Source organism: Streptomyces sp. NPDC016459 (assembly GCF_040632845.1).
Classification (GTDB): Bacteria; Actinomycetota; Actinomycetes; order Streptomycetales; family Streptomycetaceae; genus Streptomyces.
In genome coordinates, this window is record NZ_JBEYCR010000011.1 from 1 (window position 1) to 115343 (window position 115343).

Here is a 115343-nt window from a genome sequence, read left to right on the forward strand (position 1 = left end):
TCACGGTCCACCCCGTATGGGAACCTGACCCCTGGGCGTGATCTCTCCCTCGCAGTAAGAAGGCATGTTTTGTACACAGTGACCTCCGTCAATGTCAACGGTCTGCGCGCCGCCGCCAAGAAGGGCTTCGCGGAGTGGCTGGCCGGGACCTCCGCCGATGCCGTCTGCCTCCAGGAGGTGCGCGCCGAGGAGGCGCAGCTGCCCGTGGAGGTGCGGGCGCCCGAGGGCTGGTTCACCGTCCACGCGCCCGCCGCCGCCAAGGGCCGCGCCGGGGTCTCCCTCTACACGCGGCGCGAGCCTGACCGGGTGCGCGTCGGCTTCGGGTCCAGCGAGTTCGACGGCAGCGGCCGGTACGTCGAGGCCGACCTGCCCGGCGTGACCGTCGCCAGCCTCTATCTGCCCTCCGGTGAGGTCGGCACCGAGCGGCAGGACGAGAAGCTGCGCTTCATGGGCGAGTTCCTTCCCTACCTCAAGGAGCTCAGGGGCCGCGCCGCCGCCGACGGGCGGGACGTCGTCGTCTGCGGCGACTGGAACATCGCCCACCGCGAGGCCGACCTCAAGAACTGGCGGGCGAACAGGAAGAACGCCGGCTTCCTCCCCGAGGAGCGGGAGTGGCTCGGGCGGGTGCTCGACGAGGGTGACGGCGGCTACGTCGACGTCGTGCGCGCCCTTCACCCCGACCAGGAGGGGCCCTACTCCTGGTGGTCCTACCGGGGACGGGCCTTCGACAACGACTCCGGCTGGCGCATCGACTACCAGATCGCCACTCCCCGTCTCGCCGCCAAGGCCGTGAAGGCGTACGTCGAGCGCGCGGCGACCCACGAGGAGCGGTGGAGCGACCACGCCCCCGTGACCGCCGTCTACGAGCTGTAGCCCCGGCGGTCAGGGAGTCGGCGTCCCGGGAGGCTCGGGGCGCAGCCGGCGGTCGAGGGCCATCGACAGTTCGGCCTCCACCACGCTCTTCGCGAGCGGGCGCAGCCGCCACAGGTCTTTCTCGGCCGCGTGGGTGCGCAGCAGGTCGGTGAAGAGCTCCGCGAGGGCGTCGGCGTGTTCGCGGACGCGGGCGCCCGCCTTGAGGACCTCGGCGAGCGGGACGCCCTCGCGGACGAGGGCGGCGGAGACGTCGAGCAGACGGCGGCTGATGTGGATGATCTCCTCGCCGTCGGTGACGAGGTAGCCGAGGTCGAGGGCGGCCGCGAGGTTCTCCGGGGTGACCTCGCCGGCGAAGTGGTCGGCGAGCTCCCCGGGGGTGAGGCGGACCGGCTCCTCCTCCGAGGGGGCGGGGAGGGCGAGGACCTCGCGGACGTTCCGGCCGCTCTCGAAGGCGGTGGTGAGGTCGGCGATGCCGTTGAGGGTGTGGCCGCGCTCCAGGAGGGCGGCGATGGTGCGGAGCCGGGCCAGGTGCTGCTCGTCGTACCAGGCGATCCGGCCCTCGCGGCGCGGCGGGGGGATCAGGCCGCGCTCCCGGTAGAAGCGCAGGGTGCGCACGGTGATGCCGGCGGCCGCCGCCAGCTCGTCCATGCGGTACTCGCGTACGCCCTCGTGGGCGCCCCTGCCGGGTGTCGATCCTTCGTCTGATCCTTCAGCCACGCCCGCCAGCCTATGTTGTACCGCCGGTAACTTTCCCTTGCCGTACCCCTACCGCTTGGTAGGGAGCTGCTCTACAGTCCCGACTGTGCCAGTGATTGCTGGCGTGATCGGCCGGGCGCTCGGGAGGCGGCATGGCGAAGCACGAGAACGTACGGGTGGCGGTGATCGGATCGGGATTCGGTGGCCTCGGCGCCGCCGTCCGGCTGCGCCGCGAGGGGATCACCGACTTCGTGGTCCTGGAACGGGCCGACTCCGTGGGCGGCACATGGCGGGACAACAGCTACCCCGGCTGCGCCTGCGACGTCCCCTCCCACCTCTACTCCTTCTCCTTCGCGCCCAACCCCGACTGGCCGCGGACCTTCTCAGGACAGCGCCACATCCGCGCGTATCTGGAGCATGTCACGGACACCTTCGGGCTCCGTCCCCACCTCCGCCTGAACCACGAGGTGCTGCGGATGGAGTGGGACGCCGAAGCGCTCCGCTGGCAGATCGAGACCGGCGAGGGCACCTTCAGCGCCGAGGTCGTCGTCTCCGCGACCGGACCGCTCTCCGACCCCAAGATCCCCGACATCCCGGGGCTCGCCGACTTCCCCGGCAAGGTCTTCCACTCCGCCCGCTGGGACCACGACTACGACCTCACCGGCAAGCGCGTCGCCATGATCGGCACCGGCGCCTCCGCCATCCAGATCGTGCCCGCGATCCAGCCCCAGGTGGGGAGGCTGACGCTGTTCCAGCGCACGCCCCCGTGGGTGATGAGCCGCATGGACCGGGCCATCAGCCGCCCCGAGCGCTGGCTCCACCGCACCCTGCCCGTCACCGGAACCCTCCGGCGCGGCCTGCTCTGGGGCATCCGCGAGCTCCAGGTCGGGGCCTTCACCAAGCACCCGAACGAACTCGGGCTCGTCGAGCGGCTCGCCAAGGCCAACATGGCCAAGTCCATCAAGGACCCGGCGCTGCGGGCCAAGCTGACCCCCTCGTACCGCATCGGCTGCAAGCGGATCCTGCTCTCCAGCACGTACTACCCGGCCGTCGCGCAGCCCAACGTCGACGTCGTCGCCTCCGGCCTGCGCGAGGTCCGCGACTCGACCGTCATCGCCGCCGACGGCACCGAGACCGAGGTCGACGCGATCGTCTTCGGCACCGGCTTCCACGTCACCGACATGCCGATCGCCGAGCGGGTCGTCGGCGCGGAGGGAAGGACCCTCGCCGAGACCTGGAAGGGCGGCATGGAGGCCCTGCGCGGGGCCACCGCCGCCGGCTTCCCCAACTTCATGACCGTCATCGGCCCCAACACGGGCCTCGGCAACTCCTCGATGATCCTGATGATCGAGTCCCAGCTGAACTACATGGCCGACTACCTGCGCCAGTTGACTCTGCTGACTCCTTCCGGGCCCGGCGGGCGCGCCGCCCTCGCCGTCCGCCCCTCCGCCGTCGGCGCCTGGAACCGCAAGGTGCAGCTCCGGATGGAGCGGACCGTGTGGAAGGCGGGCGGCTGCGAGAGCTGGTACCTCGACGCCAACGGCCGCAACACCACGCTGTGGCCGGGCACCACGGGCGAGTTCCGGCGCGAGACCCGGCGGGTGGACCTCTCCGAGTACGAGGTGATCCGCGCCCCCGAGCAGCCGAAGCCGGTCGTCACGGAGCCCGCCGTCACGGAGCCGGCTGCCACGGAGCCCGCCGTCACGGAGCCCGCCACCGTGAAGGCCCTCAAGAGGGAGGCCGCCCAGTGAGGCCGCGTCTGATCTCGCTCCCCGTGTCCCGCGAGCTGACCGCCGTCTCCGCCGACGGCTCCCCGCTCCACGTCGAGGTGTACGGCCCCGAAGGCGCCCCCGCCGTCGTTCTGGCCCACGGCTGGACCTGCTCGACCACCTTCTGGGCCGAGCAGATACGGGCCCTCGCCGCCGACCACCGGGTCATCGCCTACGACCAGCGCGGTCACGGACGTTCCCCGGTGCCCGGCCCCGGGGGGTACTCGACGACGGCGCTCGCCGACGACCTGGAGGCCGTGCTCGCGGCCACCCTCGGTCTCGGCGAACGGGCCGTCCTGGCCGGTCACTCCATGGGCGGCATGACGATCATGGCGGCCGCCGGGCGGCCCGGTTTTCGGCAGCACGCCGCCGCCGTCCTGCTCTGCTCCACCGGGTCCACCCGGCTGCTGGCCGAGGCCACCGTCGTACCGCTCCGGCCGGGCGGCCTGCGCAGTCGCCTCACCAGGGCCGTCCTCGGTGCGAAGGCACCGCTCGGGCCGGTCACCGCCGTCTCGAAGAAGATCCTCAAGTACGCGACGATGGGCCCCGGTTCGGCGCCCGACCGCGTCGACGCCTGCGCGCGGATCGTGCACGCCTGCCCGCGCACCTCCCGGTACGGCTGGTCGCAGGTCCTGGCCGGGCTCGATCTCGGGGCGGGGTTGCGGGAGTTGCGGTTGCCCGTGGCCGTGCTCGTCGGGACCGCTGACCGGCTCACCCCGGCCGTCCACTCCCGGGCGATGGCGGGGGAACTGCCGCACTGCACCGGTGTCGTCGAGCTGGCCGGCATGGGCCACATGACGCCGGTGGAGGCCCCCGAGGCCGTCACCGCGCAGATCCGCGAACTGACCCTCACGTACCTGGGCGTGAAGTCCGGGGACCAGGAGAAGGAGAAGGAGCAGGCATGAGCAGGGTGAGCCTGGAAGGACAGGTCGCGGTCGTCACCGGCGGGGCGCGCGGAGTCGGCGAACTCCTCGCCCGCAAGCTCTCCGCGCGCGGAGCGAGGATCGCGCTCGTCGGCCTGGAGCCTGAGCAGCTGAAGGAGGTCGCCGGGCGGCTGCACACCGAGGCCGACTGGTGGCACGCCGATGTCACCGACCACGAGGCGATGGCCAGGGTCGCGGCCGAGGTGAAGGAGCGGTTCGGGAAGGTCGACATCGTCGTCGCCAACGCCGGTGTGGCGGCGGGCGGTCCGTTCGTCGACTCCGACCCCGACGCCTGGCGGCGGGTCATCGAGGTCAACCTCATCGGCGGCGCGGTGACGGGCCGGGCGTTCCTGCCCGTCCTCATGGAGTCCCGGGGGTACTTCCTCCAGATCGCCTCCCTCGCCGCGCTCACCCCGGCGCCGATGATGACGGCGTACTGCGCCTCCAAGTCGGGCGTCGAGGCCTTCGCGCACAGCCTGCGCGCCGAGGTCGCGTACAAGGGGGTGCGGGTCGGTGTCGGGTACCTCTCCTGGACCGACACCGACATGGTGCGGGGCGCCGACCAGGACGACGTGATGAAGGAGCTGCGGCAGCGGCTGCCGTGGCCGACGAACCGCACGTACCCCCTCGGCCCCGCCGTCGACCGGATCGTGGCGGGCATCGAGCGGCGCTCCGCCCATGTGTACGCGCAGTGGTGGCTGCGCGGGATGCAGTCGGTCCGCGGCTACCTCCCCGGTCTGATCGCCACCGTCGGGCAGCGCGAGATGCGGCGCTTCGAGCCGCGGCTCGGCTCGGTGTCCAAGGGGCTGGTGGGCGCGGGCGGCGCGGCCGACGAGCAGGCGCGGACGGGGAGGACCTGACGGCCGGCTTCGGCGTCTGCCCGGGGCGACCTCACTGTCCGTGACTGATCGACATGCGGGGAGTGTGTGCGCGTGCGAGGCTGATCGAGCACACAGGGGGCGCGACGCCCTCTCCCGACACACCCTTCTAGGAGTGAACTTCCATGGGCATGCAGGACCAGTTCAAGGACAAGTCGGAGCAGCTCAAGCAGCAGGCCAAGGAGGCCATGGGCAAGGCGAAGGACGAAGCGTCCGAACGCGCCTCCCAGGGCCGTGGCCGCTCCGACGACGAGGCCCGCACGGCCCGCCAGGAAGTTCAGGACCGCAGGGACCAGAACCGGATCGACCCGGACCGCGCGGACCGGGACCGCATGGACCGGGCCCGTATGGACCGGGAGTCCGGCGTCTGACGCCGGCCTTCCGTGAGCGAGGCGCACCCGCGACACCGGGTGCGCCTTCGCACGTGTGGACCGAAAAGTCGTACACGCCGAGGGGCCGTTCTTCGTACGGTGGCGTCCATGGCCGTACTTGAGCGACTCCGATCCGATCACGCCCCCGCCCTGCTCGCGTTCGAGCGGGAGAACCGGGGGTACTTCGCCGCGTCCGTGCCCGACCGGGGGGACGCCTACTTCACCGACTTCGCGGAGCGGCACCGGGCGCTGCTCGACGAGCAGGGGACCGGGGCGATCCACTTCCATGTGCTGGTGGGGGAGGGCGGGGAGATCCTGGGCCGGTTCAACCTGGTCGACGTCGCCGACGGGGGTGCCGAGCTGGGCTACCGGGTGGCCGAGAAGGCGACCGGGCGCGGGGTGGCGACGGCCGGGGTCAGGGAGGTGTGCCGGCTGGCGCGCGAGGAGTACGGGCTGAGCCGGCTGACCGCCGTCACGACCCTCGACAATGAGGGGTCGAGGGCCGTGCTCGGGCGGGTCGGCTTCGGGGCGGTCGGGGCCGTCACGATCGACGGACGGCCGGGGATCTCCTACGAGGCGGACCTCGGGGAGCTCGTGGCCCTGGCGTCCTAGGGGCTGCGGGCCCCGACGGGGGACTCGTCGTCCTGGTCCTCCGGGGGCGGTCCGACCCGGTGGGGGTTCGTCGTCCTGGCCCTTGGAGGCTGTCGGGCCCCGGCGGCGGGAGCTCGTCGTCCTGACCCCTGGCCCTCTAGGGGCCGTCCGGCCTCGGGGGGAGTTTCGGGCGGGAGCGGTCCGGGAGGTTCTCGTAGGGCGGGGGGCTCGCCGCCGGGGTCTCCGTGAGGAGGGCGAGGGCGACGTGGACCGCGTCGTCGAGCTGGGCGTGGCGGCCCTCGGCCCAGTCGAGGGGGGTGCGCAGGATCGCGAGATCGGGTTCGACGCCGTGGTTCTCCAGGGACCAGCCGTACTCGGGGAACCAGGCCGCGTTCATCGGGACCGTGATCTGGGTGCCGTCGCCGAGCCGGTGGCGGCCGGTCATGCCGACGACCCCGCCCCAGGTGCGCTGGCCGACGACGGGGCCGAGGCCCAGGAGCTTGAACGCGGCGGTGATCATGTCCCCGTCGGACGAGGTGGCCTCGTCGGCGAGGGCGACGACGGGGCCGCGCGGGGCGTTGGAGGCGTAGGCGACGGGCTGGGCGTTCCGGGTGAGGTCCCAGCCGAGGATCCTGCGGGTGAGCTTCTCCATGACGAGCTCGCTGATGTTGCCGCCGGCGTTGCCGCGCACGTCGACGATGAGGGCAGGTCGGGACACCTCCATGCGCAGGTCGCGGTTGAACTGGGCCCAGCCGGAGCCGCCCATGTCGGGGATGTGGAGATAGCCGCAGCGGCCGCCGCTGACCTCCCGTACCACCGCCCGGCGTTTGGCGACCCAGTCCTGGTAGCGCAGCGGACGCTCGTCGACGAGGGGGACGACGGCGACGCGGCGGGCCCGGCCCTCGCCCTCGGCGGGGGTGAAGGTGAGCTCGACGGTCGTGCCGCCGGTGCCGGAGAGCAGCGGGTACGGGCCGGTGACCGGGTCCACGGGCCGGCCGTCGACGTGGGTGAGGACCGCGCCCTCGCGGATGCCGGTGCCGGCGAGCGGGGAGCGGGCCTTGGAGTCGGAGGACTCGCCGGGCAGGATGCGCTTCACCGTCCAGCCGGCCTCGCGGGGCACGAGGTTCGCCCCGAGGAGCCCCATGGGTCGCTGGTAGTGCGGCGGTCCCTCGTTGCGGCGGGCGGGGGTGACGTACGCGTGGGAGGTGCCCAGTTCGCCCATGACCTCGCGGAGCAGGTCGGCGAACTCGTCGGGTGACGCGACCCGTTCGACGAGCGGCCGGTACTGGTCGAGGACGGCCGTCCAGTCGACCCCGCCCATGCCGGGCTCCCAGAAGTAGGCACGGACGATCCGGCCGGCCTCGTCGAAGGCCTGCCGCCACTCGGCGCCCGGGTCGGCCTCGTGCAGGATGCGCCGCAGGTCCAGGTAGACGGTGGAGTCGCCGTCCCCGGACTCGGTGGCGGGGACGGCCCGCAGTTCGCCCTCGTCGGCGACGACGAGCCGGGTGCCGTCGCCGCTGACCGCGAACCAGTCGAGGTCCTTGGCGAGTTCGCTCTTGCGCGCCTTGACGATGGAGAAGTGTTCGAGGGTGGGGCGGCCTGAGGTGTCGGCCGGGTTGGCGAAGGTCTCGCCGAGCGCGCCGGAGATGGGCCAGCGCAGCCAGACGAGCCCGCCGCCGCTGACCGGGTGCAGGGCGGAGTACTTGGAGGCGGCGACGGGGAAGGGGGTGACCCGCTCGGGGAGCCCCTCGATCTCGACGGTGACGGTGCCGTCGCCGGAGTCAGTGCCGTCGGCGGGGTCGAGGCCGCCGGCCGCCGGGCGCCCGTCGGGCAGCAGCGCGAAGGGCGAGGGCGTGGCGGAGGAGAGCGGGACGAGGTAGGGGCGGCAGCCGAGGGGGAACGACAGGTCGCCGGTGTGGACGTCGTACACCGGGTCGAAGCCCCGCCAGGAGAGGAAGGCGAGGTAGCGGCCGTCCCGGGTGAAGACGGGGTTCTCGTCCTCGAAGCGTCCGTTGGTGACGTCGAGGACGGTCCGGGCTCCGGGGCCGGCGATCCGCGCCATCTTGATGGAGCGCAGGGAGCGGCCGATGCCGGGGTGGGACCAGGTGAGCCAGGCGCCGTCGGGGGAGAAGGCGAGGTCGCGGACGGGCCCGTTGACGGAGCGGATCAGTTCGGTGACCCCTCTGGAGCCTTCGGAGCCTTCGGCCGGGGAGGTGTCCTCGTCCCGTTCGGGCTCCTCCGTGGTGTCCAGGAGCAGCAGCCGTCCGTCGTGGGAGGCGATGGCGAGCCGCTCGCCGGCGGGGTCGGCGACGAGTTCCTCGACGCGGCCGAGGTCGCCCGAGGCGAGGCGGCGCGGCGGCCGGTCGCCGCTGGCGCGCGGGAGATGGCCGATCTCGACGGCGTCCTCGCCCTCGGCGTCGGTGACGTACGCGACCTGGCCGCCGCTGCCGAGCATCTCGGGGAGCCGCACGCGGACGCCCGGCTCGTCGATGATCGTGCGGGCCGGGCCGTCGCGGTGGGTCAGCCAGTACAGGCTGCCGCGCACGGAGACGGCGCTGGCGCGGCCGGTCTCGTCGACGGAGAGCGCGTCGATGTGGAGGGCGGCGGGCACCTGGTAGGGGCGCCTGCCGACGCGCTGGCCGCCGAGCCGTACCTCCAGTCTCCGGGGGCGGGCGTCGGCGGCGAGCGTGTCGACGATCCACAGGTCGCCGGCGCACTGGTAGACGACCCGGTGTCCGTCGCTCGACGCGTGCCGGGCGTAGAACTCGTCGTGGTCGGTGTGGCGGCGCAGATCGGAGCCGTCGGGCAGGCAGGAGTACAGGTTGCCGATGCCCTCGTGGTCGGAGAGGAACGCGATGCGGCCGTCGACGGCCATGGGGCAGTCGAGGTGGCCGCCGATGTCGGGCAGCAGCCGTTCGCCGTGCAGCCAGAGGCGGCCGGTGGCGCCGCCCTGGTAGCGCTTCCAGGCGGCCGGTTCGTGTGGCGGCTTCCCGGTGAGGAGGAGGGTGCGGCGCTCCCCCTCGTGGCCGTCGGGGCCGTCGATGACGCCGATGTCGGAGACCGGGCCCCAGGGCAGGCGCTTGCCGGGGGAGCCGTCGGTGGGGACGGTGTAGGCCCAGGAGTAGTACGAGAAGGGCTGGCCGTGCGAGGAGACGGCGAGGATGTCGGAGCGGCCGTCCTTGTCGGGGGGCGTCCAGCCGCAGACCCGGGTGTCGGTGGACCCCCAGTAGCTGAGCCGCCGGGCCGGTCCGCCGTCGACGGGGACGAGGTGGATCTCGGGGTCGAGGCTGCGCCAGTTCGTGTACGCGATCCGGCGTCCGTCCGGCGAGAAGCGCGGGTGGCCGACCCGCGTCCGGTCGACGGTCAGTCGCCAGGCCCGGCCGGGGCGCCGGCCCTCGGGGACGAGGGGGGCGATCCAGAGGTCGTCCTCGGCGGCGAAGCACAGCAGGTCGTCGTGGAGGTGCGGAAAACGGAGGTACGCGACGTCGTGACTCACCTCCCCATGCTTTCCGCGCGGAGGGGGTGCGGCAACTCGTACGTGCTGGCGAGCGTCTTCGGAGGGGGTCCCGACTGTGGGCCAGGACACGTACGAAACGGTTTCGTTTCGTTGAGGGCGGGGGTATCTTCGTACTGTACGAAACCGTTTCGTTCGCTTCTCGTCGGATCGGAGCCCCTGGCCATGGCACGCAGCAGACTCACTCCCGAGCGGGAGTCCGAGCTGTACGCAGCCGTGCTCGACCTCCTCCGCGACGTCGGCTACGACGCCCTCACCATGGACGCCGTCGCCGCCCGCACCCACTCCAGCAAGGCCACCCTCTACCGCCAGTGGGGGAGCAAGCCCGAGCTGGTCGCCAGGGCGCTGCGCGCCAACAAGCCCGCCGACCTCTCCGAGATCGACACCGGCTCACTGCGCGGCGACTTCCACGAGCTGATGACACGGACCGACGACTGCCAGATGGAAAAGGACTCCGCCCTGATGCGGGGTCTGGCCCATGCCGTCCACACCAACCCCGAACTCCACCGGGCGCTGCGCGAGCTGCTCATCGAACCCGAGATGAACGGCCTCGACGAGGTACTGCGCCGAGCGGTCCGCAGGGGAGAGGTCGACGCCTCCAACCCGGCGCTCAAGCTCGTTCCCCACATGCTGATCGGTGCGTTCGTCGCCCGGCCACTGATCGACGACCAGCCGGTCGACCGGGCGTTCCTCAGCGCCTACGTCGACGCCGTCGTGCTCCCCTCACTCGGCGTCTGATCCCCGGAAGTACCGCACGACCTTCTCCACCTGACGTCGAACCGCTCACGCCGTCGGGCCGGCTCCCCATGCCCTGTCCCACCCCACCCTGGGAGTACGCCCCCGTGGCCACGTTCCTGTACAAGCTCGGCCGTTCCGCCTTCCGGCGCCGACGGCTCGTCGCCCTCCTCTGGGTGGCCCTCCTGGCGACAGCCGGGATCGGCGCCGCCACCGCGCCCGTCGCGACCTCCAGCTCCTTCTCCATACCGGGCACCGAGGCCCAGCGCGCCTTCGACCTGCTCGAAGAGCGCTTCCCCGGCGCCGGCGCCGACGGCGCCACCGCCAGGGTCGTCTTCAAGGCCCCCGAGGGCCAGAAGATGACCGAGGCCGGGCACAAGGCCGTCGTCGAGGAGACCGTCTCCGCGCTGAAGTCCGGCTCGGACCAGATCGTCTCGGTCACCGACCCGTACACCGGGAAGGCCGTCTCCGGCGACGGCTCCACCGCCTACGTCTCCGTCGCCTACAAGGTCAACGCGATGGAGCTCACCGACGAGACCCGCGAGGCCCTGACCCGGGCCGGCGAGAACGCGCAGGGCAAGGGACTCACCGTCGAGGTCGGCGGTGACGCCCTCCAGACCATGCCGGAGCAGGGCGCGAGCGAGGCGATCGGTGTCGTCATCGCCGCCATCGTGCTGGTCATGACCTTCGGCTCGCTCGTCGCCGCCGGACTCCCGCTGCTCACGGCGCTCATCGGCGTCGGCATCGGCGTCTCGTCGATCGCCGCGCTCGCGAACGTCCTCGACCTCGGCTCCACCACCTCCACCCTCGCGATGATGATCGGCCTCGCGGTCGGCATCGACTACGCCCTCTTCATCGTCTCCCGCTACCGCGCGGAGCTCGCCGAGGGCCGCGAGAAGGAGGACGCGGCGGGGCGCGCGGTCGGCACGGCCGGCTCCGCCGTCGTCTTCGCCGGGCTCACCGTCGTCATCGCCCTGGTCGGCCTGGCCGTCGTCAACATCCCGATGCTGACGAAGATGGGCTTCGCCGCCGCCGGTACGGTCGTGATCGCCGTACTGATCGCGCTCACCCTGATCCCGGCCATGCTCGGCTTCGCGGGCGACAAGGTGCTCGGCCGCAGGCAGCGCAAGGGCGCGGAGGGCGGCGACGCCGCGACCGGTGACACGGCGCAGGCCGGCACGGCGAACGACGGCAAGGCGCAGGCCGAGAAGCCGAACGGTGGCACCCGCTGGGCCCGTTTCGTCATCCGCCGCCCCGTGATGGTGCTGGTCGTCGGCGTCCTCGGCCTCGGTGCGATCGCGCTGCCCGCCGCCTCCCTGGAGATGGGCCTCCCGGACGACGGCGCCAAGCCGACCTCCACCAGCGAGCGCCGGGCGTATGACACGCTCTCGGACGGTTTCGGCCCCGGCTTCAACGGCCCGCTGCTCGTCGTCGTGGACGGCGACAAGGCCACCGCTGACCGGGCGGTCTCCACGATCAAGGGCCTCGAAGGCTGGGCGGCCGTCACCCCGGCGACCCCGAACAAGGCCGGCGACGCCGCGATGATCACGGTGGTTCCCAAGGACCGGCCGTCCTCGGTCGCCACCGAGGGCCTCGTCCACGACATCCGGGACGCCACCGGCGACGACGTCCTCGTCACCGGCGCCACCGCGATGAACATCGACTTCTCGCAGAAGATGAACGACGCCCTCGTGCCCTACCTGGCGCTCGTCGTCGGTCTGGCCTTCCTGCTCCTGACCCTGGTCTTCCGCTCGGTCCTCGTCCCGCTGAAGGCGGCCCTCGGCTTCCTGCTCTCGGTGGTCGCGGCCCTCGGCGCGGTCGTCGCGGTCTTCCAGTGGGGCTGGCTGGGAAGCCTCTTCGGGGTCGAGCAGACCGGCCCGATCATGTCGATGATGCCGATCTTCATGGTGGGTGTCGTCTTCGGTCTCGCGATGGACTACGAGGTCTTCCTCGTCACCCGCATGCGTGAGGCGTACGTGCACGGGGAGCGGCCCGGCGAGGCGATCGTGACCGGCTTCCGGCACAGCGCCCGGGTGGTCACCGCCGCCGCGGTGATCATGATCGCGGTCTTCGCCGGCTTCATCGGCATGACGGATCAGATGATCAAGATGATCGGCTTCGGTCTGGCCGTCGCGGTCCTCTTCGACGCCTTCGTGGTCCGGATGGCGATCGTCCCGGCCGTGCTCGCGCTCCTCGGCCACAAGGCCTGGTGGCTGCCGAAGTGGCTGGACCGGATCCTGCCGAACGTGGACGTGGAGGGTGAGGGGCTCGCCAAGCGGGAGTCCCCGGAGGCGGCTGCGAAGCCGGACCTCGTGAAGGCCTGACCTCAGGACGTCCCCCGTACGCCGTCAGCGTGTCGACATCGACGCGCCGGCGGCGTACGTGTGCTTGAGGAAGCGCAGCAGGGCGGCGGTGTCGAACTGGACGACGGCGACCCCGTCGGCCGCGTGGAACTCGACGACCGTCTGCACCCGGCCGCAGGGCCAGACCTCGATGTCGCCGCGGCGGGCCGGGGCGCGCAGCCCGTTCTCCAGGAGGGTGCGGGGGAAGGACCACTCGACGTCGTGGGGGAAGACGAACCGGACGGTCGCGGGGGAGGAGGCGGGGTCGTAGCGGAGGGCCACCGGCACGGGCCGGGAGAGTGGCGCGTCGCTGATGATCCGCCCCTTGGCGTGGTCGTCGACTTCACGGTCGTGTGCGGCGGCCATCGGGGGCTCCTCACGTTTTGTCCTCTTATCGACTAATGTTCCACTTCTTCCCGGTGACCGCGCGACCCAAGCGTGGGCGGCGGGAGGTGTGTCCGGGGTCACGTACCGGCGCGTAGGCGGAGCGCGCGCGCCCGCGCGCCCCTGTTCTGTGACCTGTGCGCTCTTGCAAGCGCTTTGCAGGAACGCTCATCATTCGATACGTGCATGTACCTGACGGATTCATCAACGCCCCCGTATCGGTCGCCGCCGGTGTCGTCGCCGCCGGCGCCGTCGCCGTGAGCCTGCGGGGCGCTCGCCGCGAGCTGGACGACGGCCACGGCGGAGAGCGGACGGCCCCGCTCGCCGGGCTCGTCGCCGCCTTCATCTTCGCCGTCCAGATGCTGAACTTCCCGGTCGCCGCCGGGACCAGCGGACACCTGCTCGGCGGGGCGCTCGCCGCGATCCTCGTCGGCCCCTGGACCGGGGTCCTGTGCATCGCCGTCGTCCTGCTGATGCAGGGCATCCTCTTCGCCGACGGAGGCCTCACCGCCCTCGGCGTGAACATCACCGTCATGGGCGTCGTCACGGTCGTCGTCGCCTACGCCCTCTTCCGGGGCCTCGTCCTCGTCCTGCCGCGCACCCGCGCCTCGGTGACCGCGGCCTCCTTCGTCGCCGCGCTCGTCTCCGTACCGGCGTCGGCCGCCGCCTTCACCCTGCTCTACGCGATCGGCGGCACCACCGACGTACCGCTGCCCAAGGTCCTCACGGCCATGGTCGGCGTGCACGTCCTCATCGGCGTCGGCGAGGCCGTCATCACCATGCTGACCGTCGGCGCGGTCATCGCCGTCCGCCCGGACCTGGTCTACGGCGCCCGCGGTCTCACCGCCCCGCTCAAGCTCCGCGTCGCCGGCGAGCTGGTCGACGCGGCCCCGACCGCCGCTCCCGTCACCGGCGGCTCCCCGAAGAAGCTGTGGATCGGCGGCGTCGTCACCGCCCTCGTCCTCGCCGGCTTCGTCTCCTACTACGCCTCCGCCAGCCCCGACGGCCTGGAGAAGGTCGCCGCCGACAAGGGCTTCGACGCCGCGGCCGAGGAGCACGCGGCCGCCGGATCCCCGCTCGCCGACTACGGCGTCAAGGGCATCGAGACCGAGCGACTCGCCGGAGGCCTCGCCGGAGTCATCGGCGTGGGCGCGACCCTGGCCGCCGGCACCGGCGCGTTCTGGATCGTCCGCCGCCGCCGCGTCCACGCGGATGCGGAAGCGGTCTGACGTGGCAACGGGGCACGCCCACAAGCTCTACCGGCACGCGCGGTCGCCGGTCCACGAGCTGCCCCCGCACACCAAGCTCGCCGCCGTCCTCGGTTTCGTCGTGGTCGTCGTCTCGACGCCCCGCGAGGCCGTCTGGGCCTTCGCCCTCTACGCCCTGCTGCTCGCGGGCGTGGCGGCGAAGGCCCGCGTCCCGGCCGGCTTCGTCCTCAAGCGGCTGCTCATCGAGATCCCGTTCGTCGCGTTCGCGGTGCTCATGCCGTTCGTGGTGCCCGGTGAGCGGACGACCGTCCTCGGGGTGTCGCTGAGCGTCCCCGGACTGTGGGGCGCCTGGAACGTCCTCGCCAAGGGCACCCTCGGCGTCGCCGCCTCCGTGCTCCTCGCCTCCACCACCGAACTGCGCGAGCTGCTCCTCGGCCTCCAGCGGCTGCGGCTGCCGCCGATGCTCGTCCAGATCGCCTCCTTCATGATCCGGTACGGCGACGTCATCACCGACGAGATGCGCCGGATGTCCGTGGCCCGCCGCTCACGCGGCTTCGAGGCGCGGGGCGTACGGCACTGGGGCGTCCTCGCCAAGACGGCGGGCGCGCTCTTCATCCGCTCGTACGAACGCGGGGAACGGGTCCACCTCGCCATGGTCAGCCGTGGCTACACCGGCACCATGCCGGTCATCGACGAGGTGACCGCGACCCGCGCGCAATGGGCGTACGCCGCCGCGGTGCCGCTCACCGCACTCCTGATCTGCCTCCTGGGATGGACGCTCCGATGACCCCTGCCCCGTCTCTCGAAGTCCGCGGACTCGCCTACGCGTACCCCGACGGCCACCAGGCCCTGTTCGGCGTGGACCTGACCGTCGGGCGCGGCGAGCGGGTCGCGATCCTCGGCCCCAACGGCGCCGGCAAGACCACCCTGGTCCTCCACCTCAACGGCATCCTCACCGGAGGCGCGGGCGGCGTCACCGTCGCCGGGCTCCCGGTCGGCAGGAAACACCTCGCCGAGATCAGGCGCAAGGTCGGCATCGTCTTCCAGGACCCCGACGACCAGCTGTTCATGCCGACCGTCCGCGAGGACGTCGCCTTCGGCCCGGCGGCGGCGGGCCTCCGGGGCGCCGACCTGGAGGCCGTCGTGGCCCGTGCGCTTGAGCGGGTCGGCATGGCGGAGTACGCGGACCGGCCGCCGCACCACCTGTCCTTCGGGCAGCGCCGCCGGGTCGCCGTCGCGACCGTCCTCGCCATGGAACCGGAGATCCTCGTCCTCGACGAACCGTCCTCCAACCTGGACCCGGCCTCGCGCCGCGAGCTCGCCGACATCCTCCGCTCCCTCGACGTCACCGTCCTCATGGTCACCCACGACCTGCCGTACGCCCTGGAGCTCTGCCCGCGCGCGGTGATCCTCAGCGAGGGCGTCATCGCCGCCGACGGACGGACCGGCGAGATCCTCGCCGACGAGGAGCTGATGGCCCGGCACCGCCTGGAGCTGCCGTTCGGCTTCGTACCGGCCTCGGTGGTCTGACCCCGGAACAGGTCGGTCACCGGCCTAGGTGGTCTGACGTCCCGCCTCCGTGGTCCGACCCCCGGAATCGGTCTCCCACCGGCCGCGTTGCACCATGGGAGCCGGTCGAACGACAGGGAGCGTGGCACAGGTGGACGTCCAGGGCACGGTGGCGGCGGGCTGGGAGCCGGTCAGGGACGCGTTCCTGCGCAACTTCGAGCAGCGCGGCGAGCGCGGGGCGGCCGTCGCCGTCCACCGCGACGGGGTGAAGGTCGTCGACCTGTGGGCGGGCAGCCGTGACGTCGACGGCACGGACCCGTGGACCGAGGACACCGCCCAGGTCGTCCGCTCGGCCACCAAGGGCGTCGCCGCCGCCGTACCCCTGCTCCTGCACCAGCGCGGCCTGCTCGACCCCGACGCCCAGGTCGCCGCGTACTGGCCCGACTTCAAGGCGGCCGGGAAGGACCGGGTGACGGTACGGCAGCTCCTCGCGCACCAGGCCGGCGTCCCCGTCCTCGACCGCCCCCTCACCCTCGCCGAAGCGGCCGACCTGCAGACGGCGACCGCCGCGATCGCCGCCCAGGCCCCCGTCTGGGAGCCCGGCACCGCCCACGGCTACCACGCCCACACCTTCAGCTGGCTGCTCTCCGGCCTGGTCCACCAGGTCACGGGCCGCACCATCGGCCGCTGGGTCGCCGACGAGATCACCGGCCCGCGCGGCCTCGACCTGTGGATCGGATTGCCCCGGGCGGAGGCCCGCCGGGTCGGCCGGATCGGCCCCGTCGAGGAGATCGAACCCGCCGGGAGCGGCGCCCTCAGGCTCCGCCCCAAGCGCTCCGTCACACAGGCGTACGAGGACCCGGAGTCCCTCACCCGGCGCGCCTTCGGGGCCATCGACCCCAAGCCCGACGAGAACGACCCCGTCTACCGGGCCGCCGAACTGCCCGGCTCGGCCGGCGTGGCGACCGCCCGCGCCCTCGCCGCCTTCTACGCGGCCACGCTCGGACCCGTCGACGGCCACGACCGTCTCTTCACCCCCGACACCCTCACGCTCGCGCGGACCGAGGAGTCCGCCGGCCCGGACAAGGTGCTGCTCGTCGGCACCCGCTTCGGCCTCGGCCACATGCTGCACGGCCCGGCGTCGCCGCTCCTCGGCCCGTCCTCCTTCGGCCACCCGGGCCGCGGGGGCTCGCTCGGCTTCGCCGACCCGGACTCCGGGATCGCCTTCGGGTACGTGACGAACGGCATGCGCAGGACGGTCACGGCGGACCCGCGCGCCCAGTCGCTCGTACGGGCGGTGCGGTCGGTGGCGCCGCTCTCCGCCGCGTAGGGTCGAGGCGCCGGAGACGTACCACGTCGCAAGGGGAGCAGGGCACCTGACCGCAGGTCCGACGCCCGACAGGTACGGCGACGGGCGGGGTCAGGCGACGGCGGGCGTCAGGGCGAGCACCACGCCGAGCCCGACGAGGACGCTCCCGATGACCTTGTTGAGCACGGCCTGCCGCCGCAACAGCCGCGCGCGCAGGCTCTCCTGGGAGAACAGGACCGCGGCGAGACCGAACCAGACCAGGTGCGCGAACGACATGAACAGGCCGTAGCCGACCTGCTGCAAGACGGGGGTGTCGGCGCTGACGACCTGCGTGTACGTGCTCAGGACGAACAGCATCGTCTTGGGATTGAGCGCGTTCGTCAGGAACCCGGTGCGCAGCGCCCCCGCCTTCGACAGGCCGGCGTCGTCCGAGAGGTCGACGTCCACCCGGGACGTGGCGACGAAGGTCCTGTACCCGATGTACACCAGGTACGCGGCGCCGATCAGCTTCATCGCGGTGAACAGCATCGGTGACCGGGACACCAGCAGGCCCACGCCCAGCATGGTGTACGTGACGTGGACGAGCACGCCGAGGGCGATCCCGACGGCCGCGAGGACGCCCGCCGTCCGCCCGTACAGGTAGCTGTTGCGGACGGTCATAGCGAAGTCCGCGCCGGGGCTGATGACAGCCAGAACGGTGATGATCGCTACGGCGATCAGCTGAGCCATGTCCCCGAACCCCCCACACCCGCCCGGCCCCGCGCCTTCAGGACGGCCCCGTGACGCTAGCCGATGAGGGTCCGCCGCGCGAGGGAGAGGTGACAGAGTCGTGGGCTCTGGTGCGGGCAGTGCGTTCGGTGCTGAGATCGGCCCATGGAACTCACCAGGCGGTTCGACGGATACGGAGTACTGGTCACGGGCGCGGCGCGCGGCATCGGCGCGGCCACCGCCCGGCGCCTCGCGGCGGAGGGTGCCAGGGTCCTGGTCACGGACCTCGACGAGGAGGAGGCCGGGAAGACGGCGGCGGACATCCCCGGTGCGGTCGCCCTGCGCTGCGACGTCGCCGACCTGTCCTCGGTGGAGGCGGCGGTCGCGTACGCCGTGGAGGCCTTCGGCGGCCTGGACGTCCTCGTCAACAACGCCCTCGGGCCCGTCGCGCCCGACCGCGACCGCTTCGAGGACGAGCCGGACGACGCCTGGGCCGCCCAGCACGACGTCACCTTCATGGGCGCCGTCCGCTGTGCCCGCGCGGCGCTCCCGCACCTGGCGGCGGCCGGCGGGCGCGGGGCGATCGTCACCATCGGCTCGGTCAACGCCGAGGTGGACTTCGGCGGCCACGCCTACAGCGCGGCGAAGGCGGGCCTGGCCTCCCTGACCCGCACCCTGGCGGGCGACGCGGCGCCGCGCGGGGTCCGGGTGAACCAGATCAACCCGGGCACGATCGCGACCCGGGCGTGGGCGGGCAGGGAAGCCGAACTCGCCGCCCTCGCCGACCGCGTCTACCCCCTGGGCCGCGTCGGCACCCCCGAGGACGTGGCCGCCGCCGTCGCGTTCCTCGCCTCGGCGGACGCGTCCTGGATCACGGGCACGGTCCTGCGCGTGGACGGCGGCCTGCTCGCGGTGAACACCCACTTCGCGGAGGTCCTGGACGACGGGGCCCCGTAGGGCCTGTCCGACGCGCCGCGAGGAGCTGTGGGGTTCGGGCGATTCGGGCGGCTCGCGGTCAGAGCTGGATCAGGGAGTCCTTGTAGTAGACCGAAGCCTTGCGCTGCCCCGGCGTCTCTCCCGAGGCGAAGCCCATGCACAGGCGGAAGACGTCGGGCTGGGACGGCTGGGGGATCTGGATGGCCAGGCCCTCGGGCTCGCGGAACGGCAGGGTGTAGCCGGCCTTGGAGTGGAAGGTGGTGACGACGGCCCCGGTGTTCAGGTCGACCGAGGTCAGGTGGGTGTTGCCCTCGCCCGGCGGGGAGATGACGATGTTGGGCGTCGACGCGTTGCCGTCGTGGTCCTGGGTGTAGCCGTACGAGTTGCCGTGCAGCATGTACAGGTACTGCCCGGCCGCCGCGTAGCCCTGGAACGACGGCTTGCCGTAGCGGTTGCGGTCGATCGAGATGGCGGGCTCGGCGATCTCCGCCAGGGGGGTGCTGAAGTCCCCCGCGCGGGCCTGGGTCAGGTCGTAGACGCGGTAACGCATCCCGTTCAGGCTGTACCGGACCACAAGGCGGTTGTTGACCGGGTCGATGCTCGCGGTGTTGTTCACGCTGCCCGGGACGGGGGTGAACTTCTGGAGCGACGTGCTGGTGGCGTCCAGCGGGGTGCTGGAGGAGACGAACTTGAAGCGGCACAGGCGCCGGCCCCGGCTCGTCCCGTCCTCGACGTCCTGGACGGCGTCGGTCTCGGTCCACAGGTAGGTGCTGGTGCCGGACGGCTCGACGCCGATGCCGACGCCGTGCCCGAAGCCGCGCAGGTACATGTAGCCCGTGATCCGGCCGGTGCCGTCGCCGTCCGCCGCGTCGGCGCCGAGCGTCCACTCGGTGATCGCGAGGTCGCCGTGCAGATCGCGCGTGGCACCGGAGAGAGGCGCCGACTCCCCCTTCAGCTGACGGCCGCCTCCGATGAGCTGGGCGTAGTAGAGCCGACGGTTGACGTTGTCGAACCCTATGGACTGGATGACGGTCCCCTCCTGCAGAGTCACCTCGCGGAAGTAGGCCGGCCCGGTGTTGCCCTCGACCCTGATCAGCGGGGACGCCGGCAGGCTGCCCGCCGCGTGCGCGGACCCAGCGGTCGCCCCGATACCCGCGAAGGAGAGCGCGGCCACGCCGCCCAAGGAGAGGAAGTTGCGTCGGTTCAGCTGAATGTCGTTCATATTCCTACCTCTGTTTACCGTTTGACGAAACAGAAGCATCCTCGCAGGCGGGTCGAAGGGCTACGCACCGGCCCGGGGTGGTCGCCGGGGGGTCGGCGTAACCGGGCCCGCCCAGTGGGTGCGTCGAGCGCGGGGACTTCTGGAGAGGGTGGTGCTGCGAGGGGCCATGGGGGGGGGTGGGGCAGAGGCCCATACGCACCACGACGAGGCACCCGAGTTCCCTCAGTCCGAGACGAGCCGCCCGGTGTACCCCCGGTCCCGGAGCCGCTCGTACGCGGAGGCGACGGGCACGGGGACCTCTTGTTCGACCATGAAGCCGAGCGCCGGGTAGACGATGAGCCGCTGTACGGCGCCGACAAGCATGTCGAGCACGAGACGGCCGTCACCGATCGAGTCCACGTACGCGGCGAGTGTCATGCGGGAGGAAGCGCACACGACATCGACCTCCGGCCACAGCTTGCGGAGGGTCGCGTACGCCCGCCGCTCCTCGTACGGCTTGCTGACGAGCAGCACGGAGGAGACGCTGACCCGCTGCTCGGCGAGCAGCTCCCGCGAGAACCGGATGTTCTCCCCGGTGTTACGGGCCCGAGGCTCGACGAGCACCGCACCCCCGGGCACCCCCAACTCCAGTGCCCGCTCACGGTAGTGCTCGGCCTCGCCCCGTGGCATCCGCTCCCGAGTGGTCCGACTGGTGGCCCCGGTGAAGACGAGCAGCGGCACGAGCCCGCGCCGGTAAAGCCCGACGGCCACGTCGGCGACCCCGAGATCGTGACTCCCGAGCCCGATCGCCACGGAGCAGGGGCGGGGTTCGTGCCCCATCTGCTGGAAGTCCCAGAGCAGCCGGGCATCGGCCCAGTCCTGAGGGGTGATCACGGGGGTGTCTCCTGGTCGGTGCCGGAAGTCTGCCACGGCCATCGGCCCCGCGGCCGCTTCGAGCGTCAACCCGTCACGGGGACGCGGTGTTCAGGGGTGTCCAGCCATCGAGTCTCACCCGTGGCGGTCACGGTCAGCCCGAACCGCTCGGGCCCGGGGCGACTGTGCCACGTCCACCACGCGTAGGCCGCTTGCACCTCGTCCCACAGGCGTCGGGGGCCGTGCTGCCAGACCGTGAACCGGTCGTCCGACGTTCCGTCCCAGTCCACGGCCGCCCAGGACGTCGCATCGGTCGTCGCGACCCACAGGCGAGTTTTCACGCCGTCCACATCGGGGTCCTCGTGCCACGTGCGCCACACGTCGCGGAGCTGGAGCCCCAAAGCGAACTGCGCGTCGACGTCGTCCCCTGCCACGTCCCATGGCGACAGAGCCGTAGTCGATTCGTCGGGCAGGTGGTCCTCGCGGACCACGTCCCGGAAGATCCGTAGGGCGGTGCGCTGGTTCCTCATGAGCATGAAGGCGGAGTGCGGCGAGAACCGCCCCTCCGCCCTTCCGGTGTCGTCCACGGTCATGCGCAGCAGGCCGTAGCAGAACCAGGGGGAGTCCCACGGGGTGAGGATGACGCCGCCGGGACGGACCTGTTCGAGCCACGAACGGGAGATGGACCGTACGGAGCACGTCCCCACCAAACGGTCATACGGGGCGCTGTCCGCATGGCCCATGGAGCCGTCGCCGACGACCACTTCCGCTCTCAGCCCCTCCTTCCACAGACGGTCCTTGGCTCTGGCCGCCAGCGTCGGGTCCACTTCGATGGTCGTCACGTTCTCCGGGCCGGCGACATAGGACAGGAGCCCCGCGTTCCAGCCCGTTCCGGTGCCGATCTCCAGGACCCTGTGACCCTCGCCCACGTCCGCCATGTGCAGCATCCGGAACACGATGCTCGGTGCGCTCGCGGACGACGAAGCCCAGCGTTCGCCGTCTCCGGGGTCCTGCCCGTCGTTGACCTGCGACACGACGCTGTCGTTGGCGTAGACCGCCCGTAGCCAGGCCTTCGGGTCGTCAGCGCGGTCACACGCCTCCAGCTCGTCACCCAGATAGATGCGGTCGGGTACGTACACGGAGCGGGGAACGCCCCATGCCGCCCGCTCCCACTCCGGTCTCATGGACGCTCCCAGGTCGCCGGCGACCGCGCTGAGCAACTCACGGATGGCGATTCGCTCGACCGCTTCGAGATCCGTCGTCACTCGCGCTAGTCCTTCTTGTGCTTCGGCGGGTCCTTCGGCTTGGCCGTGTCACTCGACGGCTTGGCCGTCCCCGGGTCCTTCGGCCCGGAGTGCTGCCCTCCGCCTCCGCCTCCGCCCTTGCCCGTTCCCCAACCCATCGTGCTCTCCTCTCGGGTGATGTTCCTGTGAATCCGGCCTGGTGGTCGATCCACCTTCGCCTCGCGGACACCGGGGTACTCACGGCTGCCCATGTCGCACACACGCGCTGTGCCGGTAGACCACGAGCGTGCGCCCCGACGCGCGCACCAGCGAGCCCCGCCGTACGGGCTCAAGCGACTTGATCGCTTTCCTGCACACGGGGCATGTCTCGCCCGCTGGTGCGTACGTGCCGTACTCGTCGCTGTTCGCGTCAGTGTCGCTCGCGCCGGCCATGGGGGCTGTTCCCTTCGTGTTGGTGGTGCACGTCGACGCTAGGAGGTCGCCCTTCGGGGGGACTACGAACTTGCATGAGTTTGCATGCCAATTACTCTGTACGGACGCGCCATTGACGTCATTACCGCTGCTCAGTGATGCTCGTGCAAGCCCGAGCAAGCGCCTAGCCCAGGGAGCCATCCATGGCTGTAAAGTTCGTCGGCATCGACCCCAACACCGATCGTGACCACTGCCCGACGGTGTGGGCGGACGCCGAAGCTCAGGAGATCTTGTTTCAGGGATGGAAGCCGAGCGCGGAGACTCAGGCCCACTGCGAGGCCGCCAGCCCCGCAAACGGGCCGGTCCCTGACAGCGAGGCCATCGTCAGGATTCCGGCCCGCATGATTCCGATGATCAGGGAGGCATGTGATGCCGTCGAACGTGCCCAGCTTCGCTGAACTGCTTGGCCGGTGCGAGCGGTCCGCCGTTCATCTGGAGCTGCGGGACTCGTACGCTCCCACCGACCGCTTTGAAGCGTGGAGGCGCGGTGAGCGCATCAACTGGAGCGATCGGGCGTCCTGGTGGCACCCGTACGATCAGTTGATCAGCGAAACGGTGGCCCGGGGTGTGTCGATCCGCCGGGCTCGGATTGTCTCCGAGCCTGTGACGGAGTACATCCGGTGGGAGCACTACGTCACCCACGCCAACGTCACGGCTGGTGAGGAAGTCCGTTGGCTACCCCGACGACAGGCCACGAGCATTCCCCTGCCCGGAAACGACTTCTGGCTGTTCGACGACACGCTTCTTCGGGTGCACCACTTCTCCGGTGACGGCGTGGTGGTCGAGGATGAGATCACCGAGGCCCCCGAGACCGTGAAGCTGTGCACCACCGCCTTCGAAGCGGTCTGGCGACGAGGGGTCCCGCACCACCTGTACGAGGTCTGACGAAAGCCGGCTCCATGCCCCCACATCCCTCTTCGAGCGTTCAGAGAGCTCGCGAGGAACTCGCAGGACGACTGCGCGCGATCCGCAGAGAGGCGGGGCTCACTGGGCGGGAGTTGGCTGTCAGGTGCGGCTGGTCGGAGTCGAAGTCGTCCCGGATCGAGAACGCCAAGACACCGCCTGCCGACTCGGACATCCGAGCGTGGTGCCGAGCCTGTGACGCCGACGACCGGGTGCCCGACCTGGTCGCGGCGAACAGGCAGTCCGTCAGCGCGCACGTGCAGTGGAGAAGCCTCCAACGCAGCGGATTGCGGCGCGTACAAGAGTCCACGGAGAGCCTTTATCAGCGCACCCGTGTGTTCCGGGTGTACGTGTCCGACGTCATCCCGGGGTTCCTCCAGACGCCGGGATACGCCTCCGCGTTGCTGTCCTCGATCGCCGAGTTCAGGGGTACCCCGAATGATGTGAGCGATGCCGTGGCAGCCCGCATACGGCGAAATTCGGTCCTGAACAACGGAGCGCACCGGTTCTCGTTCGTCCTGGAGGAATCGGTCCTGCGGTACCGACTGTGCGGCGCTGAGACCATGGCAGCACAGCTGGGCCACCTGCTCGGGGTCATGGATCTTCAGAACGTCGCCCTGGGAATCGTCCCGTTCTCGGGGCAGCGGACCGTGTGGCCCATGCCGACGTTCACGATCTTCGACAGTTCGAGGGTCCACGCGGACACACTCGATGCGGCTTCCACACTCACGCAGCCCAGCCAGGTGGAGCTGTACACCCGAGCCTTTGAAGGGCTCTCCCAAGAAGCTGTACGAGGAGCTGCCGCACGCGCGCTCGTAGCGAGTGCCTTGGCGTCGTTGGACTGAGCGCGGGCGCTCCCGGAGGTGCCCCCCGTGGCCCAGCGCCCGCTCGCGTCCAGGGACGCCCTACAACTGCTCGGCCCGCACGGCGCCGATGAACGAACCCCAGGCGTCCGCCTCGAAGAAAAGACGAGGCCCGGCGGGGGCCTTGCTGTCACGGATGGGCACGGTGCCCGGGCGGTCGTCCCCGACCTCGACACACTGCCCGTTGCCGCTGCTGTAGCTGCTGCTTCGCCACGTGGGCTCGACGGCGTCCTGCAATTCCCACACCTTCTCTCAGTCTTGTGATTCCGCAAGCCTAGTCAGCAGGTCGGCGCTGTCGCTCGGACCGAGTGCCACCGCCTGGAGGTGCTCGAACATCGATTTGTAGCGCCGGATCTCAGCTTCCGATTCCAGGAACAGGTCACCGGCGGGTGTATCGAGGTAGACGAGCTCGGGGTCGTCCGCGTCCGGAAAGTCCATGTGGACGAAGCTGCCGGTCATGCCGACGTGTGCGCCTTTCTCGAACGGGATCACCTGGAACGTGACGTGGGGTTCCGACATGAGGCCCAGCAGGTGGCGTACCTGGCCTCGCATGACGTCACCCCCGCCGACCCGGCGTCTCAGGGCGGCCTCGTCCACGATCGCCCAGAGTTGCAGCGGGTCCTGCTTGGTGAGCACGGCCTGTCGCTCCATGCGCGCCTGAACGCGCTGTGCGATCTCCTTCTGGCTGGCCATCGGCAGGACGCCCCTGACGACTTCCGAGGCGTAGCGCTCGGTCTGCGCGAGCCCAGGAATGAACAGCGACTCGTAATTGCGGACCGTACGCGCTTCCGCTTCGAAGCCGATGTACGAGGTGTACTCCTCAGGCAATTCCGAATGGTACGGCCGCAGCCAACCCTGGTCGTTCGAGCCGCTCTGTAGCGCCAACAGGTCGGCCCGCTGGTTCGGGTTGGCCTGGTAGATGTCCAGCAAACTGACAAGAGTCCGCTTTTGAGGCCGGGTTCGTGACCGCTCAATGCGGTAGAGCGTCGCCTCGTTGATCCCGGTCCGCTCGGTGACGTCCTCGCGTGTGAGCCCGGTCTCGGCGCGCAGTTTTCTCAACTCGGCGGCGAGACGCCGCAATCTGACGGTCGGCGGGCGTGGTCGCTTGTCCGACACGGTGCGGTCCCTTCTCTGCCGGGCTGGTATCCGCGAGTGTGCGTGGTCCCGCGTCGACGCTCAAGTCGATTCGAACGTCAACAGGTATTTTGCAAGGCTTGCATTAGCCAGGGATGCACGGGCATGCTGTGGCCCTGATCACTCACTGTTGCCACTCGGTGACATGTGGGTGATTTCGTCGGCCTGTGCGTAAACAAGAGACCCCCGCGACCGTGCAACCGGTCCGGGGGCGTGGTCAACGCTTACAGAAGGAGCGTCAACATGAGTAACCCTATCGTCCGCCTTGTCGGGCTGGTCTTGCGGCTGTTACTGCCACCGTCCGGGCGGCGCCGCCTGTGTGGGGCCCCGCCCCCGCCCGTAGCGCCCATCCGTAGCTGCCCCGCACCCACGGCAACCACCCCCTGCCGCACCCGCGTCCCCCTCCTCCGAGGCGAGGACAGCCGGCTCGTCCGTCCCTACCTGGACGACCCCCACGAGGCCGCCCGGCAAGAGGGCCGGGCGCAGCGGCAGCGGCGGCGGGCGCTGTGGCTCGCCGTGCATGGCGTCGACGTGGGACCGCGCCTGATCCACGGCGTGGAGGTGGCCTGATGGAGGCCGTACCCACGAACCCCCGAGGCGACGGAACCGTCGTGCTGCGCTGGGGGCAGGCCGCCAGGAGTGTGCCGCTCGCCCGGCGGGAGCTGCGCCGGGTACTGGAACGGTGGGAGTGGTGCGCGGTCGAGGGCGCCGCCTCGCTCGTGCTCTCGGAGCTGCTGACCAACGCCGTACGGCACGGCCGGGTACCCGGTCGCGAGATCGAGACGCACTTCGCCCGCGTGCCGGGCGCCCTCCGCATCGAGGTCCACGACGCTTCCGAGCGACGGCCGTTGATGGCCCTTCCGGTCGACGGCGCCGACGGCGGCTGGGGGCTCCCGCTGGTCGACACCCTCGCCGCGAAGTGGGGCATCGACGACCGGCACGGGCCCGGCAAGCTGGTGTGGGCCGAGCTGTCCGTGGGTGGCGGTGAGCCGTGGTGACCGGTACCTACCGCCCGGCCCTCCCGCGACCCCGCCTCTGGGTACTGCGCGAAGACCGCACGAGCAGCGGCCCGATCACCGAGGCCGAGTGCACGACGTGCATGGACGGTTCGGGCGCGGCGGACGACGGAGGCGGCCCCGCCGTCTGGTGCCTCGCCCACGTCCAGGCGACCGGCCACACCGGCTTCCGCCGTATCCGTACGGACTTCTTCCGCGCCTCGTGCGACGGTCAGAGAGGAGTGGGGCCCGCCGGTTCCTGACAGACGGATCGCCGTGCCCCCCTGCCGTGAGGCACGGCCGGTTCACCCCGCGTGCAGCATCAGCCCGATGCCCACCACCATCAGGCCCGCCGCCGCCATCCTCGGGGTGCCGAAGCGTTCCTTGAAGAAGAGGGCGCCGATGGCCGCGCCCACGATGATCGAGGACTCGCGGAGGGCGGCGATCGGGGCCAGCGGCGCCTTCGTCTGGGCCCACAGGACGAGGGCGTACGCCGTGACCGAGAGGGCCGCGCCGAGGAGGCCGCGCTTCGCGTACGGGCGGAGTTGGGGGAGGAGAGCGCCGCGGCGGGTCCAGACGGCGTACGCGGGGATCACCAGGCCCTCCAGGATCATCAGCCACGCGACGTAGCCGAGCGGGGTGCCGGAGGCGCGGACCCCCACGCCGTCGACGACCGTGTACAGCGCGATCGACAGGCCCGTCGCCCCCGCCGCGAGCAGCGCCGGCCAGTGCGGGCGTGCGCCCTTGCCCCGGATGCCCCACAGGGCCAGACCCGTCAGGCCCACGCACGCCACCGCCACCCCGAGCAGCTGCCGGCCGTCCGGCACCTCGTGGAGCAGGACCGCCGCGAGCACGGTCACGACCAGCGGTGCCGTACCCCGGGCGATCGGATACATCTGACCGAAGTCCCCGAGCGTGAACGAGCGCATCAGCAGGGCTTGGTAGCCGACGTGGAGGAGCGCGGAGGCGATCAGGTACGGCCACGCCCCCGCCGCCGGGAGCGGTACGAAGAAGGCAGTGGCCAGGCCGATCAGGGCGCCGCCGCCGGTTATCAGGGTGAAGGAGAGCAGCTGATCCTTCATGTGGTGCGCGATGGCGTTCCAGCCGGCATGGGTCACGGCGGCGATCAGGACCGCCAGGGTGACGAGCGGCGTCACGCCGACGGCTCGCGTACGTCCACCAAAGTCCCGCCCGCGTGTGCCACCAGCGACTTCGGGTCCATCGCGAAGACCGTGTGCGGGGTTCCCGCCGCCGCCCACACCACGTCGTGGTCGAGGATGCCCCGGTCGGCGAGGACCCGGGTCCGCGTCCGGTGCCCGAACGGCGGGACGCCCCCGATCGCGTACCCCGTGGCCTCCCGTACCGCTTTCGCGTCGGCCCGGGTGACCTTCGCCGCGCACAGCTCCCACCGCACCCGCTCGACGTCCACCCGCGAGGCGCCGTCCATCAGGACGAGGACGGGCACCCCGTCGGCGGCGAAGATCAGCGACTTCACGATCTCGGAGACCTGGCAGCCGATGGCCTCGGCGGCCTGCTGGGCGGTGCGGGTCTCGTCCGGGAAGCGGCGGATCTCCACGTCCAGGCCCAGCTCCTGGAGGGCGGCGGCGAACTGAGGGTGCGCGGGGGAGGTGCCGTCTGCGGTCATGGCCCGCACGCTAGCGGTCCGTGTACGGGGCACGCGACCGGGTTCCGGACCCCGGACACCCCCCGCCGGGGTGGGTCACCCCGCCTTCAGGACCTTCGCGACCACCGGGCCCGCAGCGTCGCCACCGTGGCCGCCCTCCTCGACGACCGCCGCCGCCGCGAGGTCACCCGAGTAGCCGGTGAACCAGCTGTTGGAGGTGGCCTGGCCGTCCACCTCGGCGGAGCCCGTCTTGGCGCCCTTCGGGGAGGGGACGCCGGCCATCGCCTCGGCGCCGGTGCCGTTCGTCGCCGTCGCCTTCATCATCCCGCGCAGCCCCGAGGCGACATCGGGGGAGAGGCGGCCGGCCGTCGCGAACTCCCGTTCGTCGAGGCTCTTCGCCACCAGGTACGGCTGGAGGAAGCCGCCGTTCTTCGCGGTCGCGGAGAGCGAGGCGACGTTCAGGGCGCTCATCGTGATCCTGCCCTGGCCGATGTACGAGGCGGGCGTCTCGCTCCCGGCCGACTCGGGGACGCTGCCGTCCGCCGCCGGGACGCCCACCTGCCAGTTGAGGCCGATGCCGAAGGAGTCGCGGGCGGTCTTTCCGAGGACGGTGTCCGCGATCTTCTTGTCGGCGAGGGGGCTGATCGCCTTGATGAAGGCGGTGTTGCAGGAGCGGCGGAACGCGTCGGAGAGGGTGCCGTCGGCGATGCTGAACCTGTCGAGGTTCTGGAAGGTCTGACTTCTCGACACGACATCGGCGGGACACTCGACCCGGTCGCCGGGCGTCGCCACCCCCTGTTGCATCATCATCGCCGCCGTCACGATCTTCATCGTGGAGCCCGGGGCCTGCTTGCCCAGGAACGCCGTGTTGAAGCCGCCCGCCGGGCTGTTCGCGACCGCCCGTATCGCGCCCGTCGACGGTTCGATCGCCGCCACCGCCGCCTTCCCGTACGCCTTGACCGCCTTCTCGGCCGCCGCCTGGACCACCGGGTCGATGGTGGTCTTCAGGGTGCCCGGCCTGCCCTTCCGCAGGACCAGGACCGTGGTGCCGGGGACGGTCTCGCTGCCCGAGTCGATCCATGTCTCGATGCCGGCCGTGCCGCCGGTCTTCGCCCCGTACCGCGTGCGCAGGTCGGCGACGATCGGCGCGAGGGAGGGGTACTTCTCCACCGACAGCTCGTCGCCGTTCCGGTCGAGGGCCTTCACGGACGGGGCCTTCGCCTCGCCCGTACGCAGGGTCCCGGCGGTGGTCAGCTTCGGGTGGAGCACGGACGGCGCCCACTTCACCAGGGGGCGGCCGGTGGTCTGCCCCCGGACGACGGTCAGCTCGGAGGCGTACGACCAGGGCTTCGACACGCCCTCGTACGTGATCGTCGCCTTCACCGTGAACGGCACCTTCGGCCCGACGGCCGGCCCCGGCGTGATGACCGCCTCCGTGACCGCCGCGCCCTCCCGGTAGGCCGCCACGGCGGGCCCCGCCGTGACCGGGTCGTTCGTCAGCTGCCCGGCCTTCTCCGGCTCCCCGGCGGCCCAGGCGGCCAGGAAGTCCCGCGCGGTGGCGGTGACCTCCTCGCCGGTGACCGGTCCCGTCCTCGGCGCGTCCTCCGACCGGACCCCCACGGTCTGGTCCCCGCCCGTGACGCCGTTCCACAGGTTGTAGCCCCCGTAGCCGACGCCGCCCGCCACGACGACGAACACGCCCCCGACCACCGCGACCTTGGCTCCACTGCGCATGACTGCGTTCCCCTCCCCAGGTGGCCGTCCAGTCAAGCAGCGGCCCTTCTGTGTGTCGAGCAACTATCGGCACATCCGTCACGTGGGTGGGAGGGGACGTCCGGGACGGTCAGACGGACACCGGCTCCAGGCCGGAACCGTCGAAGGGCGGGTAGTGCTCGCCGCTCGTGCGCTCGGCCGCGTCGATGTACACGGCGAGAGCGGCGCGCGACCGTGCCAGCTCCTCCATCCGGTCGTCCAGCCGCCGCATCCGCGACCGCATCGCGGTCAGCAGCTCCGGGCACCCGAGCAGCTCCGGCGTCTCCCCGACCGCGCAGGGCAGCAGGTACGCGATGTCCTCGGAGGACGGTCCCGCGCCGAGGAGGTGCCGGATCTGCCGCACCCGCAGCTCGGCGCCCTCGTCGTACTCGCGGTAGCCGTTCGCGCCGCGCTCGGCGTCGAGGAGGCCCTGGGCCTCGTAGTAGCGCAGCTGATGCGTGTGCACGCCCGTCCGGCGGCTCAGCTCTCCGATCCGCATCGAAGTTCCCCCTTTGACTTTCTTGACCTTCACACCGTTATCAACGTCGACGATGCCGTCATGACCGACAACAACACCACCGCATCCGCTACTCCCGTCACCGTCCTGGGACTTGGCCTGATGGGCCAGGCACTCGCCGACGCGTTCCTGAGGGCCGGCCACCCCACCACCGTCTGGAACCGCACCGCGTCCAAGGCGGACCGGCTGGTCGCGGGCGGCGCCCGGCTGGCCCCGACGGTCGCCGACGCGGTCCGCGCGGGTTCTCTGACGATCGTCTGCGTCACCGACTACGCCGCCGTGCGCGATCTGCTCGGCGCGAGCGACGTCGACCTCGACGGTACGACGCTGGTCAACCTGACCTCGGGCGACTCGGCCCAGGCCCGGGAGACCGCCCGCTGGGCCGGGGAGCGCGGCGCCCGCTACCTGGACGGCGCCATCATGGCCGTACCGCCCGTGATCGGGACAGCAGAGGCGATCATCCTGCACAGCGGGCCGCGGTCCGTCTTCGAGGAGTACGCGTCCACGCTCGGCGCGCTCGGCACCGTCACCCACCTCGGGGAGGACCACGGGCTCGCGTCCCTGTACGACGTCGCGGGACTCGCCATGATGTGGGGCGTCCTCAACGCCTGGCTCCAGGGCACCGCCCTGCTCAGGACGGCCGGCGTCGACGCGGCGACGTACGCGCCGTTCGCCCGGCAGATCGCCGCCGTGGTGGCCGAATGGCTGCCCGGGTACGCCGAGCAGATCGACCGAGGCTCCTTCCCGGCCGAGGTGTCCGCCCTGGAGACCGACGCGCGGGCGATGACCCACCTCATCGAGGAGAGCGAGGCGGTCGGGGTCAACGCGGAGCTGCCGAAGCTGTTCAAGGCGATGGCCGACCGGGCGATCGCCGCGGGGCACGGCGGGGAGCAGTACCCCGTCCTGATCCAGGAGTTCACCAAGCCCGCCGACGCCTGACCGCTGAGGCCGACGTCTGAGGACGGGACCAGGCGGCCGACGCCTGATCGCTGTCTCCATAAGAGCGCCGGTGCCGGGATCAGCACCAGCGCCGGGACCAGCACCAACGCCGGCACCGATGACGGGGCCGCCTAGGATCTCGTGGCATGGCTCAGACAATCCGTAGACATCTCGCCGTGCTCGGCACGGCCTTCCTGGCACTCGCCTCGTGCCTCGTGGCCGCGGGCCCCGCACAGGCCGCCATGCCCTTCGGGCAGGTCGACGCGGCGACCGTCGCCACGTTCCAGTTGCGGGCCGGGAACTCGTTCGCCGAGAACGACGCGGCCATCAAGGCCGTCGAGTCCCAGGGGGCCGTGACCGTCCGCAACGCCACCCAGGTCCTCACCTCCGGCGGGCGCACCGGAAGCAACGGCCTGTGCCACGCCACCGGCCTCTCCGCATCCCTCAACCCCGGCGGCTTCTGCTGGGACAAGGGCGACGACACCTCCAACTCGTACACGGACGCCGGTGGCTGGACCCCGCAGGGCCTGACCGGTTCTCATGACGCCCAGCCCGACGGCAAGGTGGACGGACGGACCGCCTTCCTGGCGTCCTGGCACTTCAGCCGGGGCATGCAGACCGGCGGCGCCCGCGTCGCCAACGAGTTCAGCCGGGTCAGCCTCGTCAACACCGAGGGCGGGCAGATCCGCTACAACCACCTGCTCCTCGTACGCCCCACCGTCGACGCGAACGGCAAGGGCAGCTTCACCCGCGTCTCCAGCCACAGCGACGGCGTGGTCTGGTACGGCAACAAGGTGTTCGTCGCCAACGGGCGCTGGCTCCAGGTGTACGACCTGCGGCACATCTGGCAGGTCAACTCCAGCACCGAAGCGGTCGGCGTCACCGGCTCGACCTCGTCGGCCCGTTGGAGCAACTACGCGCTGCCGATGATCGGCGAGTACGTCACCACCGCCGACGGCGGCGCCTGCTCGGTCGGCGACGCCGCCGCCACCGCCCCCAAGGACCGGCCCTGCCTCAACTCCCTGAGCCTGGACCGCACCGGCCAGGACGGCCTGGTGTCCGCCGAGTACAAGCCGGGCGCCGCGGGCGGCCGGGTGATCCGCTGGGCCCTCGACGCCGGCACCGCCCTGCCCTACGGGCACGCCACCGTCGCGTACTCCTCCCCGATCTGGGCCATGCAGGGCGCCGCCACCGACGGCACCAGCTGGTTCCTCGCCGGTGACTGCCCCACCGGAGTGGGCGGCGGCTCCGGCGACCCGTCGGGCGCGCGGTACTCCTGCATCCACAAGGCGGCCGCGAACACCGCCCCGCACGTCCTGACGACCTCGCCCGTCTACACCCAGAACCTGGGATACGCACCAGTGACGGGCCGCATCTGGGGTCTCAACGAGCGGATCAACTCGACCGACGGGGTCCGGGTGGTGTTCTCGATCGACAAGGCGTAGGAGAGAAGAGAACCGAGGGGGCGCGACCACCGGTCGCGCCCCCTCGGCGTCTTCACGTGGCTAGACCCACGTGTCCAGCCACATCCGCCCCCGCCACTCGTCTATCGGGATCGGCGTGCCCGTGTAGATCGGCCAGAAGTAGATGAAGTTCCAGACGATCAGCAGGACCAGGCAGCCCGCCGCCACGGCGCCGAACGTGCGGCGTCTCTCCGTCGAGCCCGCCCGGCCGAGCATCGCGCCCAGCATCATCGCCACCGCCAGGCACAGGAAGGGCACGAAGACGACCGCGTAGAAGAGGAAGATCGTGCGTTCCTGGTAGAGGAACCAGGGCACCCAGCCGGCCGCGATGCCGCAGGCGATCGCGCCCGCGCGCCAGTCGCGGCGGAAGGCCCAGCGCCACAGGACGTACAGGATCGCGAAGCAGGCGGCCCACCACAGGAGCGGGGTGCCGAGGGCGAGGACCTCCTGGGCGCACTTCTCCTTCGTGGTGGCCGGGCAGCCCGCGGTGCCGGGGGCGGGGGACTCGTAGAAGTAGGAGACGGGGCGGCCGAGGACGATCCACGACCAGGGGTTCGACTCGTAGGTGTGCGGCGAGGTCAGGCCGACGTGGAAGGTGTACACCTCGGTCTCGTAGTGCCAGAGGCTGCGCAGCCAGTCCGGCAGCCAGCTCCACGTCCCGCCGCCGTCGAGCCTGTCCTGCTTCGCGGCCCAGTCGCGGAAGTACCCCTTGTCGCTGACGATCCAGCCCGTCCACGTCACCAGGTACGTGACGATCGCCACCGGCACCACCGACACGAACGCCGGGACGAGGTCCTTCTTGATCACCGCGAGGTAGGGGCGGACGGCGCCCGCCGTGCGGCGGGCGCCGACGTCCCACAGGACCGTCATCAGGCCGAAGCCGACCATGACGTACAGGCCGTTCCACTTGGTCGCCGCCGCCAGGCCCAGCATCACACCGGCCGCGATCCGCCACGGCCGCCACCCCGCTCGCAGCGACTCCGCGATCTCCGCGTCGGGCCGCAGGACCCCCTCCTCGTCCTCCGGGAGCGCCCCGGCGAGCCGTTTCCGGGTCCGGTCGCGGTCGAGGACGAGGCAGCCGAAGGCGGCGAGGACGAAGAACATCAGCACCTGGTCGAGGAGCGCGGTGCGGCTCATCACGAAGTGCAGCCCGTCGACGGCGAGCAGCAGGCCCGCGAGACAGCCGAGGAACGTCGAGCGGAAGAGACGCCGGCCGATCCGGCACAGCATGAGCACGGACAGGGTGCCGAGCAGCGCCACCATGAAGCGCCAGCCGAACGGCTCGAAGCCGAACATCCTCTCGCCGAGGCCGATCACCCACTTGCCCATCGGCGGGTGGACGACATAGCCGGGGTCCGTCGGCACGAGCACCGAGCCGGGGTCCGCCAGGACGGTCTTGTCGATGTCCTTCGGCCACGAGCCCTCGTACCCCTGGTTGATCAGGGCCCAGGAGTCCTTGGCGTAGTACGTCTCGTCGAATATCACCGCGTTCGGCTTGCCCAGGTTCCAGAACCTCAGCAGCCCGGCGACCGCCGTGACCAGGAGCGGACCGCCCCAGGCCGTCAGCCGCCACAGCCTCTCGGCGCGGTCGGCGCCGATGCCGAGGAGCGAAAGGACACGCTCGGAGGGACGGGTGTACGGGGGGACGAGCCGCTCCCGCAGCCCGATGGGTGCGGCGCTTCCGGCGGGCGGCACATAGCCGAAACGCCGCAGCCGGTGTTGCCACGAAGAGGGCTCTGCCACGGCGTGCCGGCCCTCCAGGGTCTCGGGTGCGGTACTGGTCACCGCGCCATCGTAGGGAACGCGCCTGTGCGCGTCGCCCGTCCGGGCTGGGAGGATGGTCCGTGTGACAGGAACGCTGGTACTCGCAGGGACCCCCATCGGTGACATCGCGGACGCTCCGCCCCGACTCGCCACCGAACTGGAGAACGCGGACATCGTGGCCGCCGAGGACACCCGGAGGCTGCGGGGTCTGACCCGTGCGCTGGGCATCCACACCACGGGCCGGGTCGTGTCCTACTTCGAGGGCAACGAGTCCGCGCGTACGCCGGAGCTGGTCGAGGCGCTGGTCGGCGGCGCCCGGGTGCTCCTCGTGACCGACGCGGGCATGCCGTCCGTCTCGGACCCCGGTTACCGGCTCGTCGCCGCCGCCGTCGAGCAGGACATCAAGGTCACGGCCGTTCCCGGCCCGTCCGCCGTGCTCACCGCGCTGGCCCTCTCCGGGCTGCCGGTGGACCGTTTCTGCTTCGAGGGCTTCCTGCCGAGGAAGGCCGGAGAGCGCCTCGGGAAGCTGCGCGAGGTCGCGGACGAGCGCCGCACCCTCGTCTACTTCGAGGCCCCGCACCGGCTCGACGACACGCTCGCCGCGATGGCCGAGGTCTTCGGCGCCGAACGCAGGGCCGCCGTCTGCCGCGAGCTGACCAAGACGTACGAGGAGGTCAAGCGCGGCCCGCTGGCCGAGCTCGCGGCCTGGGCCGCCGAGGGCGTACGCGGCGAGATCACCGTCGTCGTCGAGGGCGCCCCCGAGACCGGCCCGGCCGAGCTCGACGCCGAGGAGCTGGTGCGCAGGGTGCAGGTGCGCGAGGAGGCGGGGGAGCGGCGCAAGGAGGCGATCGCCGCCGTCGCCGCCGACGCGGGACTGCCCAAGCGGGAGGTGTTCGATGCCGTCGTCGCGGCAAAGAACGCGGCTGGAAAAGGCTCCGGAAACGGCAAAGAGCTAATCTGAAAGGCAAAGCCGAACCCGGCGCCGGGACCTTTCCTTGGGCGCTCGGCAAGGGAAGAGCCAAGAGCCTTCCATGGTTCGCCCCGCGCTGATGCGCTCCGGCCCGAAAAGGCGTCCACTGATCAGTGGAGAGGAGCTGGCATGAGCGAGATCACCGGCACCGGCATATCCGTCGCCCACGAGGCGTACGCCTTCGCCTGCATGCGCTGCGGATACGGCTGGGAGCAGGCGTACGACATCGAGCACCACGTCGACGCCGCCGGCCACGAGTTCGTCGTCTACAAGGCCGAGGGGGAGCGGGTCCCGTCCCCGCTGTCCAGCCCCACCTGCATGAACTGCGGCGGTCACGTCGTCCGCATCATGCGCGCGGGGCAGGTGTCGTCCGTGCTCGACCTGATCGCGGCCACGGAGAAGCACGGGCAGGGGGCGCGGGCGACGAAGCCGGTCTCGCCGTCCGGGCCCATCGGGCAGGAACTCACCGAGGACACCGCCGGGAGCCCCCCGGTGCCGCACCACTGGCACCTCTCGGACCTCCTGCACCCCTTCCGGAGCCGCCGGTGAACGGCTCCCGGCGGGGAGGGTAACCCCGCACGCGGGCGCTCACGGCCCTCGTACGATCGGGGGCATGAGTGCCAAGGACACCCCGCCGCCGCTGCCCGAACCCCTCCTCGTGGAGGTCGCGGACTCGCACACCCATCTGGACCTGCAGTCCGGGACCGTCGAGGAGGCCCTGGTGAAGGCCGCGGCCGTAGGGGTGACCACGGTCGTGCAGGTCGGCTGTGACGTGAAGGGCTCGCAGTGGGCCGCGGAGACCGCCGCCGCCCACGAGCACGTGCACGCGGCGGTCGCGCTGCACCCCAACGAGGCGCCCCGGATCGTCCTCGGGGACCCCGAAGGCCGGTCCCGGCAGGGTGCCCGCGAGGGCGGCGGCGACGCGGCCCTCGACGACGCGCTCGGCGAGATCGACCGCCTCGCCGCCCTCCCGTACGTCCGCGGGGTCGGCGAGACCGGGCTCGACTTCTTCCGTACGGGCCCCGAGGGCATCGCCGCGCAGGAGCGTTCCTTCCGCGCCCACATCGAGATCGCCAAGCGGCACGGCAAGGCGCTCGTCATCCACGACCGCGAGGCCCACGCCGACGTGCTGCGCGTCCTCGACGAGGAGGGCGCCCCCGAGCGGACCGTCTTCCACTGCTACTCCGGTGACGCCGCCATGGCCGAGATCTGCGCCGCCAAGGGCTACTACATGTCCTTCGCGGGCAACGTCACCTTCAAGAACGCCCAGCACCTGCGGGACGCGCTCGCCGTCGCCCCGCTGGAGCTCGTCCTCGTCGAGACGGACGCGCCCTTCCTCACCCCGGCGCCCTACCGGGGCCGCCCGAACGCCCCCTACCTGATCCCGGTCACTCTGCGGGCGATGGCGGAGGTGCGGGGCATCGGGGAGAACGAGATGGCCGAGGCGATCGCCGTGAACACCGCCCGCGCCTTCGACTACTGAGACCGGGGGAGCACGGACCGCCGATCCATAACGATTACGTTTCGTGGTCGGGTCGTCCGGCTGGGTGACCGGGGTCGGGGCTAGGGTCCCGGCCTCGTGAGCACTTCCCAGGGCAGTCACCGAGCCGGATGGCGAGGCGCGGGCGCGACGCTGCCCGTGCACGAGCAGCCGACGCTGGCAGCACCGCTCGTGCCGCCCGTCGCACCAGCCGTCCCCGGGCAGGGCTCCCGCGCCGCGACCCGGCGCGCCGCCCGCCGCCGCAAGGCCTCGGGGCCCGCAGGGGAGGGCCTGCGGCGGCTCGTCCCACAGGCCCTCGTCGTGGCCTTCCTCGCCGGCGGCACCAGCGCCTTCGTCGCCGACGACAAGGCCGTCCGGCTGTCCGTCGACGGGGTCCCCCGCACCTTCCACACCTTCGCCGACGACGTCGACGAGCTCCTCGCCGACGAGGGCCTCGCCGTCGGCGCCCACGACATCGTCGCGCCCGCCCCCACCGAGGCCCTGACCAGCGGCGACGAGGTCGTCGTCCGGTACGGGCGGCCCGTCGCCCTCACTCTCGACGGGCAGCGCCGCCAGGTGTGGACGACCGCCCGCACCGTGGAGGGCGCCCTGCGCCAGCTCGGGGTCCGCGCCGAGGGCGCGTACCTCTCGGTCTCCCGGAGCGCCGCCATCTCGCGCCAGGGCCTCGCCCTCGACGTCCGCACCGAGCGGACCATCACCTTCCTCGCCGACGGGCGGGAGCGGACCGTCCGTACGAACGCCGCAACCGTCCGCGAAGCCCTCGCCGAGGCCGGGATCACCCTCTCCGGCCAGGACGCCACTTCCGTCACCCCCGACTCCTTCCCCCGTGACGGCCAGACCGTCGCGGTGCTGCGGATCACCGGCTCCCGGCAGGTACGGGAGGAGGCCATCCCGTACGCCGTCGAGAGGACCCGCGACCCCGGACTGTTCGCCGGCACCGAGGTCGTCGAACGGCAGGGCGTCACCGGCGTCCGCCGCGTCACGTACAGCATCCGCACCGTCAACGGCGTCCGGCAGAAGCCCCGGCGCACCTCCGAGGAGATCGTCCGCGAGCCGGTCAGCCGCAAGGTGCGGGTCGGCACCCGCCGGCTGCCCCCCTCGGTCGCGGGCGCCGACGGCCTCGACTGGGGCGCGCTCGCCGCCTGCGAGTCCGGCGGCCGGCCGGGCGCCGTCGACCCCTCGGGGACGTACGGCGGGCTGTACCAGTTCGACCCCGGCACCTGGCGCTCCCTCGGCGGCAGCGGCGTCGCCCAGAACGCGCCCGCCGCCGAGCAGACCTTCCGGGCCAAGAAGCTCTACGTGCAGCGGGGGGCGAGCCCGTGGCCCCACTGCGGCCGGCGGCTGTACCGATGAGCACCACGGGCGGCCGTAGGCTGTACCGGTGAGCACCACCACCGGCCCCGAAAGCCCCGACGCCCTCCTCGGCCCCGCCGACATCCGTGAGCTGGCCGCCGTCCTCGGCGTGCGCCCCACGAAGCAGAAGGGCCAGAACTTCGTCATCGACGCCAACACCGTCCGGCGGATCGTCCGCACGGCGGGGGTACGGCCCGACGACGTGGTCGTGGAGGTGGGGCCGGGACTCGGCTCCCTCACCCTGGCCCTCCTGGAGGCCGCGGACCGGGTGACGGCCGTCGAGATCGACGACGTCCTCGCCGCCGCGCTGCCCGCCACGATCACCGCCCGCATGCCGGCCCGCGCCGACCGCTTCGCGCTCGTCCACGCCGACGCCATGCAGGTCCAGGAGCTGCCGGGCCCGGCGCCGACCGCGCTCGTCGCCAACCTGCCGTACAACGTGGCCGTGCCGGTCCTGCTCCACATGCTGGAGCGGTTCCCGAGCATCGAGCGGACCCTCGTCATGGTCCAGGCCGAGGTCGCCGACCGGCTGGCCGCCAAGCCCGGCAACAAGGTGTACGGCGTGCCGTCGGTGAAGGCGAACTGGTACGCGGAGGTCAAGCGGGCCGGGTCCATCGGCCGCAACGTCTTCTGGCCCGCGCCGAACGTCGACTCCGGCCTCGTCTCCCTGGTCCGCCGCACCGAGCCCCTCGTGACCACCGCCACCCGGCAGGAGGTCTTCGCGGTCGTCGACGCGGCCTTCGCGCAGCGCCGCAAGACCCTGCGCGCGGCCCTCGCGACCTGGGCGGGCTCTCCGGCGGCGGCCGAGGAGGCCCTGGTGAAGGCCGGGATCTCGCCGCAGGCACGGGGCGAGGCGCTGACGGTGGAGGAGTTCGCCCGGATCGCGGAGGCGAAGGCGTGAGCACCCCCCGCCCGGTCACCGTCCGCGTCCCCGCAAAGGTCAACGTGCAGCTCGCGGTGGGCGCGGCCCGCCCCGACGGCTTCCACGACCTGGCCAACGTCTTCCTCGCGGTGTCGTTGCACGACGAGGTGACGGCGACCCCCGCCGCCGAGCTGACCGTCACGTGCGAGGGTCCGGACGCCGACAAGGTGCCGCTGGACCGCACGAACCTGGCCGCGCGGGCCGCCGAACTGCTCGCCGCACGGCACGGCATCTCCCCGGACGTGCACCTGCACATCGCCAAGGACATCCCGGTCGCCGGCGGCATGGCGGGCGGCAGCGCGGACGGCGCGGGCGCCCTGCTCGCCTGCGACGCGCTGTGGGGCCTGGACTCGACCCGGGACGAGCTCCTGGAGATCTGCGCGGAGCTCGGCTCGGACGTGCCGTTCAGCCTGGTGGGCGGGGCGGCGCTGGGCACGGGCCGCGGTGAGCGGCTGACGGAGCTGCCGGTCGGCGGGACCTTCCACTGGGTGTTCGCCGTCGCGGACGGCGGGCTGTCGACGCCGACGGTGTTCGGCGAGTTCGACCGGCTCACCGAAGGCGTCGAGATCCCCGAGCCGGCCGCCTCCCCGGCCCTCCTGGACGCCCTGCGTACCGGCGACACCGCCGCGCTCGCGGGGGCCCTGGCCAACGACCTCCAGGCCCCGGCGCTCTCCCTGCGGCCGTCCCTGGCCGCGACCCTGACGGCCGGCACCGAGGCGGGCGCGCTGGCCGCGCTGGTCTCCGGCTCGGGCCCGACGACGGCGTTCCTGGTGAAGGACGCGGAGACGGCGAAGACGGTCGCCGCCGCGCTGACCGCCTCGGGCACGTGCCGGGCGGCCCGGACGGCGACGTCCCCGGCGCCCGGCGCGGTCGTCCTGACGGCCTGAGACCCACCCGTCACGTTCGTCCGTCCGCGCCTCGGACCCGGTCCCCGACGGGTGCCGCCCGTCGGGCGGGGGAGCGCGGCGACGTACCCTGGGATGTCGATCGATCCCCCGTACAGGAGTCAACGTGGCCGTCAACCTCGTCAATGTCGAGGCCGTCAGCAAGGTGTACGGCACCCGTGCCCTCCTCGACGGGGTCTCGCTCGGTGTCTCCGAAGGGGACCGGATCGGGGTCGTGGGCCGCAACGGCGACGGGAAGACCACCCTCATCCGGATGCTCGCCAAGCTGGAGGAGGCCGACACCGGCCGGGTCACCCACAGCGGGGGGCTGCGTCTCGGGGTGCTCACCCAGCACGACTCGCTCGACCCGAAGGCCACCATCCGGCACGAGGTCATCGGTGTCATGGCGGACCACGAGTGGGCCGGCAGCGCCAAGATCCGGGACGTGCTGACCGGGCTCTTCGGCGGGCTCGACCTGGCCGGCTTCGAGCACGGGCTCGACACCGTCATCGGTCCGCTCTCCGGCGGTGAGCGGCGGCGCATCGCGCTCGCCAAGCTCCTCATCGACGACCAGGACCTGATCGTCCTCGACGAGCCCACCAACCACCTCGACGTCGAGGGCATCTCCTGGCTCGCCCAGCACCTCCAGAGCCGCCGCTCCGCGCTCGTCTGCGTCACCCACGACCGCTGGTTCCTCGACCAGGTCTGCACCCGCATGTGGGACGTACAGCGCGGGGACGTCCACGAGTACGAGGGCGGCTACTCCGACTACGTCTTCGCGCGTGCCGAGCGGGAGCGCATCGCCGCCACCGAGGAGACGAAGCGGCAGAACCTGATGCGCAAGGAACTGGCCTGGCTGCGGCGCGGCGCCCCCGCCCGTACGTCCAAGCCGCGCTACCGCATCGAGGCGGCCAACGAGCTGATCGCCGACGTGCCGCCGCCGCGCGACACCTCCGAGCTGATGAAGTTCGCCAACGCCCGCCTCGGCAAGACGGTCTTCGACCTGGAGGACGTGACCGTCACCGCCGGTCCCAAGACGCTGCTCACGCACCTCACCTGGCAGCTCGGCCCCGGTGACCGCATCGGTCTCGTCGGCGTCAACGGCGCGGGCAAGACCTCACTCCTGCGGGCCCTCGCGGACGCCGCCGTCAGCCAGGGCGAGATCCAGCCCGCCGCCGGTTCCGTCACCGTCGGCAAGACCGTCCGGCTCGCCTACCTCTCCCAGGACGTCACCGAACTCCCCCCCGCCCTGCGGGTCCTCGAGGCCGTCCAGCAGATCCGCGACCGGGTCGACCTCGGCAAGGGCCGCGAGATGACGGCCGGTCAGCTCTGCGAGCAGTTCGGCTTCACCAAGGAGAAGCAGTGGACGCCCGTGGGCGACCTCTCCGGTGGTGAGCGGCGCCGCCTCCAGCTGCTGCGCCTGCTGATGGACGAGCCGAACGTCCTCTTCCTCGACGAGCCCACCAACGACCTCGACATCGAGACCCTGACCCAGCTGGAGGACCTCCTCGACGGCTGGCCCGGCTCCATGGTCGTCATCTCCCACGACCGGTTCTTCATCGAGCGGACCACGGACAAGACGCTCGCGCTGCTCGGCGACCAGACCCTGCGGATGCTGCCGCGCGGCATCGACGAGTACCTGGAGCGGCGCCGGAAGATGATCGAGGCGGCCGTCCCGACGCCCGCCGCCGCGCCCGCGCAGGCGAAGCCCGGCGTCTCCGCCGCGGACTCGCGCGCCGCCAAGAAGGAGCTGCAGAAGGTCGAGCGGCAGCTCGACAAGGTCTCCCAGAAGGAGGCCAGGCTGCACGCCCAGATCGCCGACGACGCCACCGACTTCGAGAAGGTGGCGAAGCTCGACGCGGAGCTGCGGGCACTCGTCGGTGAGCGCGAGGAACTGGAGATGCGCTGGCTCGAACTGGCCGACGACGCATAACGAGGGCATCACAGGCCGGTCCTCCCTTGGGTACAAGGGGCGGACCGGTCGCTTTTGCGCCAGGGCGTGAGTGGTAGAAAGAAAACCCGTTCACGTCAAGGGGGAAACCGCTGATGACCCAGCCGCCCAGCAACCAGCCGCCGGGGGGCTTCGGAGCCCCTCAGGACCCGCACCAGGGCCCGCCGCACCACGGACCGAACCACGGCCAGGGCACGCCGCCCGTCCCGCCGCAGGCACCGCAGAACCCGCCGCCCGCCGCGCCGCCGCAGATGCCGCCGGCCGCGCCCGGCCCGTACGGCCAGCAGCCGCAGCCCGGTTACGGGTACCCGCAGCAGGCCCCGGGGCCGTACGGGCAGCAGCCGCCGCAGCAGCCGTACGGCTACCCGCAGCAGGGCCAGCCCGGCTATCCGCAGCAGCCGGGCCCGTACGGGCAGCAGCAGAACCCGTACGGCGGCTACCCCAGCCAGCCGGGATACCCGGGCGCCCCGACCCCGCCGCCGTCCGGCGGCGGCCTCAAGGGCCGGACCGGTGTCATCGCGGCCGTGGCGGCCGGCGCCGTCCTGGTGGCCGCCGTCACCACCTGGGCCGTCGTCGGCGGAGGCGACGAGAAGGACCCGATCGCCGGTCCGACCGCCACCGCCACGTCCTCCTCCGGAGCCCCCGCGCCCACCGAGTCGGTGGACAAGGGCGACGGCTCGGGAGACGGCTCCAACGGCGAGGAGGACCTCAACGCCGGCCGCAAGGACGGCGAAGCCAAGATCAACTGGCTGCTCAAGAACAACATCGACCTGCCCCGCAACGGCGCCGACGTCTACGGCCCGTGGATCGTCGGCGACACCGTCGTCAAGGCCATGTACAAGAGCGTCTCCGGCTACAGCCTGAGCGACGGCTCCACCAAGTGGAACGTCGACCTGCCGTTCGAGCTGTGCGCGGCGCCCGCGAACCCGTCCGCGAACGGCGTCATGGTCTTCGGCTACGCCGAGAGCGCCAAGGACGGCGCCAAGTGCAACCAGCTGCAGATGCTGGACCTGAAGACCGGCAAGGCGGGCTGGAAGAAGGCCGTGCCCAAGCCCAAGGGCCTGTTCGCCTTCTCCGACAACACGCTGTCCATCAGCGGCAACACGGTGACCGTCGCCGGCACCAGCAGCGCCTACGGTTTCTCGCTGGCCGACGGCAAGCAGCTGTTCACCGGCCCCACCACCGGCTGCAAGCCCTTCGCGTACGCGGGCGGCAGCAAGCTGATCGCGGCCATGGACTGCCCCTCGGGCAGCACGTCCAAGAAGGTCCAGGCGGTCGGCCAGGTCAACCCGGCCACCGGCAAGCCCCTCTACACCTTCCAGCTGGAGGCGAACTGGGAGGTCGACAGGGTCTACTCGGTCGACCCGCTGGTCGTCTCCGCCACCCAGCGCGAGCAGAAGAAGTGGACCGTCTTCGCGCTCGACGCCAACGGCAAGCTGCGCTCGCAGATCCAGGGCGGCAAGGACAAGTTCGCCCCGTCGTGCGGCGGCGGCTTCGTCATCTTCGGCCGCAACCTGGAGGGCTGCACCGGTGTCGCGGCCGACGCGAACACCTTCTACATGGCCACCGAGACCTCGTACGGCACGCCCAACGAGGTCGTCGCCTTCGACCTGAGGACCGGCAAGGCCAAGTGGCGCTCCAAGGCGCCGGGCGAGCAGTCGATGCTCCCGTTGCGCATGGAGGGCGGCCAGGTCCTGGTCTACGTCGACCCGTCGTACGACAAGGGCGGCGCCGTCGCGGCCATCGCCCCGACCGGCGGAGCGCCGAAGATCCTGCTCCAGCACCCGGCGTCCACGGCCCAGGTCGAGAACAGCTTCTACAGCCCGGGCTACGCCTACGGCCAGGGGACGTTCGTGGTGGGGGCCGGGCGTGTGTCCGCCACCAACGACACGGCCGAGAAGCAGGTCAAGACGATGATGGCCTTCAGCAAGTGAGGTACACGGACCGATGACGCAGCCACCCCCGCCCCCGCCGAACCAGCCCCCGGACCCGCAGGGTGGCTTCGGCGCGCCGACGCCCTCGCCGCAGCAGCCCGACCCGGGCTACGGCTATCCGCAGCAGCAGCCGGGCTACGGCTACCCGCAGCAGCCGGACCAGGGTTACGGCTATCCGCAGCAGCCGCCGGCGCCTCCGCAGCAGCCGTACGGCTACCCGACCGCGCCTCAGCAGCAGCCCTACGGCGGCCACCAGCAGCCGGCCCAGCCCCCGTACGGCTATCCGACCCAGCCCCAGCAGCCCGCCTACGGCGGCTACCAGCAGCCGGCTCCGGCCCCGGGGTCCGGCGGCGGGAAGCTGTCGGCGCAGCTCCAGATCATCATCGCGGCGGTCGTCGCCGTCGTCCTGATCGTCGGCGCCGGCATCTGGTACGCCAACTCCGGGAGCGGTGACGGCCCGCCCGAAGAGGCCAAGGGCACGGCCGGCACCTCGCAGGGCACCGCCGGCGGGTCCGGCGGCTCGAACGGTCTGGGCGGCGGCGGCAAGGAGAAGGCGCCGGCGGACACGCAGGCGAAGAAGACCTTCTCGGTCGACCCGCCGAAGGTCCCGGACCTCACCGACGTCTCCGGCTCCTGGATCACCGACAAGGCGTACGTGAAGACCGGGGTCACCTCGATCGTCGCCTACGACCTGGACAAGGGCACGGTCCTGTGGACCCTGCCGCTGACCGGTCAGGTCTGCGGCACCTCGCGGCACATGACCGCCGACCACAAGGTGCCGATCCTCTTCGAGGCGAAGAAGCGGGTGGCACCGCGCTACTACCAGACCTGCACCGAGGTCGGCATGGTCGACCTGAACGCCGGCAAGCTGCTCTGGTCCACCTCGGTCACCGGCGGCAGCGCGGGTGACGAGAAGGCCCGGTTCAGCGAGGTCACGCTCAGCGGGAAGACGGTCGCGGCCGGCGGCACCGACGGAGGCGCCGCCTTCGACATCGCCAACGGCAACCCGCGCTGGAAGCCGCAGCCCGACAAGCAGAGCTGCTACGACCTGGGGTACGGCGGCGGCGAGGGACTCGTCGCGGTCCGCAAGTGCGGTTCGTACAACAGCCAGTACGTGATGATCCAGAACCTCGACCCGATGACGGGCGCCCCGGTCTCGCAGTTCAAGATGCCGACCGGAGTGCAGTACGCGTCGGTGATCTCCACCAGGCCCCTGGTCGTCGCGGCCGACGTCGGCGACAGCGCCGGTGACGGCAGCGGCATCTCGGACTTCTTCTCGATCGACGAGAAGACCGGGAAGCTGAAGGCGAAGATCACGGCGGACGCCGACCAGTACGCGGCCCGCTGCCGTTCGACCAGGGTCGAGTCCTGCTCGCAGGCCCTCGTCGGCAACGGCCGCCTCTACGTGCCGACCGAGGAGCACGAGGGCACGAGCGGCGAGTACGGCGAGGAGACGAACGAGATCATCGCCTTCGACCTCGCCACCGGGAGGACGGTGCCCGAGAAGGCGGACGCGGGCGACAAGTACACGCTGGTCCCGCTGCGCATGGACGGCGGCGATCTCATCGCGTACAAGGCCCCGCCGTACGACAAGGGCGGCCAGATCGTGTCGATCAACGGCGGCACGATGAAGGAGACGCTGCTCCTGGAGAACCCGGGGGACCGCTCGATCCGGGACGCCGAGACCAGCTTCAGCCTGAACGGCTCCGAACTCCTCTACGCCGACGGCCGCTTCTTCCTCTCGGCGACCATGGTGAGCAAGCAGGAGTCGACGTCCAGCTACAAGAGGTACCTGATCGTGGCCTTCGGCGTCGGGCGCTGACGGTCGGCAGGTGAAGGGCCCCTCCGGAGACGACCGGAGGGGCCCTCTTCTTTTCGGGTCCTGACCGGGGGACAGTTCGTCACCGGGAAGAGGGAATTCGGCGGCGAGGGCGGCCACCCGTACCCGGTTCGGGCGATACCGGCCGGGGGAGCGTGTACCTTGCCGGGTCAGGCGTGCCGGGGGACGGCGGGCGCGGAGGATGGGGGATGACCGGGATGGGCGTACGCCTCGTGGTGGTGGACGAGCACCGCCTGCTCGCGGAGGCGCTGGCCTCGGCGCTGAAGCTGCGCGGGCACCGGGTGCTCGCGGCGGCCGCGCCGGTGGCCGGTGCGGCGGAGCTCGTGGTGAGCCGGGCGCCGGAGGTCTGTCTCCTGGGGACGGCCGCGCCCGCCGAGCCGGGCGCCTTCGACGTGGTGGCGCGGATCAAGCGGGAGCGGCCGCAGGTGGCGGTGGTGGTGCTGGGTCCCGTGCCCTCGCCGCGTGGCATCGCGGCGGCGTTCGCGGCCGGGGCCTCGGGCTACGTCCGGCACGACGAGCGCATCGAGGGCGTCGAGAGGGCGCTCGTGAAGGCACGGGCGGGGGAGTCGGCGGTGGCCCCGCAGCTGCTGAGGGCGGCGTTCGCGGAGCTTCTGCATCCCTCGGCGCAGCCGGACGACGAGGGGCTGCGGCTCCTGCGGCTGCTGACGCAGCGGGAGGTGGAGGTCCTCGTCCGGGTCGCGGAGGGGGAGGACACCCGGCTGATCGCCGCGGGGATGGGGATCGCGTCGAGTACGGCGCGGACGCATGTGCAGCGGGTCCTGATGAAGCTGGGGGTGGGGTCGCGCCTCGAAGCGGCGGCGCTCGCCGCCCGTACGGGGCTGCTCGACCGCGCGGTGCCGGGACCGCGGAAGCCCTTCTGAGGTGAGGTGGGACGAAGTCCGGTCCGCCAGGTGGGCGGACCGGCACTCAGCCGTTGACGGCGTTGTTGGAATATGATTCCTTGTGCGTGGTTCTGTTTGATCCCGCCCGGAGGGCAACGCCGTGAAGAAGACCGTCACCACACTGGCCGACGGGCGCGAGCTGATCTACTACGACGCGTACGACGACACCGTCCGCGCCGCCGTCGACCCCCGCCCCCTCACCGCCGTCGTCTCCCGCTCCGAGATCCGGTACGACGCCCTCACCGGCGACCCCGTCGCCGTCGCCTCGCACCGGCAGGCCCGCACCTACCACCCGCCGGCCGATGCCTGTCCCCTCTGTCCCGCCCGCGACGGACACGAGAGCGAGATCCCCGAGGAGAGCTACGAGGTCGCGGTCTTCGAGAACCGCTTCCCCTCCCTGTCCGGCGGCGTCGGTCGCTGCGAGGTCGTCTGCTTCACCGACGACCACACGGCGTCCTTCGCCGACCTCACCAAGGAGCGGGTCGGCCTCGTCCTCGACGCCTGGACCGACCGCACCTCGGCGCTCGCCACGCTCCCCGGCGTCGAGCAGGTCTACTGCTTCGAGAACCGCGGCGCGGAGATCGGCGTCACCCTGCCCCACGCGCACGGCCAGATCTACGCCTTCCCCTACGTGTCCCCCCGTACGGCCGCCATGCGCCGCCGTCTCGACGAGCACCGCGCCGAGACCGGACGGAACCTCTTCGACGACATCGTCGAGCGCGAGCGCGCCGACGGCGAGCGGATCGTCCTGGAGACCGAGCACTGGATCGCCTTCGTCCCGTACGCCGCCCACTGGCCGTACGAGGTGCACCTCCACCCCAGGCGCCGGGTGCCCGATCTCCTCGCCCTCGACGGCGCGGCGCGCACAGAGTGCGCACAGGTCTATCTGGAACTCTTGAGGCGCTTCGACCGGATCTTCGGCCCGGACGAGCCGCCGACGCCCTACATCGCCGCCTGGCACCAGGCGCCGTTCACGGACGTGCGGCGGGAGGACTTCGGACTGCACCTCGAGCTCTTCACCGTCCGGCGGGCCTCCGGCAAGCTGAAGTACCTCGCGGGCACCGAGTCCGGCATGGGCGCGTTCATGAACGACGTACGGCCGGAGGACGCGGCCCGACGACTGCGAGAGGTGGCGACCGGAGCATGAGCACGGACACGAAGAAGTACCTGGTGACGGGCGGGGCCGGATACGTGGGCAGCGTCGTCGCCGCCCACCTCCTGGAGCGGGGCCACCGCGTCACCGTCCTCGACGACCTCTCCACCGGCTTCGCCGAAGCCGTCCCCGAGGGCGCCGAGTTCATCGAGGGCCGCATCCAGGACGCGGCCAGGTGGCTGGACGACGGCTACGACGGCGTCCTGCACTTCGCCGCCTTCTCCCAGGTCGGCGAATCCGTCGCCAAGCCCGAGAAGTACTGGGAGAACAACGTCGGCGGCACCCTGGCCCTGCTCGCCGCCATGCGCGCCGCCGACGTCCGCCGGCTGGTCTTCTCCTCCACCGCCGCCACCTACGGCGAGCCGGAGACCGTACCGATCACCGAGTCCGCGCCGACCGCCCCCACCAGCCCCTACGGGGCGAGCAAGCTGGCCGTCGACCACATGATCGGCGCGGAGTGCGCCGCCCACGGACTCGCCGCCGTCTCGCTGCGCTACTTCAACGTGGCCGGGGCGTACGGCTTCCTCGGCGAGCGGCACGAACCCGAGTCGCACCTGATCCCGCTCGTCCTCCAGGTCGCCCTCGGCCGCCGCGAGGCGATCTCCGTGTACGGCGAGGACTACCCGACCCCGGACGGCACCTGCGTCCGCGACTACATCCACGTCGCCGACCTCGCCGAGGCCCACCTCCTGGCCCTCGACGCCATGACCACCGGCGAACACCTCGTCTGCAACCTGGGCAACGGCAACGGCTTCTCCGTCCGCGAGGTCGTCGAGACCGTGCGGAAGGTCACCGGACACCCCGTCCCCGAGATCACCGCGCCGCGCCGCCCCGGCGACCCCGCGGTCCTCGTCGCCTCCGCCGAGACCGCCCGCGAGCGCCTCGGCTGGACGCCGTCCCGGCCCGACCTGGCGGCGGTCGTCGCCGACGCCTGGGCGTTCGCCCAGCAGCAGGAAGGAGCGCGGCCGTGAGCGCCGCCGCCGACTTCGAGGCGCTGTACGGCGCCGCCCCCGACGGTGCCTGGGCCGCCCCCGGGCGGGTCAACCTCATCGGTGAGTACACCGACTTCAACGACGGCTTCGTGCTGCCGCTCGCGCTGCCGCACACCACCGTCGCCGCCGTCTCCCGCCGCGACGACGGTGTGCTGCGGCTGCACTCCGCCGACATCGACGGCGGCATCGTCCAGCTGGAGGTCGACGCACTCGAACCGCTGTCCGGCGGCGGCTGGGCGGCCTACCCGGCCGGGGTCGTCTGGGCCCTGCGGGAGGCCGGACACCCGGTGGCGGGCGCGGACGTCCACCTCACCTCCACCGTGCCGACCGGCGCCGGACTGTCCTCGTCGGCGGCCCTCGAGGTCGTCACGGCACTCGCCCTGAACGACCTGTTCGGGCTCGGGCTCTCCCGGCCCGAGCTGGCCCGGCTCGCCCAGCGCGCCGAGAACGGCTTCGTCGGCGTCCCCTGCGGGGTCATGGACCAGATGGCCTCCGCCTGCGCCGAGGAGGGCCACGCCCTCCATCTGGACACCCGGGACCTCTCGTACCGCCAGGTCCCCTTCGACCTGGCCCGCGAGGGCCTGCGGCTGCTCGTCGTCGACACCCGCGTGAAGCACGCGCTCGGGGACGGCGCGTACGCAGAGCGGCGCGCCGGTTGTGAAGCGGGTGCGCGGGCGCTCGGAGTGAAGGTCCTGCGCGACGTGAGCGCCGCGCAACTCCCCGAGGCCCTCGCACGGCTCAGCGACGAGACGACCCAGCGGTACGTCCGCCACGTCGTCACCGACAACGCGCGCGTGGAGCGGACGATCGCGCTCCTCGACGCCGGGGACACCCGGGCCGTCGGGCCCGTCCTCACCGAGGGGCACGCCTCCCTCCGGGACGACCTGCGCGTCTCCTGTCCCGAACTGGACCTCGTCGTCGAAGCGGCGAACGACGCCGGGGCGCTCGGTGCCCGGATGACCGGCGGCGGCTTCGGCGGCTCGGCCCTCGTCCTCGTCGACACCGACCGCGCCGAGGCGGTCGCCGCCGCCGTCGTGAGGGCCTTCGTCGCGGCCGGACACGCGGCCCCCGGCGTCTTCCCCGCCGTGCCGTCGGCGGGTGCGCGCAGGCTCTGACCACCCCCCAGGTCCGGACGACTTCGGACAGTTCCGCGAATCGGCCCCCACGGCTACGCCCCGCCCCTACTCTGAGGGGCAGCGCCGGTGGGGGCCGGTGCTGCTCAGGGGGCGAGACCCGGTCGGGTACGGCGCAGGAGAAGCGGGGTAACTGTCATCGCACGGCGGCGGCCGCGCGAGCGACGGACCCGCCCCCGGCGCCGTGCCCGCGTCGGTCCGTTCCTCGACCCTTGGGGGTGTCCGTGGCACGTATCCGTGTCCTGGTGGTGGACGACCACCGCGTCTTCGCCGAATCGCTCGCCGCCGCGCTCGCGGCGGAGCCCGACGTCGACGTCGCCGCCGCGGGAAGCGGCCCGGCCGCCCTGCGCTGCCTGGAGCGGGGTGCGGCGGAGGGGCGCAGGTTCGACGTGCTGCTCGTCGACGCCGAGCTGGGCGCGGGGCCCTCGGGGGCGCCCGTGGCCCGGGTGGTGCCGGACGACGCCGAGGGCGCCGTCGACGGGATCTCCCTGGTGGCCGGGGTGCGCCAGGTCCAGCCCTCGCTCCGTACCGTCGTCCTCGCCGAGAAGGACGACCCGCGGCGGGCCGCGCTCGCCCTCCAGGCGGGCGCTTCCGGCTGGGTCGCGAAGGACTGCTCGCTCCAGCGGCTCCTCGCCGTGGTCCGGGGCGTGCTGCGGGACGAGACCCATCTGCCGCCGGCGCTGCTCACGGGCGTGCTGCGGGAGCTGACGGCGGCCCGCAAGCACCGGTCGGACAGCGAGCGGCTCGTGGAGTCGCTGACTCCGCGCGAGCGGGAGGTGCTGTGCTGCATGGTGGCGGGTCTCGGCCGCAAGGCGGTCGCCGAGCGCCTGTTCCTGTCGCCGCACACGGTCCGTACGCACATGCAGAACGTGCTGGGGAAGCTGGGCGTGCACTCGACCCTGGCGGCGGTGGCCCTCGCCCGTCGGGCGGGTGTGGGCCCGGCGCAGCTCGGCGAGGTCCCGCTAGCCCGGAATGTTGTCGAACGGGGCGGTCAGCCGGCGTAGCAGCGCGGCCAGTTCGCCGCGCTGGGCGCGGGAGAGCTGGGCCAGGATGGCGCGCTCCTGGGCGAGGAGCCCGGCGAGCGCCTCGTCGGCGCGGTCACGGCCCTCGGGGGTGAGCCGCACGAGGACGCCGCGGCGGTCGCTGGGGTCGGGGAGCCGCTCGACGAGGCCCTTCTTGGTGAGCCGGTCGATGCGGTTGGTCATGGTGCCGGAGGTGACCAGGGTCTGCGTCAGGAGTTGGCCGGGGGAGAGCTGGTAGGGCGCTCCGGCCCGGCGCAGGGAGGTGAGGACGTCGAACTCCCAGGGCTCCAGCTGGTGCTCGGAGAAGGCGAGCCGGCGGGCGCGGTCGAGGTGCCGGGCGAGGCGGGAGACGCGGCTGAGCACCTCGAGCGGTTCCACGTCGAGGTCGGGGCGCTCGCGGCGCCATGCTGCGACCAGTCGGTCGACCTCGTCCTCCATGACGATCAGTGTAGAGGGTCTGTTGACATAAAGTCTCTTGTTGTCGAGTTTATCGATGTCAAGTATCTTGATGTCAAGAAATAGTCCGCTGGACTATGGGGAAGGGACCCGGCCGGAACGCCGTTCCGTTTCGGCCACTCGCTCCAGCAAGGGGGCTTCGAACATGCATTCCGTCGCGTCCACCGCACCCACGTGGGACCCGCAGCAGTACCTCCGTCACTCCGCCCACCGCACCCGGCCCTTCCTCGACCTGCTCGCCCGAATACCGGACCTGCCCGCCCACGACCGGCCCGCCCGGATCGCCGACCTGGGCTGCGGTCCCGGCAATGTGACGGCCCTCCTCGCCGAGCGGTGGCCCGACGCCCACATCACCGGCTTCGACCTCTCGCCCGAGATGCTGGAGCGGGCCGAGAAGGACTGGTCCGGCACCACCCGGGGCGGCGGCTGGCTCGATTTCAGGCCCGCCGACGCCGCCCACTGGACCCCCACCGAGCCCTACGACCTGATCGTCTCCAACGCGGCCCTCCAGTGGGTGCCCAACCACCCCGAGTCCTTCGCCCGCTGGATCGCCGGCCTGCGCCCCGGCGGCACCCTCGCCTTCCAGGTCCCCGGCAACTTCACCTCGCCCAGCCACGCCCTGCTCGGCGAACTCTGCGAGACCCCCGAGTGGCGCGGCCGGGTCGGCGACCAGGGCCGTCGCTTCGTCCACATCCTCGACGCCGCCGACTACCTCACCCGCCTCACCGACCTCGGCTGCGAGACGGACGTCTGGGAGACCACGTACTGCCAGCTGCTCCAGGGCGAGGACCCCGTCCTCGACTGGGTCAAGGGCACCGCCCTGCGGCCGGTCCTCACCGCCCTGGGCGACGACCAGGAGGCGGTCGACGCCTTCCTCGGCCAGTACCGCACCCTCCTGCGCGAGGCCTACCCGCCGGGCCCCCACGGCACGGTCTTCCCCTTCCGCCGCGTCTTCGCCCTCGCCCGCACCCGCCCGTGAACGCGGGAACGCCCCGCACCGGAGGACCGGTGCGGGGCGTTCGCGGTGATGCGTGACGCGCGGTGCGCGGTACGACTAGTACAGGCCGTTGTAGGTCTGGTAGCCGGTGCCGATCGACACGCGGGACTTGAACGGCGTGCCCGCCTCGCCGGTGCCCGAGTAGCGGAAGAGCTCGCCGCCCGCGTTCACCGCGAGCAGGTCCGCCTTGCCGTCACCGGTGATGTCACCGGGGGCGGCCAGCTTCGGGTACGCGTTCCAGCCGCCGCCGATCCTCACGCGGGGCTTGAACGTGTAGCCGCCCTGGCCCGTGCCCTGGTGCAGGTACAGGGTGCCGTCCTTGGCACGGGCCACCAGGTCGTTCAGGCCGTCACCGCTGAAGTCGCCCGAGCCCACGATCCGGTCGTACGCGCCCCAACCGGAGCCGACCTTGACGCGTGCGTGGAGCGCCGTGCCGTCGTAGTTGCTCCGGTACAGCCACAGGACGCCCGAGCGGTCACGGGCCACGAAGTCGGCGGTGCCGTCACCGTTCAGGTCACCCGGTCCCGCGATGAGGTTGATGGCGCCCCAGCCGCCGCCGAAGTCGGTCTCACCGCCGTACAGGCGCCCGTCGTAGATCTCCAGGGTGTCGGAGATCCCGTCGCGGCCCAGGGAGTTGACCTCGAAGATCGTGGAGCCGGCCCAGCCGCCGTCGCTGCTGACCTGGGAGCGGGGGAACAGCTTGCCCGTCCCCGTCGGGTTGTACCAGAAGAGCGTGCCCGCCTTGTCACGGGCCAGCAGGCCCTCCTTGCCGTGCGCCGGGACGTTGCCCGCGCCGCCCAGCTGGGCCGCGCCCGCCCAGGCGCCACCGGTGCTCGCCTGGTGGCGGGCCGTGAAGTGGCCGCTGCCGGTGCCGTAGTACACCCACAGCGTGCCGTCGGAACCGCGCGCGATGACATCGGCGATGCCGTTGCCGTTGTCGTCGTCGATGCCGACGATCTGGTTGTAGACGCCCCAGCCGTGGCCGACCTGCTTGGCCGGCTTCATCGTGTAGGGGTTGCCGGTGCTGCCGTAGTAGAAGACGGCGCCGGACGGCGTGCGGGCGAGGAGGTCACCCAGGCCGTCGCCGTCGCTGTCGCCCAGACCGATCAGCTGGTCGTAGACGTGCCAGCCCTTGCCGATCTTCCTGGGAGCGTGGAACGGGGCGTTGTACGTGCCGGTCGACGCGTAGACGTACAGCTCGCCGGCGGGCGTACGGGCCATCACGTCCGCGCGGCCGTCACCACTGATGTCGCCGGGCGAGAAGATCTTGTTGTAGATCTGCCAGCCGGGGCCGCTCCAGCGGTAGCTGCCGTAGGACGGTGTGGCGTCCCCGTACAGGCTCACCGTGCCGAACTTCGACAGCGTCAGGACCTCGGGGCCGCTGCCGTTCCCGTCCTGGTCACCGATCGGAATGACGTCCTTGACGAACTCGCTGGTCGAGGAGAACTCCGCGGGCTCGGCCGTGGTCGACACCGAGAACACCGAACCGTCGCCGGCGCGGTAGAGGACATCGCTGTGGCCGTCGCCGTCGAGGTCCGAGCGCGACGGGAGGCTTGCCGCCGTGGCACCGGCGACACCGGCGGACCGGGAGCCGTCCTGCGGCAGGAACCGCTTCGACGGAGCCGCGGGGGCCGGAGCGGGCTTCTCGACCGCGGGACGCGGCGACGGCGAGTCGGCGGACGCCGGACCCGCGAGGAGCATGCCCGCGGAGAGAGCGAGCGCGGTGCAGGTGGCGACACGACGCGCACGCTTGGAGTGCAGGAAGAACAAAAAGATCCCCCCCAAGGGAATCAGAGGTTCAAAGGGAACCAAGCGGGGGGGTTCGTACAGGCGTCGAACGGCGTCAGCGCATGACGGAAGCCACGCGGAGACGACCTCGTAGGACGGTCGGACACCCCCCCGGATGTGGAACACGATTCTACTCACGGGGGAGCCACACGCCAGAGGGTTACGCCGCGAATCCGACCGTCCGGTCAGTTCTCGCGGAGCCCTCAGCTCTTCCGGTGCCCTATCAACCGCGGCTTCTGCTCCAACCCGTCCAGACCGTGCCACGCCAGGTTCACCAGATGCGCAGCGACCTCCGCCTTCTTCGGCTTGCGGACGTCCAGCCACCACTGGCCCGTCAGCGCCACACTGCCCACCAGGGCCTGCGCGTACAGCGGTGCCAGCTTCGGGTCGAAACCGCGGGCCTTGAACTCCAGGCCCAGGATGTCCTCCACCTGCGTGGCGATGTCACTGATCAGGGACGCGAACGTCCCCGTCGACTGCGCCACCGGAGAATCCCGCACGAGGATCCGGAAGCCGTCCGTGTAGTTCTCGATGTAGTCCAGCAGCGCGAACGCCGCCTGCTCCAGGAGCTCCCGGGGGTGCCCGGCCGTCAGCGCCCCCGTCACCCCGTCGAGGAGCTGGCGCATCTCCCGGTCGACCACGACCGCGTACAGCCCCTCCTTCCCCCCGAAGTGCTCGTACACCACCGGCTTGGAGACCCCGGCCTTCGCCGCGATCTCCTCCACCGACGTGCCCTCGAAGCCCTTCGCGGCGAACAGCGTGCGGCCGATGTCGAGCAGCTGCTCGCGGCGCTCCGCGCCCGTCATCCGCACCCGGCGACCTCGCCGGGGCTTCTGCTCGCCGCTGCCGGTGCCGCTGGTCCTGCCGTCGATCGCCACGTCTTCCATCATGCCGCGTCTGCGGACACGGTCCGGCGGCGGGCTTCGACGCGGTCCTTCGCCGGCCAGCGCACGTCGTACGCCCAGCCCGCCTTCTCGAACCAGCGGATCAGCCGGGCGCTGGAGTCGACCTGGCCGCGCAGCACCCCGTGCCGGGCCGACGTCGGGTCCGCGTGGTGCAGGTTGTGCCAGGACTCGCCGCACGACAGCACCGCGAGCCACCACACGTTGCCCGAACGGTCCCGCGACTTGAACGGACGCTTGCCCACCGCGTGACAGATCGAGTTGATCGACCACGTCACGTGGTGCAGCAGCGCGACCCGCACCAGGGAGCCCCAGAAGAACGCGGTGAACGCGCCCCACCACGACATCGTCACCAGACCGCCCACCAGCGGCGGGATCGCGAGCGACAGGATCGTGAAGGAGAGGAAGTGGCGCGAGATCCCCCGGATCGCCGGGTCCTTGATCAGATCGGGGGCGTACGTGTGCTGCGGCGTCCGCTCCTCGTCGAACATCCACCCGATGTGCGCCCACCACAGGCCCTTCATCAGCGCCGGGACCGTCTCGCCGTACCGCCACGGCGAGTGCGGGTCACCCTCGGCGTCCGAGAACTTGTGGTGCTTGCGGTGATCCGCCACCCAGCGCACCAACGGCCCCTCCACGGCCAGCGACCCCATGACCGCGAGCGCGATCCGCAGCGGCCGCTTCGCCTTGAACGAACCGTGCGTGAAGTACCGGTGGAAACCGATCGTGATCCCGTGACAGCCGATGTAGTACATCGCCACCATCAGCCCGAGATCCAGCCAGCTCACCCCCCAGCCCCAGGCCAGGGGCACCGCCCCGAGCAGCGCCACGAACGGCACCGCGATGAAGAGGAGCAGGGTGACCCGCTCGATCGAACCCTTGCTGTCGCCGCCGAGCGTGGCCGAGGGCAGCGCCCCGGCCACGTCCGGCGACTCCGAAGGAGTGGTCACCTCTGGGCTGGTGGTCATGGGTGTCCCTTGGGGGGTGAGGGTGAGGGAAAATGGGAGAAAGTCCCACTAAACGGGACCGGGGCTACGCCTCCGTAACCTACGGCGTCGTAAGTATGGCAGCGACGGGGCGCGCGGCAAGAGGGGCGAGGCCGCCGCCGAGAACACGGACACCTATCCTGGGTGCGTCGGACAGCGCGGTCCGCAAGCCTCCAGTACCCCTCCAGACGTGCTCAAACACTGCAAGGAGCCGCACCTGTGAGCAGTGCCGACCAGACCCCCACCGCCAGCACCGAGCTGCGCGCCGACATCCGCCGACTGGGTGATCTCCTCGGCGAGACCCTCGTCCGCCAGGAGGGCCACGAACTCCTCGACCTCGTCGAGCGGGTCCGCAGCCTCACCCGCGAGGACGGCGAGGCCGCCGCCGAGCTGCTCCGAGGCGTCGAACTGGAGACGGCCGCCAAGCTCGTGCGCGCCTTCTCCACCTACTTCCACCTCGCCAACGTCACCGAGCAGGTCCACCGCGGCCGCGAGATGCGCGAGAAGCGCGCCGCCGAGGGCAGCCTCCTCGCCCGCACCGTCGACATGCTCAAGGACGGCGACCCCGAGCACGTCCGCGAGACGGTCAAGAACCTCAACGTCCGGCCCGTCTTCACCGCGCACCCCACCGAAGCCGCCCGTCGCTCCGTCCTCAACAAGCTCCGCCGGATCGCCGCCCTCCTGGAGACCCCGGTCATCGAGGCCGACCGGCGCCGCCACGACCTGCGGCTCGCCGAGAACATCGACCTCATCTGGCAGACCGACGAACTCCGGGTCGTCCGCCCCGAGCCCGCCGACGAGGCCCGCAACGCCATCTACTACCTCGACGAGCTGCACGCGGGCGCCGTCGGCGACGTCCTGGAGGACCTCGCGGCCGAGCTGGAGCGCGTCGGCGTCGAACTGCCCTCCGGCACCCGCCCGCTCACCTTCGGCACCTGGATCGGCGGCGACCGCGACGGCAACCCCAACGTCACCCCCCAGGTGACCAGGGACGTCCTGATCCTCCAGCACGAGCACGGCATCACCGACGCCCTCGAACTCGTCGACTACCTCCGCGGACTGCTCTCCAACTCCATCCGCTACGCCGGGGCCACCCAGGAACTCCTGGACTCCCTCCAGCGCGACCTGGACCTCCTCCCGGAGATCAGCCCCCGCTACAAGCGCCTCAACGCCGAGGAGCCCTACCGGCTCAAGGCCACCTGCATCCGGCAGAAGCTCGTCAACACCCGCGAGCGCCTCGCCGCCGGCACCCCCCACCAGGACGGCCGCGACTACCTCGGCACCGCCGAACTCGTCCACGACCTCACCCTGATCCAGACCTCGCTGCGCGAGCACCGCGGCGGCCTCTTCGCCGACGGCCGGATGGACCGCACCATCCGCACCCTGTCGGCCTTCGGCCTCCAGCTCGCCACCATGGACGTCCGCGAGCACGCCGACGCCCACCACCACGCCCTCGGCCAGCTCTTCGACCGCCTCGGCGAGGAGTCCTGGCGGTACGCCGACATGCCGCGCGACTACCGGCAGAAGCTCCTCGCCAAGGAGCTGCGCTCGCGCCGCCCGCTCGCCCCCACCCCGGCCCCGCTGGACGCCGCCGGAGAGAAGACCCTCGGCGTCTTCCACACCATCAAGGAGGCCTTCGAGCGCTTCGGCCCCGAGGTCATCGAGTCGTACATCATCTCGATGTGCCAGGGCGCCGACGACGTCTTCGCCGCCGCCGTCCTCGCCCGCGAGGCCGGCCTGATCGACCTGCACGGCGGCTGGGCCAAGATCGGCATCGTGCCGCTCCTGGAGACCACCGACGAGCTCAAGGCCGCCGACGTCATCCTCGACGGCATGCTGGCCGACCCCTCCTACCGGCGCCTCGTCTCGCTCCGCGGCGACGTCCAGGAGGTCATGCTCGGCTACTCGGACTCCTCCAAGTTCGGCGGCATCACGACGAGCCAGTGGGAGATCCACCGGGCGCAGCGCCGCCTCCGCGACGTCGCCCACCGCTACGGCGTACGGCTCCGCCTCTTCCACGGCCGCGGCGGCACCGTCGGCCGCGGCGGCGGCCCCTCGCACGACGCGATCCTCGCGCAGCCCTGGGGCACCCTGGAGGGCGAGATCAAGGTGACCGAGCAGGGCGAGGTCATCTCCGACAAGTACCTGATCCCGTCGCTCGCCCGCGAGAACCTCGAACTGACCGTCGCCGCCACGCTGCAGGCCTCCGCCCTGCACACCGCGCCGCGCCAGTCCGACGAGGCCCTCGCCCGCTGGGACGCGGCCATGGACACCGTCTCCGACGCCGCCCACACCGCGTACCGCAAGCTGGTCGAGGACCCGGACCTGCCGACGTACTTCCTCGCCTCGACCCCGGTCGACCAGCTCGCCGACCTGCACCTGGGCTCGCGGCCCTCCCGCCGCCCCGGCTCGGGCGTCTCCCTCGACGGCCTCCGCGCCATCCCGTGGGTCTTCGGCTGGACCCAGTCCCGGCAGATCGTCCCCGGCTGGTTCGGCGTCGGCTCCGGCCTCAAGGCCCTGCGCGAGGCCGGACTCGACCCGGTCCTCGGCGAGATGTACGACCAGTGGCACTTCTTCCGCAACTTCCTCGCCAACGTCGAGATGACGCTCGCGAAGACCGACCTGCGGATCGCCCGCCACTACGTCGACACCCTGGTCCCCGACGACCTCAAGCACGTCTTCGACACCATCGAGGCCGAGCACGCGCTGACCGTCGCCGAGGTCCTCAAGGTCACCGGCGGCGAGAAGCTCCTCGACTCCAACCCGGTCCTCCAGCAGACCTTCGCCATCCGCGACGCCTACCTGGACCCGATCTCCTACCTCCAGGTCGCCCTGCTCGACCGTCAGCGCACCGCCGCCGAGCGCGGCGAGGAGCCGGACCCGCTGCTCGCACGGGCCCTGCTCCTCACCGTCAACGGCGTGGCGGCGGGCCTGCGCAACACCGGCTGACGCCCGCCCGCCGATACGACGGCGCCCCCGTGGAGGTTCTCCACGGGGGCACCGTCATGACGGGGTGCGTCAGCCCTGCTGGGCGGCCTTGCGGCGGCGGGTCACCAGGAACGCGCCGACGCCCGCGAGGGCCACGGCCGCGGCGGCGAGAACGCCGACGGGCGCGCTCGAACCGGTCTCGGCCAGGTCGCCACCGCTACCGCCGGTGCCGCCGGTCCCACCCGCGGGGGCGGTCGCGGACGGCGACTCGGTGCCACCGGGGGTCTCCGAGGCGCCGGGGGTCCCGGACGGGGACACGGACGCGCTCGGCGTACCCGAGGGGGTGCCGGACGGGGTGCCCGAAGTCTCGGACGGCGTCTCGGACGGGGTGCCCGAGGTGGTCTCGGACGGCGTCCCGGACGGGGTGCCCGACGGCGTCCCGGAGGGGGTGCCGGTGGGGGTGCCGGTCGGGGTCGAGGTGCTCGCCGCGCAGGTGTGCGACAGGTTGAACCAGCCCTGCTTGACCTCGCCGGAGACCTCGGCCGAGGCCGAGACCAGCTTCGCGCCCGGCTCCGAGATCGCGTACGCGTGCTTGTCGCTCGGCGGACCGAACGTCGTGATGGTCTGGGTACCGCCCGGCTCGAACTCCACCGTCAGCTTGGTGAAGACGGCGTCGTCACCCTTGCCGCTGCCGGGCAGCACGAAGTGCCAGCCGTCCTTGTCGCTGGGGACCGGCGGGCAGTCGCCGTCGCCGCCGAACTCCTCGGCGGTCAGCGGAAGCTCCTCGACCTGGTGCAGGGGAAGCGGCTTGGGGCCTACCGAGGCGGAGGCCACCGGCGCCAGGACGAGGGAGCCCGCCAGGGCCGCGACGAGCGCGGCGGCGGGAAGGAGGGAGCGTCGCATGTGCAATCGTCCATCTGTAAATGAGGGATGCCGTGGGGGGTGGCAGGAGGGCAGCCTATCCGTCGCCTCAACTCACCTTTAAGCCAGAGCTCATAACGATCGGGCCCTACCGGAGCGGAACCTCTCAGAGCGCGAAGAACGCCGCCACCAGCAGCGCACCTCCCACCCCCGCCGCCGACCACGCCACCCTCGGCAGCCGCATCCCGCCACCGATCAGCGGCGCCGCGAGCAACAGCGCCCCGCCGAGCGGCAGCCACGCGTGCAGACCGCCGCCCCAGCCCGTCCGTACGCCCTCGTCCGTCCCCGGCTTCACCACCACCGGGATCGTCGCCCCCTGCTCCGCCGCGACCGACCGCGCGATCGTCAGCGACCGGCGGGGCGAGGCCGGGTCCTCGGGGGCGTACCGGCCGCTGCACGTCTCCTCGCCGCAGCCGGTGACCGTCATCGTCCCGTGCTCCCGCCCCTTGGAGAGCAGGACGTGCTGGGCCGAGTCCCAGGACGCCCAGGCGCCCGCGACGAGCAGCAGAAGGGCGACGAGGACCATGGCGGCGTTACGGACGTGCGTCATGACCCGCGATCGTACAGTCGTACGGGCCCGGGGCCGGCGGCCCTACGAGTTGTACGCCGACCGGGCCCGCTCCAGGCCCTCCGCCACCAGGCACTCCACCGAGTCCGCCGCCCGGTCCACGAACCAGTCCAGGTCCTTGCGCTCCGCCGACGAGAAGTCCTTCAGGACGAAGTCCGCGACCTGCATCCGGCCCGGCGGACGCCCGATCCCGCACCGCACCCGGTGGTACTCGGCGCCCATCGCCTTCGTCATCGACTTCAGACCGTTGTGCCCGTTGTCGCCGCCGCCGATCTTCAGCCGCAGCACCCCGTAGTCGATGTCCAGCTCGTCGTGGACCGCCACCACACGCGCCGTCGGCACCTTGTAGAAGTCGCGCAACGCCGTCACCGGACCGCCCGACAGGTTCATGTACGACATCGGCTTCACGAGGACCACCCGGCGGCTGTCCGGCCCGGGGGGACCCATCCGGCCCTCCACGACCTGCGCCTGCGCCTTCTGCGCCCGCTTGAACGAGCCGCGCATCCGGTCGGCGAGCAGGTCCACCACCATGAAACCGATGTTGTGGCGGTTGGCCGCGTACTCCGGTCCCGGGTTGCCGAGGCCGACGATAAGCCAGGGGGCGTTCGCGTCGTCGTCCGTCATGTGACTCAGATCTCCTCGTATCCGTCCGTACAAGAGAAACGGGGTGACGGGCCGTACGGCCCGTCACCCCGTCACGCCAGGCAGAAGCCTGTCAGGCAGAGCCGAAGGCTCAGGCCTCGGCACCCTCGGTCTCGGCGCCCTCGGCGGCCGGCTCCTCGGCCTGGGCGGCCAGGATCTGGATGACGACGGCGTCGGGGTCGGTCACCAGGGTGGTGCCGGACGGCAGCTCGATGTCCTTGGCGAGGATGGAGTTACCGGCCTCCAGGCCCTCGATGGAGACGGTGACGGAGGTCGGGATGTGCGTGGCCTCGGTCTCGACGGAGAGCGTGTTCAGCACGTTCTCGACCAGGAAGCTGCCCGGGGCCAGGTCGCCCTCGGTCTCCACGACGACCTCGACCGTGACCTTCTCGCCACGACGCACGAGGAGCAGGTCGACGTGGACCAGGAAGCCCTTGATGGCGTCACGCTGGACGGCCTTCGGGATCGCGAGCTCGGACTTGCCGTCGACGTCCAGGGCGAGCAGGACGTTCGGCGTACGCAGCGCCAGGGCGAGGTCGTGGGCCGGAAGGGTCACGTGCGCCGGCTCGGCACCGTGGCCGTAGACCACGGCGGGGACGCGGCCGTCGCGGCGGACCGCACGGGCGGCGCCCTTGCCGAACTCGGTACGGACGGCAGCGGCGAGCTTGATCTCGGACATGGTGCGCTCCTCGTAGGAAGGTGACGAAAAAAGTGGTCACCCGGCCACGACTGGCGATGGCCTGCTACGAAGAGCGCGTCGATAACGGACCGCCGTGACCCTGTACATCCGTACGGGTACGGCCTCCCTCGCCGAGCAACTTCGGCAGTCTACCGGCCGTTCCCCCTACCACCCAATTCGATCACCGAAACACGGCGGAGGGCCGCTCCCCCGAACGGGGAAACGGCCCTCACGCACACTGCCGGGGGAGTCGGTGCTCCTCGGCTCAGTGCTCCTCGAAGAGGCTCGTCACCGAACCGTCCTCGAACACCTCGCGCACCGCGCGCGCGATCGTCGGCGCGATCGACAGCACCGTGATCTTGTCCAGTTCGAGCCCGCCCGGCACCGGCAGCGTGTCCGTGAACACGAACTCGCTCACCTTCGAGTTCTTCAGCCGGTCCGCCGCCGGACCCGACAGGATGCCGTGCGTGGCCGTCACGATGACGTCCTCCGCGCCGTGCGCGAACAGCGCGTCGGCCGCGGCGCAGATGGTGCCGCCCGTGTCGACCATGTCGTCCACCAGGACACAGACACGGCCCTTCACGTCACCGACGACCTCGTGCACGGTCACCTGGTTGGCGACGTCCTTGTCACGACGCTTGTGCACGATCGCGAGGGGAGCGTCCAGACGGTCGCACCAGCGGTCGGCGACCCGCACGCGCCCCGCGTCCGGGGAGACGATCGTCAGCTTCGCCCGGTCGACCTTCGCACCCACGTAGTCCGCGAGCACCGGCAGCGCCGACAGGTGGTCCACCGGGCCGTCGAAGAAGCCCTGGATCTGGTCCGTGTGCAGGTCCACGGTCAGGATCCGGTCCGCGCCCGCCGTCTCCAGCAGGTCCGCCACCAGACGCGCCGAGATCGGCTCGCGGCCGCGGTGCTTCTTGTCCTGACGGGCGTAGCCGTACGAGGGGATGATCACCGTGATGCTCCGGGCCGAAGCCCGCTTCAGAGCATCGACCATGATCAACTGCTCCATGATCCACTTGTTGATCGGAGCCGTGTGGCTCTGGATCAGGAAGCAGTCCGCACCGCGGGCCGACTCCTGGAAGCGGACGTAGATCTCACCGTTGGCGAAGTCGAACGCCTTGGTGGGAACGAGGCCGACACCCAGCTGGTGCGCGACCTCCTCGGCCAGCTCGGGGTGGGCGCGGCCGGAGAAGAGCATCAGCTTCTTCTCGCCGGTCGTCTTGATCCCGGTCACAGCACTGTCTCCTCAGACGTGTTGTCTGGTCGCGTTCCACGAGCTGTCGTGCGCGTGTGCGAGCCAGCCGAATTTGTGTGCACGTATCACGGTACGCCGAGTTCGACGCACCCGTTTCCGGTCAGCTTTCGCCGGCGGAGTCCTCAGCCGCGACCTGCGCGGCCTGCGCGGCAGCGCTGCCGGGCCGCTTGCGGGCCACCCAACCCTCGATATTCCGCTGCTGGCCCCGGGCGACGGCGAGCGAACCGGCCGGCACGTCCTTCGTGATCACGGAACCGGCCGCGGTGTACGCCCCGTCCCCGATCGTGATGGGAGCCACAAACATGTTGTCCGAGCCGGTCCGGCAGTGCGAGCCGATCGTGGTGTGGTGCTTCGTCTCGCCGTCGTAGTTCACGAAGACGCTGGCCGCGCCGATGTTCGTGTACTCGCCGATCGTGGCGTCTCCCACGTACGACAGGTGCGGGACCTTGGTGCCCTCGCCGACCGTCGCGTTCTTCATCTCGACGTACGAACCGGCCTTGGACTTCGCGCCCAGGTCGGTGCCCGGACGCAGGTACGCGTAGGGCCCCACGGAGGCGCTGTCACCGATGACGGCCGAGTCCGCCACCGTGTTGTCCACCCGGGCGCCCCTGCCGACGGTGGTGTCCTTCAGGCGCGTGTTCGGCCCGACCTCGGCGTCCTCGCCGATGTGCGTGGCACCCAGCAGCTGCGTACCCGGCAGGATCACCGCGTCCGGCTCGAAGGTCACGGTCACGTCGACGAACACCGACGCGGGGTCGACGACGGTCACACCGGCCAGCATGGCGCGCTCGATCAGCCGCCGGTTCAGCAGGGAACGGGCCTCCGCGAGCTGCACCCGGTTGTTGATCCCGAGGATCTCGCGGTGGTCACCGGCGACCGACGCGCCGACCCGGTGGCCGGCCTCGCGCAGGATCGACAGCACGTCGGTGAGGTACTCCTCGCCCTGGCTGTTGTCCGTCCGCACCTTGCCGAGCGCGTCCGCGAGCAGCTGCCCGTCGAACGCGAACACACCGGAGTTGATCTCGCGGATCGCGAGCTGCTCGGCGGAGGCGTCCTTGTGCTCGACGATCTCCGTCACGGCGCCGGACGCGTCCCGCACGATCCGGCCGTAGCCGGTCGAGTCCGGGACCTCGGCGCTCAGCACGGTGACCGCGTTGCCGTCGGCCGCGTGGGTGTCCGCCAGTGCCCGCAGGGTCTCCCCGGACAGCAGCGGAGTGTCACCGCAGACCACGACCACGGTCCCCTCGGGCGCCCCCCCGAGCTCCTCCAGGGCCATCCGCACCGCGTGCCCGGTGCCGTTCTGCTCCTCCTGGACGGCGGTGCGGGTCCCGGTGTACAGCTCGTCCAGGTGCCCCTTCACCTGCTCCCGCGCGTGCCCGACGACCACGACGAGGTGCTCGGGCTCCAACTCCCGGGCGGCGGAGACGACATGCCCGACGAGCGACCGCCCGGCGATCTCGTGCAGGACCTTGGGGGTCTTCGACTTCATGCGGGTGCCCTCACCCGCTGCGAGGACGACGACGGCTGCCAAGGGGGTCCCCCCTGTTCGAGCGAAGCCGAGAACTTGGGGGAGATTGGCGCTCACGGGAATGCCCTTCGGCTTTGGGTGGTGGACGCACGAAGGATACCGGGGGGCCGGGGGCCGGACATGAGCGCGGGTCCTGACCGTGATGGTCAGGACCCGGATGAAGAAGCTCCCCCGCCAGGACTCGAACCCGGACATAAGGCACCAAAAGCCTCAGTGCTGCCAATTACACCACAGGGGATGGCGCTGAGGGCCAAAACGGACATGTTGTCAGTCGTGTGCCCTGGCGGCCTCCACTATGCCGTACCAGGCACCTTCCACGCGACGGTACAGCGCCGCTCCGTCCCCGTCGTGGCTCGGCTTTAGGGTGGTGGCATGACCACAACGGGGGCGGAGCGGGACGCTGGGGGCGTCGGGGGCTGGTGGTGGTGGGGGAGACGCAGGAGCGTCGTCCTCGACGCGGGGCTCGCGGTCGTGTCCGCGCTGGAGTGCGCGGTCGAGGGCGTCGCGTTCGCCGAGGAGGCCGCGCTGCCCGTGCCCGTGGGGGTGCTGTTCGGGCTGGTCGTCGGGTCCGTGCTGCTGGTGCGGCGCCGGTGGCCCGTCGGCGTCGTGCTCGTCTCCATCGCCGTCGCGCCCGCCGAGATGGGCTTCCTCATGGGGATCGTCGGGCTCTACACGCTCGCCGCCTCCGAGGTGCCCCGCCGGATCACCGCCGTACTGGCGGGGATGTCGACGGTCGCCGTGTTCGTCGTGACCGGGGTCCGGCTGCGGCAGGACATGGAGCCGAGTGGCTGGTACGTGCCGGTCGTCTCGCTCTTCATGACCCTCGGCCTCAACGCCCCGCCCGTGCTCCTCGGCCTCTACATAGGGGCCCGACGTCGGCTCATGGAGAGTCTCCGGGAGCGGGCCGACAGCCTGGAGCAGGAGCTGTCGCTGCTCGCGGACCGGGCGGAGCAGCGGGCGCAGTGGGCGCGGCAGGAGGAGCGGACGCGGATCGCGCGGGAGATGCACGACGTGGTGGCGCACCGGGTGTCGCTGATGGTGGTGCACGCGGCGGCGTTGCAGGCGGTGGCGTTGAAGGATCCGCAGAAGGCCGTGAAGAACGCGGCGCTCGTGGGGGACATGGGGCGCCAGGCGTTGACCGAGCTGCGGGAGATGCTGGGCGTCCTGCGGGAGGGCGCCGCTCCGGCCGCCCCCGCCGTGGTGCCGTTGGCCGCCGTCGGGCGGGCCGCCGCCGCCGCTGCCGAGGCGGCGGCCGAGGGGGACGGGCCGTGCCTGGACGCTCTGGAGGCGCTGTGCGAGCAGTCGCGCATGGCGGGGGCGGCGGTGGAGTTCGTGGTGCTCGGCGAGGTGCGGGCGTACCCGCCGGAGGTGGAGCGGACGGCGTACCGGGTGGTGCAGGAGGCGCTGACCAACGTCCACAAGCATGCGGCGGGTGCGAAGGTCGTGGTGCGTCTGGCGCACCGGGAGGCCGAGATCGCGATGCAGGTGGAGAACGGTCCGTGTCCTTCGGACGCCGGTGTCGCGGACGTACGGCTGCCGAGCGGCGGGAACGGGCTCGTGGGGATGCGGGAGCGGGTGTCGCGGCTCGGGGGTGTGTTCGTGTCGGGGGCGACGGAGGCGGGGGGGTTCAAGGTGTCGGCGGTGCTGCCCGCCGGGGATTAGTCCGGCGGGTCGGTCGTGTTGCCCGTCGGAGGCTGGTCCGGCGGGTCGGCCGTGTTGCGCGTCGGGGCTCAGTCCGGCCGGGGCGGTCGTGTTCCCGTCTGCCCGGGACGTGGTCGTGCGGTTCGGGTGGTCAGCCGGTCGTCAGGCGGGGGGGCTGGGCCCCTGTGACCAGGGTCGAGAGTGCCGCGTCGATGTCCTTGCCGAGGTACCAGTCGCCCGCGTGGTCGAGGCTGTAGACCCGGCCTTCCATGTCCATGGCGAGGATCGCCTGGTGGTCGCCCTCCTCACCCAGCGGGGCGAGTTCCGTGTCCAGGGCGCGGCCGAGGTCGGCGAGGGTGCGGGAGAGGTGGAGTCCGGCGAGGGGGTCGAAGCGTACGGCGGCGGGCGCTATCTGCCGGCCGTGTCCGGGCGCGGTGATCCGCAGGCCGCCGAACTCGGCCCAGGCCTCGACGACGGCGGGGAAGACGCTGTGCCGGTGGCCGGCGGGGGAGACGTGGCCGCGCAGGGCGTCGGCCCACTCCTCGGCGAGCTTGATGTCCCAGCGGCCGGGCTGCCAGCCGGCCTCGCGGAGGGCGGCGTCGACGTTGACGGGGAAGCGCGTGGTGCTGAGGTGGTCGGGCATGGGTGTGCGGTCAGCCGTTCTCGACAGGCGTGGTGGGGTCGACGGTGCGGACGCCGAAGTGGGCGAGCATCGCCGTACAGGAGCGGCAGGGGGCGGCGTAGCTTCCGTGCAGCGGGTCGCCGTCCTCGCGGATGCGCCGCGCGGTGAGCTTGGCGTGTTTGAGGGAGCGGCGGGCCTCGCCGTGGGTGAGCGGTTTGCGCTGGGCCCGCTTGGAGCGTCCGTTCTCGGTGGCGGTGAGGTGCCGGGAGAGCAGGATCGCCTCGGGGCAGCGGCCGGTGAAGCGCTCCCGCTGGCTGCTGGTGAGGGTGTCCAGGAAGTCCTGGACGAGGGCGTGCAGGGCGGGCGGCCGGTCGCCTCGGCCGGCCGTGCACGTGAGGGTCTCGCCGCGTACGGAGAGCGCGGCCCCGACGGTGGGGAGGATCCCGTCGCGGCGGTGCAGCAGTAAGGGCGCACGGGTGGCGTCCGCGCTGCTGCTCCAGTTGAGGCGTGGGTCACCCTGTGTGGGTGTCGGTGCTGCGTGCATGGTGCTGGTCTTCCCCTCCTGCAATCCCCCGAGTTGCGTGGACAGCCTGCCAAATAGGGAGCCATATGGGGAAGCTGGGGCGGCGAAACGTGGCTTCGGTGTGTCGGAATCATGGTGCACCTGTCATGGCTCCGTGACACGTCGTGACCGTCGGATCGGGCCGGTTCGGGCTCTTGTGGCAGCGCATAGGCTGTGCGGCATCAGTCAGCAGCAGCCAGCGGCTGCGGGTAGTAGCAGGCAGCGACGCCAGTGCAGGGGGCAACCGCCATGACGACAGGTCGGCTCGGGCAGGACACCGCGCCACCGAACGCGGCCTACGCCGGGCAGGTCGTGCACTTCCCGGATCCGGTCCGCGCCTCCCGTCACCCGAGAGGGGTGCGGGTGGACGAGTACGGTCACCCGGACTTCTCGCCGTACGCGCGTGCGGCGGCGGAGATCGCCGACCCCCCGGAGGGTTTCGGGGTGGACGAGCTGCGGCTCACGGACTACGTGTCGGCGAACGCGGCGATGGCGGCGACCGGTCACGAGCTGTGGGACACGATCCCGGCGGTGGCGACGCCGCACGGCTGGACGTGGCACCACGTGGCGCGCAGTCGCCGGATGGAGCTGGTCCCGGTCGAGGTGAAGGCCCTGCTGCGGCATCACGGCGGGGTGGCGACGGCCGCCGTGGACCATGCGAAGCGGGGCACGCGGCCGCTGCAGGAGACCCGGCCGGCGCACTTCGGGCTGCCGAAGGGTCTGGTGTCGGTGTCGGAGCAGCAGCTCCAGGGCGTCGAGGAGGACCTCGGTTACCGGCTGCCCGGTGCGTACCGCTCGTTCCTGAAGGCGGCGGGCGGCTGCGCCCCGGTGGGTGCGGCGCTCGACGCGGAGCTGGGGCTCCTGGTCGACCAGCCGTTCTTCACGGTGCGGGAGGAGGCGGGGGTCAACGACCTCGTCTACGTCAACAAGTGTCTTCGTGACCATCTGACCAAGGACTATCTGGGCGTGGCGTTCGTCCAGGGCGGTCTGATCGCGCTGAAGGTGCGGGGTGAGGGGGTCGGTTCGGTGTGGTTCTGCGCGTACGACGACGCCCAGGACTCCGGCGAGGTGGCGGCGGGCTGGACGGTGGGCGAGCGGGTGGAGCGACTGCTGCTGCCCTGTGGTGCGGACTTCGACGCGTTTCTGCAGCGGCTCGCGGGCAATCCGCCGGAGCTGGAGACGGTGGCGAACCTGATGGTGGACGGTGGCTTCGCGCGTGCGGTGCCCGTCGTCCCGGTGGGGGAGTGAGTGGGCTGTGGTGACCTTCGCGCAGGCGCAGGAGCGCGCCGAGGAGTGGATCAACGGCGAGCTGCCGTCGTACCAGCACCGTGAGGTGCGGGTCCGGGAGTTCGAGCTGGGTTTCGTGGTGTGGGCGGAGGACCGCGAGGGCGGGCCGACGTCGGACGGCGGGCGCCAGCGGCTCGTGATCGCCCGGGACAGCGGTGAGGCCACGCTGTGGCCGGGGCTGCCGGTGGGTGAGGTGATCCGGCGCTACGAGGAGGAGTACGGGGCGGCGGACGAGGTTCCGGCCCAGGCGGCGGTGCCTGCGGCGCGGATCGATCTGAACCAGACGTCGTTCCTGCTGAGTCCGCCGGAGTGGCTGCAGGACGCGGCGGACCGGATCGGGCTGCCGAAGCAGCCGAACGTGTCCCAGGAGAGCGGGAGTTCGTCGGTGCCGGCGGACGACGTGTCGGAGCCGGTGGGCGCGGCGGGGCCTTCGGCTTCGGTGGCGTCGTCGGGCTTCCCCTCGTCGGGGTCGTCGGTGTTGTCGCAGGAGGCGGAGGCGGACTCGTCCACGTCCGCGGCGTCGTCGTCGGTGGATTCGTCCGCGCCCGGCTCGCCGTCTCCGTCGCCGGCCGCCGCTTCGGGAGCCGGTGCCGTCGCGTACGAGCCGACGGCGATGGACGGGGTCCCGGCGGAGACGCCGGCGGCCGTGCCCGCCGCGTCCCCGCCCCCGGTCGCGCCGGTGGGCGGCCCGTGGGTCGACGCCAACGCGAGTTCCGGTGGTGTGGACGGGGCGGTGCCGCTGCCCGCGACCGTCTTCGCGCCGCCGCTGTCGGGGACGGACGACGAGGACGCCCCGCCGCCGCAGGTGGGCGCCGACGCGCCGACCGCGCTCATGCACGGCGGCAGTGCGCTGCCCCCGACCGCCGTGGCGCCCCGGCTCGACCCGGCCGCGCCGCCGCCGGCCGGTGTCCGCCCGACCCCGCCCGGCCCGCCCGCGCCTCCCGTCCCTGGTCCTTCGCCGCTGCCGCCGCAGGCCGGTCCGGGAACGCCGCCGCCCGCGCCTCCCGTACCGGGTGCCGGGGACATCGCGGACGCCGCGACCAGCAAGGCCACGCTGCCGCCGAAGGCCGGGCGCGGCCCGTCGACGCCTCCGCCGCCGCCGGGCGCCCCGGGGGTGCCGGGAGCCTCGTCGGGTGCCGGTGCGTACATCCCCACGCAACTGGTGTCGCAGCTCGGGCCCGACGGGATCCAGCCGCCCGCCCGGCCGGGCCCGCCCGGTCCGCCGCCCGCTCCTGCGCCCCCCGGTCCGCCGACGCCGCCGCAGCCGGTGCACCACGCCGCGACGATGCTCGCGCACCCGGGCCAGAGCGGTCCCGGCGCGCCTCCGCCGCCCCCGCCGCCGCCGGGCGTGCCCGGTACGCCCGCGGGCGGGGTCGCGCACGCCGCGACGATGCTGGCGCATCCGGGTCCCGGTGGCCCCTCGGCGCCGCAGCCTCCGGGGCCTCCGGCTCCGCCGCCGCCGCTGCACGGCGGGCATACGCCGCCGCCCGCGCCCGTGCCCCCGGCGTACGGCTATCCGCACCCGGCGGGTCAGCCGACCGTCGGGCCCGGGTACCAGGCGGTGCTGCGCTATCGCGCGCCGGACGGTTCCGAGGCGCAGATCATCCGGCGTTCGGCGCCGGGCACCCCGCATCCGGAGTGGCAGATCCTGCACGAGCTGCGGGCGATGAACGTGCCGCCGCAGCAGGTGCTCGAGCTGCACACGGAGCTGGAGTCCTGTGAGCTGCCGGGCGGCTACTGCGCGCGGATGATCCGGGAGACCTGGCCGCAGGCGCGGATCACCAGCATCGCCCCGTACGGTCGTGATCACACGGGCCGCCAGCAGGGCATGCGGCAACTTCTCACGCACCAGGGCGAGTTGCACCAGGTCGCGGACGGTCCCGCGCGCCCCGCCCCGGTGCGGGCGCCGCTGCCGCCGGTGCAGCCCGCGCCGCCGGTTCCGCCGGAGGCCATCGCGCAGGAGTTGGCCGGGGCGTTCGGTCCCGGCGTCCTCCGCTTCGACCAGCGCGCGGTGTCCCGTCAGGGGGTGCCCGAGCTGGTGGCGCGCACGCTGGTGTGGGCGGGGCTTCCGGCGGACTTCGGGCCGTTCTTCTGGGCGCAGCCGGCCGTGCCGGTGGTGCCCACGCTGGCCGAGCTGGCGGCGCAGCGGCAGGTCCAGGCCGCGCCGGACGCCAGTTCGTACCTGGTGCTCGGTTCGGACTTCGGGCGGGCGCTGTGCGTCCAGTACGGGACCGCGCACATCGTGGCGGTGCCGGTGGAGGCCGGTCCCGGCGGACAGGCGGTGCCGCCGCAGTTCGTCAACACGGGGCTGCCCGAGTTCACCCGTTCGATGGCGCTGCTCGGCCGGATGTGGCGGCTGAGGTTCGGGCTGAACCCGGAGCAGGCGGGCCGCTGGACGGTCGACTTCCAGGCGCAGCTGCTGATGCTCGACCCGGCGGCGCTGGCGTCGCCGGACACCTGGTGGTCGGTGCTGCTCGAGCAGATGTGGGACGGCCTGCTGTAGGGGCCGGGGTTTCCCGCTGACGCCGGTGGACAGAATGCGCTGAGCGGAATGTGATGAAGGGCGCTTGACGTGTGTGCACGTTGGGCGTCTTTTGTCCGTTCTGATGCAGCATCCTGGACGTTCGGGTCACACGGAAGGGGCGTCAAGGATGAGTTTCACCGTCGGACGGGGGCGCGGCTACCGGCCCGAGCAGGTCGACCGTCGTCTGGCCGCACTCGCCGAGGACCGGGACAGGGCGTGGGAGCGGGCAGCGCGGCTCACCGTCCTCGTGAAGGAGATGGAGACCGAGGCCGTCCGGCTGCGCGAGGCCGTCGAGGCGCTCCCGCCGCAGCGGTACGAGTCCCTCGGCGACCGGGCGCAGAAGATCCTGGAGCTCGCCGAGCTGGAGGACGAGACGCTCGTACGGACGGCCGAGGCGGATGCGCAGGCCCTCGCGGAGGGGGCGGAGACGGCGGCCCGCCAGGCGGCGGAGGCGGCGCGGACGTACGCGGAGGGCGTCCGGGAGGCGGCCGAGGCGGCGGCCCGCGCAACCCTGGAGGCGGCCCGCGCGCGGGCCGAGGAGCTGACGGCGGACGCGACCCGCGAGGCGGACGAGTTGCTGGGCGCGGCGCGGGAGGTCTTCGAGGACACCGAGCGGCGCACGGCGGAACTCCTGGCGAAGCAGCGCGCGGACCAGCAGGCGGTACGGGACGAGGCCGAGCGCGTGGCGGCGGGCGAGGCGGCCGACCTGAACGCCCGCCACGAGGAGCTGATCGCCCACGCGGAGGGCGGGCTCGCGGAGGCGCGGAGACTGCTCGCGAAGACGGAGGAGGAGGCCCGGCACGGCCAGGAGGACGCGGAGGCGCGAGCGGGCGAGCTGCTCGCCGGGGCGCGCCTGAAGGCGGAACGGACCGAGCGCGAGACGGAACGGGTGCTGCGCGAGCACGAGGAGGCGCGGGACGAGATCCACGCGCACATGGAGCACATCCGCAACGCGCTGGCGGCGCTGACGGGGAGGGTGACGGGCCCGGACCCGGACACGGACCCGGACACGAAGACCGACCAGGCAGCCGGCTCCTGACGGGACCCGGACCCCGGACCCCGGCTCCGGCTCCTGTCAGGAGCCGGAGCCGGAGGGGCGGGCCGGGATCCGGCGCCGCCCCCGATGGGAACCGGCTTCGGTCTCAGCTGCCGTCGATGAGCCGTACCGCGAACTCCGGTGAGAACACACCCGCCTTGTACTGCGGGCCCTCCTCCGGGCAGCGCTCGTCGTCGAGGTGCCGGCCGTCCGAGTCGCCGGGGTTCTTGATCCACAGATAGTACGCGGCACCGCCCTCGCCGACCCGGGACGCCGAGCCCAGCTTGCGCAGTGGCGGGTTGCAGAACCCGACCTGTCCGCTGGTCGCGTCGCCGGGGACCTTGTAGGCACCGTTGCCGTTGCGGGAGGTGTCCACGACCCAGGTCGTGTCGACGCCCAGCCGTTCCTTGACCCGTACGGCCAGCCGGCGGCCGTAGTCGTCGGAGATGTCGGTGGAGTGGTAGTTGGCCACGTTCACCGCGACGCCGTCGGCGAGGTAGATCCCGGAGCGGCCCAGCATGTCGGCCATGTCGCTCAGGCCGATCCCCTTGTCCGCGGGGTTGTCCTCACGGCGCGCGCCGAGCGTCCAGGTCGCGTTGCCCGCGTCGATGTACGTCTTCACGTACGGGCCCTGCGCGTCGAGGTGCTGGTTGGCGTACCAGAGCATGTCGAAGCGGGCCTCCCGCTTCTCCGGCGTCAGGCAGTTGCCCTCCACGTCGGCCTGGGCCACCGCGTCCGGCTCCAGGATGACGAGCGCCGGGCGCCCGGCGATGCCCGCGACGAAGCCGTCCATCCACTTCTTGTACGCCTCGGCGTCGGCCGCGCCGCCACCGGAGGCGCCGCCGCAGTCACGGCCGGGGATGTTGTAGGCGACGAGCGTCGGCAGCTGACCCGCGGCCGTGGCCTTGTCGATGTAGCTGTCGACGTCCGTCTGCACGTCGGTGTTCCAGCCGCCGAACCACTTGACCGTGGTCCGGTCGGCGATCTGGCTGCGGATCTTTGCGGCACGGACGTCGACCGGGTTGGGTTCGGAGTGGGCATCCACCCACGTGCGCGCGTTGGAGCCGGGGTCGACGAAGAAACCCTCACGTGCCGTCGACGTCGTCAGCGAGACGTTGTCGAAGGTGAAGTCCGTGGCAACCTTCTGCCCGCCGAGCTGGAACGTGATCTGGGCGCTCGCACCGGCCACCGTGTCGATCGTGGAACGGAACGTCCACTGGTACCTCTTGCTCACGGGGTCCAGGGTGATGTCCTGCGCGAGGGGCGCCTCGTACGCGCCGCTGGACCGCTGCACGGTCGCCCGGAAGGAGGCCGCGACCGAGGAACGGGCGTCGAAGGAGAGCGTGTAGAGCGCCCCCGCGCGCAACGCGACGCCGTTGCGCCCCACCTGCGCGTCCCACCGGTTGACCGTTCCGGCCTTCACGGAGGCCTTGAGGGCGCCGCCCGTGTAGTCGGGAGCGCTCCCCGTGGACGACCACCAGGTGCCGGTCGGAGGCACGGTGGTGAACGCGCCCTCCGGGGCCAGTTCGCCGTACATCAGCGGGGCGGGCGCCTCGGGCGCCGCTTGGGCGGTGGAGGCCGGCAGCGCCAGGGATGCGGCCAGCAGGGGTATCGCGACGCCCGCGTACAGCAGGGGTGTGGTTCTCATCTGTCGTGGTGTCCAATGTTCGGGGCCGTGGTCAAGGGGCGAACTCGGCATTCGTGAAAGGGTCCCACTCCGCCCGCACCGTCCTTCCCGGCGCCCCCGGCCTCGGGCACCGGCCCCAGCGGTCGGCGAGTGACTCGACGAGCAGCAACCCCCGCCCGCCGTACGTCAGTTCCCTCGTGGGACCAGTGAGCCGGCCGGGCCTCCGAGTCTCGCAGGACGCGTGGGGCCGGGTTCGTCGGGCTCGCCACGGCGGAGTAGCGCAGCCCGCCTCCGTACGTGGAGGAGCCCTGCCCGTCCGAGCCGGACCGGCAGGGCTCCTTCCGTCACTTCTCCGTCGGCCGGACGTCCTTGACGAACACCAGCCCGTCGACGGCCGTCAGGTGCGCCGGGTCGAAGGGGGCGTAGCCGAACCACGGGGACGCGCGGACGGCGGGACGCGTGTCGCCGAGGGAGGTGGCCAGGCGTCGGGCGTCGACGAGGTGACGGTCCTCGGGGAGCGCGTACAGGAGTCCTTCGACGGTGTCCGGGGGCGGCGCGTCCACTCCCCGGTGCCGGATCGTGCCGAGGGTCGCGGTCAGGAACGCGTACTCCTCGCCCAGTTCGGCGCTCACCAGCGCACCCGCGCCCCACCACTCCACCGGCCCCTGCCACATCCTCATCGCGCTCTTCGGCCGCTGGAGGTGGGAGTTGTGGGCGTGGACGAGTACCGGGCCCCGGGCGGCGACGGAGAGGAGGTTGTGGGCCATCATCTGGTCCCGTACGGCGAGGATCCGTGCCATGCGGGCCGGCGAGGGGTCCGCCATCGCGTGGTGGTAGCGCAGCAGGCCGAGGGCGGTGCGGCCGTACAGGCGGGCCCGGTCCCGGTCGTCCCGCGAGGTCACCGTGAGCAGGTGCGGGGTCTGCGTGTCGAGCAGGGCGACCAGTTCGTCGGTGAGGAGCCTCAACGCGGCTGCCTCGGCCGACCGTCCCACGGACCGGGACGGGTCCATCATGGCGTCGGGTTCGGTCCAGCGGTCGTCGGCGCCGAGCAGTCGGTCGAGGGTCTCCCGGGTGCAGGGCAACAGGTCCGCGTCGACGTGGGTCGCCAGGTGGGCGTGGAGTGCGGTGAGGGTGTGGCGGGGGCTCTCGGCGGCGGCGATCTCCAGCGGGCCGTCGAAGCCGGCGAAGCGGAGCCGGTCGGACGCGGGGCGGCCGTCCTCGTCGGCACGGACGTTGAAGGCGCGCATCCAGCGCACGAGTTCGCGGTTGGCGGCGGAGGCACCCCACTCGTGGCTGAACCCGTGCTCCATGACCCCGTCGAGCGTGCCCGTGCCCGAGGTGACGTGGTCGTCCACGGCCAGGCCGCGTACGCAGTCGCTCTCGATCGCGATCGTGCGGTACCCCTCCTGCTCGACGAGTTGCCGGAAGAGGTCGTTGCGCAGGTGGAGGAGCTCGTCCTCCCCGTGGGTGGGCTCGCCCAGGGCGAGCAGCCGGGGCCGGACGGGGAGCAGCCCCATGACGGCGGCGGCGTCGACGGTGTGAGTGGTGTCCTTGATGTCAGCGGCCATGGATTCAACGGTATCGTTGAACCTTCGGTGGATACTTTTCGCGCGACAACCGCTTGTTTCGGGGGTTTCAGAGTGCAGAACCTTCAAAACGGCGGTCGGCTGCGGCCGGTCGATCTGGCGCGCGGCCACGGTCTGTCCACGCAGGCGGTCAGGAACTACGAGGACGCCGGCATCCTTCCGGCCGCCGACCGCACCCCCTCGGGTTACCGCGCCTACACGCCGTTGCACGCGGCGGCCCTGCGCGCGTTCCTCGCCCTGGTGCCCGGCCACGGGCACCGGACGGCGACGACGATCATGCGGGCCGTGAACGAGGACGCGGTCGACGAGGCGTTTCGCGCCATCGACGAGAGCCACGCCCAGCTCCTCGACGACCGGCGGACCCTCCGGGCCGTGGAGAGCGCCCTCCGGGACCTGGAACCCCCCGCGGCAGCCGAGCCCGGAGACACGTTCGTCGGACCGCTGGCGGAGAAGCTCGGCATCCGGCCCGCGACGCTGCGGAAGTGGGAACGCGCCGGGCTCGTGCGGCCGCGCCGCGACCCCCGGACCGGGTACCGCGTGTACGACGAGGCGGACGTACGGGATGCCCGGCTGGTCCACCAGCTCAGACGGGGCGGCCACCTCCTTGAGCAGATCGCCCCGCTGATCGCGCAGGTACGGGCGGCCGGTGGGCTCGGGCCGCTGGAGGCGGCCCTCGGCGACTGGCACGGGCGGCTGGCCGCACGGGGGAGGGCGATGCTGGCGGGGGCGGCGGAGCTGGACGCGTACCTGCGCGAGCGGGGCTGAGACATCCGTACGGCCGCCTTCGGCCCCACCGGGGCTTGGCAGGGGGTCAGTTCCGCTCTCCCTCCTCCGCGAGGACCGGGAAACGGCGTGGAGCCAGGGTCAGCAGGGCCAGGAGGGCGAGGGCGGCGGCCGCCGCCGCGCCCAGGTACACGTAGTCCACCGCCGCGTCGACCGCCCGCCGCAGGTGGTCCGTGGTCTCGGCCGTGAGGGAGCCGGGGTCGTCCAGGGAGCGGGCCAGGGCGTCCAGGTCGCCGCTGCCGCCGAGACGGGCGGCGAGGACGCCGTTGGCGACGGCCCCGAACAGGGCCGCGCCGACGCTCTGGCCGACCTGGCGGCAGAAGAGGACCGAGGCGGTGGTGGTGCCGCGTTCCTCGTACGGGACGGTCGACTGCACACCGACGATCAGGGGCAGTTGGAAGAGGCCGAGGGCACCGCCGAGCAGCAGCATCAGGAGCGCGGGCTGCCAGGGTTCCCCGGGGAACGGCAGGAAGGGGAACGCGAGCAGGAGGATCAGCGCGAGCGAGATGCCGAGGACGGCGGTGAGCCGGAAGCCGATGCGGGTGTAGACCCGGTTGGAGAGGGCGGCCGCGATGGGCCAGCTGAGGGTCCATGAGGAGAGGACGAACCCGGCGGCGATCGGCCCGAGGCCCAGGACGGACTGGGCGTACGTGGGCAGGAAGACGGTCGGGGCGACCATGAGCAGGCCGAGGGCGCCGAGGGCGAGGTTGACGGCGGCGATGGTCCGGCGGCGCCAGACCCAGCCGGGGATGATGGGCTCGGCCGCGCGCCGCTCGATGACGACGGTCAGGGCGGCGAGGGCGGCGGCCCCGCCGAGGAGGCCGAGTGACGGGGCGGAGAGCCAGGGCCAGGCGACCCCGCCCTGGACGAGCGCGGTGAGCAGCAGCGCGCCGGTGGCGAAGACGGCGAGGGCCCCGGCCCAGTCGATCCGCACGCGCGCGCGGGGCGGGGTGCGGTCCGCCTCCGGCCCGCCCGCCTCCCGTACGGCCTCCTTCGCTTCGGGTCCGCCCGCCCGGTTTCGGGGCGGTTCCGCGAGGTGGCGCGTGATCAGCCAGAGGGCGAGCAGGCCGACGGGCAGGTTGATCAGGAAGATCCAGCGCCAGTCGGCGTAGCCGGCGAGGAGGCCGCCGACGGCGGGTCCCGCGACCGATGAGGCGGCCCAGACCGAGGACAGCCGCGCCTGGATCCTGGGGCGTTCCTTCAACGGGTACAGGTCGGCGGCGATGGTCTGCACCGTGCCCTGGAGGGCGCCTCCGCCGAGGCCCTGGACGACCCGGAAGGCGATCAGGGAGGCCATGTCCCAGGCGGCGGCGCACAGCAGGGAGCCGACGAGGAAGAGGACGGTCCCGGCGACGAGGACCGGTTTGCGGCCGAAGGTGTCGCTGAGCTTCCCGTACACGGGCAGGGTGACCGTCACGGCGAGCAGATAGCCGGAGAACAGCCAGGAGAAGACGGACAGTCCGCCGAGGTCGCCGACGATCTGGGGGACGGCGGTGGACACGATCGTGCCGTCGAGGGCGGCGAGGCCCATGGCGAGCATGAGCGCGAGGACGACGGGCCGGCGGCGGTCGGAGGAGGGCGCGGGAGCCGGATCGGCCCCCGCTCGCGTGGTCGACGGCTCCGGCACCGCACAGTTCCTTTCCTCGTACACCTAAATGGGCGCGGCCAGGGTCTCACCCGTACCGAGGGTGGAGGAACCCCTAGGGGCCTCTCCCCCATACGGGCCAGGGGCCGTTCGTCCCGACGGAGGACGAGAAGGGGGCGCCCCGGGTTCTTAACTTGACCTTACAAACCGACCCACTGCTCCAAGGAGAAAACCGTGACCACGGCTGTGACCATCCCCAGGCACGGGGGTACTGGAGGAAGCACGGCCGTGGCCGCGCGGGCGCGTCAGGTCGTCAAGGCGTACGGCTCGGGGGAGACCCGGGTCGTCGCGCTCGACTCCGTCGACGTCGACATCGCCCGGGGACAGTTCACCGCGATCATGGGGCCCTCCGGCTCCGGCAAGTCGACGCTGATGCACTGCCTCGCCGGGCTGGACACCGTCACCAGCGGCGAGATCTTTCTCGACGACACCGAGATCACCGGACTCAAGGACAAGAAGCTCACCCAACTGCGCCGGGACCGGATCGGGTTCATCTTCCAGGCGTTCAACCTGCTGCCCACCCTGAACGCCATCGAGAACATCACCCTCCCGATGGACATCGCCGGCCGCAAGCCGGACGCCGAGTGGCTGCGCCGGGTCGTCGACACCGTCGGGCTCTCCGACCGGCTCAAGCACCGGCCGAACCAGCTGTCCGGCGGGCAGCAGCAGCGTGTCGCCGTCGCCCGCGCGCTCGCCGCCCGGCCCGAGATCATCTTCGGGGACGAGCCGACCGGAAACCTCGACTCCCGGGCCGGCGCCGAGGTGCTCGGCTTCCTCCGCACCTCCGTCGACGAGCTGGGCCAGACCATGGTCATGGTCACCCATGACCCGGTCGCCGCGTCCTATGCCGACCGCGTGCTCTACCTCGCCGACGGACGGATCGTCGACGAGATGGAGCGGCCCACCGCCGAGGCCGTCCTGGACCGCATGAAGGACTTCGACGCGCGCGGGCGGACCTCATGAGCGTCCTCAAGACCTCCCTGCGCAACTTCTTCGCGCACAAGGGCCGGATGGCGCTCTCCGCCGTCGCCGTCCTCCTCTCCGTCGCCTTCGTCTCCGGGACCCTGGTCTTCACGGACACGATGAACACGACGTTCGACAAGCTCTTCGCCTCGACCGCCTCCGACGTCACCCTCAGCGCGAAGAACGGCGGGGCGGGCGACGAGGCCCCGGACACCGGCCGCCCCGAGGCCTTCCCCGCCTCCGTCGTCGCCGACGTCCGCAAAGCCGAGGGCGTCCAGGACGCGCAGGGCTCCGTCGTCTCGACGTCCGTCACCGTCGTCGACGCGGATGACAAGAACGTCGGGCCCACCAGCGGCGCCCCGACCATCGCCGTCAACTGGAGCCCCAACGAACTCCGTTCGGTGGAGATCACCTCCGGCCACGAGCCGCGCGGCCCCACCGACGTGGTCGTCGACGGCGCCACCGCCGAGAAGCACGGCCTGAAGGCCGGCGACGAGCTGCGGACGATCTCCGTCACCGGTGACTTCACCGCGAAGATCTCCGGCATCGTCGACTTCAAGGTCACCAATCCGGGCGCCACCCTCGTCTACTTCGACACCGCCACCGCCCAGCGTGAACTCCTCGGCAAAGAAGGCCTGTTCACCCAGGTCCTGGTCGACGCCGAGCCCGGTGTCTCCGACGACGCGCTCAAGGCGAACATCGCCGCCGCCGTCGGTGACGACTACACGCTCCAGACCGCCGCCGAGGCCGCCGACGCCGGCCGCGAGGACGTCGCCGGCTTCCTCGACGTCATGAAGTACGCCATGCTCGGCTTCGCCGGGATCGCCTTCCTCGTCGGCATCTTCCTCATCGTCAACACCTTCTCCATGCTGGTCGCCCAGCGCACCCGCGAGATCGGCCTCATGCGGGCCATCGGATCGAGCCGCCGCCAGGTGAACCGTTCCGTCCTCGTCGAGGCCGTGCTCCTCGGCGTCGTCGGCTCGGTCGCCGGTGTCGCGGCGGGCGTCGGGCTCGCCGTCGGGCTGATGGAACTCATGTCCTCCATCGGCATGGAGCTCTCCACCCGCGACCTCACCGTCAAGTGGACGACCCCCGCCGTCGGCCTCACCCTCGGCATCGTCGTCACCGTCCTCGCCGCCTACGTCCCGGCCCGCCGCGCCGGGAAGGTCTCCCCGATGGCCGCCCTCCGCGACGCGGGAACCCCCGCCGACGGCAGGGCAGGCCGCGTACGGGGCGGGATCGGCCTCGCCCTCACCGCCGCCGGAGCGGCCGCCCTGGTCGGCGCCGCCCGCGCCGACGAGGCCGGCCCCGGTTCCCTCTGGCTCGGCGTCGGCGTCGTCCTCACCCTCCTCGGGTTCGTCGTCATCGGTCCGCTCCTCGCCGGCGCGGTCGTCCGCGCCCTGGGCGTCGTCGTCCTGCGCATCTTCGGCCCCGTCGGCCGGATGGCCGAACGCAACGCCCTGCGCAACCCGCGCCGCACCGGCGCCACCGCCGCCGCCCTGATGATCGGCCTCGCGCTCGTCGCCTGCCTGTCGGTCGTCGGGTCCTCCATGGTCGCCTCGGCCACCGAGGAACTCGACCGGTCCGTCGGCGCCGACTTCATCGTGCAGTCCGGCACCGGTCAGCCGATCGTGCCGCAGGCCCAGGCCGCCCTGGAGAAGGCCCAGGGCCTCGACCACGTCACCGAGTACAAGTGGGCCGACGCCACCGTCACCGACCCGCGCGGAAAAGCCATGGAGACCGGCCTGGCCGCCACCGAACCGACGTACATGGAGGACCTGCGGCGGGAGACCACCGCGGGCACCCTCGCCGACGCGTACGGTCCGGGTGCCATGTCCGTCGGCAGCGACTACGCCACCGAGCACGCGGTGAAGGTCGGCGACGTCCTGACCGTCGCCTTCAAGGGCGGCGAGACGGCGAAGCTCAAGGTCGCGGCGATCACCGCGGACACCGGCGGCGTCGACAACGGCGCCATGTACATCAACGCCACCACCCTCGCCGAGCACGTCCCCGCCGAACGCCTGCCGCACAGCCTGCTCCTCCTCGCCAGCGCGAAGGACGGTCAGGAGACGCAGACGTACCAGGCCCTCAAGGACGCCCTCGCGCCCTACCCGCAGTACAAGGTCAGCAACCAGGCCGACTACAAGGAAGAGCTGAAGGACCAGGTCGGACAGCTGCTCAACATCGTGTACGGGCTCCTCGCCCTGGCGATCGTCGTCGCCGTCCTCGGGGTCGTGAACACCCTGGCCCTCTCGGTCGTCGAGCGGACCCGCGAGATCGGCCTCATGCGGGCCATCGGCCTCTCCCGCCGGCAGCTGCGCCGCATGATCCGCCTGGAGTCGGTGGTCATCGCGCTCTTCGGCGCCCTGCTCGGCCTCGGCCTCGGCATGGGCTGGGGCACGGCGGCCCAGAAGCTCCTGGCCCTCGAGGGCCTCGGCGTCCTGGAGATCCCGTGGCCGACGATCCTCACGGTCTTCGTGGCCTCGGCGTTCGTGGGCCTCTTCGCGGCCCTGGTCCCGGCGTTCCGGGCGGGCCGGATGAACGTCCTGAACGCGATCGGGAGCGAGTAGCGGTACGTGTTCCCCCGTACGGCCCCGGCGCGCGCGACGCACCGGGGCCGTACGGCTGCTCAGACCGTCAGCACCGGCACGTCGTAGAGCGGGATGTGCTTGTCCCGGGTCACGAGCGTGAGCCCCTCGGTCTGCGCCTGGGCGATCAGTATCCGGTCGAAGGGGTCGCGGTGGTGGGGCGGGAGCTGTCCGGCGCGGACGCCGTGTCCGGCGACGACCGGCAGGGGCTTGAGCTGGCAGTCGCGCGCCAGCTCGGGCAGGTCGGCGGGTCCGTCGAGCTTGCCGAGGGCTTGCTTGACGGAGAGTTCCCACGGTGTGACGGCGCTGACGTACGCGTGCTCTTCCGTGTCGAGCAGATCCTTGACGTCGCCGGACAGCTGCGGGGAGTCGAGCAGCCACCAGATGACGACGTGCGTGTCGATCAGCAGTTTCACTCCGTGGGGCCTTCCTCGCCGAGCCCGAAGGCCTCGGCGAAGCCGGGGGCGTCGGAGAGGTCGTCGAAGTCGTCGTGGAAGACGACGGGCGCGGTGAGGGACCCCCGGGCCGTGCGCCGGACCTTCCCCCGGAGGGGGATCACCTTCGCGACCGGTTCGCCGGCCTTGCTGATGATCACTTCCTGGCCGGTGGCGACCGCCTCGAGGATCTTGGAGAAGTGGGTCTTCGCCTCGTGGACGTTGTACTGCCGGGCTGCTTCCATCGCGGCCTCTCACAGCTAGGTGGAGCGAGGTGGACTAAGTGCAAGACTAAGGTTAGTCGTACGAGCGGTCCGGGTACCAGCCGCTTCACCCTCCCGAGTGGCCCACGTCCTTCGCGCGAGTGACAGCGGCTCGTCGTAGGCTGGGGGCTCGCCGGGCCGTACGCGTCCGGGAGCAACCCGGCCCGTGTCACGTGTCGGGCTGTTCGCGTTGTCCGCCCCCGTCGTCCGAACCCGGGATGGAAGCTCCATGAGCCTGCACGGCCTGCTCGATGTAGTCGTCAAAGACACCGCCCTCGCGGAGGCGGTGAAGGCCGCCGCCGACGGGAACCGTCCGCACGTGGACCTGGTCGGGCCCGCCGCCGCCCGGCCCTTCGCCGTCGCCGCGCTCGCCCGGGACTCGGGGCGGCCCGTACTCGCGGTGACCGCGACCGGGCGGGAGGCCGAGGACCTCGCCGCCGCACTGCGGTCGCTGCTCGACCCGGACACGGTCGTCGAGTACCCCTCCTGGGAGACCCTGCCGCACGAGCGCCTCTCGCCCCGCTCCGACACCGTCGGCCGCCGTCTCGCCGTCCTGCGCCGACTGGCCCACCCCCGCGACGACGACCCGGCCGCGGGACCCGTCAGCGTGGTCGTCGCGCCCATCCGATCCGTGCTCCAGCCGCAGGTCAAGGGCCTCGGCGACCTGGAGCCCGTGAGCCTGCGCAGCGGGCAGACGGCGGACCTGAACGAGATCGTGGAGGGCCTGGCGGCCGCCGCGTACTCCCGGGTGGAGCTGGTCGAGAAGCGCGGCGAGTTCGCCGTGCGCGGCGGCATCCTGGACGTCTTCCCGCCGACCGAGGAGCACCCGCTCCGGATCGAGTTCTGGGGCGACGACGTCGAGGAGATCCGCTACTTCAAGGTCGCCGACCAGCGGTCCCTGGAAGTGGCCGAGCACGGACTGTGGGCGCCGCCCTGCCGCGAGCTGCTCCTCACGGCGGACGTACGGGAGCGGGCGCGGGTGCTCGCCGAGGAGCACCCCGAGCTGGGCGAACTGCTCAACAAGATCGCCGAGGGCATCGCCGTGGAGGGCATGGAGTCCCTCGCCCCCGTCCTCGTCGACGACATGGAGCTGCTGCTCGACGTGCTGCCCGAGGGGTCCATGGCCGTCGTCTGCGACCCGGAGCGGGTGCGGACCCGGGCCTCGGACCTCGTCGCCACGAGCCAGGAGTTCCTCCAGGCCTCGTGGGCGGCGACCGCCGGCGGCGGCGAGGCCCCGATCGACGTCGGCGCGGCCTCCCTGTGGGGGATCGCGGACGTCCGGGACCGGGCGCGCGAGCTGGGCGTGGCGTGGTGGACGGTGTCGCCGTTCGCGGCGGACGAGGCCGCCGAGGGGGACGTCCTCACCCTCGGTATGCGCGCCCCCGAGTCGTACCGCGGCGACACCGCCCGCGCGCTCGCCGACACCAAGGGGTGGCTGGCCGACGGCTGGCGCACGGTGTACGTGACGGAGGCCCACGGCCCGGCGGCGCGCACGGTCGAGGTCCTCGGCGGCGAGGGCATCGCGGCCCGGCTCGACTCCGACCTCACCGGGATCGCGCCCTCGGTCGTCCATGTGGCCTGCGGCTCCATCGACTACGGCTTCGTCGACGCGGGGCTCAGGCTCGCCGTGCTCACCGAGACCAACCTGTCCGGCCAGAAGGCGGCCGGCAAGGACGGCCAGCGGATGCCGGCGAAGCGCCGGAAGACGATCGACCCGCTGACCCTGGAGGTCGGCGACTACATCGTGCACGAGCAGCACGGTGTCGGCCGGTACGTGGAGATGGTCCAGCGGACCGTGCAGGGCGCGACCCGCGAGTACCTCCTCGTCGAGTACGCGCCGGCGAAGCGCGGCCAGCCCGGCGACCGGCTGTACATCCCGACCGACCAGCTGGAGCAGGTCACCAAGTACGTGGGCGGCGAGGCGCCGACCCTGCACCGGCTCGGCGGCGCGGACTGGACGAAGACGAAGGCCCGCGCGAAGAAGGCCGTCAAGGAGATCGCGGCCGACCTGATCAAGCTGTACTCGGCGCGGATGGCGGCGCCCGGTCACGCCTTCGGCCCGGACACGCCGTGGCAGCGGGAGCTGGAGGACGCGTTCCCGTACGTGGAGACGCCGGACCAGCTGTCCACCATCGCCGAGGTGAAGGAGGACATGGAGAAGACGGTCCCCATGGACCGGCTGATCTGCGGTGACGTCGGTTACGGCAAGACGGAGATCGCGGTACGGGCGGCCTTCAAAGCGGTCCAGGACGGCAAGCAGGTCGCGGTCCTCGTCCCGACGACGCTGCTCGTGCAACAGCACTTCGGCACGTTCAGCGAGCGCTACTCGCAGTTCCCGGTGAAGGTGCGGGCGCTGTCCCGCTTCCAGTCGGAGACCGAGTCGAAGGCGACCCTGGAGGGGCTGCGGGACGGCTCGGTCGACATCGTCATCGGCACCCACCGCCTCTTCTCCTCGGAGACGAGGTTCAAGGACCTGGGCCTGGTCATCGTGGACGAGGAGCAGCGGTTCGGCGTCGAGCACAAGGAGCAGCTGAAGAAGCTCCGTGCCAACGTCGACGTCCTCACCATGTCGGCCACGCCCATCCCCCGTACGCTCGAGATGGCGGTCACCGGCATCCGCGAGATGTCGACGATCACCACCCCGCCGGAGGAGCGGCACCCGGTCCTCACCTTCGTCGGCCCGTACGAGGAGAAGCAGATCGGCGCCGCGGTCCGGCGTGAACTCCTGCGCGAGGGCCAGGTCTTCTACATCCACAACCGGGTCGACTCGATCGACCGCGCGGCCGCCCGCCTCCGGGAGATCGTCCCCGAGGCGCGGATCGCGACCGCGCACGGCCAGATGGGCGAGAGCGCCCTCGAACAGGTCGTCGTCGACTTCTGGGAGAAGAAGTTCGACGTCCTCGTCTCCACGACGATCGTGGAGTCCGGTATCGACATCTCCAACGCGAACACCCTGATCGTGGAGCGCGGCGACAACTTCGGCCTGTCGCAGCTCCACCAGCTGCGCGGCCGGGTCGGCCGTGGCCGCGAGCGGGGCTACGCCTACTTCCTGTACCCGCCGGAGAAGCCGCTGACGGAGACCGCGCACGAGCGGCTCGCGACGATCGCCCAGCACACGGAGATGGGCGCCGGCATGTACGTGGCGATGAAGGACCTGGAGATCCGCGGCGCGGGCAACCTGCTCGGCGGCGAGCAGTCGGGTCACATCGCGGGTGTCGGCTTCGACCTGTACGTACGGATGGTCGGCGAGGCGGTCGCGGACTACCGGGCGCAGATGGAGGGCGGCGCGGAGGAGGAGGCGCCGCTGGAGGTCAAGATCGAGCTTCCGGTCGACGCCCACATGCCGCACGAGTACGCGCCGGGGGAGCGGCTGCGGCTCCAGGCGTACCGCTCGATCGCCTCGGCGAACTCGGAGGAGGACATCAGGGCCGTACGGGAGGAGCTCACCGACCGTTACGGCAAGCTTCCCGAGCCCGTCGAGAACCTCCTCCTGGTGGCGGGCCTGCGGATGCTGGCCCGCGCGTGCGGGGTGGGCGAGATCGTGCTCCAGGGCTCCAACATCCGCTTCGCGCCGGTGGAGTTGCGCGAATCGCAGGAGCTGCGCCTGAAGCGGCTGCACCCGCGCACGGTGATCAAGCCGAACGTCCACCAGATCCTGGTCCCGCGCCCGACGACGGGCAAGATCGGCGGCAAGCCGGTGGTGGGCCGCGAACTCCTGGCGTGGACGGGGGAGTTCCTGACGACGATCCTCGGCTCGTGATCCTCGGGTCGTGACGCCGTGCCCCGGCCGGTCGGGGGAGACCGGCCGGGGCACGGCGCTGTCAGAGCTCGTCGAGGTCCAGCGCTTCGGCCATCGCCGTGTGGCCCGCGTCGTACACGCCGGACGTGCGGATCCAGGGGGACGCCGCCTATTCCCCTTCTCCCGGCGGGAGTCGGCCGGTGAAGAGCAGGCCGGCGAGGGTGCGGAAGTACTCCTCGGGGTCCCGGTCGCCCAGCGCGTCCCGCACGTTGTGGGTGAGGAGCAGGGTCGCGAAGCCGTGGGCGAGGGACCAGGCGGCGATGCCCGCCGCGCGGGCGTCGGGGACGTCCCGGAGCTCCGCGACGCCCGTGCGGAGGCCCGCCGACGCGCGTTCCTTGGCGGCGAGGAGGTCCGGGTCGTCGGTGCGCAGCAGTTCCGGCTGGAACATGACCTGGAAGTGGGCGGGGTGCTCGACCGCGAAGCGCACGTACCGCACTCCGCGTTCCCGCAGGTCGGGCGCGGCGGCGAGGGCGTCGGCGAGGAGGCCGTAGCCCTGGGTGGCGAGGGCGGTGAGGAGTCCGGTGCGGTCCTTGAAGTGGTGGGCGGGCGCGGCGTGGGAGACGCCCGCGCGGCGTGCGAGGTCGCGCAGACTCAGGGCCGCGGGTCCCTCGGCGGCGATGACGTCGAGGGCGGCGGTGAGGACGGCCTGTCGCAGGTCGCCGTGGTGGTAGGTGCTCCGGCTCGTCATGGCAGCAGCGTAACCCCCATCTAGTCATTGACAAGTTCGGAGCCGGAGGCGCAGTATCTTGTCAGTGACAAGATGCGATGAAGGGAGCACGTCGTGGAATCCGGACGCGTACGTCAGATGTGGCACCTGCTCGAACCCCTGCACGCCCTGCTCTACTACGCCCCCGAGGCCCTCGACGAGGCCGCCGCCCTCGGCTACGACACCGGCGAACGCTGGCCCTCCTACTTCGCCTGGCGCGCCGCGCCCCTCGGCGCCGCCGGCCACGACCGGGTGACCTCCGCCTTCCACAGCTTCAGCCCCGCCATGGTCGCCCGGTACGTCCCCGCCGTCTGGGTCACCGCCGACCCGGCCGACGTCCTCGCCGCCCGGCTCCGGGCCGTCGACCGCACCTACCGGACCGTCCTGGGCGACGACGCCGTCGAGGGCCCCGCCCTCGCCGAGGCCGCCGCCCTCGCCCGGCGCGCCGCCGAAGCCGCCGTACGCCCCGGCCCGGCGGACCGCCCGCTCGCCGCGGCCAACGCCGCACTGCCCTGGCCCACGGCCCCCCACCTCGCGCTCTGGCAGGCCGCGACGATCCTGCGCGAACACCGCGGCGACGGACACCTCGCCGCCCTGACCGCCGCCGGCCTCGACCCGGTCGAGACGCTCGTCTCCTTCGCCGCGATCGGCGCCGCCCCCGAGCCCGTCTTCGAGAGCCGCGGCTGGACCCCGGCCCAGTGGTCCGCCGCCCGCGACCGACTGGCCGCCCGGGGACTCCTGCACCCGGACGGCACGGCCACGGAGAGCGGCCGGGCCCTGCGCGCGGACATCGAACGGCGTACGGACGAAGGGGCCGCCGCCCCCTGGACCGCCCTCGGCCCGGACGACACCACGCGCCTCGCCGACCTGCTCGGCGCCCCCTGGCTCGCCGCGATCGGCTCCGGTCTGCTGCCCGCCGAGAACACCCTCGGCATCGGCAAGGTGTGAGGGTTCCCGGGAGGGACGCGGGAGAGCGCGCCCACCCGACTTAGCCTTTCAGGGTGCTGACGTATCGAAGGACCTTCACCGCCGCCGCGCTGGCCGCCGCCGCGCTCCTCACCACCGCCTGCTCACCAGGGGCCGACATCCCGGGAGCCGAAGGCGGCGGCGCCGGGAAACCCGCCGCGCGGGGCACGGCCCTCGCCGCCGTGGACAGCCTCACCGTCAAGGGCCGCGCACCGAAGACCGGTTACGAGCGGGAGAAGTTCGGCCGCGCCTGGGCGGACGTCGACGGCAACGGCTGCGGCACCCGCGACGACATACTCAAGCGCGACCTCACCGGCGTCCGCTTCACCGACGGCCGCTGCAAGGTCGCCTCCGGCACCCTCACCGACGACCCGTACACCGGCACCGACGTCACCTACGTCCGCGGCCGCAGCAAGGTCGACATCGACCATGTCGTCGCCCTCTCCGACGCCTGGCAGAAGGGCGCGGGGAAGTGGGACGACGGGACCCGGCGCCGCTTCGCCAACGACCCGCTCAACCTGCTCGCCGTCGACGCGGTCACCAACCGCCGCAAGTCCGACGCCGACGCGGCGACCTGGCTGCCGCCGAACAAGGCGTACCGCTGCGCGTACGTCGCCCGGCAGGTCGCGGTGAAGAAGAAATACGGGGTGTGGGTCACGGCCGGCGAACGGGACGCGATGAAGCGGGTCCTGCGGACCTGCCCGCAGCAGAAGCTCCCGTAGCGGGGGGCGCGCGCCGCGGAAGCACCGGCCGGTGGGGCGTGCGCGGGCGGATGCTCCTGGCATGGTGGCTCGCACGGGAGGAGCTCCTGGGTGGCTCGCACGGGAGGAGCCCCTGGCATGGTGGCTCGCGTGGCAGAAGCTCCTGGCATGGCAGCCTGCGGCAGAAGCTCCCGCAGGAGAGGCCCCCGCGCGGAAAGCCGGTTGGACGGCGCGGAAACGATCTCTACCCTGCCCCCATGGACCTCGACATATCGACCCTCGCCCAACGCCCCGAGCTGGAAGGGCCGATGTGGGACATGCTGGACCTCTGGCCCGAGTTCATGATGCACGACCCGGTCGGCTGGGCGAACATCGGCCGGATCGTGCGTGAGCTGCCGGAGTACGTCCTCATCGCCACCGACGCCGAGGGCAAGGTCGTCGCCCGGGGGTTCAGCGTCCCCTTCCGTCTCGACCTGGACGGCCGCCGCGAGCTGCCCGCCCGGGGCTGGGACGAGGTGCTGCTCTGGGCGTTCTCCGACCTGAAGCACGGCCGGGAGGCCGACACCGTCAGCGCCATCGAGATCACGGTCGACACCAGCGCCCTCGGCAAGGGCGTCTCGCACCGCATGCTGGCCGCCATGCGGGCCAACGTCGCCGCGCGCGGCTTCTCCGACCTCGTCGCCCCCGTCCGCCCCAACGGCAAGCACCTGGAGGCCGGCGCCTCCATCCACGAGTACGCCTTCCGCACCCGCGAGGCCGACGGACTGCCGCACGACCCCTGGCTCCGTGTCCATGTGCGGGCCGGCGGCGCGATCGAGGCGGTGGCCCCGGCCTCGATGACCGTCTCCGGATCCGTCGAGCAGTGGCGGAAGTGGACCGGCCTCCCCTTCGACACCGACGGCCCCGTCGAGGTCGCCGGCGCGCTCGTCCCCGTCCACTGCGAGGCCTCGCGCGGCTACGCGGTCTACGTCGAGCCCAACGTGTGGGTCCGGCACCGCGTCAACGCCTGACCTACGCCCACCCGGGGCCCGGAGGGTGGCCTTCCCGGCGGGGGATGTACCGTACGGCGTCCCCTGCCGTACACCCGTGCGCCCCGGCGCGCGCATCCGCGAGAGGTCCCACGATCGTGAACGAGGCCGTCCACTGGGAGAAGGGCGCGGAACTCCCGCACCCCGAGGGCGCGGAGCCCCCGCGCACCGAGGAGCTGCCGGGCCGGTGGGCACGGGCGGGCCTCGCGCTCGTACCGCCGCTGAGCCTCGGCGTCCTCGGATTCGTCCCGTCGCTCACGCTCGCCCTGCGCCGGGGGACGCGCGGGGACTGGCTGGCGGCGCTGCTGTTCACCGCGGTCTCGGTCGGCTGGTGCTTCCAGATAGCGCTGACCCCCGAGGAGACGCACGGCCTCCCGTACCTCCTCGACCTGGTGCTCCTCGCGACCTCCACCGTCGGCGCGGCCGCGCACTGCCTCTTCGCCAGGGAGACCGGCCGATGAAGACCCGTCGTGCCTGGCGCGAGACGGAGCGGCAGGCGGCCAGGAAGGACGCGGCGGAGTCCGGGGTCCGGGTCTCCGGGCTGCTCGCCGCGACCGCCGGGGCGCTGCGCGGCCGGATCGGCTGGGCCCTGGGGTCCGTCCTGGTCCTGGTCCTCGGACTCCTGGGCGCCCGGCTGTTCGCCGCGTCGGAGGACGGGGGCACCCCGCCCGACCCTCGTGCCCGCGCCTACAAGGACTACGACGCCTGCCTGCTCACCGACGAGCGGGGCATCGTGTCGGGTGCGCCGGCGGCGCCGGTGTGGGAGGGCATGCAGGCGGCGGGCTCGGACGGGCGCATCCGGGTGACGTTCGTGCCGGTGATGGGGGAGCAGTCGGTGGCGAACGCCCGCCCGTTCCTCAACGGCCTGGTGCAGCGGAACTGCGAGATCGTCGTCGCCTCGGGCGCCCCGCAGGTGGCGGCCGCCGAAGCGGCGGTGGCGAAGAACCCGAAGATCCGGTTCGTGACGGTCGCGCAGGAGGGCGGCGCCGCCCACGACAACCTGGTGCGGGTGGCGCCCGGTGCGTCGCTGAAGGGGGACATCACGGCGACGTTGAAGCGGCTGGCCGACAAGGGCTGACGGCCCCGGCCCCCGGGGGCAGCCCGGGGTGGGACATTCCGGAGGAGTTCCCTCCCCCGGGCAAAGGGAAGGTAAAAACCCCTACCCTGGTGCGAACTGGTGATCCGTCATCGGGCAGGCTCGCGAAGCTTTGTAAGCATCGCGTTAGTAAAGGCTGGCCCATGCGTATACGCCGGGTCCGTAGCCCTCGCCTGTTCCCACCGGGTCGCACCGGCAGACGCAGGCTGAGGGCTACGGCTCTTTCCGTACTCATCTCCTTCTTCCTCATGCTCACCACCGAATCGGCGGTCGCCGCGGGCGTCACGCTCGAACCGGTGCGCATGCCCCAGATGTCCCTCTCGGGCCTCTGGAAGTGGCTCCACGAGAACCCGCTCGACACCCCCGACCAGCAGGGCGGCACGGCCCGTGGCAAGAGCCACCACGCCTCCGCCGACGCCACGAGCCTCGAAGGCGAGGCCGGGCGCAAGCCCGGCAAGGGCAAGGGTGAACTCGACCCGTTCGAGCGGGAGACCGACCGTCCCGGCACGTCGAAGACCGGCGTCGCCCGGGGCAACGCCAAGAGCTTCGACGCCCGCACCAGCAAGCGGGACGCGAACAGGTCGACGGCGACCTCGGACTTCTACGTCAACGCCGACGGCTCCACCACCGTGCGCCACTTCCCCGGCCGCACCAACTTCAAGGGCACCGACGGCTCGTGGAAGCCGATCGACACCCGGCTGACCGAGGACACCGACGGCCGGCTCCAGCAGCGCGCGAACTCGCTCGACGTGGAGTTCGCGCCGGACGCCGCCGACGAGCAGCTCGCCTCCGTCGACTTCGGCGCGGGCCGCTCGCTGGCGTACGCGCTGAAGGACGCCGCGAAGTCCGAGCCCACCGTCGCGGCCAACGGCACCGTCACCTACCCGGGCGTCCTGCCCGAGACCGACGTGCAGCTCGTGCCGCTGGCGGAGGGCTTCAAGGAGAACATCGTCCTGCGCTCGCCGCAGGCGGCGAACTCCTGGACGTTCCCGCTCGCGGTGAAGGGCCTCACGCCCCGCATGGCCGCCGACGGCGACGTCGAGTTCACCGACGCGAACGGCAAGGTCGTCGCGACCATCCCGCACGCGTTCATGGAGGACTCCAGGATCGACCCACGCTCGGGCGACCCCGCCCAGTCGCGGGCCGTGACCTACGACCTGGTCACCGTCGACGGTGAGCAGGCGCTGCGGATGACCGCGGACCGCGCGTGGCTCGACGACCCGGCCCGCGTCTACCCGGTGACCGTCGACCCGACGGTGACCGCGTCGAACTCCACGTACACGCAGAACACCATCGGTGGCGACCACTCCACCGAGACGCAGATCAAGGTCGGCTCGTACGACTCGGGCACCAACAAGGCGAACTCGTTCCTGCAGTTCTCGTCGCTCGGCACGACGCTCGCGGGGAAGCGGGTCACCGCCGCCACCCTGAACGTCTACGCCCTCTGGTCCTCGACCTGCGCCGCCCAGTCGTTCTCGGTGCACCCCGTCACCCAGGCCTGGACCCCGTCCGGGGTCACCAGCTACCCCGGGCCCGCCTTCGGCGCGGCCATGGGCTCGGCGACGCCCGCGCCCGGAGCCTCCTGCTCCAACACCGCGAACTCGGCGAGCGTCGGCGTGAAGATGCCGGTGACCCTGAACACGACCTGGTTCAACCAGGTCGCCGGCGGTGCGGCGAACCACGGTCTGGCGCTGACCGCGCCGACCAACGACATGCTGCACTGGAAGAAGTTCCACTCCGACAACTCGGCGACCGCCGGCTTCCGCCCGGCCCTCGACCTGACGTACACGGCCAACACCGCGCCGCAGGTCAACGCCTCGTACCCGCCGGAGAACTTCCAGGCCAACTCCCTCCAGCCGGAGCTGCTCGTCTACGCGAGCGACGCCGACAAGGGGCCGAGCCCGCTGTCGTACACCTACGAGGTCTACGACGGCACCACCCTCGTCGTCTCCTCCGGCGCTCTGACCAAGAGCAACTGGAAGATCCCGGCGGGCAAGCTCAAGTGGTCGAAGAACTACGAGTGGCTCGTCGGCGTCAGCGACGGCACGACGGAGATCGTCCACTCCGGCAGCTTCACCACCGCCGTCCCCCAGCCGCCGGTCACCTCCGGTCTGGCGCAGAACACCGACGGGCACGAGTTCGACCCGTCGGACGGCAACTACACGACCGAGGACACCGACGCCGACGTCCCCGTCATCGGCCCGTCCCTGGAGATCGACCGCTCGTACAACAGCCTCGACCCGCGGATCGACGGCGCCTTCGGCGCGGGCTGGTCGACGATCGCCGACATGAAGGCCACCGAGGTCAAGGACGGCGCGGGCACGGTCACCAGCGTGGTGATCACCTACCCCGGCGGTGAGCAGGTCGCCTTCGGCCGCAACACCGACGGCACGTTCGTGCCCCCGCTCGGCCGGTACGCCCGGCTGGCACCCGCCGTCTCACCGGCGGTCGGCTTCACCCTGACGGACAAGGACTTCACGGAGTACGCCCTCACCCAGGCGACCGCGAAGGCCGGAACGTACGCGATCAAGGCGATCAAGGACTTCGCCGGTCGCACCGAGACGTTCACGTACGACACGAACAAGCGCCTGACGAAGATCACCAACGACACGTCGAAGCGGTCGCTCGGCCTCACCTGGTTCACCCCGGCCGGCGCCACCGTGCCGCACGTGGAGACGGTGTTCACCGACCCGGCGACCGCGGGCGACGCCACCACGGCCCAGACCTGGCAGTACGGCTACACCGGTGACCAGCTCACCAAGGTGTGCCCGCCCGCCGACTGGACCAAGTGCACGACGTACACCTACGCCACCGGCAACCACTACCGCACCACCGTCCTGGACGCCGACCCGTTCGCCTACTGGCGCCTCGGCGAGACCTCCGGCACGCTCGCGGCCGACACCATCGACGCCAACCAGGGCCAGTACAACGCCACGTACAAGAACGTGACCCTGGGCAGCTCCCCGGTGCTCGCCGGCTCCACCCAGAAGACGGCCACGTTCAACGGCACCACCTCGTACGTCGAGATGCCGAGCGCCCCCGGCGCGACGCCGTCGTACACCTCGGTCTCGCTCTGGTTCAAGACCACGCAGGCCGGCGGTGTCCTCTTCTACTACGGTGACAAGCCGCTGAGCGACCCCAACCCGGTCGCCAACACCACGAAGAACACCCCCGCGGTCTACGTCGGCATGGACGGCAAGCTGCGCGGCTGCCTCGCCATGTCACCCGGCTGCATGTCGACGATCACGTCCACCGCGACCGTCACCGACGGCCAGTGGCACAACGCGGTCCTCACCGGCATGGCCACCAGCCAGACCCTGTACCTGGACGGCGTCTCCCAGGGCTCCCTCGCGGGCGCCATCAACGACTGGGTGCAGCCCTACATCACCCTGGGCGCGGGCGTGAACACCGACGGCTGGCCGTCGATGAACCCGAACGACCAGCTCGGGCACTTCGCGGGCCAGATGGCCGAGGTGGCCGTCTTCTCCGAGCCGCTCACCGCGTCCGTGATCGCCACGCAGTACCAGGCCGCGAAGCGGGCCGCCGGACTGCTGCAGAAGATCACCACGCCGGGCGGCAAGACCCAGGCCTCCGTCGTCTACGGCACCACCGACGACCTGGTCCAGCAGGCCACCGACGGCAACGGCGGTACGTGGAAGCTCAACCCGGCCACGATCACCGGTTCCTCGCAGGTCTACCGCTCCGCGGTGATGGGCACCGCCCCGGCCGGCTACTGGCGCCTGGACGACACCCAGGCCGCGGCCCAGGCCGCCAACCAGGTCAACACCGGCTTCGGCACGTACAACAACGTCACCCAGGGCGCCGAAGGCCCCTTCGGCGCGGACGACGTGTCGGCGGCGACCTTCGACGGGACCAGCTCCTTCCTGGAGATCCCGTACGGCCCGCTGCACGCCAAGCCCGACCGCTCGGTCGAGCTGTGGTTCAAGACGGCCGAGCCCGGCGTGATCATGAGCGACCAGAGCGTCGCCCCGAACAGCGCGGGCGCTCCCACCGGCAGCTGGAGCAACCTGCTCTACGTCGGCGCGGACAACAAGCTTCACGGCCACTGGTGGAGCTCCACCTGCAACGGCGCGGCGACCCTCGGCTCCACGGGCACGGTCACGGACGACAGGTGGCACCACGCCGTCCTGTCGGCCAGCGGCACCACGCAGACGCTGTACCTCGACGGCGCCAAGCAGGGCACCTGCACCGGCGCCCCGAGCGACCAGACGACGTCGCGGACGTTCGTCGGCGCCGGCTTCGGCAGCAACTGGTACAGCTCGCCGGGTGCCGTCAGCTACTTCACCGGCTCCGTCGCCGAGGTCGCGGTCCACGCCAAGGGCCTCACCGACGCCGACGTCGCCACCCACTGGTCCGCCTACAAGGCGTCCTCCGGTGTCGCCCCGGTGCGGACGGTCAAGCTGACCGACCCGACGAACAAGACGCTGACCTACGTGTACGACGCCGAGATGGGCAACCGCCAGCTCGCGTCGATCGACACCGAGGGCAAGCGGACCACCTACGGCTACGACACCGGCGGCTTCCTCCACACCATCACGGACGCCAACGGCAACCGCTCGATCACCGGCCACGACGTGCGCGGCAACGCGGTCTCCCAGACCACCTGCCAGAACACGGCCGCCGGCAAGTGCTCGACGGAGTACTACACGTACTTCCCGGACGCCACGACCGCGTTCCCGACCATGGACCTGCGCAACGACCTGGTGCTCACCGAGCGCGACGGGCGTTCCTCGGGCCCGACGGACGACACGTACAAGACGTCGTACACCTACGACACGGCAGGCAACCTGACCGCGGTCACCACGCCGCCGGTCCCCGGATTCCCGGCTGGCCGCACGGCGACGACCACGTACACCACCACCGCCACCCCGGCGATGGAGGGCGGCACGGCGAAGGCCCCGGCCGGGCTCGTCGCCCAGGTCACGACCCCGGGCGGCAAGAAGACCGCATACACGTACTACGCCAACGGTGACCTCGCGGAGATCACCGACGCCAACGGCGGCAAGGTGCGGTACACGTACGACAACCTCGGCCGGCAGATCAGCAAGACCGAGATCTCCGACGCCAACCCGGCGGGACTGACGTCCTCGCAGACGTACGACAAGTACGACCAGGTCGTCACCGACACCGACCCGAAGGTCACCAACCGGGTCACCGGCGCGGTGCACCAGGCGAAGACGACGACGGCCTACGACGCGGACGGCAACATCCTGTCCCAGTCGGTCGTCGACCTCACCGGCGGTGACACGGCGCGCACGACGTCGATGACGTACGACGCGTACAACCGGATGGTGACCAGGACCGACCCGGGCGGCGACACCACGTCGTTCGAGTACGACGTCTACGGCAACAAGGTGAAGGAGACGGACCCCGCGGGGAACGTCAACACCTACACCTTCGATGCGGAACAGCGGCCGCTCACCACGAGCCTGCTGAACTACACAGGCGACCCCTACAACCCGTCGCCGCCGACGACCCTGGTCCAGGAGTCGCGGGCATACGACCCGGCGGGCCGCCTCGCGTCGATCACCGACGCGATGGGCTGGCAGACGGCGTACACCTACACCGACGACGGCCTGTCGGCCACCGTGGTCCGCAAGGACCCGCAGACCGGCAAGTCCTTCACGGAGCAGGCGAACACCTACGACGCCGCGGGCAACCTGATCGAGCAGGTCACCAACGACGGGCAGACCCGCACCACCTTCACCGTCGACGCGGCCGACCGCACGGTGTCCGAGATCCTCGACCCCAACGGGCTCGCCAGGACCTCGCACACCGCCTACGACCCCGACGACAACGTGGTGACCGAGACGGACCGCGACCCGGCCACGGGTGACGTGTCCACCACGGACACGCGGTACGACTCCCTGGGCAACATCACCGGCACCACCGTCCACGACGGCACCACGGCCCCGGTGGCCCGCTACAAGCTGGACGAGACCACGGGCTTCGGCCTCGCGGACTCCTCCGGCGCCAACAACACCGGTACCCACGGCACCGGCATGCACTGGAACACCGACCGGAGCGGCAGCGCCGCCTTCGACGGCGACGCCAACTCGTGGGCGCAGACCACGGGACCGGTCGTGAACACGAGCGGCAGCTTCACGGTCTCCGCCTGGGTCAAGCTGACCTCCACGGCGGCCAACCGCACCTTCGTCGCGCAGGACGGCAAGGAGGCCTCCGGCTTCCAGCTGTACTACTCGACGGCGTCCGGCTGGACCTTCAACCGGCACGCCACCGACACCTTCGACCCCGCGATCGTGCGCGTGTCGTCGGGCACGGCCGCAGTCGCGGTCAACACGTGGACGCACCTGACCGGTGTGTACGAACAGGCGACGGCGAAGCTGCGCCTGTTCGTGAACGGCACGGAGGTCGGCACCGCCGCGACCTTCTCCACCCCGTGGGAGGCCACCGGGCCGCTCCAGCTGGGCCGCCGCTGGTACAAGGGCACCTATGCGGAGAACCACCTCGGCGGTCTCGACGATGTCCAGGTCTACGCGGAGGCGCTGACCCCGGCGCAGGTCACCGCCCTGAAGGGCGGCACCCTGCCGGCGGCGGGCAGCACGGTCCGCACGACCACGTGGAAGCTGGACCAGCGCGGTCTGCCGGTGTCCCAGACGGACACCGCGGGCAACGTCACGGACTACGGCTACGACGAGCTCGGGCAGCAGACGTCGGTCACCGAACCCGCGGTGATGGCGGAGCAGAACGGGGGGACGCCGGTCTCGGTCCGTCCGGTGACGATGTCCGGGTACAACACCTTCGGTGAGCCCACCGAGATGTCGGACCCGCTCGGCAACGTCACGACGACGGCGTACGACGCGGAGGGCCAGGAGGCGTCGGTCACGACACCGCAGTACCTGGCACCGGGGGCCTCGACCCCGATCACGGCCACGTCCTACAACGAGTACAACAAGCTCGGACAGGTCACGGCCGAGGTCGACCCGCTGGGCAACCGCAGCACCTACACGTACACGCAGCTGGGCGACCTGGCCTCGGTCACCGAGCCGGGCGGCGGTACGACGAAGTACACGTACTCCACCAACGGCGACCAGCTGTCGGCCACCCGGCCGAACGGCGCCCGCCAGGAGAGCACGTACGACTACCTGGGCCGCGAGCTGACCAGCACGGACATCGTGCGCCAGCCGACCCAGCGGGCGTACACGGCGATCAACGAGTACAACGCGCCGGGCGGTGAGCTCTCGCGCGTCGTCTCGCCGAGCGGCGTGAGCGAGTCGTACAAGTACAACGCGCTGGGCGAGATGACGGAGGTCACCGACTCCGCCGGAAACGTCTCGCGCTTCACGTACGACATGGACGGCCAGCCGCTCCTGTCCACGGACCCCGACGGCACCAGCACCCGCAACACGTTCGACGGCTTCGGCCAGCTGGTGAAGACCGAGGACCTGGACGCGACGGGTGCCGTGCTGCGGACCGCCCGTACGTCGTACGACCGGATGGGCAACGCGGTCTCGGTGACGGACTACCGTCAGCACACCAAGACCCTCACGTACGACGCGGCGGGCCAGATCACCAAGGCGGTCGAGCCGGTCTCCGCGACCGAGTCGATCACCTCGACCTTCGGCTACGACGCCGCGGGCAACCGGACCCGGTTCACCGACGGACGGGGCAACCCGTTCCTGACGACGTACAACACGTGGGGCCTTCCGGAGTCGGTGATCGAGCCCTCGACGCCGACCCACCCGAACGCCGCCGACCGGACCTTCACGGCCGTCTACGACGGCGCCGGGCGGGTGAAGGAGTCCCGTTCCCCCGGCGGGGTGACGACCTCCTTCGAGTACGACGCGAAGAGCCGCCTCGTCAGGCAGACGGGTGCGGGTGCGGAGGCCGCCACGGCCGACCACACCTACGCCTACGACGAGGACGACCGTCTGACGGCCGTCGCGGGCCTCGGTACGGAGAAGAACACCTTCTCCTACGACGACCGAGGTCTTCTCCTGACGGCCAACGGTCCCTCGGGTGCCTCGTCCTTCGCCTGGAACGGCGACGGTGCGATGACCACCCGGACGGACGCCTCCGGCACGTCCACGTACGGCTACGACACCGCCGGCCGTCTGAAGACGACCAACGACGGTGCCACCGGCACGACGATGACGTACGACTACGACGTCAACAACAACGTCAAGACGGTGGACTACGGCGCGGGCAAGACGAAGCGCAGCTTCGGCTACGACAAGCTGCAGCGTCTGACCAACGACACCCTGACGTCCCCCACCGGCAAGACGCTCTCGTCCATCACCTACGGGTGGGACGAGAACGACAACATGACGTCGAAGACGACAGCCGGCGTCGTGGGTGCCGCCGCCAACACGTACACGTACGACTGGGCCGACCGCCTGGCGTCCTGGAACAACGGGACGACGACGGAGGTCTACGGCTACGACAAGTCCGGCAACCGCACCCGGGTGGGTGGCGACACCTACACGTACGACGCCCGGAACCGGCTGACGTCGGACGGCCACAGCACGTACACGTACACCGCGCGCGGCACGCTGAGCTCGGTGACGGACGAGGCCAGCCGCGTCACGAACATGAAGACGGACGCCTTCAACCGGGTGATCCAGGAAGGTGACCGCACCTACACCTACGACGGCTTCGACCGGGTCCTGACCGCCAACGAGGACGGTGCGGCGATCCACACCTTCCAGTACAGCGGCGCGGACAACGACGTGGCCTCGGACGGTGTGTCCACCTACAGCCGGGACGCGGACGGCTCCGTCGTCGGCGTGAAGAGCGCGGTCACCGCGGTGCTGGCCCTGACGGACCTGCACACCGACGTGATCGCCCAGTTCACCGCCTCCGGTGAGGCGCTGTCCGGATCGACGACCTACTCGCCCTTCGGCAAGGTCGTCCAGTCCTCGATGATGCTCGGCGCGCTGGGTTACCAGTCGGGGTGGACCGACCCGCAGACGGCCAAGGTGAACATGGCCGCGCGCTGGTACTCGCCGGAGACCGGCCAGTTCAACAACCGGGACACGGCGAGCAACTCGCCTCTGCCCAACTCGGTGAACGCGAACCGGTACGCGTACGCGAACGGCAACCCGATGACGGGTGTCGACCCGACGGGCCACTGGTTCGACTCCATCAAGAAGGCCTTCAAGAAGGTCACCAAGAAGGTCAAGTCGGTCGCGAAGTCGACCTACAAGAAGGCGAAGGCGGCGGTCAAGAAGGTCGCCAAGGTCGTCAAGAGGGCCGCCAAGAAGGTCAAGAGGGCCGTCAAGAAGGTGGTCAAGCGCGCCAAGCGCGTGGTGCGGAAGGCTGTGCGCTACGTCGCGGACAGCGTGAAGAAGGTCAAGAGATACGTCAAACGCGTGTACAAGCGCGCCAAGCGTGTCGTCCACAAGGTCGTCAAGCACGTCAAGAAGGCCGTACGCAAGGTGGCCAAGGCCGTCAAACACGTGGCCAAGAAGGTGGTCAAGGCAGCCAAGAAGGTCGGCAGAGCCGTCAAGAAGGCGGCGAAGGCGACAGCCAACTTCGTCAAGCAACACGCCTCGACCATCGCCTCGGTGGCCACGGGCATCGCCGTCTTCGCGGGTTGCACCGCACTGACGGCCGGTGTCGGCGCCATCGGCTGTGCCGCCCTCGCGGGCGCCGCGGCCAACGGCGTGGGCTACATGATGAGCGACGGCCCGAAGTCCGTCGGCGGTTTCCTCGGCGCGGTCGCCGTGGGCGCCGTGACCGGCGCGGCCGGTGGCGTCGGCGGCCGTCTCGCGGCGAGCGCCGCGGGCAAGCTGCTCTCCGGCACGGCCGGCAAGATCGCCACGAACGCCGTCGAGGGCGCCGGTGAGGAAGTCCTCACGGGCGCGGTCGAGTACGGCACCTCCTGTGTGAACAGCGAGGAGGGCTGCTCGGTCGCCGGAGCCGCGAAGGCGGCGACGGTCGGCGCGGTCATGGGCGGCGCGTTCGGCGCGAAGGGCAAGGGCAACGGGCCGAAGTCGAAGGCGTCTCCCGAGCCGGACGGCGGATCGGGCGCGGGCTGCCCGATCCCGCGCGGCAGCACTCCGCACAGCTTCACGGGCAAGACGCCCGTGCTGATGGCGGATGGTTCCACCAAGGAGATCTCCAAGGTCAAGGCGGGTGACAAGGTCCTCACGGCCGAGCCCGGCAAGAAGACCAAGGAGGTGCACGAGGTCAAGCAGGTGATCGTCACCAAGACCGACCGTGACTACGTCGACGTCACCATCGTCGCGAAGGCCGGCCGGAAGACGATCGAGACCACCAAGCACCACCAGTTCTACGAGTCCACCCGCAACTCCTGGATGCAGGCGGGCGACCTCGTGGTCGGCCAGAAGCTCCAGAACGGTGAGGGCGCCCCGACGGCCATCGTCGAGGTCAAGTCGTACAAGGCCGATCGCATCACGTACGACCTGAGCATCGAGGGCCTGCACACGTACTTCGTATTCGCGGGTGACCAGGTCCAGGCGGTCGACAAGAGCGCAGCGGTGCTGGTCCACAACTGCGGTGGCAAGGTCGACGGGCACTCGTCGGTGTGCAGCTGCGATCCGAAGAAGCCCAGGAGCGAGGTCACCCTCGACAGGGACTCCTTCGAGTCGGCGAGGAACACCGGATTGGACATCGTCGGCCCGCTCGATGTCGGTTCGCGGAGGACACTTCGTGGCCGGCTCGAGATCGCGGTCGAGACCTTCGGCAAGGTAACCGGGTTCACCGGCAGAAGCGGTGGAGACTACAGAGAGTTCCGACTGGATGTCGACGGGCCGAAGGGTGCACATATCAACGTGATGACGGGCAAGGGTGCGTCGGTCCGCAAGTACGCGATCAGATGGCCCTCCGATACCGTCGCCCCCTGGCTCAGGAAGCTCCAGAGATGACAGAGAACAACTCCTACGCGAGTCACCCGGAGTACCTTCCGGGCTTCATGAACAATCCTCAGGATGTCGACGGTCGGCACGTGGTGAAGCTGGGTCTGGCCGAAAGCCGGGAGTTGGAGGCGACGAGCCTCAACAGGTTCCCGGCTACCTTCAGCGCGGCTCTCGACTGGGACTCCGCTTCGTACGATGCCCGCCTGTGGTGGGACGACGAGGAAGACTGGCAGAAGCTGGCGGCGGAACTGCTTTCTCCTTATGTGGAAGGCGGGAGTCGTGTCGCCGTGTTCTGGGGAAATCTCGAGCTGCCGACTGTCACACTGACCGCCGACGCGGTCGTGCGACACGCGGTGGATATCCTTGATGTGGGGCCGCACTTCTGGATCTACCCGCTGGGTGGATCCGTGCTCATCGAATGCTTGATGGATGGGCAGGTCACGGTGGCGACCATTCCGTCGGAGTAGTCCCTTACCCCACCCCATGAGGGAGAGGCCCCATCGGCATACGTGCCGACGGGGCCTCTTGCATATCCCGCACCAGCGTCCGGCCCCGGGAGCGTCAACGGCTCCCCGATTTCTGCGGTTCGTCGAAGGATCCCTCGGGATTTCCGTCCGGTTTGACGAACACGGTCCTCGTTGGAGAAGCCCTCCAGGACTTCAGGACGGACTCGTCGGTCGCGTTCCTCGTTCCGTACAGGTTGAAGTACATGGTCATGGAGATGGGCAGGGCGGCGGGGGAGTCCACTGCCAAGTTCGCCATGGGCGCGCGCAGCGAGATCACCGGTGGCCAGGTGAGTCACATGGACGACCTCGACGGAACGATCCGGATCTATCCGAGGCTGCCCGCGAAGGCCAAGGATCCGCTCACCGTGGAACAATGGGAAGGTAGCCTTTCCATCGGGACGGGGTGCGCCTTTTCGGTGCCCTCGTTTTTCTTGGTCTTCTAGGGGCTTGCGCGTATGTCTGAAACGGTAGGGGCGGGCCCTGAGCGTCGGGGAGAGCGTCGGCTCGCTCTGGCGGTGGCGACCCGGGTGAGTTCGGTCGTCTCGCCTTTCTGCGAGAAATTCGGCGCCCAGGAGGAGTCCTTCACCGTCACGCAGATGGTGGAGTCCGGTTGGCGTGAGGAGAGCGGAACGGGGGACGAGCGGGAATTCCAGCTCGAATCCGTACCGCTGTTGGAGGCCGTGCTGCGGAAGGTCTCGCCGGTGGCGCACGCGGGTGCCCCGGCGGTCGAGGCGGCCGTCCGGGCTGTCGCCGGGTTGGCCTCCTGGCACGAGTCAGGGGAGGCGGGGGCCGCAGACGTCATGGCGGCGGCGATCGACGTCGCCCTGCAGTTCGACCGTCACGGGATCGAGGCGCCCGAGGGGTGGACCAGCTGGGTGGCGTTCGAGTGCGCGGGCCAGTCGGAGCTCGCCGCCCGCCTGCTGGCTGCGGACGCGGATCTGTCGGCGGCGGGCTCGTACGACGTGCGATTCGCCGCGGGCGATTCGTCCATGGAGTACCGCAACGCACTCAAGCGCTGGCTCCGGGCGAGCGCATAGGGCCGACGGGTGGGCCGATTCAGGTCTGTTCCGCCAGCCGCCGACGCCGGTTTTCCAGGGACGTGGCCGCGGCGGCGGCGATGACCGCGCGGGGGCCGGCGGCGCAGGACTCCAGGAACGTGCGTACTCGGTCACCGGGCCACTCCGCGGCCGCGACGGCGGGCCAGTAGCGCAGGCTGTCATAGGGGTCCAGTGGATCGAGGAAGTGCAGGACGCGGTCGACGGTCCCGGCGTCCAGAGGTGCGCGCAATGCGGCGACGGCGCGGAGGGCGCCGTCGGTGAGCATGGGATTCCCACGGTCCAGGCACCATTCCAGTGGAGCGGCGAAGCCTTCCTGAGATCCTCGCAGCCGCACGATCGAGTCACCCAAGGCCGTATGGAGCGCGGTGTCGTCCGTGGACCGCTGAGCCAGTTCGGCCAGGAAACCGACGGCGGGCACGTGACCGCAGGCCCCGAGAGCCATGACCATCTCGTACTTCGTCTCCCAGGTACGGCGGTTGCCGACTTCGCGTCGCAGCGCCTGAAGCAGCGCCGGGCCCGCCGCTTCGTCCGCCAACTTGTGGAGTCGCCGCGCGGCCGAGCGACGTTTCGGCGATGCTCGGTCGCTCAGCTGAATGAGCGCCTCTGTCAGGGACAGCGCCACCGTCCACCTTCCTGAAGATCTCTGTCGATGCCGTACGGGACGCTAGACGATGCTGACCGGTCGATCCTTTCGAAGCACGGCTGGGGTGCAGCCGCCCCGTGCCCGTGCCCGTGCTCCGTGCCCCGTGCTCCCGGCTGAACCGGAGCGCCTCCGGCGACCTGATCTGCTCGAAGATGTCTCTCCGAGAGGTGAAACGATGACCTCGAAGGGGAGGCAGCGATGACGTTGTGGGACGTCGAGGTCGGTCGATTCGCGGATGATCTGCTGGAATGCCCGGCCGAGTCCTTGCGTGTCCTCGGGCTGAAGGTGTTCGAGGCGACCCTCGACGTCTTCGGGCGGCCACTGGACGACCTCTTCGACGAGGAGACCGTCACCTTCTACCGTGGCGCACTGGAAGAGTTCCGATCCGTCCAGGATCTCGCGGATTTCACGCCGGCCCGGCGGAAGCCCTTCCTTGAGGGCTATGACTGGCACGACGGCAAGGCTCCTTTCACAGCCGCCTCCTTGAGCCAAGGTGTCGCCCAGTACGCCGGCTTCCTCATCGGGCGGGACGAGGAGGAACTCGTCGAGGCACTTTCCTCCTTCTACGAGGCGGTGCTGTCCTTCGCGGCGCTGGGCCGGACCGCAAGCGTCGAGGACGAGCGCGCGAACGGCTTCTGCCGCACGGCCGTCGACGAGCAGCTCGCATTGATCGGCGAGGTGCGCGGAAGATGAGTCACGACCGGAGCGAGGTGAGGGGGACGCCTCGTGCAGGTGTTCACCGGCGTCATGGGCGTCCAGTGCGGCACCTTGGACGTCGGGGCAGCCCGACTGGCCTACCGGAGTGCAGCGGGTGGCGCACGGATTTGAGGAGTCCGTGCGGGTCCTGATCGGGCGACTGGGACAGGACGTTCTTCCAGCGATGCCCGTAGGGCCACCCCGCCGTGATCCGGGGGCGCCCCCATTCGGCCCGAGCGCGTCGACGGTAGGGTTCTGCGCCATGATCGAACAGTTGTCCGGAGTCGCGCGGAACGTCTGGGTTCTCCTGGAGTCCCGGGACGAAGACCTCGACATCGGTGGTCGGCTGGACGTGTTGCTGCCCGCCCTGCGCGCGGCGGCCGCAGCCGGTGATGTGGGCGCTCAGAACGTCCTGGGAGGGGTCCTTCTCGAAGTCGAAGAGGACCCCTCCGCCGCTGCCCACTGGTTTGAGCGCGCCGGCGCGGCCGGGAGTGTCGTGGGGAAGCGAAGCCTGGGGCACCTCTATGTCAACGGCCTGGGTGTGCCCCAGGACCTGGCGAAGGGAGAAGCGCTCATCGCGGCCGCCGCGGAGGGCGGGGACGCGTACGCGCAGTTCAATCTCGCTCAACTGCGCTGGGGCACGGGAGACCCTCAGGAGGCCGTCCTGCTCCTGAGAAACGCGGCTGACGGGGGAGTCGCCGAGGCCTACGCGCCGTTGGGCGACCTGCTGGCGGCCCTGGGCGACGACGCTGCCGCGCTGCGCGCCTACATGGCCGGCGCCGAGCGGGGGGTCACCACTGCCATGCATGTCGCCGCATGCTGGTACCGGGACGGGATCGTGGGTCGGCCTGATGAGGAGACGGCCCTGTTCTGGTTCTTCATGATGCTTGGAGCCGGTGACGCCGACGGCGTTGACGCAGCCCTCCAGATGGCCAGGACCATGACCGACGAGCAGATCCGTAGCGCCGGCCGAAGGTCCGGACACACGTCGGAGGCCGAGGCGATGATCGGTACCGTGCGCGAGTACCCGTGAGAGAAGCGAGGAAGCATGGCACTGCCCGGCAGCCAGGCGGCGAGGATCCAGCTCGTGCGCTGTGTCACCGCCCGGTTCGCTCCGATCGTCGAGGCCGGCCTCTCCGAGGAATGGGAGGAGGCGCTGGCTGAGCACGCGCACCCGCGTGCACTCGCTGAGCTGCTGTCCGCCATGGCCGATCCGGACGTCGTCGTGGGGCTCGACCGGGTCGAAGTGCTTGTGGGGTTCTTGGAGGAGCTGCTGGATCTCTTCGACGAGGAGCCGGTAGGAAGCACCTATTACCCGTTCAAGGCCGCCGAACTCATCGAGCTGCACGGCCGCATGGCCATGGGCGACCTCCCGGACGATGCCCCGGTCCCGCTTTCGGAGTGGGTCGACCGGTTCGCCGGGCACGTCGACTGGCAACTCGGGAGGAGTGGGGTCGACCTCGGGCGACCGGACCACTTCGCTCGGCTCGAGCGGACGCTTCGGGATCTCGGTCCGGGTCTCACCGGAAGCGACGACGTGGACTTCCGTCAACGCGTCAGGGAAGCACAGGAGAAAAGCGCCGAGTACGTGTCGGCGCTGAGCTCGGCCTTGCGCGGATGACTGGTCTCCCGGTGGTGAGGAACAGCTGACCGAACGACCGCCGCCGCAGGGCCGTCGACGAGCAGTCCGCAGTGATCGGCGAGTTCTGTGGCGTCGCCTGACGACCTTCGGACGACGGTGGTGGGGGTGGACGTGAGAATCGAGGAGCAGCGGATCCAGGACCATATCCGGCAGCGGATCGGGTTGCTCCCGGTGGCGACGGGTGAGCACACCGCGGGCCAGGACCAGCTGCGGCGGCGGCCATTCGACGCCGAGCGCGCGTACGGCCCGTATCACCCGCTTCCGGGGGACTTGCGGCGCGCGTTGGAGCACCAACGGCGGCTGGGGCGCGGTTCCTGACGAGGCGGCAGAGTCACGACTCCGCAACTGATCAGTCAGTGGATCTTCTTGATCCTTTTTGCCTGTTTTGGTGCATGTAGCGTTCGCGTCTGATCATGTCCGCGCTCACAAGGAACACCTCATGACGACGCCTTCCGCGCCCCCCGCCCCCGAGCAGCCCGCCGCCCCCGAGCAGCAGCCTGCCGCCCCCGCGAAGAAGGGCAGCCGCATCCTCAAGAAGGTCGGTGGAGTCGTCGTCGCGATCGCCGTCGCCCTGGCCGTCAAGTTCGGCCTTCCGCACCTCACCGGCGAGGCCCCGGTGCACGCCGAGGCCGGCGAGTGCGTCACCGTGACGGGCCCCGACAACGACCCCAAGGTCGACACCACGGACTGCTCCTCCGGCAAGGCCGACCTGTACAAGGTCGTCAAGGTCATCGACGACACCTTCGACGTGAACAAGTGCGGCCCGGAGGTCACGGCCCTCGCGCAGCAGCTGGACTCGGACAAGTTCGTCCTCTGCCTCGAAGCGGTCCCCGCGAAGTAGTCACACGCCACGACGCCGAGAAGGGCCGGAACCTCTGGGGGTTCCGGCCCTTCTCCGTGCGTGCCTACGCCCGTGGCCGCCGTGCGCTCACCCCTTCCGCCGCGCTCCCACGCGTGGATTCGTTACGGCATCTGACCGGCGCCCAGGCGTGTCCGAACGGCGGCAGCGGCCGGACGGACGCATGTTCCTCGTATGACGAAGTCGAGCAGGCCCCTCCGGTTCACCGCCTGCGCCGCCGCGTGCGCCGCCGGCGCGCTCGCCGCCCTCCCCGCCGGGGCGGCCGCACCCCACGCCGCCGCCACGGTCGACGTGGGCAACCCCGTCGCCGGGAACCACGGCTTCGGCGTCGTCACCGAGAAGGACGCCCTGCTCGGCGGTACGGAGTCCGAGGGCCCCGTCGCCGTCGGCGGCGACCTGTCCTACGGCCCCGGGTTCACCGTCGCGCGCCGGACCCCGGGGACGTTCACCGCCCCCGGCGACGCCCGCCCCACCGCCCTCCTTGTCGGCGGCCGGATCGCGTACGGGGCCAGCAGCCCGGTCGGGGTCCTGAAGGTCCTCTCCGACGGTTACGTGAAGATCGGCGACCTCACCGGCAGCGACACCGTCACGAAGGGCGCCGACAGGGCCCCCGTCGACACCCGGGTCACCGCCACCGCCGCCGGCCACGACGCGACGCCCCGCATCGAACTGACCACCCGGCAGCCCGCCGCCTCCGTCGGCCCCGCTCCCGGTCTCCTCGACCTCGCCGCCCTCTTCGGCACCTACCGCGCCCGCGCCGACGCGCTCGCCGCCTGCGCGCCCACCGTCGCGCTCGCCGACCCCGGCCGTGTCACCCTCGACGACCACCGGACGAATATCCTCCGCCTCACCGGCGAGCAGCTGAACGGGCTCTCCGAACTCACCCTCCTCAACCGCCCCACCGCCACCCGACCGCTCGTCATCGACGTCGACACGACCGGAGCCGGGTCGGTCCTCACCTGGGACGTCCCCGAACTCGTCGGCGTCAGCGGTCCCGACGCCCCGTACGTCCTGTGGAACTTCGCGGACGCCACGCACCTCACGATCGCCGAGGGCGGCACGGTCGAGGGAACGGTCTACGCCCCCCGCGCCCATCTCACCGACCGCGACCCGGACGCCATCGAGGGCGCCGTCGTCGTCCGCTCCCTGACCGCGGGCCCGCTCGACGACCTCGACACCCGCGCGGCGATCGGCCGGGGCGGCGCCCAGCGCACCTCACGGGCCCCCGCGCACGCGGGCGAGATCCACCACGCCCCGTTCTCGGCGCACCTGGCCTGCGCCGGCGGCCCGACCCCGGCGCCGACCCCGACCCCGGCGCCCACCCCGACCCCGGCGCCCACCCCCACCCCGACCCCGACCCCGACGTCAACTCCGACCCCGACGTCAACTGCGGCCCCCACGCGGCCCGAGACCCCGGCACCGCCGTCGTCCCCGCACCCGACCGCCTCCCCGCCCCTGACCCCCGGCCTCGCGGAGAGCGGCACGAGCGCCCGGACGTACGCGGCGGCCACCCTCGCCGTGCTGAGCACGGTGGCCGGTCTGCTGCTGGTCCGACGGTTCAGGCGCTGAGCCCGCCCGGCCGCGATCCCCTCGCGGTAGGTTCCCGGCATGCCCTCACCCCGGATACTCGTCGGCGACGACGGCGCCGAGACCGCGCTCGACGCCGACAGCCTCAGGCTGGAGGACCGGCGGTCCCGTACCGAGGTCCCGCTCGCGGTGATCCAGGAGGCCCGGACGGGCGGTGACCCGGAGGTCGAGATCGTGCGCACCGACGGAGTCGCCCACCGGGTCGCCGGCGGCGACGCGACCGCGTCGGCCGGGTTCGTGGCCGCGCTGCCCGCCGTGCTGCCCGCCGCGCTGCCCGAGCACCGGGACCCGGCCGGGAGCGCCCGGGTCACGGTCACGGCCCTGGAGCAGCCGCAGCCCGCACGGGCCGCTCGGCTCGTTCTCGAACCGCTCGCGGTCCGGCACGCCGAGGAGATGGCCGAGGTGCTGGGCGATCCGGCGCTGCACTCCTTCATCGGCGGCGCCCCTCTCGGTCCCGCCGAACTGCGCGCCCGCTACGCGCGGTTGGTCGCCGGCTCGCCCGACCCCTCGGTCGTCTGGCTCAACTGGGTGCTGCGGCTCCGGCCGGAGGACCGGCTCGTCGGCACCGTGCAGGCGACGGTCACCGACGGCGGCCGGACCGCCGAGGTGGCCTGGGTGATCGGTACGCCCTGGCAGGGCCGGGGGTTCGCCCGCGAGGCGGCCGAGGGGCTCGTCACCCTGCTCCTGGGGCGGGGCGTGCGGACCGTCGTCGCCCATGTCCACCCGGACCACACAGCCTCCGCCGCCGTCGCCCGCGCGGCCGGTCTCACCCCGACGGACCGCGTGGAGGACGGCGAGACCCGCTGGGAGAGGCGGGCCCCAGACGGCTGATCCGGCCCGCTGACCGGACCACCCCCATCAGCACCACCCCCACCAGCAGCAGCCCCGCCAGCGCCCCCGCCGTCAGCCCCGCCCCCAGCCCCGGGGGGCGGAAGGTGCAGGTGACCGACGACGCGCCCGCCACCGGGACGGCGAGGAGGCCCCCGTACGACTCCGTGGGGCGGTCCTCGCAGGTCCAGCCCGCGATCCGGGGTGCCGCCACGACGGCCGTGCCCGTCGTGCCGGGCGGGAGGTCGGCCCGTATCCCGTCGGAGGTGACGCGGACCGAGGTCGCCGCACGCGCGCGGAGGGCCGTGACCGCCGCCCGGAGGCGTCCGTGGTCCAGGCAGCCGAGTGCGCCGCCGGGGCCCGGGAGGACCGGCTTCTGGCCGGGTACGCGCTGGACGCCCAGGGACGTCAGGGCCGCCCGCCGTTTCGGCTGCCCCCCGGCCAGACGGGTCTCGCGGTCGCCCAGGCGGGCCGGGCCGGTCGCGTCGGGGGCCCAGAGGAAGACCTCGGTGCCGACCGGGCACGCGCCCGCGTGCGGGGCCCCGTACACCCGTCCGCCCAGCAGGAGTTCCTGGTTCCGGAAGGGCGAGGGTCCGTAGACGGGGGCCGGGCCCGCCGGCCGTACCGTCACGAGGGGCAGGTACGTCTCCGTACGCACGACCGCGCCGTCCCGCCACCGCGCCCCCACCCCGAACAGCGCGTCCGTCACCGGGTTGTCCAGACTCAGCAGGTTCCGGCCCCGGGAGGTCCAGCCGCCGCCGAGCGCGGTCAGCGTCTCCGTCAGGACCGCGGGGGTGTGACTGCTGTAGTACGCGGCGCCCTGCCCGCCGAACAGCAGCGGATCGTTGCCCGCGACCCGGGGCAGCCCCGCGTCCGTGCGGTACGCGGGCCAGCCGTCGGCCGCCGCGAGGGCCGCCGCCCGGCGTGCGTGCTCCGGGCCCCACGGCGGGTAGTCGTCGAGGCGGGCCGTCCGCTCCCGGTCGGCGTACGCCGTCGTCGCCGCCGACTGGCCGAGCAGGGTCCCGATCACCAGGAACGCGGCGAGCATCCCGTGGCGCCCCCGCGCGGGGAGCACCAGCGCCCACGCCACCGCCGCGAGACCCCCGCAGGCGAGCAGCAGCGCCCAGCCGGTGAGGAAGGGGCTGGGCAGCGCCCCCGCCGCGAGCGCCAGGACGACCGCCGTGCCGCCGAGCAGGGACCGGCGGTCGGGGAGTCCGTGGGTGAGGCCCGTCCAGGCGGCGAGGACGAGGACCCCGGAGAGGACGAAGGTCTGCCGGTACGGGCTGCCGTTGGGCGTGGCGAACGCGTGCCACAGCAGATGCGTCGGACCCCACTGCATCGAGGCCAGGACCGCCACGGGGAGCGCCGCCCAGAGCCATCGCTCCCGACCCGGCACGTCCCGGCGGAACAGCAGCGCCCCCGTGAGCAGGAGCACCGCCGTGCAGACGAAGGCCGCGGGGGTCGCGAAGCTGTACGTCACCGGGAGCAGCCGGGCCAGGACGTCCGTCGCGGGCGCCGGGTCGAACTCCCGGACCAGGCCCGGGTGGGCGTGGCGCGAGCCGAGGAGGACGGGGACGAGGACGGGCGCCGCGAGACCGACCCCCAGGCCGGTCGTCAGCGCCGCCCGGCCCACGGTCCGCCACCGGAACGATTCCGTCGTCGCCAGGCGGACCAGGAGCACCAGGGCCGCGCCCAGGGTCGCCATGTACGCCGTGTAGAAGTTCGCCGCCCAGCACACCGCCACCACCAGCGGGCCGACGAGCGGCCGCCGGCCTTCCCGTACCCACTCGCCGACCAGGCACAGCAGGGGGAGGGCGATCAGGCCGTCCAGCCACATCGGGTTGTACGTGCCTTCCGCGAGCGACCAGCCGCACAGCGCGTACGACGCCCCGAGGACCGCCGCCCACCACCAGGAGCCGGCGCCGAGGGGGCGCGCCGCCGACGGTGCCGGGGCCGTACCGTCCCCGAGGGGGTGCGCCGCCGACGGTGCCGGGGCCGTACCGCCCCCGAGGGGGTGCGCCGCCGACGGTGCCGGGCCCGTACCGTCCCCGAGCCGCCGCAGCAGGAGCGTCATGGCCGCCGCCGCGACCGCCGTCTTCAGGACGGTGACCGCGTACACCGCGTACTCGATGTCCCCGCGCGGGAACAGCGCGACCAGCGGGGCGAACGGGCTCGACAGATAGGTGCCGTAGTCGGGGAGGAAGCTCGTGCCCCAGCCCGCCCGCCAGTCCAGGAGCAGCCCGCCGTCGGCCCGGCCGCGCAGCAGGTCCCACAGGTGCGCGTGGAACGGCACGAACTGGTTCGCGAGGTCGTTGACGGCCCGGTGGCGCGGCCCGAAGGGGAAGACCCGGGCGACGGCGTCCCCGCCGCAGACGGCGATCACCGTGAGGAGGGCGGAGAGGAGGGCGGAGCGAAGGGGTGGGCGCGTGGTGTTCGGCATGACGGCTCGAATATGCCAGTGACAGGACGGGCGGAACCGGACACGGCGGCCCCGTTCATTGAATGGTCGCCTCAAGGCCATCCACGCGGACCGGCCGGGTCACCGTGCTCCGTTGTCGTGGTCCGCGTGCTGCTCTCGATCGTCGTCCCGTGCTTCAACGAAGAGGACGTCCTCGCCCGTTTCCATGACCACGTGACCGACGAACTCACCAAGCTGAACGGCGAGTTCGAGATCGTCTACGTGGACGACGGAAGCCGGGACGGAACCCTGCCCCTCCTCCAGGAGCTCGCCGCGCGCGACCCCCGTCACGTCCGCTACGTCTCCTTCAGCCGCAACTTCGGCAAGGAGGCGGCGATGCTGGCCGGGCTCCGCGACGCCGCGGGCGACGCCGTCGTGATCATGGACGCGGACCTCCAGCACCCGCCCGAGCTCGTGCACCGCATGGTCGCGCTGCACGCCGAGGGATACGACCAGGTCGTCGCGCGCCGCACCCGCGAGGGCGACCGCGTCACCCGCACCCTCACCGCCCGCCTCTACTACTGGGCGATCAACCGGCTCGTCGACGTCGAGCTGGTTGACGGTGTGGGGGACTTCCGACTCCTGTCCCGCCGTACCGTCGACGCCGTCCTCGGCCTCGGCGAGTACAACCGGTTCTCCAAGGGCCTCTTCTCCTGGGTCGGCTTCCGCACCACGACGTTCTCCTACGAGAACGCCGTACGCGAGCAGGGCCGCTCCAAGTGGACCTTCGGCAAGCTCCTCAACTACGGCCTCGACGGCCTCCTCTCCTTCAACAACAAGCCGCTGCGGGCCGCCGTCCACCTCGGGTTCCTCCTCGTCCTCGTCGCCCTCGGCTACGCGGCCTGGATCGTCGTCGACGCCCTCGCCAACGGCGTCGACACCCCGGGTTACGTCACCCTCCTCGTCGCCGTCACCGCCCTCGCCGGCGTGCAGATGGTGATGGTCGGGCTGATCGGCGAATACGTCGGCCGCATCTACTACGAGGTGAAGCGGCGGCCCCACTACCTGGTGCAGGAGACGCACGAAGGGGCCCGAGAGGGGACACGCGCGGGTCCGGAGGGGCCCGAGACGGGCGTGATGCGGGCCGACACCAGGCGTACGGGTGAGTCGTTGTGGGAAACAGTCGCACCGAAGTAGTGGCTCCGGCCCCGGCGACTCCCTACCATCGATCACCGCAAGGTCGTTCCACTGACGCACGACCAGCCCGGGAGGCTCCTTTGCACCGCCGCACTGCGCTCACCGTCTCCGCCGCGCTCCTCGCCGCGGCCCCACTGCTCACCGCCTGTGGCAGTGACTCCCACCCGGGAGCGGCGGCCGTCGTCGGCGGTGAACGGATCGACGTCTCCAGCCTCCAGACCGAGGTGAAGGACGTGCGCGCCGCGCAGGAACGTTCCCCGCAGGCCGCCCAGCTCGTCCAGGCCACCGGGGACCTGCCCCGCCGCAAGCTCAACGTCATGATCTTCGACCGGGTCGTCGACAAGGTCGCCGCGGACAACGGCGTCACCGTCACCCGCGCCGAACTCCAGCAGACCAGGACCGCTTTCGTCCGCGAGAGCGGCGGCGAGGACCAGCTCGCCACCGTCCTCCTCCAGGAGCAGGGCGTGGCCCCGGGCCAGATCGACGACGTCGTCCGCCGCAACGTCCTCATGAACAAGATCGCGGCCAAGCTCGGCGTCACGGACACCCCCGAGGGCCAGAAGAAGCTGACGGACGTCTTCTCCGCCGCCTCCAAGGCCCTCGCCATCGACGTCAACCCGCGGTACGGCGCCTGGGACGACGCCCAGGTCCGGCTCGCCTCCACCACCGCGCCCTGGCTGCGGAAGATCAGTCAGGACCCCGGCGCCGTCCCGGCCGGAGCCTGAGGGCGGGTAGGTTCGTGGGGTGACATCTGAGAGCCCCGGCCGCATCGTCCTGCTCACCGCCAGCCACCGTGTGGCGCCCGGACTCCTGTCCTGGCCCGCCTGGCAGGCGCTGCGCGGCGCGGACCGGGTGCTCTGCCCTGACGAGCACCACCCCCAGCTGCCGTACCTGCGGGAGGCCGGGGTCGCCGTCGAGCACCTGACGCCCACCGCGGAGGAACTCGTCGAGGCCTGCGCCGGCGGCCGCACGGTCCTGCTGCTCCCTTCCGGCGAGGGCGACCGGGCGCTGACCGACGGTCTCGCCCGGCTCGCCGGCTCGGGCCGCCTCACGATGCCCGACCTGGAGCTGCTGCCCGGCTCGTACGACCTGCCCGGCGCCCGGCTCCTGGACCTCGTGCAGATCATGGACCGCATCCGGCGCACCTGCCCCTGGACCTCGACGCAGACCCACCGGGGACTCGCCAAGTACGCCATCGAGGAGGCGTACGAGCTCGTCGAGGCGATCGAGGACGGCGACCGGCGCGAACTGCGCGAGGAGCTCGGGGACGTCCTCCTCCAGGTCGTCTTCCACGCCCGGATCGCCGAGGAGGACCCGGAGGAGCCGTTCTCCGTGGACGACGTCGCCGGGACCCTCGTCGAGAAACTGATCCTCCGGCACCCGCACGTCTTCGGCGACGAGACCGCCGAGACGCCGGAGGACGTCCGCGCGCACTGGCTGCGGACCAAGGCGATCGAGAAGCAGCGGGAGTCCGTGACCGACGGGGTGCCGCTCGGCCAGCCGGGACTCGCGCTCGCGACGAAGCTCGCGGGCCGGGTGCGGACGGCGGGGCTCGACGTGCCGCTGCCGAAGGGCGAGGGCATCGGGTACGAGCTGCTCGCCCTCGCCGCGCGGGCGGAGACGGAGGGCGTGGACCCGGAGGCGGCCCTGCGCGCGGCGGCCCGGGCGTACCGGGACGCGATCCGCACGACGGAGGGCGTCAGGACCTGAGGCCCCGCCTCGGTCTACGGCCTGGGCGCGCGGGACTCCGGGTCGTGCCAGGGCGGTGCCGGCGGGGCCAGGAGGCGTTCGGCCGCGGAGCCCGGGCGGACGGTGAAGCCGTCCACGGGCGGCAGCGCGTCGTGGTGGACGCGGGCCGGGTCGGTGCCGAGCTCCACGAGCGCCTCCGCGACCTCCGTGAGGAAGGCGGGCGGCCCGGCGAGGTAGACGTCGTGCGAGGCCCAGTGGACGCAGGCCTGCAGGGACTGGAGGAGCCGCTCGGTCGCCTGGTCCTTGGGGTGGCCGGGCGCCGAGGTGATGTAGGTGACGCTGAGACCGGGGAGCAGCCGTTTCAGCCGCTCTGCGTCCCGCCGTCCGTACAGGTACTCCTTCGCCCGCGCCACGACGAAGAGCCGGCCCGTCAGCTCCGGCTCGGCCTCCGCCGCCTCGGCGAGCAGCGCCCGCACCGGTGCCCAGCCCGTACCCCCGCATATATAGGTACGGAGTCCGCCGGGCTCCGTGCGCGCGGTGAGGCCGCCGCCGGGCGCGCTGAGCCGCAGGGTCTCGCCCGGTCCCGTCCGGTCGACGAGCACCGTGCTCATGGCGCCGCCCGGGATCCGGCTCACGTGCAGCTCCACCGTGCCGTCCGGGCGGGGCGCGTCCGCGAGGGAGTAGGTGCGCCAGACCCGCGGGACGCGCAGCGAGCTGACGCTGACGTACTGCCCGGGGAGGTACGGCAGGGGCTGCCGGGGCCGCAGGGTGAGGACGGCCAGGTCCTCGCCGTACCGCTCGTGCCGGACGACGTCCGCG

The 115343-nt window shown here is 71.7% G+C and carries 98 protein-coding genes, 1 tRNA gene and 1 pseudogene (1 of these 100 running past the window's edge); 62 read left to right on the plus strand and 38 right to left on the minus strand.

Annotated features, from left to right (window positions below; translation table 11 throughout):
* Window positions 1-69: 69 nt before the first annotated feature.
* A complete protein-coding gene (locus tag ABZ567_RS24030; protein WP_360793242.1) occupies window positions 70-873 on the plus strand; it encodes an exodeoxyribonuclease III in 804 nt (267 codons plus the stop codon).
* A gap of 9 nt (window positions 874-882) precedes the next feature.
* On the opposite strand, the gene ABZ567_RS24035 is transcribed toward ABZ567_RS24030, so the two are convergent.
* Window positions 883-1521 carry a MerR family transcriptional regulator gene (locus ABZ567_RS24035; protein WP_360793567.1) on the minus strand — a complete coding sequence of 213 codons (639 nt, stop codon included), beginning with the start codon at window positions 1519-1521 and terminating at the stop codon, window positions 883-885.
* Between the two features lie 200 nt (window positions 1522-1721).
* On the opposite strand from ABZ567_RS24035, the gene ABZ567_RS24040 reads away from it, so the two are divergent.
* From ABZ567_RS24040 to ABZ567_RS24060, 5 genes are all read left to right on the plus strand, one after another.
* Window positions 1722-3320 carry an NAD(P)/FAD-dependent oxidoreductase gene (locus ABZ567_RS24040; RefSeq protein WP_360793244.1) on the plus strand — a complete coding sequence of 533 codons (1599 nt, stop codon included), beginning with the start codon at window positions 1722-1724 and terminating at the stop codon, window positions 3318-3320.
* A complete protein-coding gene (locus tag ABZ567_RS24045) occupies window positions 3317-4243 on the plus strand; it encodes an alpha/beta hydrolase (RefSeq protein ID WP_360793246.1) in 927 nt (308 codons plus the stop codon). The genes ABZ567_RS24040 and ABZ567_RS24045 overlap by 4 nt, the downstream gene beginning before the upstream one ends.
* Window positions 4240-5121: an SDR family oxidoreductase gene (locus ABZ567_RS24050; protein WP_360793248.1), complete on the plus strand. Its 882-nt coding sequence runs from the start codon at window positions 4240-4242 to the stop codon at window positions 5119-5121. The genes ABZ567_RS24045 and ABZ567_RS24050 overlap by 4 nt, the downstream gene beginning before the upstream one ends.
* A 143-nt stretch (window positions 5122-5264) precedes the next feature.
* Window positions 5265-5510 carry a hypothetical protein gene (locus tag ABZ567_RS24055; protein WP_360793250.1) on the plus strand — a complete coding sequence of 82 codons (246 nt, stop codon included), beginning with the start codon at window positions 5265-5267 and terminating at the stop codon, window positions 5508-5510.
* 108 nt (window positions 5511-5618) lie between these two features.
* A complete protein-coding gene (locus tag ABZ567_RS24060) occupies window positions 5619-6122 on the plus strand; it encodes a GNAT family N-acetyltransferase (RefSeq protein WP_360793252.1) in 504 nt (167 codons plus the stop codon).
* Between the two features lie 136 nt (window positions 6123-6258).
* Here ABZ567_RS24060 and ABZ567_RS24065 read toward each other — a convergent pair whose 3' ends face one another.
* Window positions 6259-9597 carry a S41 family peptidase gene (locus ABZ567_RS24065; RefSeq protein ID WP_360793254.1) on the minus strand — a complete coding sequence of 1113 codons (3339 nt, stop codon included), beginning with the start codon at window positions 9595-9597 and terminating at the stop codon, window positions 6259-6261.
* A 183-nt stretch (window positions 9598-9780) separates the two neighbouring features.
* On the opposite strand from ABZ567_RS24065, the gene ABZ567_RS24070 reads away from it, so the two are divergent.
* Both ABZ567_RS24070 and ABZ567_RS24075 read left to right on the plus strand, forming a co-directional pair.
* Window positions 9781-10353: a TetR/AcrR family transcriptional regulator gene (locus tag ABZ567_RS24070; protein WP_360793256.1), complete on the plus strand. Its 573-nt coding sequence runs from the start codon at window positions 9781-9783 to the stop codon at window positions 10351-10353.
* Between the two features lie 104 nt (window positions 10354-10457).
* Window positions 10458-12674, plus strand: coding sequence for an MMPL family transporter (locus ABZ567_RS24075; protein ID WP_360793258.1), 2217 nt, complete (start codon window positions 10458-10460; stop codon window positions 12672-12674).
* A gap of 24 nt (window positions 12675-12698) precedes the next feature.
* Here ABZ567_RS24075 and ABZ567_RS24080 read toward each other — a convergent pair whose 3' ends face one another.
* Window positions 12699-13058 (minus strand): SsgA family sporulation/cell division regulator, encoded by a 360-nt coding sequence (locus ABZ567_RS24080; RefSeq protein WP_360793260.1) that lies wholly within the window; start codon window positions 13056-13058, stop codon window positions 12699-12701.
* Window positions 13059-13258: 200 nt separating this feature from the next.
* On the opposite strand from ABZ567_RS24080, the gene ABZ567_RS24085 reads away from it, so the two are divergent.
* The 4 genes from ABZ567_RS24085 to ABZ567_RS24100 all read left to right on the plus strand — a co-directional run bounded on the left by ABZ567_RS24085 (window position 13259) and on the right by ABZ567_RS24100 (window position 17123).
* A complete protein-coding gene (locus tag ABZ567_RS24085) occupies window positions 13259-14305 on the plus strand; it encodes an energy-coupling factor ABC transporter permease (protein WP_360793262.1) in 1047 nt (348 codons plus the stop codon).
* A 1-nt stretch (window position 14306) separates the two neighbouring features.
* On the plus strand, window positions 14307-15071 hold the full coding sequence (cbiQ, locus tag ABZ567_RS24090) for a cobalt ECF transporter T component CbiQ (protein ID WP_360793264.1): 765 nt from the start codon (window positions 14307-14309) through the stop codon (window positions 15069-15071).
* Entirely contained in the window at window positions 15068-15814 is a 747-nt protein-coding gene (locus tag ABZ567_RS24095) for an ABC transporter ATP-binding protein (RefSeq protein WP_360793266.1), read from the plus strand. Before cbiQ ends, ABZ567_RS24095 begins: the two co-directional genes overlap by 4 nt.
* 130 nt (window positions 15815-15944) lie before the next feature.
* Window positions 15945-17123 (plus strand): serine hydrolase domain-containing protein, encoded by a 1179-nt coding sequence (locus ABZ567_RS24100; RefSeq protein ID WP_360793569.1) that lies wholly within the window; start codon window positions 15945-15947, stop codon window positions 17121-17123.
* 90 nt (window positions 17124-17213) lie between these two features.
* On the opposite strand, the gene ABZ567_RS24105 is transcribed toward ABZ567_RS24100, so the two are convergent.
* Window positions 17214-17831 carry a LysE family transporter gene (locus ABZ567_RS24105; RefSeq protein ID WP_360793268.1) on the minus strand — a complete coding sequence of 206 codons (618 nt, stop codon included), beginning with the start codon at window positions 17829-17831 and terminating at the stop codon, window positions 17214-17216.
* A gap of 144 nt (window positions 17832-17975) precedes the next feature.
* Between ABZ567_RS24105 and ABZ567_RS24110 the strand changes: the two genes are divergently transcribed.
* Window positions 17976-18767 carry an SDR family oxidoreductase gene (locus ABZ567_RS24110; RefSeq protein WP_360793270.1) on the plus strand — a complete coding sequence of 264 codons (792 nt, stop codon included), beginning with the start codon at window positions 17976-17978 and terminating at the stop codon, window positions 18765-18767.
* Window positions 18768-18825: 58 nt separating this feature from the next.
* Here ABZ567_RS24110 and ABZ567_RS24115 read toward each other — a convergent pair whose 3' ends face one another.
* From ABZ567_RS24115 to ABZ567_RS24130, 4 genes are all read right to left on the minus strand, one after another.
* Window positions 18826-19968, minus strand: coding sequence for a teichoic acid biosynthesis protein C (locus tag ABZ567_RS24115; protein ID WP_360793272.1), 1143 nt, complete (start codon window positions 19966-19968; stop codon window positions 18826-18828).
* Window positions 19969-20190: 222 nt separating this feature from the next.
* On the minus strand, window positions 20191-20841 hold the full coding sequence (locus ABZ567_RS24120; RefSeq protein WP_360793274.1) for a YdcF family protein: 651 nt from the start codon (window positions 20839-20841) through the stop codon (window positions 20191-20193).
* 65 nt (window positions 20842-20906) lie between these two features.
* A complete protein-coding gene (locus tag ABZ567_RS24125; protein WP_360793276.1) occupies window positions 20907-22085 on the minus strand; it encodes a methyltransferase domain-containing protein in 1179 nt (392 codons plus the stop codon).
* Window positions 22086-22090: 5 nt separating this feature from the next.
* Window positions 22091-22222, minus strand: coding sequence for a hypothetical protein (locus ABZ567_RS24130; RefSeq protein WP_360793278.1), 132 nt, complete (start codon window positions 22220-22222; stop codon window positions 22091-22093).
* Between the two features lie 456 nt (window positions 22223-22678).
* On the opposite strand from ABZ567_RS24130, the gene ABZ567_RS24135 reads away from it, so the two are divergent.
* Genes ABZ567_RS24135 through ABZ567_RS24145 form a run of 3 tightly spaced genes read left to right on the plus strand, consistent with a single transcriptional unit; the run spans window position 22679 to window position 24283 of the window.
* The gene (locus tag ABZ567_RS24135) at window positions 22679-22933 is read left to right on the plus strand and encodes a hypothetical protein (RefSeq protein ID WP_360793280.1); all 255 of its coding nucleotides are present in this window, start codon (window positions 22679-22681) and stop codon (window positions 22931-22933) included.
* Window positions 22905-23420, plus strand: a complete 516-nt coding sequence (locus ABZ567_RS24140) for a DUF6879 family protein (RefSeq protein WP_360793282.1) — start codon at window positions 22905-22907, stop codon at window positions 23418-23420. The genes ABZ567_RS24135 and ABZ567_RS24140 overlap by 29 nt, the downstream gene beginning before the upstream one ends.
* A 14-nt stretch (window positions 23421-23434) precedes the next feature.
* Window positions 23435-24283 (plus strand): helix-turn-helix transcriptional regulator, encoded by an 849-nt coding sequence (locus tag ABZ567_RS24145; protein WP_360793284.1) that lies wholly within the window; start codon window positions 23435-23437, stop codon window positions 24281-24283.
* 60 nt (window positions 24284-24343) lie between these two features.
* Here the strand turns inward: ABZ567_RS24145 and ABZ567_RS24150 are convergent, their stop codons facing one another.
* Both ABZ567_RS24150 and ABZ567_RS24155 read right to left on the minus strand, forming a co-directional pair.
* Window positions 24344-24547, minus strand: a complete 204-nt coding sequence (locus ABZ567_RS24150; RefSeq protein WP_360793286.1) for a DUF397 domain-containing protein — start codon at window positions 24545-24547, stop codon at window positions 24344-24346.
* Between the two features lie 6 nt (window positions 24548-24553).
* Entirely contained in the window at window positions 24554-25417 is an 864-nt protein-coding gene (locus tag ABZ567_RS24155; RefSeq protein WP_360793288.1) for a helix-turn-helix transcriptional regulator, read from the minus strand.
* A gap of 587 nt (window positions 25418-26004) precedes the next feature.
* Here ABZ567_RS24155 and ABZ567_RS24160 point away from each other — a divergent pair.
* On the plus strand, window positions 26005-26433 hold the full coding sequence (locus ABZ567_RS24160) for an ATP-binding protein (RefSeq protein ID WP_360793290.1): 429 nt from the start codon (window positions 26005-26007) through the stop codon (window positions 26431-26433).
* Window positions 26430-26693, plus strand: a complete 264-nt coding sequence (locus tag ABZ567_RS24165) for a hypothetical protein (protein WP_360793292.1) — start codon at window positions 26430-26432, stop codon at window positions 26691-26693. The genes ABZ567_RS24160 and ABZ567_RS24165 overlap by 4 nt, the downstream gene beginning before the upstream one ends.
* Before the next feature lie 42 nt (window positions 26694-26735).
* Here the strand turns inward: ABZ567_RS24165 and ABZ567_RS24170 are convergent, their stop codons facing one another.
* From ABZ567_RS24170 to ABZ567_RS24185, 4 genes are all read right to left on the minus strand, one after another.
* Window positions 26736-27587: an EamA family transporter gene (locus ABZ567_RS24170; RefSeq protein WP_360793294.1), complete on the minus strand. Its 852-nt coding sequence runs from the start codon at window positions 27585-27587 to the stop codon at window positions 26736-26738.
* Window positions 27584-28075 carry a YbaK/EbsC family protein gene (locus ABZ567_RS24175; RefSeq protein ID WP_360793296.1) on the minus strand — a complete coding sequence of 164 codons (492 nt, stop codon included), beginning with the start codon at window positions 28073-28075 and terminating at the stop codon, window positions 27584-27586. The genes ABZ567_RS24170 and ABZ567_RS24175 overlap by 4 nt, the downstream gene beginning before the upstream one ends.
* 75 nt (window positions 28076-28150) lie before the next feature.
* Entirely contained in the window at window positions 28151-29788 is a 1638-nt protein-coding gene (locus ABZ567_RS24180) for a penicillin-binding transpeptidase domain-containing protein (protein ID WP_360793298.1), read from the minus strand.
* 109 nt (window positions 29789-29897) lie between these two features.
* On the minus strand, window positions 29898-30305 hold the full coding sequence (locus tag ABZ567_RS24185; protein WP_360793300.1) for a MerR family transcriptional regulator: 408 nt from the start codon (window positions 30303-30305) through the stop codon (window positions 29898-29900).
* 60 nt (window positions 30306-30365) lie between these two features.
* On the opposite strand from ABZ567_RS24185, the gene ABZ567_RS24190 reads away from it, so the two are divergent.
* Window positions 30366-31262 (plus strand): NAD(P)-binding domain-containing protein, encoded by an 897-nt coding sequence (locus ABZ567_RS24190; RefSeq protein WP_360793302.1) that lies wholly within the window; start codon window positions 30366-30368, stop codon window positions 31260-31262.
* Window positions 31263-31408: 146 nt separating this feature from the next.
* The gene (locus tag ABZ567_RS24195; protein ID WP_360793304.1) at window positions 31409-32707 is read left to right on the plus strand and encodes a hypothetical protein; all 1299 of its coding nucleotides are present in this window, start codon (window positions 31409-31411) and stop codon (window positions 32705-32707) included.
* Window positions 32708-32767: 60 nt separating this feature from the next.
* On the opposite strand, the gene ABZ567_RS24200 is transcribed toward ABZ567_RS24195, so the two are convergent.
* The gene (locus ABZ567_RS24200; protein ID WP_360793306.1) at window positions 32768-34510 is read right to left on the minus strand and encodes a phospholipid carrier-dependent glycosyltransferase; all 1743 of its coding nucleotides are present in this window, start codon (window positions 34508-34510) and stop codon (window positions 32768-32770) included.
* Between the two features lie 52 nt (window positions 34511-34562).
* Here ABZ567_RS24200 and rsmI point away from each other — a divergent pair, with 52 nt between their 5' ends.
* The 14 genes from rsmI (at window position 34563) to ABZ567_RS24270 (ending at window position 51028) form a co-directional block, all read left to right on the plus strand.
* A complete protein-coding gene (rsmI, locus tag ABZ567_RS24205; protein WP_360793308.1) occupies window positions 34563-35450 on the plus strand; it encodes a 16S rRNA (cytidine(1402)-2'-O)-methyltransferase in 888 nt (295 codons plus the stop codon).
* Between the two features lie 138 nt (window positions 35451-35588).
* Window positions 35589-36008, plus strand: a complete 420-nt coding sequence (locus ABZ567_RS24210) for a hypothetical protein (protein WP_360793310.1) — start codon at window positions 35589-35591, stop codon at window positions 36006-36008.
* 64 nt (window positions 36009-36072) lie between these two features.
* Window positions 36073-36942, plus strand: coding sequence for a TatD family hydrolase (locus tag ABZ567_RS24215; RefSeq protein ID WP_360793312.1), 870 nt, complete (start codon window positions 36073-36075; stop codon window positions 36940-36942).
* A gap of 96 nt (window positions 36943-37038) precedes the next feature.
* Complete coding sequence (locus tag ABZ567_RS24220; RefSeq protein WP_360793314.1) at window positions 37039-38313, plus strand: ubiquitin-like domain-containing protein; 1275 nt, start codon at window positions 37039-37041, stop codon at window positions 38311-38313.
* A gap of 28 nt (window positions 38314-38341) precedes the next feature.
* Window positions 38342-39214 carry a 16S rRNA (adenine(1518)-N(6)/adenine(1519)-N(6))-dimethyltransferase RsmA gene (gene rsmA, locus ABZ567_RS24225; RefSeq protein ID WP_360793316.1) on the plus strand — a complete coding sequence of 291 codons (873 nt, stop codon included), beginning with the start codon at window positions 38342-38344 and terminating at the stop codon, window positions 39212-39214.
* Window positions 39211-40122: a 4-(cytidine 5'-diphospho)-2-C-methyl-D-erythritol kinase gene (locus ABZ567_RS24230; RefSeq protein ID WP_360793318.1), complete on the plus strand. Its 912-nt coding sequence runs from the start codon at window positions 39211-39213 to the stop codon at window positions 40120-40122. Before rsmA ends, ABZ567_RS24230 begins: the two co-directional genes overlap by 4 nt.
* A gap of 124 nt (window positions 40123-40246) precedes the next feature.
* A complete protein-coding gene (locus ABZ567_RS24235) occupies window positions 40247-42052 on the plus strand; it encodes an ABC-F family ATP-binding cassette domain-containing protein (RefSeq protein WP_360793320.1) in 1806 nt (601 codons plus the stop codon).
* Window positions 42053-42165: 113 nt separating this feature from the next.
* Window positions 42166-44004: a PQQ-binding-like beta-propeller repeat protein gene (locus tag ABZ567_RS24240; RefSeq protein ID WP_360793322.1), complete on the plus strand. Its 1839-nt coding sequence runs from the start codon at window positions 42166-42168 to the stop codon at window positions 44002-44004.
* Between the two features lie 13 nt (window positions 44005-44017).
* The gene (locus ABZ567_RS24245) at window positions 44018-45826 is read left to right on the plus strand and encodes a PQQ-binding-like beta-propeller repeat protein (RefSeq protein WP_360793324.1); all 1809 of its coding nucleotides are present in this window, start codon (window positions 44018-44020) and stop codon (window positions 45824-45826) included.
* 215 nt (window positions 45827-46041) lie between these two features.
* Window positions 46042-46725 (plus strand): LuxR C-terminal-related transcriptional regulator, encoded by a 684-nt coding sequence (locus ABZ567_RS24250; RefSeq protein ID WP_360793571.1) that lies wholly within the window; start codon window positions 46042-46044, stop codon window positions 46723-46725.
* Window positions 46726-46846: 121 nt separating this feature from the next.
* Entirely contained in the window at window positions 46847-47893 is a 1047-nt protein-coding gene (galT, locus tag ABZ567_RS24255) for a galactose-1-phosphate uridylyltransferase (RefSeq protein ID WP_360793326.1), read from the plus strand.
* Window positions 47890-48870 carry a UDP-glucose 4-epimerase GalE gene (gene galE / locus ABZ567_RS24260; RefSeq protein WP_360793328.1) on the plus strand — a complete coding sequence of 327 codons (981 nt, stop codon included), beginning with the start codon at window positions 47890-47892 and terminating at the stop codon, window positions 48868-48870. The genes galT and galE overlap by 4 nt, the downstream gene beginning before the upstream one ends.
* Complete coding sequence (gene galK / locus ABZ567_RS24265) at window positions 48867-50006, plus strand: galactokinase (protein ID WP_360793330.1); 1140 nt, start codon at window positions 48867-48869, stop codon at window positions 50004-50006. The genes galE and galK overlap by 4 nt, the downstream gene beginning before the upstream one ends.
* Window positions 50007-50236: 230 nt before the next feature.
* Window positions 50237-51028: a response regulator transcription factor gene (locus ABZ567_RS24270; RefSeq protein ID WP_360793332.1), complete on the plus strand. Its 792-nt coding sequence runs from the start codon at window positions 50237-50239 to the stop codon at window positions 51026-51028.
* Here ABZ567_RS24270 and ABZ567_RS24275 read toward each other — a convergent pair.
* Window positions 50987-51484, minus strand: a complete 498-nt coding sequence (locus ABZ567_RS24275) for a MarR family transcriptional regulator (protein WP_017241145.1) — start codon at window positions 51482-51484, stop codon at window positions 50987-50989. The genes ABZ567_RS24270 and ABZ567_RS24275 overlap by 42 nt on opposite strands.
* 163 nt (window positions 51485-51647) lie before the next feature.
* Between ABZ567_RS24275 and ABZ567_RS24280 the strand changes: the two genes are divergently transcribed.
* Window positions 51648-52481: a trans-aconitate 2-methyltransferase gene (locus ABZ567_RS24280; RefSeq protein ID WP_360793334.1), complete on the plus strand. Its 834-nt coding sequence runs from the start codon at window positions 51648-51650 to the stop codon at window positions 52479-52481.
* 75 nt (window positions 52482-52556) lie between these two features.
* On the opposite strand, the gene ABZ567_RS24285 is transcribed toward ABZ567_RS24280, so the two are convergent.
* The 3 genes from ABZ567_RS24285 to ABZ567_RS24295 all read right to left on the minus strand — a co-directional run bounded on the left by ABZ567_RS24285 (window position 52557) and on the right by ABZ567_RS24295 (window position 56157).
* Window positions 52557-54269 (minus strand): VCBS repeat-containing protein, encoded by a 1713-nt coding sequence (locus ABZ567_RS24285; RefSeq protein WP_360793336.1) that lies wholly within the window; start codon window positions 54267-54269, stop codon window positions 52557-52559.
* A 221-nt stretch (window positions 54270-54490) separates the two neighbouring features.
* A complete protein-coding gene (locus ABZ567_RS24290; RefSeq protein ID WP_360793338.1) occupies window positions 54491-55177 on the minus strand; it encodes a TetR/AcrR family transcriptional regulator in 687 nt (228 codons plus the stop codon).
* Window positions 55174-56157, minus strand: a complete 984-nt coding sequence (locus ABZ567_RS24295) for a fatty acid desaturase (RefSeq protein WP_360793340.1) — start codon at window positions 56155-56157, stop codon at window positions 55174-55176. Before ABZ567_RS24295 ends, ABZ567_RS24290 begins: the two co-directional genes overlap by 4 nt.
* Before the next feature lie 237 nt (window positions 56158-56394).
* On the opposite strand from ABZ567_RS24295, the gene ppc reads away from it, so the two are divergent.
* On the plus strand, window positions 56395-59124 hold the full coding sequence (gene ppc, locus ABZ567_RS24300) for a phosphoenolpyruvate carboxylase (protein ID WP_360793342.1): 2730 nt from the start codon (window positions 56395-56397) through the stop codon (window positions 59122-59124).
* Window positions 59125-59193: 69 nt separating this feature from the next.
* On the opposite strand, the gene ABZ567_RS24305 is transcribed toward ppc, so the two are convergent.
* The 7 genes from ABZ567_RS24305 to ABZ567_RS24335 all read right to left on the minus strand — a co-directional run bounded on the left by ABZ567_RS24305 (window position 59194) and on the right by ABZ567_RS24335 (window position 64940).
* A complete protein-coding gene (locus ABZ567_RS24305) occupies window positions 59194-60006 on the minus strand; it encodes an LPXTG cell wall anchor domain-containing protein (protein ID WP_360793344.1) in 813 nt (270 codons plus the stop codon).
* A gap of 124 nt (window positions 60007-60130) precedes the next feature.
* Window positions 60131-60574, minus strand: coding sequence for a hypothetical protein (locus ABZ567_RS24310; RefSeq protein WP_360793346.1), 444 nt, complete (start codon window positions 60572-60574; stop codon window positions 60131-60133).
* Between the two features lie 42 nt (window positions 60575-60616).
* The gene (gene pth / locus ABZ567_RS24315) at window positions 60617-61216 is read right to left on the minus strand and encodes an aminoacyl-tRNA hydrolase (protein ID WP_360793348.1); all 600 of its coding nucleotides are present in this window, start codon (window positions 61214-61216) and stop codon (window positions 60617-60619) included.
* A gap of 109 nt (window positions 61217-61325) precedes the next feature.
* On the minus strand, window positions 61326-61913 hold the full coding sequence (locus ABZ567_RS24320; protein WP_360793350.1) for a 50S ribosomal protein L25/general stress protein Ctc: 588 nt from the start codon (window positions 61911-61913) through the stop codon (window positions 61326-61328).
* Window positions 61914-62178: 265 nt separating this feature from the next.
* Window positions 62179-63153, minus strand: a complete 975-nt coding sequence (locus tag ABZ567_RS24325) for a ribose-phosphate diphosphokinase (protein ID WP_360793352.1) — start codon at window positions 63151-63153, stop codon at window positions 62179-62181.
* Between the two features lie 121 nt (window positions 63154-63274).
* Window positions 63275-64705: a bifunctional UDP-N-acetylglucosamine diphosphorylase/glucosamine-1-phosphate N-acetyltransferase GlmU gene (glmU, locus tag ABZ567_RS24330; protein WP_360793354.1), complete on the minus strand. Its 1431-nt coding sequence runs from the start codon at window positions 64703-64705 to the stop codon at window positions 63275-63277.
* 163 nt (window positions 64706-64868) lie between these two features.
* A tRNA-Gln gene (locus tag ABZ567_RS24335) sits at window positions 64869-64940 on the minus strand.
* Window positions 64941-65074: 134 nt separating this feature from the next.
* On the opposite strand from ABZ567_RS24335, the gene ABZ567_RS24340 reads away from it, so the two are divergent.
* Complete coding sequence (locus ABZ567_RS24340; protein ID WP_360793356.1) at window positions 65075-66364, plus strand: histidine kinase; 1290 nt, start codon at window positions 65075-65077, stop codon at window positions 66362-66364.
* A 130-nt stretch (window positions 66365-66494) separates the two neighbouring features.
* Here ABZ567_RS24340 and ABZ567_RS24345 read toward each other — a convergent pair whose 3' ends face one another.
* Both ABZ567_RS24345 and ABZ567_RS24350 read right to left on the minus strand, forming a co-directional pair.
* The gene (locus tag ABZ567_RS24345) at window positions 66495-66986 is read right to left on the minus strand and encodes an SUKH-3 domain-containing protein (RefSeq protein ID WP_360793358.1); all 492 of its coding nucleotides are present in this window, start codon (window positions 66984-66986) and stop codon (window positions 66495-66497) included.
* 10 nt (window positions 66987-66996) lie between these two features.
* The gene (locus ABZ567_RS24350; protein WP_360793360.1) at window positions 66997-67509 is read right to left on the minus strand and encodes a YwqJ-related putative deaminase; all 513 of its coding nucleotides are present in this window, start codon (window positions 67507-67509) and stop codon (window positions 66997-66999) included.
* 267 nt (window positions 67510-67776) lie between these two features.
* Between ABZ567_RS24350 and ABZ567_RS24355 the strand changes: the two genes are divergently transcribed.
* The 3 genes from ABZ567_RS24355 (at window position 67777) to ABZ567_RS24365 (ending at window position 72377) form a co-directional block, all read left to right on the plus strand.
* Window positions 67777-68775 (plus strand): SMI1/KNR4 family protein, encoded by a 999-nt coding sequence (locus ABZ567_RS24355; protein ID WP_360793362.1) that lies wholly within the window; start codon window positions 67777-67779, stop codon window positions 68773-68775.
* Window positions 68776-68782: 7 nt separating this feature from the next.
* A complete protein-coding gene (locus ABZ567_RS24360) occupies window positions 68783-71317 on the plus strand; it encodes an SUKH-4 family immunity protein (protein WP_360793364.1) in 2535 nt (844 codons plus the stop codon).
* Between the two features lie 148 nt (window positions 71318-71465).
* The gene (locus ABZ567_RS24365; RefSeq protein WP_360793366.1) at window positions 71466-72377 is read left to right on the plus strand and encodes a cellulose-binding protein; all 912 of its coding nucleotides are present in this window, start codon (window positions 71466-71468) and stop codon (window positions 72375-72377) included.
* A 103-nt stretch (window positions 72378-72480) separates the two neighbouring features.
* On the opposite strand, the gene ABZ567_RS24370 is transcribed toward ABZ567_RS24365, so the two are convergent.
* From ABZ567_RS24370 to ABZ567_RS24380, 3 genes and pseudogenes are all read right to left on the minus strand, one after another.
* A complete protein-coding gene (locus ABZ567_RS24370; RefSeq protein WP_360793368.1) occupies window positions 72481-74022 on the minus strand; it encodes a glycoside hydrolase family 6 protein in 1542 nt (513 codons plus the stop codon).
* A 31-nt stretch (window positions 74023-74053) separates the two neighbouring features.
* Window positions 74054-74179, minus strand: a pseudogene (locus ABZ567_RS24375) (ATP-binding protein); the annotation flags it as partial.
* 166 nt (window positions 74180-74345) lie between these two features.
* On the minus strand, window positions 74346-75569 hold the full coding sequence (locus tag ABZ567_RS24380; protein ID WP_360793370.1) for an erythromycin esterase family protein: 1224 nt from the start codon (window positions 75567-75569) through the stop codon (window positions 74346-74348).
* Between the two features lie 72 nt (window positions 75570-75641).
* Here ABZ567_RS24380 and ABZ567_RS24385 point away from each other — a divergent pair, with 72 nt between their 5' ends.
* Entirely contained in the window at window positions 75642-76352 is a 711-nt protein-coding gene (locus ABZ567_RS24385; protein ID WP_360793372.1) for a TioE family transcriptional regulator, read from the plus strand.
* A gap of 46 nt (window positions 76353-76398) precedes the next feature.
* Here the strand turns inward: ABZ567_RS24385 and ABZ567_RS24390 are convergent, their stop codons facing one another.
* Entirely contained in the window at window positions 76399-77997 is a 1599-nt protein-coding gene (locus tag ABZ567_RS24390) for an MFS transporter (protein WP_360793374.1), read from the minus strand.
* 192 nt (window positions 77998-78189) lie between these two features.
* Between ABZ567_RS24390 and ABZ567_RS24395 the strand changes: the two genes are divergently transcribed.
* Both ABZ567_RS24395 and ABZ567_RS24400 read left to right on the plus strand, forming a co-directional pair.
* On the plus strand, window positions 78190-78978 hold the full coding sequence (locus ABZ567_RS24395; protein ID WP_360793376.1) for an ABC transporter ATP-binding protein: 789 nt from the start codon (window positions 78190-78192) through the stop codon (window positions 78976-78978).
* Window positions 78975-81548, plus strand: a complete 2574-nt coding sequence (locus ABZ567_RS24400) for an FtsX-like permease family protein (RefSeq protein ID WP_360793378.1) — start codon at window positions 78975-78977, stop codon at window positions 81546-81548. The genes ABZ567_RS24395 and ABZ567_RS24400 overlap by 4 nt, the downstream gene beginning before the upstream one ends.
* Before the next feature lie 59 nt (window positions 81549-81607).
* Here the strand turns inward: ABZ567_RS24400 and ABZ567_RS24405 are convergent, their stop codons facing one another.
* Window positions 81608-81982: a type II toxin-antitoxin system VapC family toxin gene (locus tag ABZ567_RS24405; RefSeq protein ID WP_360793380.1), complete on the minus strand. Its 375-nt coding sequence runs from the start codon at window positions 81980-81982 to the stop codon at window positions 81608-81610.
* Entirely contained in the window at window positions 81979-82245 is a 267-nt protein-coding gene (locus ABZ567_RS24410) for a type II toxin-antitoxin system prevent-host-death family antitoxin (RefSeq protein ID WP_360793382.1), read from the minus strand. The genes ABZ567_RS24405 and ABZ567_RS24410 overlap by 4 nt, the downstream gene beginning before the upstream one ends.
* Before the next feature lie 247 nt (window positions 82246-82492).
* On the opposite strand from ABZ567_RS24410, the gene mfd reads away from it, so the two are divergent.
* Entirely contained in the window at window positions 82493-86023 is a 3531-nt protein-coding gene (mfd, locus tag ABZ567_RS24415) for a transcription-repair coupling factor (protein ID WP_360793384.1), read from the plus strand.
* Between the two features lie 148 nt (window positions 86024-86171).
* On the opposite strand, the gene ABZ567_RS24420 is transcribed toward mfd, so the two are convergent.
* Complete coding sequence (locus tag ABZ567_RS24420) at window positions 86172-86750, minus strand: TetR/AcrR family transcriptional regulator (protein ID WP_360793386.1); 579 nt, start codon at window positions 86748-86750, stop codon at window positions 86172-86174.
* Between the two features lie 117 nt (window positions 86751-86867).
* On the opposite strand from ABZ567_RS24420, the gene ABZ567_RS24425 reads away from it, so the two are divergent.
* The 9 genes from ABZ567_RS24425 (at window position 86868) to ABZ567_RS24465 (ending at window position 102964) form a co-directional block, all read left to right on the plus strand.
* Window positions 86868-87716 carry a hypothetical protein gene (locus tag ABZ567_RS24425; RefSeq protein WP_360793573.1) on the plus strand — a complete coding sequence of 283 codons (849 nt, stop codon included), beginning with the start codon at window positions 86868-86870 and terminating at the stop codon, window positions 87714-87716.
* Window positions 87717-87769: 53 nt separating this feature from the next.
* A complete protein-coding gene (locus ABZ567_RS24430) occupies window positions 87770-88456 on the plus strand; it encodes an HNH endonuclease family protein (RefSeq protein WP_360793388.1) in 687 nt (228 codons plus the stop codon).
* Between the two features lie 236 nt (window positions 88457-88692).
* Window positions 88693-89445 carry an N-acetyltransferase gene (locus ABZ567_RS24435; RefSeq protein WP_360793390.1) on the plus strand — a complete coding sequence of 251 codons (753 nt, stop codon included), beginning with the start codon at window positions 88693-88695 and terminating at the stop codon, window positions 89443-89445.
* A 116-nt stretch (window positions 89446-89561) separates the two neighbouring features.
* Window positions 89562-89924, plus strand: a complete 363-nt coding sequence (locus ABZ567_RS24440; protein ID WP_360793392.1) for a hypothetical protein — start codon at window positions 89562-89564, stop codon at window positions 89922-89924.
* Window positions 89921-90541 (plus strand): BMP family ABC transporter substrate-binding protein, encoded by a 621-nt coding sequence (locus ABZ567_RS24445; protein WP_360793394.1) that lies wholly within the window; start codon window positions 89921-89923, stop codon window positions 90539-90541. The genes ABZ567_RS24440 and ABZ567_RS24445 overlap by 4 nt, the downstream gene beginning before the upstream one ends.
* Before the next feature lie 266 nt (window positions 90542-90807).
* On the plus strand, window positions 90808-101430 hold the full coding sequence (locus tag ABZ567_RS24450) for a LamG-like jellyroll fold domain-containing protein (RefSeq protein ID WP_360793396.1): 10623 nt from the start codon (window positions 90808-90810) through the stop codon (window positions 101428-101430).
* Window positions 101427-101888, plus strand: a complete 462-nt coding sequence (locus ABZ567_RS24455; RefSeq protein ID WP_360793398.1) for a hypothetical protein — start codon at window positions 101427-101429, stop codon at window positions 101886-101888. The genes ABZ567_RS24450 and ABZ567_RS24455 overlap by 4 nt, the downstream gene beginning before the upstream one ends.
* Window positions 101889-102040: 152 nt before the next feature.
* Window positions 102041-102370, plus strand: a complete 330-nt coding sequence (locus ABZ567_RS24460) for a hypothetical protein (protein ID WP_360793400.1) — start codon at window positions 102041-102043, stop codon at window positions 102368-102370.
* Window positions 102371-102442: 72 nt separating this feature from the next.
* Complete coding sequence (locus ABZ567_RS24465; protein WP_360793402.1) at window positions 102443-102964, plus strand: hypothetical protein; 522 nt, start codon at window positions 102443-102445, stop codon at window positions 102962-102964.
* 19 nt (window positions 102965-102983) lie between these two features.
* Here the strand turns inward: ABZ567_RS24465 and ABZ567_RS24470 are convergent, their stop codons facing one another.
* Entirely contained in the window at window positions 102984-103607 is a 624-nt protein-coding gene (locus tag ABZ567_RS24470; protein ID WP_360793404.1) for a HEAT repeat domain-containing protein, read from the minus strand.
* A gap of 225 nt (window positions 103608-103832) precedes the next feature.
* Here ABZ567_RS24470 and ABZ567_RS24475 point away from each other — a divergent pair, with 225 nt between their 5' ends.
* The 6 genes from ABZ567_RS24475 (at window position 103833) to ABZ567_RS24500 (ending at window position 109243) form a co-directional block, all read left to right on the plus strand.
* The gene (locus ABZ567_RS24475) at window positions 103833-104321 is read left to right on the plus strand and encodes a hypothetical protein (RefSeq protein ID WP_360793406.1); all 489 of its coding nucleotides are present in this window, start codon (window positions 103833-103835) and stop codon (window positions 104319-104321) included.
* Window positions 104322-104586: 265 nt separating this feature from the next.
* A complete protein-coding gene (locus ABZ567_RS24480; protein WP_360793408.1) occupies window positions 104587-105357 on the plus strand; it encodes a tetratricopeptide repeat protein in 771 nt (256 codons plus the stop codon).
* Between the two features lie 15 nt (window positions 105358-105372).
* Complete coding sequence (locus ABZ567_RS24485; RefSeq protein WP_360793410.1) at window positions 105373-105945, plus strand: hypothetical protein; 573 nt, start codon at window positions 105373-105375, stop codon at window positions 105943-105945.
* Window positions 105946-106405: 460 nt separating this feature from the next.
* Entirely contained in the window at window positions 106406-106807 is a 402-nt protein-coding gene (locus tag ABZ567_RS24490) for a hypothetical protein (protein WP_360793412.1), read from the plus strand.
* 192 nt (window positions 106808-106999) lie between these two features.
* Window positions 107000-108394: a collagen-binding domain-containing protein gene (locus tag ABZ567_RS24495; RefSeq protein WP_360793414.1), complete on the plus strand. Its 1395-nt coding sequence runs from the start codon at window positions 107000-107002 to the stop codon at window positions 108392-108394.
* Between the two features lie 339 nt (window positions 108395-108733).
* Complete coding sequence (locus tag ABZ567_RS24500) at window positions 108734-109243, plus strand: GNAT family N-acetyltransferase (protein ID WP_360793575.1); 510 nt, start codon at window positions 108734-108736, stop codon at window positions 109241-109243.
* On the opposite strand, the gene ABZ567_RS24505 is transcribed toward ABZ567_RS24500, so the two are convergent.
* Window positions 109179-111680, minus strand: a complete 2502-nt coding sequence (locus ABZ567_RS24505) for a YfhO family protein (protein WP_360793416.1) — start codon at window positions 111678-111680, stop codon at window positions 109179-109181. The genes ABZ567_RS24500 and ABZ567_RS24505 overlap by 65 nt on opposite strands.
* 126 nt (window positions 111681-111806) lie before the next feature.
* Here ABZ567_RS24505 and ABZ567_RS24510 point away from each other — a divergent pair, with 126 nt between their 5' ends.
* The 3 genes from ABZ567_RS24510 to ABZ567_RS24520 all read left to right on the plus strand — a co-directional run bounded on the left by ABZ567_RS24510 (window position 111807) and on the right by ABZ567_RS24520 (window position 114545).
* Complete coding sequence (locus ABZ567_RS24510; RefSeq protein WP_360793418.1) at window positions 111807-112835, plus strand: glycosyltransferase family 2 protein; 1029 nt, start codon at window positions 111807-111809, stop codon at window positions 112833-112835.
* Window positions 112836-112915: 80 nt separating this feature from the next.
* Complete coding sequence (locus tag ABZ567_RS24515) at window positions 112916-113560, plus strand: SurA N-terminal domain-containing protein (protein WP_360793420.1); 645 nt, start codon at window positions 112916-112918, stop codon at window positions 113558-113560.
* 19 nt (window positions 113561-113579) lie between these two features.
* Window positions 113580-114545, plus strand: a complete 966-nt coding sequence (locus ABZ567_RS24520; protein WP_360793422.1) for a nucleoside triphosphate pyrophosphohydrolase — start codon at window positions 113580-113582, stop codon at window positions 114543-114545.
* A gap of 14 nt (window positions 114546-114559) precedes the next feature.
* On the opposite strand, the gene ABZ567_RS24525 is transcribed toward ABZ567_RS24520, so the two are convergent.
* On the minus strand, window positions 114560-115343 hold the 3' portion of the coding sequence (locus ABZ567_RS24525) for a globin domain-containing protein (protein ID WP_360793424.1). The gene runs 413 nt beyond the window's last position; 784 of the gene's 1197 nt are visible here — the last part of the coding sequence; the start codon falls outside the window, past its right edge — the gene reads right to left on this strand; the stop codon is at window positions 114560-114562.

What these genes read in the sequence shown, in the direction of transcription:
- ABZ567_RS24425 (WP_360793573.1), top strand. Translation starts at nt 86,868, where the DNA reads ATGTGGCACCTGCTCGAACCCCTGCACGCCCTGCTCTACTACGCCCCC.
- ABZ567_RS24305 (WP_360793344.1), bottom strand. Translation starts at nt 60,006, where the DNA reads ATGCGACGCTCCCTCCTTCCCGCCGCCGCGCTCGTCGCGGCCCTGGCG.
- ABZ567_RS24145 (WP_360793284.1), top strand. Translation starts at nt 23,435, where the DNA reads ATGCCCCCACATCCCTCTTCGAGCGTTCAGAGAGCTCGCGAGGAACTC.
- ABZ567_RS24115 (WP_360793272.1), bottom strand. Translation starts at nt 19,968, where the DNA reads ATGAACGACATTCAGCTGAACCGACGCAACTTCCTCTCCTTGGGCGGC.
- ABZ567_RS24275 (WP_017241145.1), bottom strand. Translation starts at nt 51,484, where the DNA reads ATGGAGGACGAGGTCGACCGACTGGTCGCAGCATGGCGCCGCGAGCGC.
- ABZ567_RS24080 (WP_360793260.1), bottom strand. Translation starts at nt 13,058, where the DNA reads ATGGCCGCCGCACACGACCGTGAAGTCGACGACCACGCCAAGGGGCGG.
- ABZ567_RS24240 (WP_360793322.1), top strand. Translation starts at nt 42,166, where the DNA reads ATGACCCAGCCGCCCAGCAACCAGCCGCCGGGGGGCTTCGGAGCCCCT.
- ABZ567_RS24355 (WP_360793362.1), top strand. Translation starts at nt 67,777, where the DNA reads ATGACGACAGGTCGGCTCGGGCAGGACACCGCGCCACCGAACGCGGCC.
- ABZ567_RS24420 (WP_360793386.1), bottom strand. Translation starts at nt 86,750, where the DNA reads ATGACGAGCCGGAGCACCTACCACCACGGCGACCTGCGACAGGCCGTC.
- ABZ567_RS24060 (WP_360793252.1), top strand. Translation starts at nt 5,619, where the DNA reads ATGGCCGTACTTGAGCGACTCCGATCCGATCACGCCCCCGCCCTGCTC.
- ABZ567_RS24185 (WP_360793300.1), bottom strand. Translation starts at nt 30,305, where the DNA reads ATGCGGATCGGAGAGCTGAGCCGCCGGACGGGCGTGCACACGCATCAG.
- ABZ567_RS24035 (WP_360793567.1), bottom strand. Translation starts at nt 1,521, where the DNA reads ATGGACGAGCTGGCGGCGGCCGCCGGCATCACCGTGCGCACCCTGCGC.
- rsmI (WP_360793308.1), top strand. Translation starts at nt 34,563, where the DNA reads ATGGTCCGTGTGACAGGAACGCTGGTACTCGCAGGGACCCCCATCGGT.
- ABZ567_RS24490 (WP_360793412.1), top strand. Translation starts at nt 106,406, where the DNA reads ATGACGACGCCTTCCGCGCCCCCCGCCCCCGAGCAGCCCGCCGCCCCC.
- ABZ567_RS24450 (WP_360793396.1), top strand. Translation starts at nt 90,808, where the DNA reads ATGCTCACCACCGAATCGGCGGTCGCCGCGGGCGTCACGCTCGAACCG.
- ABZ567_RS24350 (WP_360793360.1), bottom strand. Translation starts at nt 67,509, where the DNA reads ATGCACGCAGCACCGACACCCACACAGGGTGACCCACGCCTCAACTGG.
- ABZ567_RS24105 (WP_360793268.1), bottom strand. Translation starts at nt 17,831, where the DNA reads ATGGCTCAGCTGATCGCCGTAGCGATCATCACCGTTCTGGCTGTCATC.
- ABZ567_RS24215 (WP_360793312.1), top strand. Translation starts at nt 36,073, where the DNA reads ATGAGTGCCAAGGACACCCCGCCGCCGCTGCCCGAACCCCTCCTCGTG.
- ABZ567_RS24295 (WP_360793340.1), bottom strand. Translation starts at nt 56,157, where the DNA reads ATGACCACCAGCCCAGAGGTGACCACTCCTTCGGAGTCGCCGGACGTG.
- ABZ567_RS24410 (WP_360793382.1), bottom strand. Translation starts at nt 82,245, where the DNA reads ATGGAAGCAGCCCGGCAGTACAACGTCCACGAGGCGAAGACCCACTTC.
- ABZ567_RS24290 (WP_360793338.1), bottom strand. Translation starts at nt 55,177, where the DNA reads ATGATGGAAGACGTGGCGATCGACGGCAGGACCAGCGGCACCGGCAGC.
- ABZ567_RS24485 (WP_360793410.1), top strand. Translation starts at nt 105,373, where the DNA reads ATGGCACTGCCCGGCAGCCAGGCGGCGAGGATCCAGCTCGTGCGCTGT.
- ABZ567_RS24140 (WP_360793282.1), top strand. Translation starts at nt 22,905, where the DNA reads ATGCCGTCGAACGTGCCCAGCTTCGCTGAACTGCTTGGCCGGTGCGAG.
- mfd (WP_360793384.1), top strand. Translation starts at nt 82,493, where the DNA reads ATGAGCCTGCACGGCCTGCTCGATGTAGTCGTCAAAGACACCGCCCTC.
- ABZ567_RS24345 (WP_360793358.1), bottom strand. Translation starts at nt 66,986, where the DNA reads ATGCCCGACCACCTCAGCACCACGCGCTTCCCCGTCAACGTCGACGCC.
- ABZ567_RS24135 (WP_360793280.1), top strand. Translation starts at nt 22,679, where the DNA reads ATGGCTGTAAAGTTCGTCGGCATCGACCCCAACACCGATCGTGACCAC.
- ABZ567_RS24040 (WP_360793244.1), top strand. Translation starts at nt 1,722, where the DNA reads ATGGCGAAGCACGAGAACGTACGGGTGGCGGTGATCGGATCGGGATTC.
- ABZ567_RS24095 (WP_360793266.1), top strand. Translation starts at nt 15,068, where the DNA reads ATGACCCCTGCCCCGTCTCTCGAAGTCCGCGGACTCGCCTACGCGTAC.
- ABZ567_RS24445 (WP_360793394.1), top strand. Translation starts at nt 89,921, where the DNA reads ATGAAGACCCGTCGTGCCTGGCGCGAGACGGAGCGGCAGGCGGCCAGG.
- ABZ567_RS24190 (WP_360793302.1), top strand. Translation starts at nt 30,366, where the DNA reads ATGACCGACAACAACACCACCGCATCCGCTACTCCCGTCACCGTCCTG.
- ABZ567_RS24110 (WP_360793270.1), top strand. Translation starts at nt 17,976, where the DNA reads ATGGAACTCACCAGGCGGTTCGACGGATACGGAGTACTGGTCACGGGC.
- ABZ567_RS24435 (WP_360793390.1), top strand. Translation starts at nt 88,693, where the DNA reads ATGGACCTCGACATATCGACCCTCGCCCAACGCCCCGAGCTGGAAGGG.
- ABZ567_RS24245 (WP_360793324.1), top strand. Translation starts at nt 44,018, where the DNA reads ATGACGCAGCCACCCCCGCCCCCGCCGAACCAGCCCCCGGACCCGCAG.
- ABZ567_RS24160 (WP_360793290.1), top strand. Translation starts at nt 26,005, where the DNA reads ATGGAGGCCGTACCCACGAACCCCCGAGGCGACGGAACCGTCGTGCTG.
- pth (WP_360793348.1), bottom strand. Translation starts at nt 61,216, where the DNA reads ATGACGGACGACGACGCGAACGCCCCCTGGCTTATCGTCGGCCTCGGC.
- ABZ567_RS24365 (WP_360793366.1), top strand. Translation starts at nt 71,466, where the DNA reads ATGAGTTTCACCGTCGGACGGGGGCGCGGCTACCGGCCCGAGCAGGTC.
- ABZ567_RS24180 (WP_360793298.1), bottom strand. Translation starts at nt 29,788, where the DNA reads ATGCGCAGTGGAGCCAAGGTCGCGGTGGTCGGGGGCGTGTTCGTCGTC.
- ABZ567_RS24505 (WP_360793416.1), bottom strand. Translation starts at nt 111,680, where the DNA reads ATGCCGAACACCACGCGCCCACCCCTTCGCTCCGCCCTCCTCTCCGCC.
- galE (WP_360793328.1), top strand. Translation starts at nt 47,890, where the DNA reads ATGAGCACGGACACGAAGAAGTACCTGGTGACGGGCGGGGCCGGATAC.
- ABZ567_RS24055 (WP_360793250.1), top strand. Translation starts at nt 5,265, where the DNA reads ATGGGCATGCAGGACCAGTTCAAGGACAAGTCGGAGCAGCTCAAGCAG.
- ABZ567_RS24175 (WP_360793296.1), bottom strand. Translation starts at nt 28,075, where the DNA reads ATGACCGCAGACGGCACCTCCCCCGCGCACCCTCAGTTCGCCGCCGCC.
- ABZ567_RS24400 (WP_360793378.1), top strand. Translation starts at nt 78,975, where the DNA reads ATGAGCGTCCTCAAGACCTCCCTGCGCAACTTCTTCGCGCACAAGGGC.
- ABZ567_RS24195 (WP_360793304.1), top strand. Translation starts at nt 31,409, where the DNA reads ATGGCTCAGACAATCCGTAGACATCTCGCCGTGCTCGGCACGGCCTTC.
- ABZ567_RS24370 (WP_360793368.1), bottom strand. Translation starts at nt 74,022, where the DNA reads ATGAGAACCACACCCCTGCTGTACGCGGGCGTCGCGATACCCCTGCTG.
- ABZ567_RS24455 (WP_360793398.1), top strand. Translation starts at nt 101,427, where the DNA reads ATGACAGAGAACAACTCCTACGCGAGTCACCCGGAGTACCTTCCGGGC.
- ABZ567_RS24340 (WP_360793356.1), top strand. Translation starts at nt 65,075, where the DNA reads ATGACCACAACGGGGGCGGAGCGGGACGCTGGGGGCGTCGGGGGCTGG.
- ABZ567_RS24130 (WP_360793278.1), bottom strand. Translation starts at nt 22,222, where the DNA reads ATGGGTTGGGGAACGGGCAAGGGCGGAGGCGGAGGCGGAGGGCAGCAC.
- ABZ567_RS24320 (WP_360793350.1), bottom strand. Translation starts at nt 61,913, where the DNA reads ATGTCCGAGATCAAGCTCGCCGCTGCCGTCCGTACCGAGTTCGGCAAG.
- ABZ567_RS24310 (WP_360793346.1), bottom strand. Translation starts at nt 60,574, where the DNA reads ATGACGCACGTCCGTAACGCCGCCATGGTCCTCGTCGCCCTTCTGCTG.
- ABZ567_RS24480 (WP_360793408.1), top strand. Translation starts at nt 104,587, where the DNA reads ATGATCGAACAGTTGTCCGGAGTCGCGCGGAACGTCTGGGTTCTCCTG.
- ABZ567_RS24495 (WP_360793414.1), top strand. Translation starts at nt 107,000, where the DNA reads ATGACGAAGTCGAGCAGGCCCCTCCGGTTCACCGCCTGCGCCGCCGCG.
- ABZ567_RS24250 (WP_360793571.1), top strand. Translation starts at nt 46,042, where the DNA reads ATGGGCGTACGCCTCGTGGTGGTGGACGAGCACCGCCTGCTCGCGGAG.
- ABZ567_RS24070 (WP_360793256.1), top strand. Translation starts at nt 9,781, where the DNA reads ATGGCACGCAGCAGACTCACTCCCGAGCGGGAGTCCGAGCTGTACGCA.
- ABZ567_RS24050 (WP_360793248.1), top strand. Translation starts at nt 4,240, where the DNA reads ATGAGCAGGGTGAGCCTGGAAGGACAGGTCGCGGTCGTCACCGGCGGG.
- ABZ567_RS24210 (WP_360793310.1), top strand. Translation starts at nt 35,589, where the DNA reads ATGAGCGAGATCACCGGCACCGGCATATCCGTCGCCCACGAGGCGTAC.
- ABZ567_RS24380 (WP_360793370.1), bottom strand. Translation starts at nt 75,569, where the DNA reads ATGGCCGCTGACATCAAGGACACCACTCACACCGTCGACGCCGCCGCC.
- ABZ567_RS24280 (WP_360793334.1), top strand. Translation starts at nt 51,648, where the DNA reads ATGCATTCCGTCGCGTCCACCGCACCCACGTGGGACCCGCAGCAGTAC.